The sequence below is a fragment of the Arthrobacter sp. AQ5-05 genome (assembly GCF_003287975.1).
In the GTDB taxonomy this organism is placed as follows: Bacteria; Actinomycetota; Actinomycetes; order Actinomycetales; family Micrococcaceae; genus Paeniglutamicibacter.
The window spans coordinates 1-112630 of the sequence record NZ_QMKQ01000008.1 but is presented as its reverse complement, the minus strand read 5'-3'; the positions used below and the strand labels follow the sequence as shown (position 1 = coordinate 112630).

General features: G+C 65.3%; 105 protein-coding genes and 3 pseudogenes (1 of these 108 cut by a window edge). 37 read left to right on the top strand and 71 right to left on the bottom strand.

The window, feature by feature from the left end; all coding sequences use genetic code 11:
- From DQ353_RS09710 to DQ353_RS09655, 12 genes are all read right to left on the bottom strand, one after another.
- Nucleotides 1-452: the 5' portion of a DUF1684 domain-containing protein gene (locus DQ353_RS09710; RefSeq protein WP_113762551.1), read on the bottom strand. It extends 391 nt beyond the left edge of the window; 452 of the gene's 843 nt are visible here — the first part of the coding sequence; it begins with the start codon at nt 450-452; the stop codon falls past the left edge of the window.
- 366 nt (nt 453-818) lie between these two features.
- Nucleotides 819-1094: an HPr family phosphocarrier protein gene (locus DQ353_RS09705; protein ID WP_113762550.1), complete on the bottom strand. Its 276-nt coding sequence runs from the start codon at nt 1092-1094 to the stop codon at nt 819-821.
- A gap of 49 nt (nt 1095-1143) precedes the next feature.
- Complete coding sequence (locus tag DQ353_RS09700) at nt 1144-3210, bottom strand: PTS fructose transporter subunit IIABC (RefSeq protein WP_113762549.1); 2067 nt, start codon at nt 3208-3210, stop codon at nt 1144-1146.
- Nucleotides 3207-4187 (bottom strand): 1-phosphofructokinase family hexose kinase, encoded by a 981-nt coding sequence (locus DQ353_RS09695; protein ID WP_113762548.1) that lies wholly within the window; start codon nt 4185-4187, stop codon nt 3207-3209. Before DQ353_RS09695 ends, DQ353_RS09700 begins: the two co-directional genes overlap by 4 nt.
- Nucleotides 4184-4960, bottom strand: coding sequence for a DeoR/GlpR family DNA-binding transcription regulator (locus DQ353_RS09690; protein WP_113762547.1), 777 nt, complete (start codon nt 4958-4960; stop codon nt 4184-4186). Before DQ353_RS09690 ends, DQ353_RS09695 begins: the two co-directional genes overlap by 4 nt.
- Nucleotides 4961-5293: 333 nt before the next feature.
- Nucleotides 5294-6505, bottom strand: a complete 1212-nt coding sequence (locus DQ353_RS09685) for a thiolase family protein (RefSeq protein WP_113762546.1) — start codon at nt 6503-6505, stop codon at nt 5294-5296.
- A gap of 67 nt (nt 6506-6572) precedes the next feature.
- The gene (locus DQ353_RS09680) at nt 6573-7448 is read right to left on the bottom strand and encodes a 3-hydroxyacyl-CoA dehydrogenase family protein (protein WP_113762545.1); all 876 of its coding nucleotides are present in this window, start codon (nt 7446-7448) and stop codon (nt 6573-6575) included.
- 36 nt (nt 7449-7484) lie between these two features.
- The gene (locus DQ353_RS09675) at nt 7485-8261 is read right to left on the bottom strand and encodes an enoyl-CoA hydratase/isomerase family protein (RefSeq protein WP_113762579.1); all 777 of its coding nucleotides are present in this window, start codon (nt 8259-8261) and stop codon (nt 7485-7487) included.
- A gap of 22 nt (nt 8262-8283) precedes the next feature.
- The gene (locus DQ353_RS09670; RefSeq protein ID WP_113762544.1) at nt 8284-9474 is read right to left on the bottom strand and encodes an acyl-CoA dehydrogenase family protein; all 1191 of its coding nucleotides are present in this window, start codon (nt 9472-9474) and stop codon (nt 8284-8286) included.
- Between the two features lie 42 nt (nt 9475-9516).
- Nucleotides 9517-10692 carry a CaiB/BaiF CoA transferase family protein gene (locus tag DQ353_RS09665; RefSeq protein ID WP_113762543.1) on the bottom strand — a complete coding sequence of 392 codons (1176 nt, stop codon included), beginning with the start codon at nt 10690-10692 and terminating at the stop codon, nt 9517-9519.
- 22 nt (nt 10693-10714) lie between these two features.
- Nucleotides 10715-12406, bottom strand: a complete 1692-nt coding sequence (locus DQ353_RS09660; RefSeq protein ID WP_113762542.1) for an acyl-CoA dehydrogenase family protein — start codon at nt 12404-12406, stop codon at nt 10715-10717.
- Nucleotides 12407-12466: 60 nt separating this feature from the next.
- Entirely contained in the window at nt 12467-13783 is a 1317-nt protein-coding gene (locus DQ353_RS09655) for an MFS transporter (protein ID WP_113762541.1), read from the bottom strand.
- A gap of 185 nt (nt 13784-13968) precedes the next feature.
- Between DQ353_RS09655 and DQ353_RS21990 the strand changes: the two genes are divergently transcribed.
- Nucleotides 13969-14865 (top strand): LysR family transcriptional regulator, encoded by an 897-nt coding sequence (locus tag DQ353_RS21990; protein WP_113762540.1) that lies wholly within the window; start codon nt 13969-13971, stop codon nt 14863-14865.
- A gap of 677 nt (nt 14866-15542) precedes the next feature.
- Here the strand turns inward: DQ353_RS21990 and DQ353_RS22245 are convergent.
- Nucleotides 15543-16325: pseudogene (locus DQ353_RS22245) on the bottom strand (MFS transporter); the annotation flags it as partial.
- A 1001-nt stretch (nt 16326-17326) separates the two neighbouring features.
- Here DQ353_RS22245 and DQ353_RS09640 point away from each other — a divergent pair.
- The 3 genes from DQ353_RS09640 to DQ353_RS09630 all read left to right on the top strand — a co-directional run bounded on the left by DQ353_RS09640 (nt 17327) and on the right by DQ353_RS09630 (nt 20716).
- Nucleotides 17327-18556, top strand: coding sequence for an amidohydrolase (locus DQ353_RS09640; RefSeq protein ID WP_113762538.1), 1230 nt, complete (start codon nt 17327-17329; stop codon nt 18554-18556).
- A gap of 658 nt (nt 18557-19214) precedes the next feature.
- A complete protein-coding gene (locus tag DQ353_RS09635) occupies nt 19215-19883 on the top strand; it encodes a DUF4956 domain-containing protein (RefSeq protein ID WP_113762537.1) in 669 nt (222 codons plus the stop codon).
- Between the two features lie 2 nt (nt 19884-19885).
- The gene (locus DQ353_RS09630; RefSeq protein WP_113762536.1) at nt 19886-20716 is read left to right on the top strand and encodes a polyphosphate polymerase domain-containing protein; all 831 of its coding nucleotides are present in this window, start codon (nt 19886-19888) and stop codon (nt 20714-20716) included.
- A gap of 380 nt (nt 20717-21096) precedes the next feature.
- On the opposite strand, the gene DQ353_RS09625 is transcribed toward DQ353_RS09630, so the two are convergent.
- Nucleotides 21097-21708, bottom strand: a complete 612-nt coding sequence (locus DQ353_RS09625; RefSeq protein WP_353616683.1) for a very short patch repair endonuclease — start codon at nt 21706-21708, stop codon at nt 21097-21099.
- Nucleotides 21709-22079: 371 nt separating this feature from the next.
- Here DQ353_RS09625 and DQ353_RS09620 point away from each other — a divergent pair, with 371 nt between their 5' ends.
- A complete protein-coding gene (locus DQ353_RS09620; RefSeq protein WP_113762535.1) occupies nt 22080-23027 on the top strand; it encodes a trypsin-like serine peptidase in 948 nt (315 codons plus the stop codon).
- A gap of 64 nt (nt 23028-23091) precedes the next feature.
- Nucleotides 23092-23265 (top strand): hypothetical protein, encoded by a 174-nt coding sequence (locus DQ353_RS21635; protein ID WP_181578317.1) that lies wholly within the window; start codon nt 23092-23094, stop codon nt 23263-23265.
- Between the two features lie 195 nt (nt 23266-23460).
- Here DQ353_RS21635 and DQ353_RS21630 read toward each other — a convergent pair whose 3' ends face one another.
- From DQ353_RS21630 to DQ353_RS09545, 16 genes and pseudogenes are all read right to left on the bottom strand, one after another.
- Nucleotides 23461-23631, bottom strand: coding sequence for a hypothetical protein (locus DQ353_RS21630; RefSeq protein WP_181578316.1), 171 nt, complete (start codon nt 23629-23631; stop codon nt 23461-23463).
- Between the two features lie 347 nt (nt 23632-23978).
- Complete coding sequence (locus DQ353_RS09610; RefSeq protein WP_113762533.1) at nt 23979-24212, bottom strand: hypothetical protein; 234 nt, start codon at nt 24210-24212, stop codon at nt 23979-23981.
- Between the two features lie 401 nt (nt 24213-24613).
- Nucleotides 24614-24856, bottom strand: coding sequence for an aldehyde dehydrogenase family protein (locus DQ353_RS22240; RefSeq protein WP_286166715.1), 243 nt, complete (start codon nt 24854-24856; stop codon nt 24614-24616).
- Nucleotides 24857-24875: 19 nt separating this feature from the next.
- Nucleotides 24876-25311: pseudogene (locus DQ353_RS22235) on the bottom strand (aldehyde dehydrogenase family protein); the annotation flags it as partial.
- Nucleotides 25312-25435: 124 nt separating this feature from the next.
- Nucleotides 25436-26122 carry an HD domain-containing protein gene (locus DQ353_RS09600; RefSeq protein WP_113762532.1) on the bottom strand — a complete coding sequence of 229 codons (687 nt, stop codon included), beginning with the start codon at nt 26120-26122 and terminating at the stop codon, nt 25436-25438.
- A gap of 690 nt (nt 26123-26812) precedes the next feature.
- A complete protein-coding gene (locus DQ353_RS09595) occupies nt 26813-28861 on the bottom strand; it encodes a beta-galactosidase (RefSeq protein ID WP_113762531.1) in 2049 nt (682 codons plus the stop codon).
- A gap of 121 nt (nt 28862-28982) precedes the next feature.
- Nucleotides 28983-30704, bottom strand: coding sequence for an amylo-alpha-1,6-glucosidase (locus DQ353_RS09590; RefSeq protein WP_113762530.1), 1722 nt, complete (start codon nt 30702-30704; stop codon nt 28983-28985).
- A gap of 3 nt (nt 30705-30707) precedes the next feature.
- Nucleotides 30708-31610 (bottom strand): carbohydrate ABC transporter permease, encoded by a 903-nt coding sequence (locus tag DQ353_RS09585; protein ID WP_113762529.1) that lies wholly within the window; start codon nt 31608-31610, stop codon nt 30708-30710.
- Nucleotides 31607-32581 (bottom strand): carbohydrate ABC transporter permease, encoded by a 975-nt coding sequence (locus DQ353_RS09580; protein ID WP_286166713.1) that lies wholly within the window; start codon nt 32579-32581, stop codon nt 31607-31609. Before DQ353_RS09580 ends, DQ353_RS09585 begins: the two co-directional genes overlap by 4 nt.
- Complete coding sequence (locus DQ353_RS09575; RefSeq protein WP_286166712.1) at nt 32578-33843, bottom strand: ABC transporter substrate-binding protein; 1266 nt, start codon at nt 33841-33843, stop codon at nt 32578-32580. Before DQ353_RS09575 ends, DQ353_RS09580 begins: the two co-directional genes overlap by 4 nt.
- Nucleotides 33844-34612: 769 nt before the next feature.
- On the bottom strand, nt 34613-35368 hold the full coding sequence (locus tag DQ353_RS09570) for an SDR family NAD(P)-dependent oxidoreductase (protein ID WP_113762527.1): 756 nt from the start codon (nt 35366-35368) through the stop codon (nt 34613-34615).
- A 6-nt stretch (nt 35369-35374) separates the two neighbouring features.
- Nucleotides 35375-36181, bottom strand: coding sequence for an amino acid ABC transporter ATP-binding protein (locus DQ353_RS09565; RefSeq protein ID WP_113762526.1), 807 nt, complete (start codon nt 36179-36181; stop codon nt 35375-35377).
- Nucleotides 36178-37152 (bottom strand): amino acid ABC transporter permease, encoded by a 975-nt coding sequence (locus DQ353_RS09560; RefSeq protein WP_113762525.1) that lies wholly within the window; start codon nt 37150-37152, stop codon nt 36178-36180. Before DQ353_RS09560 ends, DQ353_RS09565 begins: the two co-directional genes overlap by 4 nt.
- A gap of 3 nt (nt 37153-37155) precedes the next feature.
- Complete coding sequence (locus tag DQ353_RS09555) at nt 37156-38115, bottom strand: ABC transporter substrate-binding protein (RefSeq protein WP_113762524.1); 960 nt, start codon at nt 38113-38115, stop codon at nt 37156-37158.
- 15 nt (nt 38116-38130) lie between these two features.
- The gene (locus tag DQ353_RS09550) at nt 38131-39720 is read right to left on the bottom strand and encodes an amidohydrolase (protein ID WP_113762523.1); all 1590 of its coding nucleotides are present in this window, start codon (nt 39718-39720) and stop codon (nt 38131-38133) included.
- Between the two features lie 236 nt (nt 39721-39956).
- Complete coding sequence (locus DQ353_RS09545; RefSeq protein WP_220094001.1) at nt 39957-40667, bottom strand: GntR family transcriptional regulator; 711 nt, start codon at nt 40665-40667, stop codon at nt 39957-39959.
- A 63-nt stretch (nt 40668-40730) separates the two neighbouring features.
- Between DQ353_RS09545 and DQ353_RS09540 the strand changes: the two genes are divergently transcribed.
- Complete coding sequence (locus DQ353_RS09540) at nt 40731-41879, top strand: ATP-NAD kinase family protein (RefSeq protein WP_181578315.1); 1149 nt, start codon at nt 40731-40733, stop codon at nt 41877-41879.
- Between the two features lie 19 nt (nt 41880-41898).
- On the top strand, nt 41899-42657 hold the full coding sequence (locus DQ353_RS09535) for an SDR family NAD(P)-dependent oxidoreductase (RefSeq protein ID WP_113762520.1): 759 nt from the start codon (nt 41899-41901) through the stop codon (nt 42655-42657).
- A 545-nt stretch (nt 42658-43202) separates the two neighbouring features.
- On the opposite strand, the gene DQ353_RS09525 is transcribed toward DQ353_RS09535, so the two are convergent.
- Nucleotides 43203-43487, bottom strand: a complete 285-nt coding sequence (locus DQ353_RS09525; RefSeq protein ID WP_181578314.1) for a type II toxin-antitoxin system Phd/YefM family antitoxin — start codon at nt 43485-43487, stop codon at nt 43203-43205.
- Between the two features lie 96 nt (nt 43488-43583).
- Here DQ353_RS09525 and DQ353_RS09520 point away from each other — a divergent pair, with 96 nt between their 5' ends.
- Nucleotides 43584-44534 (top strand): hypothetical protein, encoded by a 951-nt coding sequence (locus DQ353_RS09520; RefSeq protein WP_146755229.1) that lies wholly within the window; start codon nt 43584-43586, stop codon nt 44532-44534.
- Between the two features lie 149 nt (nt 44535-44683).
- Here the strand turns inward: DQ353_RS09520 and gcvPB are convergent, their stop codons facing one another.
- Both gcvPB and gcvPA read right to left on the bottom strand, forming a co-directional pair.
- Nucleotides 44684-46285 (bottom strand): aminomethyl-transferring glycine dehydrogenase subunit GcvPB, encoded by a 1602-nt coding sequence (gene gcvPB, locus DQ353_RS09515; protein ID WP_113762516.1) that lies wholly within the window; start codon nt 46283-46285, stop codon nt 44684-44686.
- Nucleotides 46286-46287: 2 nt separating this feature from the next.
- On the bottom strand, nt 46288-47658 hold the full coding sequence (gene gcvPA / locus DQ353_RS09510) for an aminomethyl-transferring glycine dehydrogenase subunit GcvPA (protein ID WP_113762515.1): 1371 nt from the start codon (nt 47656-47658) through the stop codon (nt 46288-46290).
- A 310-nt stretch (nt 47659-47968) separates the two neighbouring features.
- Here gcvPA and DQ353_RS09505 point away from each other — a divergent pair, with 310 nt between their 5' ends.
- Genes DQ353_RS09505 through DQ353_RS09495 form a run of 3 tightly spaced genes read left to right on the top strand, consistent with a single transcriptional unit; the run spans nt 47969 to nt 51038 of the window.
- Entirely contained in the window at nt 47969-49276 is a 1308-nt protein-coding gene (locus tag DQ353_RS09505; RefSeq protein WP_113762514.1) for an ABC transporter substrate-binding protein, read from the top strand.
- Between the two features lie 2 nt (nt 49277-49278).
- Nucleotides 49279-50220, top strand: a complete 942-nt coding sequence (locus DQ353_RS09500) for a carbohydrate ABC transporter permease (RefSeq protein WP_113762513.1) — start codon at nt 49279-49281, stop codon at nt 50218-50220.
- Nucleotides 50220-51038: a carbohydrate ABC transporter permease gene (locus tag DQ353_RS09495; RefSeq protein WP_113762512.1), complete on the top strand. Its 819-nt coding sequence runs from the start codon at nt 50220-50222 to the stop codon at nt 51036-51038. The genes DQ353_RS09500 and DQ353_RS09495 overlap by 1 nt, the downstream gene beginning before the upstream one ends.
- On the opposite strand, the gene DQ353_RS09490 is transcribed toward DQ353_RS09495, so the two are convergent.
- Nucleotides 51028-52380: an MFS transporter gene (locus DQ353_RS09490; protein ID WP_113762511.1), complete on the bottom strand. Its 1353-nt coding sequence runs from the start codon at nt 52378-52380 to the stop codon at nt 51028-51030. The two genes, DQ353_RS09495 and DQ353_RS09490, sit on opposite strands and share 11 nt — an antisense overlap.
- Before the next feature lie 516 nt (nt 52381-52896).
- Nucleotides 52897-54173, bottom strand: a pseudogene (locus DQ353_RS09480) (MFS transporter).
- Between the two features lie 90 nt (nt 54174-54263).
- Here DQ353_RS09480 and DQ353_RS09475 point away from each other — a divergent pair.
- Nucleotides 54264-54677, top strand: coding sequence for an IclR family transcriptional regulator domain-containing protein (locus DQ353_RS09475; RefSeq protein WP_286166710.1), 414 nt, complete (start codon nt 54264-54266; stop codon nt 54675-54677).
- Nucleotides 54678-54901: 224 nt separating this feature from the next.
- Here the strand turns inward: DQ353_RS09475 and DQ353_RS09470 are convergent, their stop codons facing one another.
- From DQ353_RS09470 to DQ353_RS09420, 11 genes are all read right to left on the bottom strand, one after another.
- Nucleotides 54902-55672 (bottom strand): enoyl-CoA hydratase/isomerase family protein, encoded by a 771-nt coding sequence (locus tag DQ353_RS09470; protein WP_181578313.1) that lies wholly within the window; start codon nt 55670-55672, stop codon nt 54902-54904.
- Between the two features lie 74 nt (nt 55673-55746).
- On the bottom strand, nt 55747-56931 hold the full coding sequence (locus DQ353_RS09465; RefSeq protein WP_113762509.1) for a thiolase family protein: 1185 nt from the start codon (nt 56929-56931) through the stop codon (nt 55747-55749).
- A gap of 37 nt (nt 56932-56968) precedes the next feature.
- The gene (locus DQ353_RS09460) at nt 56969-57847 is read right to left on the bottom strand and encodes a cytochrome b/b6 domain-containing protein (RefSeq protein ID WP_286166709.1); all 879 of its coding nucleotides are present in this window, start codon (nt 57845-57847) and stop codon (nt 56969-56971) included.
- Between the two features lie 47 nt (nt 57848-57894).
- Nucleotides 57895-58866, bottom strand: a complete 972-nt coding sequence (locus tag DQ353_RS09455) for an electron transfer flavoprotein subunit alpha/FixB family protein (protein ID WP_113762507.1) — start codon at nt 58864-58866, stop codon at nt 57895-57897.
- A 17-nt stretch (nt 58867-58883) separates the two neighbouring features.
- Complete coding sequence (locus DQ353_RS09450) at nt 58884-59651, bottom strand: electron transfer flavoprotein subunit beta/FixA family protein (RefSeq protein WP_113762506.1); 768 nt, start codon at nt 59649-59651, stop codon at nt 58884-58886.
- A gap of 59 nt (nt 59652-59710) precedes the next feature.
- Nucleotides 59711-60868 carry an acyl-CoA dehydrogenase family protein gene (locus DQ353_RS09445; protein ID WP_113762505.1) on the bottom strand — a complete coding sequence of 386 codons (1158 nt, stop codon included), beginning with the start codon at nt 60866-60868 and terminating at the stop codon, nt 59711-59713.
- A gap of 106 nt (nt 60869-60974) precedes the next feature.
- The gene (locus DQ353_RS09440) at nt 60975-62588 is read right to left on the bottom strand and encodes a thiamine pyrophosphate-binding protein (protein ID WP_113762504.1); all 1614 of its coding nucleotides are present in this window, start codon (nt 62586-62588) and stop codon (nt 60975-60977) included.
- Complete coding sequence (locus DQ353_RS09435; protein WP_220094000.1) at nt 62585-63406, bottom strand: SDR family oxidoreductase; 822 nt, start codon at nt 63404-63406, stop codon at nt 62585-62587. Before DQ353_RS09435 ends, DQ353_RS09440 begins: the two co-directional genes overlap by 4 nt.
- Complete coding sequence (locus DQ353_RS09430; protein WP_113762503.1) at nt 63403-65448, bottom strand: acetate--CoA ligase family protein; 2046 nt, start codon at nt 65446-65448, stop codon at nt 63403-63405. Before DQ353_RS09430 ends, DQ353_RS09435 begins: the two co-directional genes overlap by 4 nt.
- Entirely contained in the window at nt 65445-66656 is a 1212-nt protein-coding gene (locus DQ353_RS09425) for a Glu/Leu/Phe/Val dehydrogenase dimerization domain-containing protein (protein ID WP_220093999.1), read from the bottom strand. Before DQ353_RS09425 ends, DQ353_RS09430 begins: the two co-directional genes overlap by 4 nt.
- A 72-nt stretch (nt 66657-66728) precedes the next feature.
- Nucleotides 66729-67358 carry a TetR/AcrR family transcriptional regulator gene (locus tag DQ353_RS09420; RefSeq protein WP_113762502.1) on the bottom strand — a complete coding sequence of 210 codons (630 nt, stop codon included), beginning with the start codon at nt 67356-67358 and terminating at the stop codon, nt 66729-66731.
- A 184-nt stretch (nt 67359-67542) separates the two neighbouring features.
- Between DQ353_RS09420 and DQ353_RS09415 the strand changes: the two genes are divergently transcribed.
- Genes DQ353_RS09415 through DQ353_RS09405 form a run of 3 tightly spaced genes read left to right on the top strand, consistent with a single transcriptional unit; the run spans nt 67543 to nt 70257 of the window.
- A complete protein-coding gene (locus tag DQ353_RS09415; protein WP_220093998.1) occupies nt 67543-68391 on the top strand; it encodes an ABC transporter substrate-binding protein in 849 nt (282 codons plus the stop codon).
- Nucleotides 68388-69506, top strand: coding sequence for an amino acid ABC transporter permease (locus tag DQ353_RS09410; protein ID WP_220093997.1), 1119 nt, complete (start codon nt 68388-68390; stop codon nt 69504-69506). Before DQ353_RS09415 ends, DQ353_RS09410 begins: the two co-directional genes overlap by 4 nt.
- Nucleotides 69507-69513: 7 nt before the next feature.
- Complete coding sequence (locus DQ353_RS09405; RefSeq protein WP_113762500.1) at nt 69514-70257, top strand: amino acid ABC transporter ATP-binding protein; 744 nt, start codon at nt 69514-69516, stop codon at nt 70255-70257.
- Between the two features lie 657 nt (nt 70258-70914).
- On the opposite strand, the gene ppsA is transcribed toward DQ353_RS09405, so the two are convergent.
- Both ppsA and DQ353_RS09395 read right to left on the bottom strand, forming a co-directional pair.
- Complete coding sequence (gene ppsA / locus DQ353_RS09400) at nt 70915-73311, bottom strand: phosphoenolpyruvate synthase (protein ID WP_113762572.1); 2397 nt, start codon at nt 73309-73311, stop codon at nt 70915-70917.
- 153 nt (nt 73312-73464) lie between these two features.
- Nucleotides 73465-74307: a pyruvate, water dikinase regulatory protein gene (locus tag DQ353_RS09395; protein WP_113762499.1), complete on the bottom strand. Its 843-nt coding sequence runs from the start codon at nt 74305-74307 to the stop codon at nt 73465-73467.
- Between the two features lie 293 nt (nt 74308-74600).
- Here DQ353_RS09395 and DQ353_RS09390 point away from each other — a divergent pair, with 293 nt between their 5' ends.
- On the top strand, nt 74601-75806 hold the full coding sequence (locus DQ353_RS09390) for a glycoside hydrolase family 3 N-terminal domain-containing protein (RefSeq protein WP_113762498.1): 1206 nt from the start codon (nt 74601-74603) through the stop codon (nt 75804-75806).
- Nucleotides 75807-75827: 21 nt separating this feature from the next.
- On the opposite strand, the gene DQ353_RS09385 is transcribed toward DQ353_RS09390, so the two are convergent.
- From DQ353_RS09385 to DQ353_RS09375, 3 genes are all read right to left on the bottom strand, one after another.
- Entirely contained in the window at nt 75828-76466 is a 639-nt protein-coding gene (locus tag DQ353_RS09385) for a GNAT family N-acetyltransferase (protein ID WP_286166708.1), read from the bottom strand.
- Nucleotides 76467-76665: 199 nt separating this feature from the next.
- A complete protein-coding gene (locus DQ353_RS09380; RefSeq protein ID WP_113762496.1) occupies nt 76666-77220 on the bottom strand; it encodes a Dps family protein in 555 nt (184 codons plus the stop codon).
- A 160-nt stretch (nt 77221-77380) separates the two neighbouring features.
- Nucleotides 77381-77872, bottom strand: coding sequence for a DUF6328 family protein (locus DQ353_RS09375; protein WP_113762495.1), 492 nt, complete (start codon nt 77870-77872; stop codon nt 77381-77383).
- Nucleotides 77873-78013: 141 nt separating this feature from the next.
- On the opposite strand from DQ353_RS09375, the gene DQ353_RS09370 reads away from it, so the two are divergent.
- Nucleotides 78014-80551, top strand: a complete 2538-nt coding sequence (locus DQ353_RS09370; RefSeq protein WP_113762571.1) for an excinuclease ABC subunit UvrA — start codon at nt 78014-78016, stop codon at nt 80549-80551.
- A 46-nt stretch (nt 80552-80597) separates the two neighbouring features.
- On the opposite strand, the gene DQ353_RS09365 is transcribed toward DQ353_RS09370, so the two are convergent.
- The 3 genes from DQ353_RS09365 to DQ353_RS09355 are packed head-to-tail and all read right to left on the bottom strand — an operon-like array spanning nt 80598 to nt 82255.
- Nucleotides 80598-81179 carry a protein-tyrosine phosphatase family protein gene (locus DQ353_RS09365; protein ID WP_181578311.1) on the bottom strand — a complete coding sequence of 194 codons (582 nt, stop codon included), beginning with the start codon at nt 81177-81179 and terminating at the stop codon, nt 80598-80600.
- 22 nt (nt 81180-81201) lie between these two features.
- On the bottom strand, nt 81202-81855 hold the full coding sequence (locus DQ353_RS09360; protein WP_113762493.1) for a vWA domain-containing protein: 654 nt from the start codon (nt 81853-81855) through the stop codon (nt 81202-81204).
- A 37-nt stretch (nt 81856-81892) separates the two neighbouring features.
- Entirely contained in the window at nt 81893-82255 is a 363-nt protein-coding gene (locus DQ353_RS09355; protein ID WP_113762492.1) for a hypothetical protein, read from the bottom strand.
- A gap of 125 nt (nt 82256-82380) precedes the next feature.
- Between DQ353_RS09355 and DQ353_RS09350 the strand changes: the two genes are divergently transcribed.
- A complete protein-coding gene (locus tag DQ353_RS09350) occupies nt 82381-83523 on the top strand; it encodes a hypothetical protein (protein ID WP_113762491.1) in 1143 nt (380 codons plus the stop codon).
- A 4-nt stretch (nt 83524-83527) separates the two neighbouring features.
- Here DQ353_RS09350 and DQ353_RS09345 read toward each other — a convergent pair whose 3' ends face one another.
- From DQ353_RS09345 to DQ353_RS09305, 9 genes are read right to left on the bottom strand one after another with little or no spacing between them, the layout of a single operon-like run.
- Entirely contained in the window at nt 83528-85072 is a 1545-nt protein-coding gene (locus DQ353_RS09345; protein ID WP_286166707.1) for an FAD-dependent monooxygenase, read from the bottom strand.
- A 60-nt stretch (nt 85073-85132) separates the two neighbouring features.
- Nucleotides 85133-86545: a cryptochrome/photolyase family protein gene (locus tag DQ353_RS09340; protein WP_113762489.1), complete on the bottom strand. Its 1413-nt coding sequence runs from the start codon at nt 86543-86545 to the stop codon at nt 85133-85135.
- Between the two features lie 37 nt (nt 86546-86582).
- Nucleotides 86583-87440, bottom strand: coding sequence for a prenyltransferase (locus DQ353_RS09335; protein ID WP_113762488.1), 858 nt, complete (start codon nt 87438-87440; stop codon nt 86583-86585).
- A 2-nt stretch (nt 87441-87442) separates the two neighbouring features.
- Nucleotides 87443-87799: a lycopene cyclase domain-containing protein gene (locus tag DQ353_RS09330; RefSeq protein WP_113762487.1), complete on the bottom strand. Its 357-nt coding sequence runs from the start codon at nt 87797-87799 to the stop codon at nt 87443-87445.
- Nucleotides 87796-88155: a lycopene cyclase domain-containing protein gene (locus DQ353_RS09325; RefSeq protein WP_286166706.1), complete on the bottom strand. Its 360-nt coding sequence runs from the start codon at nt 88153-88155 to the stop codon at nt 87796-87798. Before DQ353_RS09325 ends, DQ353_RS09330 begins: the two co-directional genes overlap by 4 nt.
- Nucleotides 88152-89780, bottom strand: a complete 1629-nt coding sequence (gene crtI, locus DQ353_RS09320) for a phytoene desaturase family protein (protein ID WP_113762485.1) — start codon at nt 89778-89780, stop codon at nt 88152-88154. The genes DQ353_RS09325 and crtI overlap by 4 nt, the downstream gene beginning before the upstream one ends.
- Nucleotides 89777-90709 (bottom strand): phytoene/squalene synthase family protein, encoded by a 933-nt coding sequence (locus DQ353_RS09315; RefSeq protein ID WP_286166705.1) that lies wholly within the window; start codon nt 90707-90709, stop codon nt 89777-89779. The genes crtI and DQ353_RS09315 overlap by 4 nt, the downstream gene beginning before the upstream one ends.
- A gap of 3 nt (nt 90710-90712) precedes the next feature.
- Complete coding sequence (locus DQ353_RS09310) at nt 90713-91831, bottom strand: polyprenyl synthetase family protein (protein ID WP_113762484.1); 1119 nt, start codon at nt 91829-91831, stop codon at nt 90713-90715.
- Nucleotides 91828-92328, bottom strand: coding sequence for a MarR family winged helix-turn-helix transcriptional regulator (locus DQ353_RS09305; RefSeq protein ID WP_113762483.1), 501 nt, complete (start codon nt 92326-92328; stop codon nt 91828-91830). Before DQ353_RS09305 ends, DQ353_RS09310 begins: the two co-directional genes overlap by 4 nt.
- A 123-nt stretch (nt 92329-92451) precedes the next feature.
- Here DQ353_RS09305 and DQ353_RS09300 point away from each other — a divergent pair, with 123 nt between their 5' ends.
- A complete protein-coding gene (locus DQ353_RS09300; RefSeq protein WP_113762482.1) occupies nt 92452-93264 on the top strand; it encodes a TspO/MBR family protein in 813 nt (270 codons plus the stop codon).
- On the top strand, nt 93261-94733 hold the full coding sequence (locus DQ353_RS09295) for an SDR family oxidoreductase (protein ID WP_113762481.1): 1473 nt from the start codon (nt 93261-93263) through the stop codon (nt 94731-94733). The genes DQ353_RS09300 and DQ353_RS09295 overlap by 4 nt, the downstream gene beginning before the upstream one ends.
- On the opposite strand, the gene DQ353_RS09290 is transcribed toward DQ353_RS09295, so the two are convergent.
- A complete protein-coding gene (locus DQ353_RS09290; protein ID WP_209906390.1) occupies nt 94730-95296 on the bottom strand; it encodes a MarR family winged helix-turn-helix transcriptional regulator in 567 nt (188 codons plus the stop codon). The two genes, DQ353_RS09295 and DQ353_RS09290, sit on opposite strands and share 4 nt — an antisense overlap.
- Nucleotides 95297-95563: 267 nt before the next feature.
- Between DQ353_RS09290 and rlmN the strand changes: the two genes are divergently transcribed.
- The 6 genes from rlmN to DQ353_RS09260 all read left to right on the top strand — a co-directional run bounded on the left by rlmN (nt 95564) and on the right by DQ353_RS09260 (nt 100167).
- Complete coding sequence (gene rlmN / locus DQ353_RS09285; RefSeq protein WP_286166720.1) at nt 95564-96769, top strand: dual-specificity RNA methyltransferase RlmN; 1206 nt, start codon at nt 95564-95566, stop codon at nt 96767-96769.
- A 56-nt stretch (nt 96770-96825) separates the two neighbouring features.
- Nucleotides 96826-97293: a carboxymuconolactone decarboxylase family protein gene (locus tag DQ353_RS09280; protein WP_502696393.1), complete on the top strand. Its 468-nt coding sequence runs from the start codon at nt 96826-96828 to the stop codon at nt 97291-97293.
- Nucleotides 97294-97300: 7 nt separating this feature from the next.
- A complete protein-coding gene (locus DQ353_RS09275) occupies nt 97301-98131 on the top strand; it encodes an oxygenase MpaB family protein (RefSeq protein WP_113762477.1) in 831 nt (276 codons plus the stop codon).
- A gap of 237 nt (nt 98132-98368) precedes the next feature.
- Entirely contained in the window at nt 98369-98956 is a 588-nt protein-coding gene (locus tag DQ353_RS09270; RefSeq protein WP_113762476.1) for a SipW-dependent-type signal peptide-containing protein, read from the top strand.
- A 12-nt stretch (nt 98957-98968) separates the two neighbouring features.
- Entirely contained in the window at nt 98969-99553 is a 585-nt protein-coding gene (locus DQ353_RS09265) for a SipW-dependent-type signal peptide-containing protein (RefSeq protein WP_181578310.1), read from the top strand.
- An 80-nt stretch (nt 99554-99633) separates the two neighbouring features.
- Nucleotides 99634-100167, top strand: coding sequence for a signal peptidase I (locus DQ353_RS09260; RefSeq protein ID WP_113762569.1), 534 nt, complete (start codon nt 99634-99636; stop codon nt 100165-100167).
- Nucleotides 100168-100768: 601 nt separating this feature from the next.
- On the opposite strand, the gene DQ353_RS22725 is transcribed toward DQ353_RS09260, so the two are convergent.
- Complete coding sequence (locus DQ353_RS22725) at nt 100769-100885, bottom strand: DUF8730 family Cys-rich protein (protein ID WP_502696392.1); 117 nt, start codon at nt 100883-100885, stop codon at nt 100769-100771.
- Nucleotides 100886-101014: 129 nt separating this feature from the next.
- Here DQ353_RS22725 and trxA point away from each other — a divergent pair, with 129 nt between their 5' ends.
- The 3 genes from trxA (at nt 101015) to DQ353_RS09245 (ending at nt 103266) form a co-directional block, all read left to right on the top strand.
- Nucleotides 101015-101380, top strand: a complete 366-nt coding sequence (gene trxA, locus DQ353_RS09255) for a thioredoxin (RefSeq protein WP_113762474.1) — start codon at nt 101015-101017, stop codon at nt 101378-101380.
- Nucleotides 101381-101507: 127 nt separating this feature from the next.
- A complete protein-coding gene (locus DQ353_RS09250) occupies nt 101508-102713 on the top strand; it encodes a pyridoxal phosphate-dependent aminotransferase (protein WP_113762473.1) in 1206 nt (401 codons plus the stop codon).
- Nucleotides 102714-102855: 142 nt separating this feature from the next.
- Nucleotides 102856-103266: a DUF2695 domain-containing protein gene (locus DQ353_RS09245; protein ID WP_113762472.1), complete on the top strand. Its 411-nt coding sequence runs from the start codon at nt 102856-102858 to the stop codon at nt 103264-103266.
- Here DQ353_RS09245 and DQ353_RS09240 read toward each other — a convergent pair.
- Nucleotides 103198-103752 carry a septum formation family protein gene (locus tag DQ353_RS09240; protein WP_113762471.1) on the bottom strand — a complete coding sequence of 185 codons (555 nt, stop codon included), beginning with the start codon at nt 103750-103752 and terminating at the stop codon, nt 103198-103200. The genes DQ353_RS09245 and DQ353_RS09240 overlap by 69 nt on opposite strands.
- Nucleotides 103753-103896: 144 nt before the next feature.
- Between DQ353_RS09240 and DQ353_RS09235 the strand changes: the two genes are divergently transcribed.
- Both DQ353_RS09235 and DQ353_RS09230 read left to right on the top strand, forming a co-directional pair.
- On the top strand, nt 103897-104538 hold the full coding sequence (locus DQ353_RS09235; RefSeq protein WP_113762470.1) for a hypothetical protein: 642 nt from the start codon (nt 103897-103899) through the stop codon (nt 104536-104538).
- Complete coding sequence (locus DQ353_RS09230) at nt 104535-104735, top strand: DUF6186 family protein (protein WP_113762469.1); 201 nt, start codon at nt 104535-104537, stop codon at nt 104733-104735. The genes DQ353_RS09235 and DQ353_RS09230 overlap by 4 nt, the downstream gene beginning before the upstream one ends.
- A gap of 25 nt (nt 104736-104760) precedes the next feature.
- On the opposite strand, the gene DQ353_RS09225 is transcribed toward DQ353_RS09230, so the two are convergent.
- Together DQ353_RS09225 and DQ353_RS09220 are read right to left on the bottom strand one after the other, a co-directional pair.
- Nucleotides 104761-105198 (bottom strand): acyl-CoA thioesterase, encoded by a 438-nt coding sequence (locus DQ353_RS09225; protein ID WP_113762468.1) that lies wholly within the window; start codon nt 105196-105198, stop codon nt 104761-104763.
- Between the two features lie 87 nt (nt 105199-105285).
- Nucleotides 105286-105801: a MarR family winged helix-turn-helix transcriptional regulator gene (locus DQ353_RS09220; RefSeq protein ID WP_220093996.1), complete on the bottom strand. Its 516-nt coding sequence runs from the start codon at nt 105799-105801 to the stop codon at nt 105286-105288.
- A gap of 92 nt (nt 105802-105893) precedes the next feature.
- Between DQ353_RS09220 and DQ353_RS09215 the strand changes: the two genes are divergently transcribed.
- Genes DQ353_RS09215 through DQ353_RS21985 form a run of 3 tightly spaced genes read left to right on the top strand, consistent with a single transcriptional unit; the run spans nt 105894 to nt 107647 of the window.
- Entirely contained in the window at nt 105894-106565 is a 672-nt protein-coding gene (locus DQ353_RS09215; RefSeq protein ID WP_113762467.1) for an NADPH-dependent F420 reductase, read from the top strand.
- A 39-nt stretch (nt 106566-106604) separates the two neighbouring features.
- Nucleotides 106605-107297: an LLM class flavin-dependent oxidoreductase gene (locus DQ353_RS09210; protein WP_220093995.1), complete on the top strand. Its 693-nt coding sequence runs from the start codon at nt 106605-106607 to the stop codon at nt 107295-107297.
- 26 nt (nt 107298-107323) lie between these two features.
- Nucleotides 107324-107647: a hypothetical protein gene (locus tag DQ353_RS21985; RefSeq protein ID WP_220093994.1), complete on the top strand. Its 324-nt coding sequence runs from the start codon at nt 107324-107326 to the stop codon at nt 107645-107647.
- Between the two features lie 482 nt (nt 107648-108129).
- Here the strand turns inward: DQ353_RS21985 and DQ353_RS09205 are convergent, their stop codons facing one another.
- The gene (locus DQ353_RS09205) at nt 108130-109026 is read right to left on the bottom strand and encodes a hypothetical protein (RefSeq protein ID WP_286166704.1); all 897 of its coding nucleotides are present in this window, start codon (nt 109024-109026) and stop codon (nt 108130-108132) included.
- Nucleotides 109027-109316: 290 nt separating this feature from the next.
- Between DQ353_RS09205 and DQ353_RS09200 the strand changes: the two genes are divergently transcribed.
- Nucleotides 109317-109901 carry a dihydrofolate reductase family protein gene (locus DQ353_RS09200; protein ID WP_113762466.1) on the top strand — a complete coding sequence of 195 codons (585 nt, stop codon included), beginning with the start codon at nt 109317-109319 and terminating at the stop codon, nt 109899-109901.
- A gap of 100 nt (nt 109902-110001) precedes the next feature.
- Here the strand turns inward: DQ353_RS09200 and DQ353_RS09195 are convergent, their stop codons facing one another.
- The gene (locus DQ353_RS09195) at nt 110002-110547 is read right to left on the bottom strand and encodes a YceI family protein (protein WP_113762465.1); all 546 of its coding nucleotides are present in this window, start codon (nt 110545-110547) and stop codon (nt 110002-110004) included.
- A 351-nt stretch (nt 110548-110898) separates the two neighbouring features.
- Between DQ353_RS09195 and DQ353_RS09190 the strand changes: the two genes are divergently transcribed.
- Nucleotides 110899-111996, top strand: coding sequence for a pyridoxal-phosphate-dependent aminotransferase family protein (locus tag DQ353_RS09190; RefSeq protein WP_113762464.1), 1098 nt, complete (start codon nt 110899-110901; stop codon nt 111994-111996).
- Nucleotides 111997-112059: 63 nt separating this feature from the next.
- Here DQ353_RS09190 and DQ353_RS09185 read toward each other — a convergent pair whose 3' ends face one another.
- Nucleotides 112060-112308, bottom strand: coding sequence for a hypothetical protein (locus tag DQ353_RS09185; protein ID WP_113762463.1), 249 nt, complete (start codon nt 112306-112308; stop codon nt 112060-112062).
- Nucleotides 112309-112630 lie beyond the last annotated feature (322 nt).

Genomic DNA, 112630 nt, shown 5'->3' with positions numbered 1-112630 from the left:
CCGCCCACGCGCCAGCGCGCATCCGGGGCGTAGGCGGGGACGCCGCTGAAGTCCTGCAGCAGCGGGTTCTGCGGGTGCCGCGGGCGCAGGATGTACCTGCCGCCGCGCTTGGCCGCCTCAAGGATTCTTTCGCCGTGGCCCAGATTGAATCCCTCACGTTCGGCGATGCTCCCCAGCTTCTGCACCCCGGTGACCAGGGTGCCGTTGAAGAGCAGGCTTTCGGAGGCCCCAAGTTCCACATAGAGCCAGTCGTCGTGGACCCACCACTGTCCGGGAAGCCCCTCGAAGCGGGTGGCTTCGCCGGTGACCCAGTGCAGGGCGGTGGCGGCAAGGAGCCCGTTGGGTGCCGACAGCGACTGCAGGCGGTGCTGGTGCCAGCTGCGCCAATCCGCGGCGAAATCGGACCTCTCGCGTTCGTCGGACCTGACGGGAGCAAGCGTTGATTGCGGCATGGGGGCGGGTTCCTCGTTTCCGCCTCGAACCGTACCCGCTTTCAAGGGCGGGCTGGTGGGAGGCCTGGGCGTGCATGGGCTGTGGCCACCACTGCCGGTGGCGCATGCCGCCAATGTACGCACCCAGGTTGGCCGGGATCGAGCACCTGGACACCGGGAGTCACGGGACTTTACCCAAGGACACAATTGCCGGCACGAGGCGGGCCCGGACAGCCCGGAGGACCCGATTGTTGCCTCGGAAAACCGCCAGGTGTCGACACATGTCGATAGGCTCGGGCAGGTTTCGTCCCTGGAAGCCGAATCCCCGGTGGGGCTTCGAAATGAAGCCCGACCGGGGATTCCGAGGATAAAACGGAGCAACGAACCTTAGGCGTCGTGGTCCGTTTCCAGGATCGCGGCCAGGGCCTCGAGCACGGACTCTGCCCCGTCGCCCTCGGCGCGCAGGACGACCTTGGTGCCGTGTGCGGCGCCCAGACCCATCAGCGACAGGATGCTGGCGGCGTCGAGTGCGTCCTCGGCCGGCTCGCCCTCGCGGGCGATGGTGACCTCGAGGTCCTCGTTGCCGGCGGCCTCGGCGAAGATGGCTGCCGGGCGGGCGTGCAGGCCGACGCGGCTGGCGATGGTGGCAATGCGTTCTGCCATGGGGAGCTCCTTGGGGTTGGGGTGTGTTTGGCAGGTTGCGTGGAGCCGCCTACGCGGCGACCTTGACCGGTTCGGCGACGGCCACGACCTGCGCGACGGGCTTGCGGACGAATTTCTTGAGCACGATCACCAGGACGGCCGAGACCACGGTTCCCACCAGGGTTGCGACCAGGAACATCGGCCAGGTGTTGTTCATCGCGAAGAAGACGAAGATGCCGCCGTGCGGGGCCTGGGAAACGACGTGGAAGCCCATGATCATGGCCCCGGTGATGCCGCCGCCGACCATGGAGGCCGGAATCACACGCAGCGGATCGGAGGCGGCGAACGGGATGGCGCCCTCGGAGATGAACGATGCCCCCAGCAGCCAGGCGGCCTTGCCGTTCTCGCGCTCGGCACCGGTGAACAGCCTCGGTGAGATGACGGTGGCCAGGGCCATGGCCAGCGGGGGCACCATGCCGGCTGCCATGACCGCCGCCATGATCATCAGCGGGGCGGGGTTCGCCGCGATCGATCCGGCACCCAGTCCGGCCACCGCGAAGGAGTAGGCGACCTTGTTGACCGGGCCACCCAGGTCCACGGCCATCATCAGTCCCAGGATCAGTCCCAGGGTGATGGCGGCGGTGCCGGTCATGCCCGAGAGCCAGCCGTTCAGTGCCACGGTGAGCTTGGCGATCGGCCCGCCCAATATCAGGAACATCAACCCGGAGGCGATGATCGAGGCCAACAACGGCACGATGACCACCGGCATGAGCCCGCGCATGAAGCGCGGGACCTTCCACGAGCCGATCCAGCGGGCGGCCAGGCCGGCGAGCACGCCGCCGACGATGCCGCCGAGGAAGCCGGCGCCCATGAACCCGGCAACGGCACCGGCGGTGAAACCCGGGGCGATGCCCGGCCGATCCGCGTAGGCGTAGGCGATGTAGCCGGCCAGCGCAGGGACCAGGAAGGCCATCGACAGGTTGCCGACCTTGAACGCCACGGCACCCAGGTAGACACCGAGCGGGCCGAATTGGGCATCGATCTGGTTCACGATGTCGGCGCCGGGCAGGTTGAAGAGGGTGTTGGCGCCCAGCACGTCGTCGGCGACGGTGGTGATCGCGTAGCCGCCGAGCAGGAAGCCCAGGGCCATGAGCAGCCCGCCGCCGGCGACGAACGGGATCATGTAGGAAACCCCGGTCAGCAGCGCGCGCTTGAGCCCGCGGCCGAAGGATTCCTTGCCCGTGGATTCGCTCGTTTCCTCGGTGCCCGTGCCGGCCGGGACGCGGCGGGAGTGAGGGTCCTTGGAGGCGGCGATGGCGTCGTTGATGAGCTTGGCCGGTTCGTCGATGCCGCGCTTGACCGGGACCTGGATCAGCGGCTTGCCGGCGAAGCGGGAACGGTCGCGCACATCCACGTCCACGGCGAAGATCACGGCGTCGGCCGCGTCGATGACGGACTTGGGCAGCGGTGTGGAGCCCGAGGAGCCCTGGGTCTCGACGGCGAACTCGACGCCCAGTTCCTCGGCGGTCTGGGCCAGGGAGTCGGCGGCCATGTAGGTGTGGGCGATGCCGGTGGGGCAGGCGGTGACGGCGACGATCCTCGGCTTGCGCTCCGCGGTCGAGGTTTCCGCCGCGGCCGGTGCCGGGTTTTCCGTTGCCGCAACGGCCGCGGCGGCGGCCGCCGGGTCGTCGGAGAGCACCGCGGAAACCAGCTCCACGATCTCGTCCTCGCTGGCGGCGGCGCGCAGGGCGGCGGTGAAGGACTTCTTGACCAGTGCGCGGGCGAGCTTGGAGAGCAGCTTCAGGTGGGCCGTATCGGCACCCTCGGGTGCGGCGATGAAGAACACCAGGTCCGCCGGGCCGTCCTTGGCGCCGAAGTCCACGGCCGGGGCCAGCCGGGCCATGGCCAGGGTGGGCTCGAGCACCGCTGCCGAACGGCAGTGCGGGATCGCGATGCCGCCGGGCACGCCGGTGGCGGTCTTGGCCTCGCGGGCCTTGGCGTCGGCGGCCAGGGCCGTGGCATCGGTGGCCCGACCCTGGGTCGCGACCAGGGCCGCCAGGTGTTCGATCACCGTGTCGGTGGTGGTGCCGAGATCTGCATCCAGGCTGACAAGGGCCCGGTTGATGAGTTCGATCATGACGTCGTCCTTGGGGTTTTGGACAGCTCGGCGACGGTGACGGCGTCGGGAGCCAGCTGGTTGGGGGTGGGGATGGCGGAGCCGGGAAGGGCTGCGGCCGCGGACCCGTAGGCCACGGCACGGGACAGGCAGTGGGCCGGGGCGTATCCGGCGACATCGGCCAGCAGGTACCCGGCCAGGGCCGAGTCCCCCGCGCCGACGGTGGAACGCGGGACGATGGGCGCGTGGCTGGCGGTCCAGGCACCCTCTGCGGTGACCAGCACCGCGCCCCCGGCACCCAGGGTTGCCAGCACGGCGCCGACCCCGCGGTCGACCAGTGCCTGGGCCGCGGCGGCGGTGGCGGTGGGGGAGTCCTCGAAGCCCGGGCCCGTGCCCTGGCCGGTGAGTTCGGCCAGTTCCTCGGCGTTGGGCTTGATCAAGTCCGGCAGCGTGTCCACGCCGTCGGCGAAGAGCGCACGCAGCGGGGCCTCGGAGGTGTCAACCGCGATTTTCGGTGCCGCATCGCCCAGGGCAGTCCGGACCGTGGCCACCAGGTCCGCGTAGAAGCCCGGTTCCACGCCCGGGGGCAGCGATCCGGCCAGCACGAGCCAGGTCGCGGTCCGCGAAACCTCCACGACCACGCGCACCAGTTCCTCGAGCACCGCGGAGTTGAGCACCGGGCCCTGTTCGTTGATCTTGGTGGTGGTGCCGTCGGGGTCGGTGATGGTGATGTTGGTGCGCAGCAGGTGGTCGATGTGCACCGAGCGGTGGTCGACGTCATCAAGGATCAGCTGGCGCAGCAGCGGATCGGTGCCGGCGCCGGGAAGCACCGCCAGGGTCTTGACCCCGGCCTGGGCGATGGCGCGCGAGACGTTCACGCCCTTGCCCGCGGCCTGGATGTGGGAGCCGCGCGAACGCTGCACGTCTCCGTGGGCCAGTGCGGCGCCCAGCTCGATGGTCTTGTCCAGGGCGGGGTTCATGGTCAGGGTGACGATCATGCCAGGACCACCTCCACGTCGGCGGCCTCGAGGGCCGCGGCCAGCTCGCCGACGGGGGCGGCCTCGGTGACCAGGGTGTCAATGGCGTCGAGTTTCGCGAATTGCACGAGGGTGAGCCTTTCGAATTTGGAGGAGTCGGCCAGCACGATCACGCGCTGGGCGCTGGCGACCATGGCGGTCTTGACCGTGGCCTCCATGGGGTCGGGGGTGCTCAGGCCGAAGCCGGAGTGCAGGGCGTTGGTGCCGATGAAGGCCACATCGGCGCTGAGACGGGAGAACTGCTCGACGGTTCCGGCACCGGTGGCGGCGCTGGTCAGCCCGCGCACCCGGCCGCCGATGAGTTCCAGCGGGATCCGCGGGTTTCCGGCCAGGCGCTGCGCGATCGGCAGTGCGTGGGTGATGACCAGCGAGGGGGTGTTGAACGAGTTCCGGGCGATCAGCCCGGCCAGGATCTCGGTGGTGGTTCCGGCATCGAGCATGACCGAGACGCCCTCGGCCGGAAGGAGCAGGTGGGCTGCCTGGGCGATGCGTGCCTTGGCCTCGGAATGGATGGTGGTCCGTTCGCTGTGGCTTTCCTCCCGGGTGCTCGCCGCCTGGGTGGCCACGGCCCCGCCGTGGACGCGGCGCAGCGTGCCCTCGGACTCGAGCTGTGCCAGATCGCGGCGGACGGTTTCGCGGGTGATCTCGAAACGTGCCGAGAGTTCGGCGACGGTGACCTTCCCGTTGCCGGCGATCATCTCAGTGATCAGTCGGTGCCGCTCTTCGGCGAACATGGCTTCCTCGCATCCAGTGATGTGCCACACATGAATCTGTGTTTGAATGACTTTATGCCCGTTTGTGTGGCAACGTCAAGTGGTTTGCGCGGAGGATTTGCGTTTAGCTGACGTTCGTTGGGGAACCGTGGGAATTCCCGGCGGTAGGGTTGCGACGATGACCTGCGGATTGATCGCCCACGAGCCTGATGTTTGTCCCCTGGCGCCGTTCGCGTTTGGTCTTGGTGGCCGTATGTCATCCACACCAAGGAAGACCAACCCGACCGCTGAAAACACGATGGCCGTGCACCTGCACAATTGCAGGTGCACGGCCATCGCCGAACCAATCGATCCCTAGCCCCGCTCGATGAGCATCGAGGTTCCCTGGCCCACGCCGACGCACATGGTGGCCAAGCCGCGTGCCGCGTCCTCACGCTCCATCCTGCCCAGCAGGGTCACCACCAGGCGTGAACCGCTCGAGCCCAGCGGGTGGCCCAGAGCAATGGCGCCGCCGTCGCTGTTGACGATGCCCGCATCAAGCTTCAGCTCCCGCATGACCGCCAGGGATTGAGAGGCAAAGGCCTCGTTGAGCTCGACCGCGCCCAGGTCCCCGATGCCCCAACCGGCACGGTCCAGCACCTTCAGGGTCGAGGGAACAGGGCCCATGCCCATGGTCTCCGGGGCCGTTCCGGCCGAGGCGCCATCGACGATGCGGGCGCGCGCGGTGAGCCCGTACTTCTTGATGGCGGCCTCGGAGGCGATCACGATGGCGGAGGAACCGTCGTTCAGCGTGCTGGAGTTCCCGGCGGTGACAACGCCGCCGGGCTTGATGATGGGACGCAGCCCGGCGAGCACCTCGGCGGTGGTCCCGGCACGTGGACCCTCGTCGGTGTCCACCACTGTCTCGCCCTTGCGCCCGCGGATTCTCACCGGCACGATCTCCTCGGTGAGCCGGCCTGCTGCCATGGCCGCGAGCGCGCGCTCGTGGGACGAAACGGCGAACGCGTCGGCGTCCTGCCGGCTGATTCCGTAGACCTCGGCGACTTCCTCTGCGGTCTGCGGCATGGAGTAGGTCATCTTGCCACCCCGGGACAGGTCCCCTGTGGTGAAGCGGTCGTTGGCGAAGCGCCAGCCGATGGAGGTGTCAAAGATTTCGCCGGGCGTGGAGAAGGCCTTGGCCGGCTTTTCCTGCACCCAGGGCGCCCGACTCATGGACTCGACGCCGCCGGCGACGACGATGTCCGCGGCGCCGGCCTTGATCATGTGGCTGGCCATGATGATGGCGCTCAGCCCCGAGGCACAAAGGCGGTTCACCGTGATGCCCGGGACGCTATCGCCGTAGCCGGCCAGCAGCCAGCCCATGCGTGCGACGTTCCGGTTTTCCTCGCCGGCTCCGTTGGCGTTGCCGAAGATGACCTCGTCCACCGTGTCCGGGTCGATGCCGGCGCGCTCGATCGCAGCCTTGATGGCGATGGCGGCCAGGTCGTCGGGGCGCACCGAGGAGAGCGCACCGCCGTAGCGGCCGACCGGGGTGCGGGCCCCGCCAATGAGGAATGCCTCAGCCATGGTGTTTTTCCTTTGCTTCGGTGTCGTGCGTGTGGGTCCCGGCCGGTGGTTCCGGGAAGGAGGGGGACTACTTCTTGGTGCCGGAATCGTCGTAGTCGTACCAGCCCGATCCGGTCTTCTTGCCGAAGCGCCCGGCCTCGTAGAGCGCCTTCACATCGGGGTGCGGCAGGTCGGACGCATCCCCGGTCTCCTCGAAGGTGGCCATGCGGATCAGGTAGCTGACATCCAGGCCCACCAGGTCCATGAGCTCGAACGGGCCCATCGGGTGGCCCAGCGCGGTCTTGGCGGTGGTGTCGATGTCCGCGATGCTGGCGATGCCGGCCTCCTGCAGGGCCAGCGCCTCGTCGCGCAGCGCACCCATCAGGCGGTTGGCCACGAACCCGGGAATCTCGCGATTGACCAGCACCGGGGACTTGCCCAGGGAGCGTGCCAGTTCCATGGTGGTGTCGATGGTTTCCTGGCTGGTGTCCTCGTGGCGGACGACCTCGACGCACTTCATGACCAGTGCCGGGTTGAAGAAGTGCATGTTGCACACCTTGGACGGGCGGGAGGTGGCCGCGGCGACCTTGGAGGAGCCCAACGTGGAGGAGTTCGTGGCCAGGATGGCGTGGGGCGGGGCCGCGAGGTCCAGGGCGGCGAAGATGGCCCGCTTGATCCCCAGCTTCTCGGTGGCGGCCTCGATGACGTAGTCGGCGTTGGCCGCGCCGTCCTGAAGCGAGGTGGTGATGTGCAGGCGGGCCAGAGCCGCGTCGGCTTCGGTGCGGGAAAGCCGGCCCTTGGCCACGGAGTTGTCCATGCGGGAGAACAGCTGGGCGCGGGCAGCGGCCAGCGATTCCTCGGCAATGTCCTGGATGGTGGTGTGGTAGCCGGCCAAAGCCGCAAGCATGCCGATCTGCGAGCCCATGGCACCGGATCCAATGACCAGGATGTTGTTGATCTGCATAAGTGTTGTCCTTGAAGGTTGTGCGTGGGCGTGGGGTTAGGAGCCGGTGAAGCTGGCGGGGCGTTTTTCCAGGAAGGCGTTCAGGCCCTCGGCCTTGTCGTTGCTGGTGTACAGCAGCGACTGGGCCAGGCGCTCGAGCAGCAGCCCGGTGCGCTGGTCGGTCTCGGCGCCGTTCTTGATCACGAGCTTGGCCAGCCGGATGGCCAGCGGGCCCTTGGCCATGATCTGCCCGGCAGTGGCGCGCGCCGCATCCAGCAGATCCGCGGCCGGGACGACCTCGGTGACCAATCCGATGCGCAGGGCCTCGTCGGCGTCGAAGATCCTCCCGGTGAGGATCAGTTCCACGGCACGCCCCTTGCCGACCAACCGGGACAGGCGCTGGGTGCCGCCGGCCCCCGGGATGATCCCGAGGTTGGTTTCCGGCAGCCCGAAGCGTGCGGTGTCCGCGGCGATGCGGATGTCGCAGGCCATGGCCAGCTCGTTGCCGCCACCCAGGGCGAACCCGTTGATCGCGGCGATGGTGGGCAGTTCGTAGTCCTCGAGGAAATCGAAGAAGCGCTGCATCTTCGCGTTCAGCCCGTCGACGGCCGTGTAGGTGGCCAGCGCGGTGATGTCGGAGCCGGCGACGAAGACCTTTTCCCCGGCACCGGTGAAGACCACGGCCCGTACCTGCCCGTGCTCCGCAATCTCCTCCAGGGCGATTCGCAGTTCGCGCACCACCGCGGGGTTCAGGGCATTGCGGGCCTCGGGCCGGTTGATGGTGATGATGCCGAGGATGCCCGTTACCTCAACGAGGATCGTCTCAAAGGCCATGGTCTTCACTGGGGGTCTCTCTTTAGCGGAAGGCCGGCTGGCCGGTGATGTGGTTGCCCAGGATCAGGGTGTGGACCTCGTCGGTGCCCTCATAGGTGCGCACCGATTCCAGGTTGTTCCCGTGGCGCAGCGGCGAGTAGTCAAGGGTGATGCCGTTGCCGCCCAGGATGGTGCGGGCCTCGCGGGCGATCTTGATGGCCTCGCGGCAGTTGTTCAGCTTGCCGACCGAGATCTGCACCGGCTGCAGGGTGCCGGCGTCCTTCATGCGGCCGGTGTGGATGGCCAGCAGGGTGCCCTTCTGGATTTCCAGCAGCATGTTGACCAGCTTGAGCTGGGTCAGCTGGTAGGCGGCCAGCGGCTTGTCGAACTGCATCCGCTCGAGCGAGTACTTCAGCGCGACCTCGTAGGAGTCGCGTGCCGCGCCCATGGCTCCCCAGATGATGCCGTAGCGGGCCTCGTTCAGGCAGGAGAACGGCCCGCGCAGGGACGTGGCCCCCGGCAGGAGCGCGGTTTCCGGAAGCACGACGTCCTCGAAGGTGATGTCGCACTGGATCGAGGCACGCATCGAGAGCTTCGGCTCGATCGGGGTGGCGGTGAAGCCGGCGGTGTCGGTGGGAACCAGGAAGCCGCGCACGCCCTGATCGGTGGCCGCCCAGATCACTGCCACCTGGGCAATGGAGGCCAGGCCGATCCAGCGCTTGGCGCCGTTGAGCACCCAGCCGGTCTCGGTGCGCACCGCGCGGGTCTGCATCGAGGACGGGTCCGAGCCGGCGGTCGGTTCGGTCAGCCCGAAGCAGCCGATGATCTCGCCCTTGGCCATCGACGGCAGGTAGGTGTTCTTCTGCTCCTCCGAGCCCCACTTGTGGATGGCGGTCATCGCCAGCGAACCCTGGACCGAGACGAAGGTGCGCAGGCCCGAGTCCCCGGCCTCCAGCTCCATGGCGGCGATGCCGTACTCGACCGAGGAGCGGCCCGGGCAGCCGTAGCCCAACAGGTGCATGCCCAGCAGGCCGAGCCCACCCATTTCCTTGACAATCTCGACGGGGAAGTGGGCAGCCTCGTACCAATCCTTGATGTTCGGCTTGATGCGTTCGTTGACGAATCCGCGCACGGTGTCGCGGAAGGCGAGCTCCTCGGCGCTGAACAGCGCGTCGAGGTTCAATACGTCGGAGTTGGCCAGGGCCGGGTCGCGTTCGATGGCGAGGGTGTTCATGGTGGTGTCTCTTTCCTGGAACTGGAATCTTTGGGGTGGCGCTTAGGCCGTGGGCTGCGGGGAGTAGGCCGGAAGCACGGTGTCGTTGTCGGCACCCAGCATGGGGGGAGCGGTGTGCACCTGTGGGCGTTGGCCGCGGAAGTTCACCGGGAAGGCTACCTGCTTGAGGTCCCCGATGACCGGGTGGTCCGCAACCTGGACCATGTCCAGGGCCGCGGTGTGCGGGTGGGCATAGACCTCGTCCAGCGAACGGATCGGCGAGGCAGGGACACCTGTTACGGCGAACAACTCGCACCACTGGGTTGCGGTCTTGGCCTTCAACGACCTCCCGAGCTCGATGTTGAGCCGCTCGCGGTTGGCCAGCCGGCCGTTGTTGGTGGCCAGGCCCGCATCCGCGCCCAGATCCGGGCGATCGATCGCCACGCAGAGCTTTTGCCACATCGCGTCGTTGCCCACGGCAATGACGAAGTAGTCGTCCTGCGCCTGGTACGCCTGGTACGGAACCAGGTTCGGGTGCCCGGAGCCCAGCGGGCCCGGGGTGACGCCATCGTCAAAGTAGTTGGTCGCCCAGTTCACGTGCAGCGCAAGCTGGCATTCGTACAGCGAGGTGGTCACGTACTGGCCCAGCCCCGTCCGCGAACGCTCCACCAGTGCGGCAAGCAGGCCGATGATCCCGAAGAGCGAGGCACCGAGGTCGCCCATGGCGAAGCCGGCCTTTAGGGGTGCTCCGCCCGGTTCGCCGGTCAGCGACATCAGCCCGCCGGCGGCCTGGGCAATCATGTCGTAGCCCGGCTCGTCGCGCAGTGGACCGTGGTCGCCGAACGCGGAGATGTGCAAGATGACCAGCTTGGGGTAGCGCTCGGAGAGCACCTTGTAGTCGAAGATGCGCTGCAGGCCGGAGCCCGGCCGGAAGTTCTCCACCAGCACGTCTGCTTCCTCGAGCATGCGGTGCACGATTTCCTGGCCTTCTGTGGACTTGAGGTCGATGGTGACCGACTTCTTGCCGCGGTTGATGGCCAGGTAGTAGGTGGCATCGGTGCCCGCAACCGGCGGGCCCCAGGAGCGGGTGGGGTCCCCGCCCTGCGGGTGCTCGACCTTGGTGACGTCCGCGCCCAGGTCCGCGAGGGACATGGTGGCGTACGGGCCGGCCAGGATCTTGGAGAGGTCGACGACCTTGAGGCCGGCCAGCGGGCCGGTGGCGGCGGTGTGCTTGTCCATGGGTATCAGTCTTTTCCGGTGCTTACTTGAAGACCTTGAGGGCGGCCTCGCGCGGCACCGCGGCGCCGTCGACGAGCTCGTCGAGCCATTGAAGGGCGACCGGCAGCGTGCCGGTGTGGCCGTTGACGATCGAATCGAGGTAGGAATTGGCGACCAGCAGCTTGCGGTAGCCGGTGGCGGAGGTCGACTCGTGGATGCCCTGTTCGAGCAGCAGGGTGGCCATGATGCCCTGGGCCAGGGCGTTGGTGTAGTGCCCGATCAGCGCCTGGGCGTCGCTGTTCTCGCCTTCCAGCAGCGCATCGCCGCGGGTGCGCAGTTCATTCCAGAGCTCGGTGAGCTGCGCGGCACCGGGTGCGGCGTCGGTGGCTTCCAGGGATGCGAGCTTTTCGAGCATCGAGTCGGTGATGACCCGGTGCGCGCCGTACTGCAACATGCAGCGCAGCACATCCAGCGCGATCACGTTGGAGGAACCCTCCCAGATGGAGCCCAGGTGCGAGTCGCGCAGCAGGCGGGAATTGGGCCAGTCTTCGATGTAGCCGTTGCCGCCGCGGATTTCCATGGCCTCGCCGGTGACCCAGCGGGCCTTCTTGCAGACATAGTGCTTGGCTATCGGGGTCAGCACGCGAATCAGCGCCTTGGCGTTCTCGTCCCCGGCGTCGGCCTTCTGCAGCATGTCGCCGGAGTGGAAGATCAGCCCGAGGGCGGCTTCGGTTTCCAGGGCGAGCGGCAGGATGGTATTGCGCATCAGCGGCTGGTCCATCAGCGGCTTGCCGAAGACGACGCGGCCGCGGGCATGCTCCACGGATTCGTGGACGGCGCGGCGCATCAGTGCCGCGGCGCGCATGGCGTTGGACAGGCGCGAGGTGTTGATCATCTCGGCCATCTGCTTGAAGCCGCGATCCAGTACCCCGACCTGCAGCGCGTAGGCGCCATCCAGGGTGATCTCGCCCGAGGGCATCGAGCGGGTGCCGAGCTTGTCCTTGAGCCGGTCGATCACGTACGAGTTGCGGGTGCCGTCCGGCAGCACCTTGGGCAGCATGAACAGGCCAACGCCGCGGGTGGTGTCATCACCGCCCGGGTACTTGGCCAAAGTCAGCACCACGTCGGCGTCCGGGTTGGAAGTGAACCACTTCTTGCCACTCAGGCGCCAGGCGTCCCCGTCGCGAACCGCCTGGGTTTCGGTCATCGCGATGTCGGTGCCGGCCTGGGTCTCGGTCATGAACATGCCGCCGGTGAAGCGGGTGTCCGCGTCGGTGGAGACCAACCCTTCGATGTAGGGGGCGAAGAGCTCGGGGTCGCCGAACTTGCGCAGCGTCCGGGCCGCGGCGTCGGTCATCGAGACCGGGCAGGCCAGGCCGAACTCGGCCTGCACGAAGACGTAGCTCATGGCGTACTTGGCCAGGTGCGGGGGAGTGTTCTCCCAGCCGTGGATGCCGCGGTGCGAGAGCGCCGAGAGGCCGTAGGTCTCGTAGGCGGCTTGGGAGAGCTCGATGTAGCTTGGGTGGTAGGTGATCTTGTCCACGCGCTTGCCGTCGCGGTCGAAGTGCTCCAGGGTCGGCTTGTTCTTGTCGGCGATGTCGGCCAGCGGGGCCAGGCGTTCGGCGACATCGCGGCCGAGTTCGGTCAGCACGGGAACGAGCTTCTCGCGGTCCTCGGGGCCGAGGTAGCGTTCGATCAGGGGCAGCAGGGCCGGGTCGCTGGTGGCAAAATTCATCGTTTTCACGTGTCTTTCCAGATTTGTCGGGAGAAGTGCGGGGGTGGGGCCGGAGCGCAGCTAGCTGGTGACGGCGTCGACTTCGCGGTTGGTCCAGGCCTTGCCGCGCAGCAAGACGCTCATGCAGATGATCGACAGCACCACATAGCCCAAGGCCAGCAACACCACGGGCCAGATCGAGCCGGTGGAGGTGAGCAACGCCTGGGAGACGAACGGTGCGGTGCCGGCGAAGACTGCGGTCGAGAGCTGGTAGGCCACGGAGATCCCGGTGTAGCGGATGTGCGTGGGGAAGAGCTGGGCCAGCACCCCGGCCAGGGCCGAGTAGTACATGGCATGCGGTGCGGTGGCCAGCACCATGCCAATCATCGCCAGGGCGAAATTGCCGGTCTGGATCATGAAGAACATCAGCGGCAGCAGCACGATCTCCGGCAGGAGCATCCACAGCACCGCCTTCTTCACATCGATCCTCGAGGCCAGGATGGCGCCGAAGGGCTGGATGACGACCTGGGCAATGAGTGCGACGGTGATGATCTGCAGGAACTCGGTGCGGCCGAAGCCCAGGTCCTTGGTGGCCCAGGACAGGGCGAAGGTGGTCTTCACGTAGGTGATGGCCACGCCGGCGACGACGGCGCCGACGCCCAGCAGCACCACGCGCCAGTGGTCCTTCATCAGTTCGGCCAGCGGCACGCGCTTCCGGGTCTTGGATTCGACGGCCTTGACCATCTCCGGGGTCTCGGTGATGTGCAGGCGAATGTAAAGGCCGATGATGATCAGCACGGCCGAGGCCAAGAACGGCAGGCGCCAGCCCCAGGAGTTGAACGCCTCGTTGCTCAGGAACGTCAGGCCCAGGAAAGCCAGTGTGGCCAGCAGGTTGCCCACGGGGGAGCCCTGCTGGGCGAACGCGCCGTAGAGAATCTTCTTCTTTGGCGGTGCGAATTCGGTGGCGATGAGCACCGCGCCTCCCCATTCACCACCCATGGCCACACCCTGGATCACGCGCAGCAGGATCAGCAGGATCGGGGCGGCGACACCGATCTGCGCGTAGGTCGGCAGCAGGCCTACACCGACGGTTGCGGCGCCCATGAGCAGCAGCGTGGTGATGACGGTGTTCTTGCGGCCGAACTTGTCGCCGAAGTGCCCGAAGATGATGCCGCCCAGCGGGCGGGCCAGGAAGCCGACGGCAAAGGTCGCGAAGGCGGCCAGCGTGCCGATGGCCGGGGATGCCTCGGGGAAGAAGAGCTTGCCGAGCACCAGCGCCGAGGCTGTGCCGTAGATGTAGAAGTCGAACCACTCGATGGTGGTGCCGACGAAGGCGGCAATGCCTGCCTTGCGGCCCTGCTTCGGATCGATGCCGGCCACCGTTTGTGCGTCGGACATTGATGCGTTCCTTATGCTCATACTGTTCCTCCGTGGGGGTGAGGGGTTTCACTCGCCCCTGTGTTGGCTACCACTCTTTCAGGATTGATCTTTAGTGTCCAAGACAATATTCACCACTGATTGATGTAGAATTTAGATCAATCACATCGTTGCTGGTCGGTGGCGTATCGAGGGGAGTGCGGGACATGGAGTTTCGGCAATTCGAGGCATTCCTTGCCGTGGCCGAGGAACTGCACTTCGGGCGGGCCGCGGAAAAGCTGCACATGGCCCAGCCCGCCCTCAGCCGGGTTATCCGCCTGCTCGAGCGGGAGCTGGGAACCGAGTTGTTCGAGCGCACCACCCGCAAGGTCCGGCTCACCCCATCGGGCGAGGCCCTGCTGGAACCCGCCAAAGTCATCAACGTCCACGTGGACGGAGTCAGGCGGATTGCCCGCTCCGCGCAGCAGGGCGAGATCGGCAGCGTCAAGGTCGGCTTCGCCGGAACCACCGGATACGCGATCATGGGTATCCTTGCCCGGGAGGTTTCGCGCGAGCATCCCGGCATCAGCCTGGATCTCCAGCCGCAGATGTACTCGGGCGAGGCCCTGACGATGCTCCGCGACGGGGAAATCGACCTGGGCGTGATCAGTTCCGTGGCACCCGTGGGGATCACCACGCTCCTGGCGCGCAACGAGACCCTCATGCTTGCCCTTCCCAGCGACCACCAGCTGGCCGGCCAGGAAGAGATCAGCGTCGGACAACTGCGGGACCAGCGGTTCATTGCATATCCGGCCTCGCACGGGTCCCGGGTCCGGGATGCCATGCTCTCGCTGTGCACGGCCGCCGGCTTCGTGCCGCACGTCGCCCAGGAGGCTCCCGACCCGTACAGCCTGCTGGCACTGGTGGGAGCCGATGTCGGAGTTGCAATCGTGGTCGGATCGTCGAGCCACATCCAGGTAGACGGCGTCTCCTACCGTCCGCTCATTGAATCGGACATCTCGCTGCCCGTCGCGTTGGCTTGGCGGGACTCCAATCCTTCGCTGGCCCTGCGCACGGTGGTGGCGCTGGCAAAGAACGCCTTCCCGCAGACCGCTGCCGACTGATCCGGGACCGCTGCCCAACCACGGGCGGCAGCACGCCCGATGACCTTTCCTGCCCAAGACGAATCCGCCCCCGACCGCCCGATTTCAATCGGTGGTCGGGGGCGGATTCGAGCTATCGAGGCTAAGGCTGCGACGGGTTGGCCGTCGCGGGTCTTCCAGGCCTTGCCGCTGAGCAGCACCATCATGCAAACGAACGAGAGCACGATGTATCCGATGGCCAGGCAGACCACCGGCCAAATCGAACCGTTGATGTTCAGGAGCATCTGGCTCATGAACGGAGCGGTCCCGGCGAAGACCGCGGTGGAGAGCTGGTAGGCCAGGGAGATTCCCGTGTAGCGAATGTGCGCCGGGAAGAGCTGGGCCAGGAATCCTGCCAACATCGAGTAATACATGCATGTCGGCACCGTTGCCAAGACCATGCCGACCATGGCGAGTCCAATGCTGCCGGTCTTGATCATGACGAACATGAACGGCAGCAGCACGATTTCCGGCAGCAGTACCCACAGGATCGCCTTGCGCATGTCGATCTTCGTAGCGAGGATGGCACCAAAGGGCTGGATCACGATCTGGGCAATCAAGGCAACGGTGATCACCTGAAGGAACTCGGTGCGGGTGAAACCAAGGTCCTTGGTGGCCCAGGAGAGCGCAAAGGTGGTCTTCACGTAGGTCAGTGCCACACCCGCGACGACGGCGCCGCAGGCCAGGAGAACGACTCCCGAGTGGTCGCGCAAGATCTCGACCAATGGAACGCGCTTCTGGGACTTCGACTCGATGGCCTTGACCATCTCCGGGGTTTCGGTGATGTGCAGGCGGATGTAGAGACCGATGAAGATGAGGACCGCGGAGGCCAGGAACGGCAGGCGCCAGCCCCAGGAGCTGAAGGCCTCGTTGCTCAGGAACGTCAGGCCCAGGAAGGCCAAGGTGGCCAGCAGGTTACCCACGGGCGCACCCTGCTGGGCGAAGGCACCGTAAAGGATCTTTTTCTTCGGGGGCGCGAACTCGGTGGCGATGAGCACCGCACCGCCCCATTCACCACCCATGGCCACGCCCTGGATCACGCGCAACAGAACCAGCAGGATCGGCGCCGCGACACCGATCTGTGCGTAGGTCGGCAGCAGGCCAACGCCGACGGTTGCGGCCCCCATAAGCAGCAGGGTGGTGATGACGGTGTTCTTGCGGCCGAACTTGTCACCGAAGTGCCCGAAGACGATGCCTCCCAGCGGACGGGCGATGAATCCGACGGCGAAGGTCGCGAAGGCGGCCAAGGTCCCGACTGCCGGAGAAACATCAGGGAAGAACAGCTTGCCGAGCACCAGGGCCGAGGCCGTGCCATAGATGAAGAAATCAAACCACTCGATCGTGGTGCCCACGAAGGCCGCATATCCGGCCTTGCGTGCCTGTGCCGGGCTGATTCCGGTCAACGTCGGCGCTTCCGACGTTGATGCATTCCTGATGCTCATGCTGTTCCTCCGTGGGGTGATGGGACTCACTCGCCCCTGTGTCGGGTACCACTATTTCAGTCTTGATCTTTATAGTCCAAGACAACATTTGGTACCCATTAATGCAAAATTTCAAATAATAGCAAAGTGACTGGTCGGCGGCGCATATGGAATCAAGCGGGGAGACGCTTGGGTGATTCGGCGAGTTTCCCAATGGTCGTCGAGGACTTGCGCGGTGGGCCTGCAGCGGAACAGCTGCACATGGCCCAACCCTGCCGCGGTCGGCCCATCCGCCAGCTTGAACGGCCCGGCGTGAGGCTGGGGTATCCAGGCCCAGGGGCGCTCGGATGGGACCTGGCAGATGCTTCGTTGCCGGTGCGATCAGCCTGGGCGTGATCGTTTCCCCGGCGGGCACCGGGCGCGGCCCGATCGTATCTCGCGTCACATTTGCCGATGTAGGCTTTGATATCTGGATCCGAATCCAAGGTTCTAGCCAGCGGAAACTTAACAGGTTTGGGCCTTGGCTCGGCAGTGGAACTCATTCGTGGCCCGGAGCCAGCACCTTGTTTACGATTGGAAGAACCAGGTCCCCGGCGTTGCCTGGAAGCAGTGATTACTGGGATCTGGGGCATGCGATCCGGGAGGCATCCCCGCGTTGGAACGTGGTGACGAACAGGGCACCGACCCCCGATTCCAGCGGATCACAACGCGCGACTCCGGGCGCTGCCACGCCATGAACACGTGGGAAATCGTCGGTGGTCTCTGTTCAATGAGGGGAAGCGTCGGGCACCGAAACGCGTCCGTCAAACGGCTCGGTGTGCTTCTCCGGACGCACGGGTTGCGCATGAAATCCAGGCGACGGATGACCGCCGACCCAGCGGCCGCCCATAGTCGCGATTTCATTCTGGCCCAGGTACAGGACCGAGGTGGCAATGGAAGGTCGGATCCGAGCGAGCCACCACTCAAAATCGAATGGCTGTTCACATCGGGCAATCGCCAAGCCCCCTAGAAAGGAGCACGCCATGAGCGTTGCAACATTAAGACTTCTTGACCTTGATTCCTCGACCGTCGCCGACTTGGCCGCGACCTACAAACACCTTCATGCCAACCCAGAGTTGTCGATGCAGGAGCATCAGACCGCACGCTATCTGGAGGGGCGGCTCGGGGCGCTGGGTCTTGAAACCATCCGCTGCGGCGGAACCGGGGTCATTGGTATCCTGCGCAACGGGGATGGTCCGGTAGTTGGGTACCGGGCAGATACCGATGGACTTCCTGTGCAGGAGAACACCGGGTTGGACTACGCCAGCACGGTGACAGCGGCACTGCCCGATGGGACGGAAGTTCCGGTCATGCATGCTTGCGGCCACGACGTCCACATGGCTGTTGCACTGTCGTCGGCCAGCGTGCTGGCGGGCAATCGCGACGAATGGGCCGGAACCGTGGTCTTCATCCTTCAGCCCGGCGAGGAAACCGCTGCGGGCGCGAAAGCCATGGTCGACGACGGGTTGTGGGACAAGGCACCCAAGCCGGAAATCATTTATGGCGCCCACGTCATCGGTGCATTGGCCGGAACCGTTACCGTGGCGCCAGCTGCGGCCATGGCGATGGCTGATTCGCTCAAGGTCACGGTGCTGGGCAAGGGCTCTCATGGATCCATGCCGGAGCACTCCATCGACCCGATCGTGTTGGGCGCGTCCATGGTGGTTCGCCTCCAGACAATCGTTTCGCGCGAGGTCGCCCCCCGGTCGGCGGCAGTGGTCACGGTGGGAACGTTCCATGCGGGACTGAAAGAAAACATCATCGCGGACCGCGCCGAGTTCACCCTGAACGTGCGCACATTCGATCCTGCCGTCCGTAACTTGGTGCTGGCCGCGATCCGCCGCATCGTGACGGCGGAGGCGGCCGCCTCCGCCGCACCGGAACCGATCGTTGAGCAGCTCTACCGTTTTCCTGCGCTGGTCAACGATCCAGCCGAAACACACCAACTGATCTCTGAACTCCGGGAGGTTCTCGGCGACCAAAACGTCATCGTGGGCAAGCCCGTAATGGGCAGCGAAGACTTCGGGCATTTGGCTACGGCCATCGGCGTGCCCAACGTCTATTGGCGTTTCGGCAGCAACTCGGACGAAACATTGGCCAAGGGAACCCCTCCGGCAAACCACTCCCCGTTCTTCGCACCGTCGATCGAGCCCACGCTTCAGACCGGAGTCCGTGCGGCAATCACCGCGATTCTGTCCAAGCTCGGGAACTGACCGCAGCGCCCACCGACCAATGCAGGGTGCGGTCCCCCTCACCGCCAGTGCATACCCTCAACCGAGCTCGGTTGACGGTATGCGGTGAAGATGAAGCGTTCGGGGGGAAGAATTCCTGCTGGCGCCGCCTGCGGAATTTGGCCAGGGGAGGATCCTCGATCCGTGGGCCTGCCATGGCCGTAGTCGGTTGCCTTGATCCCACGCGGAATCAGGTCGAGGGTTGGCCCGTAGCCGCTCGAGTTGAAGGAGGTTTTTGCCCGTGTCCACATCGTGCGTGACAGATCCGGCAGGTGCGAGGGTGGCTGGTGGGCCGTTTTCTGCTCGACAAGTTGGAGCGGCTCATCCCTCCAATTTGGCCCGCATGGGTGCGCGTCTATTCGAGGCCCGGCGATCAAGGCCGCGCGATCTTAAGACCCTCCACGGAGGTGCTCTGGATAGCAGGACGGGAGTACACCGCACAGCTCCTATTTGATGGTCGACCCATCGTCACCACCGGATTTCACGGTGCGTCAACGTCCCTGTTGAGCCGCGATTTATCTCGTGTTTGCCGCCGCTTCATGAGAGCCCTCTCATCAAAAACTCCTTTTCGTCTCATAAAGGATCAATATCGTCCTAGTCAGACGGTGAATGAATAAAACCTGAGATGAAGGAGCCTGATATGCAGAACTTTTGGATAGCCCTGGCAGCCAACATGGTTGCGATGCTGGTGCTGGTATGCGGCATCTACTACCGCAGGCACTTCCGCAAGGACCTTGCGTTGGCCTACCTTGCCTTGAACTTCGGCATCTTCGGGGTGACGATGCTGCTCAATGGTTCCGGTGCCGGCGCCGGATTGGGCCTGGGATTGTTCGGCATCCTGTCGATCATCCGTCTTCGCTCGGACACCCTGACCCAGGAAGAAGTCGCCTACTACTTCATTTCCCTGGCGATCGGCCTGATCAACGGGCTGCACCCGGACCCGGCCTGGCTTTCGCCGGCACTGAGCCTGGCCATGGTCTTGGTCATGTTCGTCGCCGACCACCCGGCCTTCGGCCGGCGCACCATGCGCCAGACCGTCACCCTTGACACCGCCTATGCGCAACAGCACCAGTTGCACGCCGCACTGGCCGAGCTGCTCAACGCCAAGGTGTTGCGCACCGTGGTGATCGAGCTGGACATGGTCCGTGACCTGACCATCGTAGACGTGCGCTTCCGAGCCAACATCGTGGCCGGCAAACGCCGCGAGCTTCTTGACGCCCCGTCCATAGAATCGATCCCGGCGCCGGCCAGTGCACCGCAGCCGCACACCGCCGGCGAACGGGACCTTGCCCAGCGCCAGGGGCGATAGCCATGACCTCGACGCAGAGTCCCGGGACCGGGGTGCTGGCAGGCTCGTGCTCCCAGGCGCTGGATTGGGCTGCCGCGGCGGCGGATCCGATCTCGCTTGAGCAGGTCGTCAGCGAGGCCGCGTTGATGACCCGGGTGGACAAGAAGTTCCTGCTTTCAGCCGAGCAGTTCACCGAACTGATGTCGCGTCTCGGAGACGGGTTCCGGATCATGGAGATCGAGGGGCGCCGGATGTTCACCTACGAATCGGTGTACTTTGACACCCCAGATATGGAGATGTTCACCGCGCACAAGCAGGGCCGCCGGCGCCGCTACAAGATCCGCACGCGCACCTACGCCGATTCCGGGTTGTGCATGTTCGAGGCGAAGTTCAAGGGGCTGCGCGGGCAGACCGTGAAGCACCGGATTCCCTACGAGTTTTCGGAGCGTGATTCCATCACCCCCGAGGCGACCGAGTTCCTGCGTGTGCAACTGCGCGCCGAGTACAACCAGGAACTGCCGCACCTGGAAGCGGTCATGCGCAGCGACTACGTCCGTGGGACCTTTGTGAATCCCGTGGACGAGGAACGGCTGACCTGCGACGTGAACCTGGTGTACTCCCGGCAGGACGCCACGGTGCACGGCCCGGACCTGTTCGTGATCGAGACGAAGACCGCCAGCGGACGCGGAGCAGCGGACGCCGTGCTGTCGCAGATGGGCATTCGCCCGGTGAGCATGAGCAAGTATTGCCTCGGCATCGCGCTGCTGCACCCGCACCTGGCCGCCAACAAGTGGAGCCGACTGCTCAAACGGAACTTCGGTTGGAAACGCAGCCCGCGTCAGGTCCTGAGCTAGGCAGCATTGCCACTCAGATGGGCATGGGCGTTCAACCGCCGTTGGAGTTCGAAACCTTGCGCGTGAAGCCTCGGCAGTTGGTTCCGGGAGACTCCATGGAAATCGTTGCCGAGCCCGGACAGTCCTTGCCGACAACCTCTTGTGGCGGGACCGCCGGTTCGGTGGCGCGCGGGGCTACCTGGTCGGGGCCCGGGAAAATCCAGCTCGGGGTGGTTCTGCGGCGTTCCTCCGGGGGGCGACACACATCTGCTAGGTAGGACCCTCGAAGCGGGGCACACGGCGCCGGATCGAACGAGCTGTTACCCGAAGCGTGTTCTGCGATCCTTGACGGCCCGCCGCCTGCTGCAGGGCAGTGCCTCGACAGGTGCGGCCACGGCGAGTCATGCCCCTTTGGAGCCGGTGGCCCGCTCGACGGCCGACGGCGGACCCAGAAAATCGACGAGGACCGCAAGAACGGCCTTCGGGTCGCGCAACTCGCACTCCCACAGAACAATCGTCTTCCAGCCCAGCGCATGCAGGGCCGCAGCGTTCTCCTGATCCCGTTCGCGAGTGCGGTTGCGCTTGTCCGCCCAGAACTGCCTATTTGTCGCCGGGGCGTGCTGCCCGGCGGGGCAGTCGTGTAAGTGCCAGAAGCAGCCGTTGATAAATACGGCCTTGCGGCGGGAGGCAAAAACGATGTCCGGGGTACCGGGGAGCTTGCCGCCGCGTAGCAATGCCGCGGGATTCTCGCGTTTCAGCGTCTCGAGTGTTCGCCGTGGAATGCGGCCGTGAAGCCAATATCGATATCCCGCAGCGTGGAGCAACTTTCGCACGAAGAACTCGGGCTTCGTGTCCTTTCCGCGAATCCGTCCCATAAGTTGCGAGCGCGCCTGTTCGGACATGCTGTCCATGCTCCGATTGTGCACCCGCTGCTCCCGAAAGGCCGCAATCAGTCGTTGCGGGAGGATCTTTTTCTTGCCGTCGCCGATCTCGTTGCCGCCGTTTTCCTTCACATTCCGAGAACGGTCTCATTGCGCAACGTGACTTTGCGACTTTGGCCAAAAAAGAACCCGGACATGCCCTATATTCCGTTGAGTCAGCCCCAAGACAAATAATTTTGGAGCGAACCTGCCAATCTCGATGGCTACCCTACTCATGGGTAATCCCCGAATTTCGGATTCGGTTTCGTTTCATAGATTTCCGGGGGTCCAGAATCCTCGGCCCCGAAAATGTTAGCCAAAAGTCTCTAGTGACTGTTTGAAGCGTGTGTTTGACTGTTGTCCTCCAGTGCCTCGGCACACACTTTTGAAGGTGGCAATGGCGCCACCGGACAGGATGAAACGTGCACGCAACGTACGTAAGTCAGAATTCCAAGGGCAAATCCATGAGCAGGACGGTGGCCGCGCTTCTTCTCGCGGGCGCCCTGATCGGTGGAACCGCATCCACGGCAACTTCGGCCCCGCTGTCCGAATCGGATTCGGTCGACACGAAGAAGATCTCGTCGACGCAGGCCGACGCAGCAATGAGCTACTGGACGCCGCGGCGAATGAAGGAAGCCAAATCGGCAGATATCCTTGCTCGCGGCAAATCGGCGTCCAAGGCTCCGCTGGATATCGGCGAATCGACCAAGATTGCCGGGCGAAGCGCAAGTAAGGCCAAGCCCACAGCCGGCAAGCCCAGCAAGAATGTGGCCGAAACCCCCGTTTCCCACATAGGCAAGGTGTTCTTCACCTTGGGTGGAGCGAACTACGTGTGTTCCGGAAATGCCGTTGTTGCCGCAAACGAGGCGACCGTCTCGACTGCGGGCCACTGCGTCAACGAAGGACCGGGTGCCTTCGCGACTCATTGGGTCTTTGTTCCTGCCTATGAAAACGGCAGCGCGCCCTATGGGACCTTCGCGGCAACCGAGCTCGTCGCACCGACCCAGTGGACCCAAGATGGGGACATCACCTTTGACACGGCGTTTGCTGTGGTTTCGGATCAGAGCGGCGTGAGCCTGGCTGACCGGGTAGGTGCCTCGGGCGTTGCTTTCAACCAGGCCAGGGGACTGACCTACACCGCATTCGGGTATCCGGCCGCACGGCCATTCGACGGGGAGACCCTGCAATCGTGCAGTGGAGCCGCGACGGACGATCCGTATGGGCAGACGCAGTCGCAGGGAATTCCTTGCGACATGACCGGTGGCTCCTCCGGAGGTCCATGGTTCTTGGGTGGCTCCGACGGCTTCCAGAACTCGGTGAACAGCTTCGGCTACGGAGGAATCCGCAATACGATGTTCGGCCCTTATTGGGGATCGGTCATCGAGCAGGCTTACCAGTCGGCACAAAACTAGTAGTCCAATCGGTGGGTGGATCGCCATGATGGCGTTCCACCCGCTGCCGTTTAGGAGGTGCAACATGGAATCCAGGGTCAACGCGAAAGACGATCCGGAGGACATTGAGCCATCCGTCTTCAAAGTGGAGGCGACGCCCGAGGAGCAAATTGAATATTTCACGGAGGAACGACGAAAAGCGGCGCTTCCTCGGGAAATCGAATTGACGGATCCGGAAAGCCTGAATGAGGAGGAATGACCCGGTCGGATAATTCGCACGGATAAGTTCATGAATCCGTTGTTAAAGGTTTGAACACCGGCCGGAAGATTCGGGGGAATGAATCCTTGTTCCAGCCGGTGCTCGCATCACTCGCACCTTCATGAGGTAACAATGACTCTAGGTGGCGAAGCTATGGAATTGATGTGCCCGACCATGACGTTGGGTGTGAGTGCTTCAGGCGATGGCCGAACAGGCCGCGCGGGTTTCGCGGCGGCGCTTGAACCGCGAGCACAGCAGCAACAGGACGGCCACGATCGCCAAGATGACCACCAAGGTGGAGTAGCCGAAGAGGACGTTCTGCAGTCCGAAGCCCGGAATCGTCAGGCCGGCCACCAGCGTAGGCACGCCGAAAGCCGCAGCTCACAAGATAGGACGAGGACAGCGTGCCGCCGCGCTGCCTGGGTGGAAGCAACTCAAGCATGGAGCACAAGCCACCCTGGAATCCGGCGCCGAACCCGAAGCCGCCGATGACGCTGGCGGTATAGAACAGCCACTCGCTTTCCAGGGCCACTGCGGCGACAATGGCACCAACACCCAGGGCGAATGCCGCCGCTCCTGCCGCCATGACCTTTTCGGCAGTGCCCCTGAAGGTCAGCCGGCCGGTCAGTGCCTCGGTGCCCGTCCATGCGAAGATCGCCAACGCACCGATTGGAGGGGACTGGATGTGCCATGGTGCCTTGCTTACGGTGGGTTCAATGCCCAGCTTGCGTCAGGGCGCCGACCGCCAGTAAGAATCGTTCACGCACTTCTTGCGGAATCATGAGGGAAGGCACCAGCGTGCGCAGGGCGCCGGGATGGCGCGGGCGCTCGATGGTGACGCCCGCAAGGCCCTTTTCGCGCAACAGCCCGTTGGTGGTGTCAAGGACCGTTTGGTGCGTCTTCTGGCTTCGGGGACGCGTGCTGACATGCCAAATTCCCTCGCTCAAACCGTCCCTCCTAAAGCAAAGTGACACCTTGCTTTAGTATCCGAGATGAAGAGCCACGTGGAATCCGTGAGTGACTGGGGGCACCCGCGGTTGGCGGTTAAGGGCAGCCCGATTGGACGGAATTCGATATCCGGCCGCGGAAGATCGGAGTCGGCGTGGGTGTTGCCCAGCGGCGAAGCCGCCGTTAAAGGTTTGAGCACCGGCCGGAAGATTCGGGGGAATGAATCGTTTATCCAACCGGTGCTCGCATCACTCGCACCTTCATGAGGTAGTAATGACTCTAGGGCCAGTGTCTATGGATTTGATGTGCCTAGCCATGATGTTGGGTGTGAAGGCGGTGTTCATCGTGCCGCCTGGCAATTGGTTTTTTCACCCGCCCGGAGGCTTGCAGCTGGCCAATATCAGTGCCGGTGAATCGACTTGTAGCTCAGGTACGCGGTCAACCCCTCGGGGCCGTATTTGGTACCCAACCCGGAGTCATTTCGCCCGCCGAAGGGCGCGGCATGGTTGGACGCGAAGAAATTGATGCCAACGCTGCCGGTGGCCATGCGCTCGGCGGCGGCCTGCGCAGCGTTGATGTCGGCGCCAAAGACGAGGCCACCCCAAGCCGAACTCGGTGTTGTTCGCCAACGCGGTGCACTCATCGATCCCGTCGTAGCGCAGGATCGAAATTACCGGTCCGAAGATTTCCTCCCGGGCAATCCGCATCCCGGGCAACACGGCCGCAAACACCGTCGGAGCGACAAAGTAGCCGGCGTCCAGGTCACCGCCCAGCTGGGCCGTGTGCCCGCCGGTGGTGGCGCGCGCCCTCGGCCTCGCCCGAGCCGATGTACTCGATCACCGTCCGATACTGGCTGTCGGTGGCCGACGGGCCAAAGACCGTGGCAGGATCCAGCGGATCACCCTGGGGTGCGGCGGCAACCGTGTTCGTCACCATGTCCACGACCTCGTCGTAGAGCTGGGCCGGGGCGAGGATGCGCGTGGAAATGTAGCAGGTCTGCCCCGTGTTGCGCATGCAGGAGCGAATCAGGTTCTCGCCCATGGCCCCCAGATCCGCGTCCGGCAGCGCCAGCGCGCTGGATTTCCCGCCGAGTTCCAAGGTCCACCGGTCGCCGCAGCTCCCCGCAGGTCGCGGCGATCTTGCGTCCCACCGCCGTGCATCCTTGAGTGTAGGCGAGCACCGGCGGCGGAAGCTGGGCGGATCTGGAATCGGGGGAGTGTCTTCAGGTGCCCGGGCGCAGTTCCCGGCTTCGGGGCCACAGGTTGGCCTGTTCCAGCGCGATCAACCCACGAGCCATGACGGTGGCTTCGGGCGTGAAGAGCTTGCCAAGCACACGCGTGGCACATAGGCGCAGGGCCTGTCCGCGGTGCAGCCCAAACCAGTCCATGATGGTGTCGAGTCCGTGCGGGGTCAGCCGCCAAAGCTTGTCGGCATCCTTGACGATTTCGTCGTCGGGGTTCAGGGCATGGGGGCGGGAATCGTGCCCGTCGATTATTGCCGCGACCTGTTCGACCACCAGCGAATCCACGCCGAGGGACTCAAGGATCTCCGTGGATAGGCGGGCGCCTTCTCTTTCGTGTTGCAGGACCAGCTCCGGACGTCCCCCGCCGGGGGCGATGGCGGCGAGCACGAGGCCTGGTTCCACCTGGGACCAGCCAATGTCATGCAACATCATGGCCGGCAGCACCACTCCAGGGTCTGCCTGTGGACGTGCATGAAGCAGCGAAGCGGCCAAGGACAAGGACAAGAGGGTGTGGGCATCGTTGTCGCGCACGGCCAGCAGTGCCCGCGCCCGCCCCCAGATTTCACCCAGAAGAGGGTGGGTCTCGAAAAGGTCGGGCATCGGGGGTGGGATGTGCTCGGAGGTGTCTAGCCCGAAGTGGTTGGCCTGCGGATGCACTTTGATCATGGGCACATACTTGCACCTGCACCCGTTTTTCCCAAGGGTTGTTTTCGGGTCAGGGGAAGACGCTGATTATTGCCGGACGTGGGGTCAACGGAGTGCCCGGCAGCTGGAGGGTCATTGACGGGGCCCTGCTTCACTTTGGGTGGGACGGGAGGCAAGGGCGAACCTGGACATCATGGCGGAGGTGCTCGCCGGGCTGGCCGGCGGAAGCTGGTCGGTTGACGCCACCTCATTCCTTTTGCGGCAAAAAGAGTCCCTGCAGCGGCATGTTCATCCTGGTCATCGATCCGATATTCAGGAGACGGGGCCTTCCCAGGCGATTGCGCCTCCACCTCGAGCGGCTCCAAAGGAACTGCGGGGTACGGCTCCCGGGGCGCCGTGGTGCCCCCACTGAGCCAACGGACAGCCAACACATCTACTTGCCGGAGGAGCTGTTCGAGCGGCTGCGGCATGCGGGGCAGCCGGTCCGTGATCGGCGATCATCACAGGGCGGCGGGTTGCGGTGGTGCCGCGCCCCGGAAAGTTTGGTCGCGATTGTTAAATGGTTGAGCACCGGCCGGAAGATTATGGGGGATTCTTCCGACCGGTGCTCTCATCACTCGCACCTTCAAGAGGTAATAACGACTCTAAGGGGCGTGCCTGTGGTTCACATGTGTGAAAGCCGGGCATTCCATGTGTTTGGGTCCGGACCCATCAGGCCCGCTGAACCAGCGGGACGGCGGCCGTTCTGGCCGCGGCCAAGACGGCGACACCATAACGCGGCAATGTGAGGACACCGTCGGACACCCGGATGCCCAGCAAGTCAACCGAACCCTGCGGGGCCGTCACCGCCAACGGCTCGGTTCCGTGGTTCAATACGAAGGTGTAGTCGGTGTCCCCGTCGCTGCGGGTAACCACCTCGAGCACGGTGTCCGGCACGGCGCGCGCTCGAAGCCCCGCGGCGTCCAGGACCTGGCGGAAGAGGGCGTCCAAGCCCGCTTCCTCCGGCACCACCCCGAGGTACCAGGCGGAACCGGACCCGGAACAGGCTCGCCTGGTCACGGCCGCGCGCCCGGCCAGTTCGCCGCTGGTGTGCGACCCCAGCACCTCGGTGCCGGAAACGAGTTCCAGCCATTCGCTCCAGATCGACACGGCAAAGGTTTCGCCCGCAACCTCGAGCTTTTCCTGGACCCCGTCGGGAATCGGCCAATGCTCGTCGACCTCCACGCCCAGCAGCTCGCGCAACGGACCTGGTGCGCCGCCGGTGTGGACCTTCTCCGTCTCATCGACCACGCCGCTGAACGGGCCGATGACCAGCTGGCCGCCACGTTCCACGAAAGCGGTGAGTGCGGCTGCCTGCTCGTTGGTAGCGATGTAGAGGTTCGGGACCACGACGACGTCGTAGCCCTCGAAGGTATCGGTGGCGCGCACCGTGTCCACCGGGTGCCCGAGGCGGAAGAATGCGGCGTTCCAGGCGCGTGCCTGCACCGCGTAGTTCAGGCGCTGGGACGGCAGGGACTCGGTGGCGGAGGAGCCCCACCATGAATCCCAGTCGACGACCAGGCCCACCGAGGCGCGCACGCGCGTCCCGCGGACCGGCTCGAGTTTCTTGAGCTCGGCGCCCAGGGCCTTGGTCTCCTTGAAGCTGCGTGATTCCTCGCCGCGGTGCCCGAGCATCGCCGAGTGGAACTTCTCCTGGCCGAACTTGGCCTGGCGCCACTGGAAGAACATGGCCCCGTCGGAGCCGTGCGCGATGGCCTGCAGCGAGTCAATGCGCATCTGGCCTGGGGCCTTGGGCACGTTCACGTCGCGCCAGCTCACCGCGCTGGCCGACTGCTCGAGCAGCAGCCACGGGGCCCCGCCCTTCAGCGAGCGCATCAACCCGTAATTCAAGGCGGCGCCCACGTGGGCCAGCGGGTCGGCCGGGTCCGGGTAGGCGTCATCCGTGACCAGATCCTCGGCCGCGGCGAAGTCCCAGTAGTCAAGATCGCGCAGCAGTGACATGAAGTTGGTGGTGACCGCGATCTGAGGGGTCACCTCGCGCAGCACATCGACCTCCACCTGGAAGAGCTCGAGCAAGGCATCGGAGGAGAAGCGCTCGAAGTCCAGTAGCTGGGTCGGGTTGATGGGTCCAGTGGCCGTGCGGGGTGGCTCGATGTGTTCCCATTGGGTGTAGCGCTGGCCCCACACGCCCACGCCCCAGGCCTCGTTCAGGCCCTCGAGCGTGCCGTAGCGCTTGAGCAGCCACCTGCGGAAATCCACGGCAGTGGCCGGGCACCAGCAGCGCGATACGTGGTCGCCATATTCATTGGACACGTGCCACAGCGCCAGGGCGGGGTGGTCGCCGTATCGTTCGGCCATGGCCCGGGTCATCCGGACAACGTGCTGGCGCCAGACCGGCGAGCTGGGGCAGTAGGCCTGGCGCGAGCCGAACTCCAGCCGCTGGCCATCGACGTTGTGCGGCAGCATCTCCGGGTGCTGGCGGATCAGCCAGGACGGAGGTGTGGCCGTGGCCGTGGCCAGATCGATCTTGATTCCGGCGTCCCAGAGCACCTCGATGATCCGGTCCAGCCAGCCCCAGTTGAACACGCCGGGGCTGGGCTCGAGCTGCGGCCAGGAGAAGACCGGAAGGCTGACGATGTTCACCCCGGCCTCGACCATGAGCCTGGCGTCTTCGGCCCAAGTCTCCTCCGACCACTGGTCGGGGTTGTAGTCCCCGCCGTAGGCAAGGGCATCGAGCCGGATAGACCGGGGTTCAATCATGTCCGTTCCTTTCTGTGGCGGCACCTGCCGCCGGGTGTTTGTCAGTGGGAGCTGTCCGCTCCGCACGTGTGCCAGCCCGTGCGGGCCAACGGTGTCGTGGGTGCGCGTTCTTGGCCGGGGCCTACCAACGCTCGCTGGTGCTCAGTTGCACCGCAAGGTCGATGAACAGCGCGGCTGACCAGCCGAACGCGGTGGTCGCCGTCTTGGCTTTCTGGCCGGTGACAGGGTTGAAGTACTCATGCGGGCCGCCGCCGTGAATGACAAGTTTCACCGTCTGCTCGGCCAGGGCGCGGGCACGTTCGGACTCGCCCGAGTTGCGCAGCCCCTCGATGACCAGCGAGTTGGTATTGATCCATACCGGGCCGCGCCACATGCGCTCGGTGGAGAAGTTGGCGTCGTCGGCCGCGACGGTCGGGATCGACCATTGTGTGCCGAACCTATCCGGGTTCTCCAGGTCGCCGAGCATCCGTTGCTTGATGGGTTCCGGCAGCGATCCGGTCAGCAGCGGCATGAGGCCGACCACCGCGAGGCTGGACACCGGTTCCCCGGCGGCGCGGGCCTGGAAGAAGCCGCTTGGCTCGTCCCACATGCCCAGCAGCAGCTCTTGGGTGCGGGTGGCGCGGGATCGGTGCTTCCGGGCCAGTGCCTGCCAGCCTTCCCGGCCCAGTCGCTCGGCGAATCCCGCCAGCTCCAGGTCCTGCAACACCAGGTAGGCGCCGAGGTCCGGGGCGGTGGTGGGGAGTGGGCCGTCGAAGATCGGGCTGTCGTCGAGGCCCGAGGAGTAAGGGTGGCCGTATTCGGGCATGCCGTCGCCGTCCAGGTCGGAGGCGGCGAACCACCAGTCCTGCGAGCGTCGCAGGGTTTCGAGCTGGGCGTCCACCCAGTCCTCGCCGCCGAAGCTCTCCGCGGGCTGGACCTCCAGCACCTTGCGCAACGCCCAGGCCGCCAGCGGCGGCTTGGTCAGCGGCACCGGGGCCGAGGGATCGGCGATTGCGGAGCCGGCGCGGCGCAGGGTCTCGCGGTCGGATGCCGGAAGGTCGTCGCTGGTGGCCAGGATGCCGAGCTCGTGCACCACGTCCGGCAGCTGGCCGTCCTCGCGCGGGAAGCCGAAGGCCAGGGACAGTTGTTCGCGGGCCAGTTCCGGGTCGCCGTGGCGCAGTCCCACGGCGATGAAGTACGCGTCCCACTGCCACAACCCGACGTAGCCGATCTTGGAGGGGACCACCGCGCGGGCGGATCCCAGGGCCGGCATCTCGACGATGTTGGCGCCCAGCACCCACCAGCAGAACGCGGCCATGTCCCGCAGGTCCTCGCGGACCTCCGGGCACTTGGCAAACCATTGAAGCCAGATCGCCTCGGTCGCCGCCACTTGCGCGGCGTGCCGGTCCGCGTGCGTCGCCACGGCCCGGCGGTCGGTGTCGATGGTGAAGCGGATGGAGTCGGCGGGACCGTCACCGAGTGCCATGGACTGCTCCGTGCCGTCCGGGGTTTCCCAATGGACCGCCACCGGCCCCCGGTGCCTGGTGCCGGTGCCGATGCTCAGCGCGGCGGGGCCGGCAAAACTCAGCGTGGCGGCGCCGCCGCCGAACTCGATCACGTGCGGCAGCACCCGGGTAACGGGCAGGACGCGGCCGTCGGTGCCGTGCACCCGGAGGTTCTCGAAGACCACGCATTCGGCCAGCCGCTTCTCGTACTCGGAGGTGCACACCCTCAAGCCCTCGTCCTGGGCGAAGATGATCAACCGCGAGCGCGGCAGCGTGAACGGCGCCTGGACCAGGTCCAGGTGTCCGCCGGCGGCCTCGAGGTTCTCGCGGGCGCTCGTGGTTTCGGTCGGGATAGGCATTGCTTATTTTCCTCCCAGGCCGGATGCGGCCATGCTGTTCAGGATGCGGCGCTGACCGATGACAAAGGCGATGAGGATCGGGATGGTGGCAATCGAGGATGCCGCCATGACCAGGCCGTAGTTGACCGAACCGAACTGGCTGGTGAAGCTGGCCAGCAGCAACGGCACCGTGTAGAGCTCCGGGGAATTCAACAGCACCAATGGGAACAGGAAGGAATTCCACACGCTCAGCGCGGTGATGATCACCAGCACGCCCAGGCCCGGCTTCAGGTTTGGCAGGATGACACTCCAGAAGAGGCGCCAGCGGCTCGCGCCGTCGATGACCGCGGCCTCCTCGAGCTCCTTGGGCAGCGCCAGCACGAACTGGCGCATCAGGAACACCGCGAAGGGGTTGACCATCATGGCCGGTACGATCAGCGCCAGGTGGGAGTCGATCCAGCCCATCTTGCTCATGAGCAGGTAGAAGGGCACGAGGGTGACCTGCGCCGGGATCATCTGTGTGGCCAGGAAGACGATGAAGATGGCCTTGGAACCGCGGAACTTGATGCGCGCGAACGCGTACCCGGCCATCGATGCCGTGACCAGCGTGCCGAGGATGGACAGCACCGCGATGTAGAGGCTGTTGAGGTAGGCCCGCGCAAACGGGACGGCATGCCAGGCCTCGGTGAAGTTGGACCAGGTCCACGGATCGGGCCAGAAGCTCAACGGATCCTGCAGCAACTGCGGCAGCCCCTTGAGCGAGGTCGCGATCATCCACAGGAACGGGAAGACCATGGCAATGCCCGCCACGAGCAGCACGATGTGCAGCGTGGAGGAGATGCCGATGGCCGCCAGGCGTTCGCGCAGCGGTGCCTTCGCGGTGGTCCCGGCGGGAGCCTTGGTTTCTTCAAGGTTCTGGGTGCTCATGCTGCATCATCCTCGTAGTGGACGAACTTCTTCTGGGCGCCGAACTGGATGGCCGTGATGACCAGGGTCATGACCAGCAGGATTACGGCGGCGGCGCTGGAAGGACCGAACTGGAAGCGCCCGAAGCCCAAGTCGTAGATGTGGTAGACGATGGTCCGGGTGGCGTTGTCCGGGCCGGCGTTCTGGGTCAGGACGAACACGGTGTCGAAAGTTTGCATCGAGGAAATGAACGCCACGATCGTGGAGAAGAAGATTATCGGGGACAGCAACGGCAGGCGGATCTTGGTAAACAGCGACCACCACCCGGCGCCGTCGATGCGCGCCGCCTCGATGACCGCGGGGGAGATATTCTGCAGGCCGGCGAGGAAGATGATGACGTTCAGGCCCAGCGAGGACCAGATCGACACGATCGCCACGGCGATCAGCGCGAGCTTCGGGTCGCCCAGCCAGTCTGGCGGGGTGATCCCGAAGATCTTGCCGATCGTGGCGCTGAAGATCCCGTCGGAACGGAACATCTGCTGCCAGATCATGGCCACTGCCACGGTGCTTGTCACCACGGGTGCGAAGAACAAGATCAGGTACAGGGTCCTGGTCTTGAGCTTCTCCAGGGCCACCGCGATGACAACCGCCAGGCCCAGCCCGATCGGGACCGTGATCAGTGCCAGCAGCAGGATGTTGATGATCGACTTGTGCAGCAGCGGGTCGGCCAGCTGGTCTGTGAAGTTCTTGAATCCCACCCACGTCAGGTTCGTCAGGCCGTCCCATTGGGCAAAGGCCAGGACAAGGCTTGCAGCAAACGGGATGAGCACGAACAAGACCATGCCAATGACCTGCGGGCCGATGAAGACGTAGCCCCAGGCGCGGTCGCGCTTGCGCCAGCCTGCTTCCTTGCGCATTTCGGGGAACGGGCCCTGGGCGGAGAAATGCCTGGTTTTCACTCGCGCGGGTTTCTCCGCGAGTGTGGCGCTCATTTCCCGGACTTCGATGCGATGAGGGCCGCAACCTTGTCGAGGGTTCCCTGCGCGTTGCTCTTGCCCTGGTAGAGCTCAAGGAACAGGTCCGAGACGTCGGTGGAAAGTGCCGGAACGGCGCCTTCGGCGGCGTAGTTGGCGAAGCCGATGTCGCGCATGTCCAGGAAGGTCTGGGCGTGCTTCGGGTAGTTGTCCTCGAGCACCACGCCGTCGGCGCCCTTGATGGAAGGCACTGCGTTGCCGCCGCCGGTCAGGCGGAATTTCTGGCCCTCGGCGGAGAGGAACTCGGTCCAGTAGGTGAACGCGGCGTCCTTGTTCTTGGTGTCGGCGTTGACTGCCAGGTAGGAGGCTGCGATGCCCGTCGGTGCCGGCTTGCCGTCCGGGGTCGGCCAATCGACGATGTCGTAGCCCTCCTGGACATTGGCACCTTTGAGGGTTCCGATGGTGTAGCGGCCCTGGGCGAAGAAACCGGCCTTGTGGGTCACGAACTTGCTGTCGGCGCCGGCTCCGGAGGGCAGGGAATCGGCGTCGACGAACGTCTTGTCCTGGAAGTACCTGCCGAGGGTTTCAACGGCGGCAAGGGTCTTGGGGTCCTTGTTGCCGACGAAGGTGCCCGACCCGTCGTAGGCGGTGCCGCCCTGGGTGGAGATCCAGCCGTAGTGGGTGGCCCAGTAGTTCCAGAACATGGAGCCGATCAGGCCCTTGGCGGCGATCTTGTCATTCATTTCAAGGAACTTGGCGGTGGTCCACTTGCCTTCGGCGGCAAGGCTTGCCGGATCCTCGGTGATGCCGACCTCTTCCAAGACCTTCTTGTCATACCAGAATGCGTCGTTGTTGACGTCGTTGGGTGCGGCGTAGGTGATGCCGTCCTGCTGTGCGGCGCCGAAGGTACCGGCGAAGAAATCGTCTTTCTTGGTCTTGCTGGCGTCCGAAGCCATCAGATCATCCAGCGGCATGAGGCGCTTGGAGCCGACGAATTGGCCGAGCTTGTCATCACCGACGTAGAAGACGTCGGGCGCGGTCTTGCTGGTGAGTTGGGCAAGAAGCTTGGAGTGGTATTCGCCGTAGCTGGCTACCGGCTGGAGCTTGACCTTGATTTCCGGGTGGCGCTTCATGAAATCGGTGTTGAATTCGGTGAAGCGGGTCAATTCCTCCGGGGTGCCCCAGGTACTAAAAACTATGGAGCTACTGCCATCAGCGGCCGGGCCGGCAGTGGTTCCGGATCCGCCGCTGCATGCGCTCAAGACCAAAGCGGAGGCCATGGCAACGCCTAGGGACAGAACGCTTCTTCTTTTCAGATCCTTGGAATTCCACATGCCAATACCTCTTTCGGTGAGAACGGTCGATTCTTTGCCGCGACGGTTCAAAATGATGCCATCAGCCCGGAGTGCGGAGTGATCGACGCCACAGCGATAGTTGTATTCTGTATACATGAGACACTCTGTGTCAAGTTCCACTTTGTTTGTTTGTGTTCGAAGCAAGGCGTCGGCCCGGGCTTGCCGATCGGCACGTGGCCGCGCAAATACGTGATATTCCAGGCCTCACCACCAGCAATATTGCACATGCCGCGTGATTTTGGTTGCTTTTGTTTGAAATCGAACAAAGTGTCTTGAGGTCGACTTCGGCCCCCGAGGTCGCGCGGGGACTTCTGCGCGTTCCCGGGGCCGCGCGGCGGTGCGCCCGCACATGTCGCGCCTGGCCCCCGTTCGAATGGCACCCCGGGCGATTGCCCGCCGTACCCTTGCCCGCGCTCGGCACCGAGGGGCCCTGCGGTGGACGGATTGAGGGGGCAGTGGGCTTGGGGAGACTGCGCGCATCGACCTCCAGCTGGTGGATAAACATTTCACTGCTCGGTAATGGCTCATGGAACCGAAGAGATTTCCCATGGCCGTCTATGTTGCCGGCGATTTCGATTCCCGTTGCCTCGCAGGTAGCCCGATGAAGGGGGCACGCAAGCGAACGGGCCGGAAGAATCCGGCCCGCTCGAGGCTTTCGTTGGCAATTCAGTTGTTCGTCCAGTGGCTCTTGCGGCTACTGGGTACGGTAGGACGAAGCCGTCCCGCCGGCGAGCTCGCCTCCATCGACGATCAATTGCTGCCCGGTGATGAACCGGGCCTGATCCGAGGCCAGGAAGAAGAAAACGTCGGCAATCTCAGCCGGATCGGCGTGCCTGCGCATCGGAATCCGCTCGTTGACCTCCGCCAGCATTTCGTCCGTGTATTCGCTGCGCTGCATCGGGGTGAGCACGTACCCCGGGCTGACGCAGGCGGTGCGAACCCGGGGCGCAAGCTCCAGGGCGACGCTACGGCAAAGTGCGAGCACGCCTGCCTTGGACGCGTTGTAATCCGAGTACCAGGGGTACCCCGCCGATCCGTTGGTGGAGGCGGTGGCCAGCAGGGTGCCGGAACCCGCCTCGAACATGACGCGGCCCGCAGCCTGCCAAAGGTTGATGACGCCGAAGAGATTGATCTCCAGCAATCGGCGGATGTCTTCCGGCCTCATCTCGAGGAACGCATGCCGGGTGCTGATGCCGGCATTGGCGATGGCCGTATCGATCCTGCCTTCCTCGGCGGCGATGCCTTCCACCACCGAGCGGACCATGGCCGGATCGGTGACGTCGCATTCGTGCCACTGCACGCCGCCGGAAGCGTTTGCCGGCGGCTGCCTGTCCAAGTTGAAAACCCTCGCACCCGAGGATGCGAAGCGCTGGGCGGTGGCTTCCCCGATGCCCGAGGAGGCCCCGGTGATCACCAGCACCGATGCCTGGTGTGTCACGGTATCAGTCATGGTCGCTCACAGCACCTTGGAGAGGAACTGCTGGGTCCTTTCGTGTTGCGGGTTGGCGATGAGCTCGCGGGGATTTCCCCTTTCGACCACGACGCCGCCGTCGATGAAGGCCAGCGAATCCGCGACCTCGCGAGCGAAACCGATTTCGTGCGTCACCAGCACCATGGTCATCCCCCCGACCGCCAGGGACTTCATGACCTCCAGCACCTCGTCGACCAGCTCCGGATCCAGGGCAGAGGTTGGTTCGTCGAACAGCATGACCTGGGGGTCCATCGCGAGGGAGCGTGCGATGGCGACGCGCTGCTGCTGGCCGCCGGAGAGCTTCATGGGGTACTTGTGGCCATGGCCGGCCAGCCCCACACGCTCCAGGAGTTCCTCGGCGCGTGCCAGGGCCAGCTTCTTTGATTCGCCCTTGACCCGGGCGGGACCGCAGGCAACGTTTTCCAGCGCCGTCATGTTGGCGAAGAGATTGAAGCGCTGGAAAACCATGCCGACATTGAGACGGAGCTTCGCGTACTCGGCGGAATTCCACTCATGGAACTTGCCCTTGCGGTAGTTGAATCCCACGTCTTCGCCGTCGATCCGGATGCGACCGCCGTTGGGTTTTTCCAGCGCGTTGAGGCAGCGCAGGAAGGTGGACTTGCCCGAGCCCGAGGGGCCGATGATGCAGGCGACCTCCCCGGTCTCGACGGAGAAGTCGATGCCGGAGAGCACCTGGTGGTTGCCGAAACTCTTGGTGACCTGTTCGGCCAGCACCAGTGGGAGGTGCCTGTCTGTTCCTGTCTGCGCGAGTGAAGTCGTGGTGCTGGTCATGGGGTGCTCCTTGGCGGTTCGGTGCGCAGGCGCTGGCCCAGCACCGCCAGGTTGTCGCGGGAAAAGAACGGATTGGAGAACCTCTGGCGCTTGCCGGTGATGGGACGGTCCGCCGTGCCGAACTTCTTTTCAAGCTTGCCCTGGAAGTACGTGGCGATGACGGTCATGGCCATGTACCAGATGCTGGCCACGATCAGCAGTTCCATGATCTTTCCGTTTTGCTTGTAGATCTGGCTGGCGTTGGTCATCAGGTCGTTGCCCGCGACCACATAGACCAGCGAGGTGGTCTTGAGCATGGAAATGAACTCGTTGCCGATCGGCGGGATGATGATGCGTGTGGCCTGCGGCAGCACCACCACCCACATTCGCTTGAACGGCGTCATGCCGATGGAGGCGGCGGCCTCGGCCTGGCCGGGATCCACGGCCTGGATGCCCGCGCGCACTGTTTCCGCCGCGTAGGCGCCCAGGTTCAGGCCCAGGCCAAGCATGGCCGCGGTGAAGCCGGTCATGACAACGTTGGTGTCCCACATGTAGCCGATGTTCGTGAGCGGGATCTTGATGACCAGCTGCGGGAACAGGAAGGCCAGATTGAACCAGAAGATCAGCTGGACCAGCACCGGGGTTCCGCGGAAGAACCAGATGTAGAGGTTGCTGATCCACACGGCAACCGGATTGGCCGAGAGCTTCATCATCGCCAGGGCCACCCCGATGGCCAGGCCCATGATCGTGGCCAGGATGGAGAGCTGGATGGTGACCAGCACACCGTCCAAGATTTTGGGAAACGTCAGGTAGTAAAGGACGTTTCCCCAGATGATGTGGTCATTGGTGGCCAGCACCCAGACGAACCAACTGATGCCAGCGATGCACAGCAGCGCCACTATGAGGCGTCCCGGGTGGCGTAGCCGGACGGTGTTGCCAGGCCCGGGTTGCTCGACCAGCCGCGGCGGTGCTGCGACTTGTTCCTGGGTCATTGCTTACTTGCCCTGGTTGACGGTGGCCTCGGGAAGCGCCATCCGGTCCAGTTCCCAGGCGCCGAGAATCTCGGCGTAGGTGCCGTCCTTGATGAGCTTGTTCATGGTGTCCTGGATCAGCTTCACCAATTCCTCGTTCTTCGGGTCGATCGCGATGCCGAACAGGGAGCTGCCCGGGATCTCGATGGCCTCCAGTGCCCCGTTGGATTCCTTGGCACGGAAGACCGCCACCGGGTAGTCGTTCAGGCCGGCGACGGCGCGACCGTTTTGCACCTGCAGCAGGGCCTCGGGGTCGTTGGCGAAGCCCAGGATCTTGATGGGCTTCTCGTTCTTGGTCTCGCAATCCTTGCTGAACTGTTCGGCCAGCTGCATGTAGTACCCGTTGTCGAGCACTGCCATGGTCTCGCCGCAGAGGTCTGCCGGGGACTTGATACCCTCCGGGTTGCCCTTGGCGACCATGATCGAGCCCGAGGACTTGGCGTAGTCGACGAACGAGACCTTTTCGCGGCGCTCGGCGGTGTCGTTGAAGCCCGACATCAGCACATCGAAGCGGCCCGAGACGACGCCGGGCATCATGCCCGATACGTCCGAGTTGCTGATCTTGGCCTCGACCCCCAGCAGGTTGCCCATGGCGCGGGCCAGGGACATGTCCACGCCGATCATGGTCTTGCCGTCGGTGTCAAACATTTCCATTGGCGGATAGCCCTCGGCCGCCGCGATCTTCAGTCCGCCGGTCTTGATGGCTCCCGGAACGCGGGCCGCGAGGTCGGCATCGACATTGATGGCCGCGATCTGGGCGGCCGCGAGGTCGCCCGTGGGCGCCGCATTCTTGAAGACGCCCGCCGCCGCGGCACCGGAGGACGAGGGGGTTTCGGCGAGGGACTGGCCGCCGCATCCGGTCAGGGCTGCTGCACCCAGAGTGAGAACGGCAGTGAAGATCATTCCTTGTTTGAAGGATTTCATGTGTTTCTCCTTGTGTTAGTCGGACCAGTGGATGCGGCCGTCGATGACTGTCATCAGTGTGTGGGTCGAGTGAAGTTCCAGGGGAGGGCAGGAAACCGGGTCGCGGTCGACGACGATGAAGTCCGCCAGCTTTCCGGTTTCCAAGGTTCCCTTGAGATGCTGTTCCCCGGTGGCCCGGGTGTGCGAGGTTGCCGCGGCATGCAGGGCCTGGGAGCGGGTGAGGATCTCCTCGGGTTGCCAGCCCCCGGCAGGGAAGCCGTTGGGACGCTGGCGGGTGGTTCCGGCGTGGAGGCCATGGAAGGGGTTGGTTCCCTCGACCGGGGCATCGGAACTGAAGGAGACTGCCCCGCCCGCGGCCAGGATGCTGCCCCATGCGTAGGAAAGCACGTCGTGGTCGCCCAACAGGGAATCGACCAACTCGATGTCCGAGGTGCATGACGCGGGTTGCATGCAGGCCAGCGCGCCACTGGCGGCGAGCCGGGACAGGTCGCGGCGGGCGATGTGTTGGACGTGTTCGATCCGGTTGGAGGCGACCGGCAACGACGTGCGGTCTTCCGCGGCCAGCTCGAAGGCATCCAGGGCGTTGGAAACGGCGCGGTCACCGATGGCGTGCACGGCGGCGGACAACCCGTTGTCGTTGGCGCGCTTGACCAAGAGGTTCAGCTCCTGAGGCGCGGTTACGGCCAAGCCCTCGGAGCGGGAGTAGCCGTAGGGCGAATGCATGAGACAGGTGCCCGATGAGAGGGACCCATCGGAGAAGATCTTCACGCCGCCGCGCCGCAGCCAGGGATCTCCCTGTCCGCTGCGCACGCCCTGTTCGATGATTTGGTCCAGCACCGCGACGGGCATGATCTTGTTGACCCGCAGCGGAAGTTCACGGCGTTCATGAAGGTCGGAGAAGGCATCCCACGCGTCCATGCCGTCGATGTCGTGAATAGAGGTGATGCCCTGGCGGACCAGGGTGCGCAGAGCGGAGGGCAACAACTTCGCAAGGTCGTCCCGGGTGACTTCCTCCAGTGCCCGGCCCGCGTTGAATCCGGCGGCTTCCAGCAGGATGCCGGTGGCGGAGCCGGAAGTGTCGCGCACGATGGTGCCACCGACCGGGTTGGGGGTTGCCGCGTCGATGCCGAGGTATGCCAATGCCGCGGAGTTCAACCAGTAGGTGTGCAGGTCCAAGTGGTGCAGCGCGGTGGGGTGGGAACCGGTGGCGGCGTCCAGTTCATGCCGGTCGGGGAGTTCCGTTTGGTCCCATGCGCGGTGGTTCCAGCGGCCGCCGAAGATCCAGCTGGTCGAGTCCCCGGGATCGAGCTGCCCCACACGGTGGGCGACCAAGGCGACGGCCTCCGAGGATGAGCTGGCGGGGAAGAGATCGACCTCCGCCTGGCGCAGCGCGAACTGGGCGGTGTGGATGTGGCTGTCGGCCAGCCCGGGCATCGCATGCGCCCCGCCAAGATCGATGCGTCGTGCCTGCGGGGCGAACTCCCGGGCCCCACCGACGGATCCAAGGAATCGGATCCGGCCCTCGTCCGAGACCAAGGCGGATGCCGTGGGGTTGTGCGGGTCGAGGGTATGGAAAACGGCATTTTCGAACACCGTGAACGTCATGCAGGGCCCCCATCATGCGCTGATCTTTTCGCCATTCGAAGCTTCTGTACATCGAATACTTTGCACTGTATACCGAATACAGCTTCCGTTCAAGACATTTTTTGATCCATTTATCAAGCGGCGCCATTGTGACCTGGCGTGGGGGTTCGCGGGGTCGGCGAGCTTGTGGGCAAATGCAAAAAGCCGCGTCGGGAATCCCCGGAGGGGTTCCCGACGCGGCTTTGTAGTGGGCGGTCCTAGACGGCCGCCTTCGCGCCTTCCTTGCTTGCCATGGCCTTGCCGATGCGAGAGGTGCTGTTGAGCCAGTTGGCGGTCAGTGCCGCCTGCGCGGCGGAAAGATCCTTCGCAATAAGCGCGTTGGCGATTGCCGAGTGCTCGGTCGCCGCTCGTTCAACGCGGTCCTTGGCTCCGACGAAGAACTTCTCGTAGCGCCGCAGGGCAACCTTGTGCGAGGCGATGGTTTCCAGAAGCCGTCGGTTGGGGCATTTGGAGAGCAGGAGCTCGTGGAAGTCATCGTCGTGGCTGTTGACCTCTTCGGCCAGGGCCTCAGTGGCAGTGAACGCCTTCGCTGCATCCAGGATCCGTGGCGCAATCACATTCAGCTCGTCTGCGGGACTAAGCTCCAGCGCGAGGCACTCGAGGGCGGCAATGATCTGCACGGCCTCGGCGAAATCGCGCTCGCTAATGGGGGCCCAGCGGAAGCCCTTGCCGGAAATGCGCGTAATGACACCCTGCTGGGATAGCGAAATGAGCGCTTCGCGCAGCGGAGTCCGACTGACGCCGAGATCGGCCGAGAGCGTTACCTCGTTGATGCTCTCGCCCATATCGAAATCGCCTGCGCCGACGCGGTTCATGACTTCTGTTTCGATCTGTTCGCGCAGTGATTGGCGTTGAATTGCCACTGTCGCCCCCTGATTCTCGATAGATGAAGCACCGGATTTGATCATCTCTATTGTACTAGAGACTGGGTTCAGTATACTGTATACAGAAATATGGGAGGAAGTTCACACATGAACGTGACCATTGGCTTGATTGTGAACCCGGTCGCCGGCCTGGGTGGCCGTTTGGCCCAGAAGGGCAGCGACGCCTCGGATATCCGCGATATGGCCGAGCGCGCGGGGATCGATTCCCTGGCTGCGGAACGGGCCGGGCAAACAGTTCGCCGGCTGTTGGACGGGCTGGAATCATCCCGGGTTGCCGTGCGAATACTTGCAGGTGCCGGCGAAATGGGTACCGGTGCGCTCGACACCGGCATGCCCCGTGAGACTGTTGCCTCAGACGCGCTCCACCCGGGAGCCTCGAGTTCCGACGACACCAAGTCAATGGCGCGGAACATGGCGGACCAAGGTGTCGACCTATTGCTCTTCGCCGGGGGAGACGGCACGGCCCGCGACATCCTCGACGCGGTCGGAACCAGCGTCCCGGTGCTGGGCATCCCCGCCGGCGTCAAGATCTACTCCGGCGTATTCGGCCTGACGCCTTCGGAAACCGGTGCGTTGGCTGCGGGTTGGCTGGCCGATCCGAAGCGTTGCAGCGATGAACGCGAAGTCGTCGACATCGACGAGGACGAATTGCGCCGGGGCCTTGCGACCCCCAGTCTCTATGGGACGCTGCGGGTGCCCGCGGACTCCCGCCGGCTTCAGCCTCGCAAGTCCGGCAGCCCCGCCTCCGACGTCAACGCGGCCAGATCGTTGGGTATTGCGTTCGCGGCCACCATGGTCCCGGACCGGCACTACGTGCTTGGTCCGGGCAGCACCACCATGGCCATCGGCAGCGCACTGGGTTTGGAACTGACACGGCTGGGAGTCGACGTCATCTGCAACGGCCGGCTCATTGCCGAGGACGTCGACGCCGAAACGCTGAACTCGTTGGTCCCCGAAGGGGGTGCCACCATCATTGTCACCCCGCTGGGGCAGCAAGGTTTCGTCATCGGGCGCGGAAACCAGCAGATCGATCACCGCGTGCTGCAACGCAGCGAGCTGAGAATCGTTGCCACGCCTTCCAAAATGATTTCCCTGGGCGGGCGACCTCTCTGGGTTGATTCGGGACATCCCGAACTGGACGCCACGATCTGTGGCTACATCAAAGTATTTACCGGAGCGAAAGCCGAAGTAATTTATCCCATCAGCAATTCAGCTGATGCCCAGGTTCGAGCCTAAACACCACAAGGAGCAGTTCATGCGTTTGAAGGACAAGTCTGCAATCGTCACCGGCGGCGGATCCGGCATCGGCCGGGCCACGGCACTGGCCATGGCCGCCGAAGGCGCCAACGTCGCGATCTTCGACATCAACGAAGAAGCGGCACAGGCTGTTGCCGCCGAAGCCGCGGCATTTGGCGTCAAGACCCTGGGCGTGGCCGTCAACGTTGCACTGGATGAAGACGTGAAGCGCGGGGTCGCCGCGGCCGCGGCCGAATTCGGCACCGTCAACGTCCTGTTCAACAATGCGGGCATCATCCGCCGGGCCAACGTCATCGACACCACCCTCGAGGAATGGGACCAGGTCATGGGCGTTAACGTGCGCGGCCCGTTCCTGCTCTCCAAGTACGTGATCCCGCTGATGATCGCCGACGGCGGCGGTGCAATCGTCAACACCGGTTCCGGCTGGGGCCTCAAGGGCGGCGGCGACGCGCTGTCCTACTGCACCTCCAAGGCAGCCGTGGTGAACATGACCCGCGCCCTGGCCATCGACCACGGACCGGACAACATCCGCGTGAACTCGGTGAACCCGGGCGACACCAACACCCCGATGCTGCGCGAGGAAGCCCGCCAGCTGTCCCAGGCCGAGGCCGCCTTCCTGGAGGAGTCCAACGACCGCCCGCTCAAGCGCATGGGCACCCCCGAGGAAATCGCCGAGGCCGTCATCTGGCTCGCCAGCGACGCCAGCAGCTACGTCACCGGCGCGGCACTGGTGGTCGACGGCGGCGGCATCGCCTAAGCCGTTCCCGCACCAACGACAAATCCCGCGGGGTGAAGCCAAGCGCTTCACCCCGCGGGATTCATGCTTCTTCCAGGCCGGGGCTGCACCCGTCTCCACCGTGCCGGACCACTGGCGGTGCGGCAGCAGGTCACGTTGATGCCTTCACGAAAGAGTCCCGATCTGGTTGACTGTGTTCGTGCCGGTTTGGTCAAATTCCGCGAAAGAGGATCTCCGGGCTATCGGTGATTCGTCAGTCTCAGCGCAGATCATGGAGATAGCCGATCGAGACCTGCGCCCTCACGCCGACGACGCGATAGAGGGTCAACTCGTGGGTGCAACGGAGGCCCGGTTTAGACGATGCGTCTGGGCGTCCGAGCTGGCCAGCTACCTGTCGTTCGAGCTCGATGGCGTGGACGAATTCAGCAACCAGGCGTGTGACCACTGTTTGGTCTATCGCGAGTTGACGGTGGACGAACAAATCAACCTCCAGCGGAACCCCGGAGTCGTGATCGTGCGAGTCATCTCAAATGACGACATTCTCCGACTCCTTGCACGCAGCAGAATTAATACTTGATGCCCAATTCACGCGCTAGTTCTTCCGTGTCCTGTACCTCGCCAAGAGGCTCGCTGCTACCCAATTGGGAAACAGACTCCAGCACGGCGCCAAGCACCGCAGCTTCCACGCGCTCATTCGCCAGCGGCGTGATGAGGGCGACAGGTCGACCTTGGCGGGTGATGAGCGCAGGTTCTCCCGATTCGTTGATCTCCTGGATGACCTTTGCGGTGTTTTGGTTCAGCTCACGCATGTTGTACGTGTGTGAACTGGCTACGCGGGAAACGATTTCCATCTTGCAATCCCTCCACATTTACGGCAAACAGCCCTGATGATTTGAGGCTAGCACATGTAGTACATAGGTACTACAGCTGAAGCGAAGGACAATCTTTTGGATATTCCCACATCGACGCCAACACTGTCCGGGGGCGGCTACGGAGACAAATCAAACAATCTTGCAGGCACTCTCAAATGGCTGGTTGCCTCGGCGGGAGCAATAGCCGTGGCCATCGTGGCGGGGCTGCAACTCACCTCCCTCCAGAGCCTGCAACCATGGGCAGCTCTCCTGGCCACGGTTGGTGCGCTTGGCGCTTTGGTGGCCGTCGGGCTCGTGCTGTTCGGTGCCGCGCGGGTGCTGGCAATCGACACTCCGACGATCACGGAGCTATCCAATGCGGAGATGGACTTCAAAGCCGAAAAGCACGCCGACTTGGCCACGCCAGAGGGCTTGAAAGCCCTGCCCCTGCTGCTCCTTTGGCTGTATGAACGACGCACCTTGCTGCTGGGTGACGCCCAAACTATTTCGGCCCTGTATGAGGATGGCATCGTCGGATCGGGTCGGGCGCTGGATCGTTTGAAGCGAAAACAAAAGTGCACCTGGGCCGGTCGTGCCCTGGACCCGGAATCGCCTTCCGATATCGCTTGGCTCGAAGCCGAACGTTTCGTCGCCAGCTCGCGAATTGACCGGCTTGAAGCAGCTGCGGGGTATTGGCTGAGACGTGATGCCTATCAACGCCTCATCAAGAGGGTTTCTTGGATAACAGTCCTATTTGTGGCCGGAATATTCATTTTCGCGCTTGCCCCCGTCGTGGGACCTGCGACGGTGCTTCCCGGCGTCACGGAGCCGATTCCTGCGCAAATCCATGTGCTGGACGCGAATGCCGCAGGAGTTCCTTCCACCTGCCCGGCTGTCCTTTCGGGACAGATCGTTGGAGGTTCACTGGCGAACCCCATGGTTGTAACCATCCCCCAGGGCGAATGCCCTGCCCTCAAGCTGAAGGCGCACGACAAAACACTGATTGTTGTACCGAACATGCCCGTTTCACCCGGACCCACCCCGTAGTGAAGACCAAACAAACCCTCCTGGCATCTGGTATCCCTTGATGAATCAAGAAGCCGGCAACAATCGGGGCCCGGATGCCGGTGGTGCCAAGGAGGGGCTGCCGTCGGTCATCCCGGCGGCAGCCCCTCCTTGGCCACTCATCTATCTGGTTAGCCCACTGAAATGGGCTCTTGCGCCAACGTCGCATCGGCGCCGCTGAAGTACTTGCGCTGGTAGGCGCGCCAGGTGATGGCCCAGCGTTCCGGATCGTCCAGGTCATCGTGGTCGATCTGGTGCACGGTTTGGTTGTGCGGAGCTGAACGCACCAGATCGGGATTCTCCCGGGCTTCGGATGCGACCTGGGCCAGCACAGCGACGTACTCGTCGATTTCGGTCTTGGAGTACGACTCGGTCGGCTCCAGGGTGAACGGCTGCGGAACCAGGTACGGGTGGTGGCTGGTCCAGTAGTGCATGCCGTAGTCGCTCATGCGGATGCCGATTTCCTCCGAGCTGATGCCGGTGTCCTCGAACAATTCCTGCCACGAGTAGCGGACCTGCTCGATGCGGTGCTTGCCCGTCGCGTACGGTGCGCTGGCCCCCGGGATTCGGCGGACCAGGGCCAGCAGGTAGTTGTTGTTCAGCACGGCGATCTCGGCGACCTGGCGCAGGCCGGAGGCGCCGAGGGCCATGATCCAGGCGTAGGCCCGGACCACATTCGGTGCGACGCCGAAGAACGGTGCAACCTTGCCGATGGACTTCTCTCCGCCATAGTTCACGGTGAAGCCCGCATCGGTCTTTTCGATGCGCGGGTTGGGCAGGAACGGGGCGAGCCGTTCGGAGACGGCGCTGGCGCCGGCGCCCGGACCGCCGCTGGCGTGCGGGGTGGAGAAGGTCTTGTGCAGGTTGAAGTGGCACAGGTCGAACCCTGCATCCGAGGCGCGCGTGATTCCCAGGATGCCGTTGGCGTTCGCTTGGTCGTAGGCCGCCAGGCCGCCGGCCTCGTGGACGATCTGCACGAACTCGCGGATCTTGTCGTTGTAGATCCCGGTGTCTTCCGGGTTGGTGATCATCAGTGCCGCGGTGCGCGGGGAAACCGCGGCGCGCAGCGCCTCGATGTCTGGGTAGCCGTTGGCGTCAGGCATGAGGGTGATGACCTTGAAACCGGCGGCCTTGGCGCAGGCGGCATTGGAAGGGTGGGAGAAGATCGTGGTGATGACCTCGTCGCGCACCTCGCCCTCGCCGTTGGACTCGTGGAAGGCTCGGATCATGGAGATGTTGGCCCAGATCGCGGCGGAGCCGCCCTGCGTCTGCAGGCTCACCGAGTGCATGCCGGAGATCTCGGCGATTGCCTGCTCGGTGCGCCAGAAGATCTCCAGCACGCCCTGCAGCGAGGCCTCGTCCTGCAGCGGGTGCAGTTCGGCGAGTTTCGGGGTGCGGATGATCGTCTCGTTGACCTTGGGGCTGTACTTCATGGTGCAGGTGCCCTGGCCGATGTCGACATTGAAGTCGGCACCCAGGTTCTCCTGGCTGATGCGCAGGTAGTGGCGGACCACGCGCATCTGTGCCAGTTCCGGAAGCGCGGGGGCGCTGGAGCGGCGCAGCGAGGCCAGCTGGTCCTCGATGCCGGACAGGGCCTCGACGGCGGCCGGCTCGGCCTGCGAGACCAGGATGCCGCGCTCGCCGGGGGTGCTGAGTTCGAAGATGATCGGTTCATCCCAACGGGCCTGGTGGAACCGGCGGTGGGCTGGTTTGGGGCTGACTGGAAGGGCCATTGTTACTTCTCCTTCAGGAAATCGGTGAGGGCTGAGACCAGGGTGTCGATGTGTGCCGTGGTGATGCGTTCGGTGACGCAGACCAGCAGGTGGTGCTCGCCGATGACCACGCCGGGCTCGATGTGCCGTGCGCGCAGGGCGGTGACGGCCTCGGCCGCGGTCTTGCCCGAGGCCGAAAGGTCGAGCACGAATTCGCGGAAGTGCGCTGCCGAATCGCGCAGCGAAACACCGTCGACGGCGGCGAGCTGCTGCTGGGCGTAGGCGGTGCGTGCCAGGACGGTATTGCCCAGGTCGGACATGCCGGTGGGGCCCATCGAAGCCAAGTAGACGCCCGCGGCGATGCCCCAGAGCGCTGCGGCGGTGCCGACCCATTCCTTGCCTTCTTCGCGCACGGCGAAGGAAGTACGGTCCCAGGCGACGTCGCCGAAGCCGTATTCGCCCTCGACGGAGGTGCTGGCCAGGCCGAAGAGGCGCGAGGGCATCTCCATGACGAACTTCGGGTCGTCGTGCACCGCGATGAAGCCGCCGCGTCCGCCGCCGAACCACTGGTGGATGCCCAGCGACTGGATCTCGCCGCAGACGATGTCGGCTCCCCAATCGGCCGGGGGAGTGAGGCTGCCGTAGGCGATCGGGTCGGTGCCTACGACCAGCAGCGCACCGGCCCCGTGCGCCAGGTCCGCGATGACCTGTCCGGAGGTTTCCAGCACGCCGTGGAAGCTCGGGGTCTGGATCCAGACCGCGGCGGTGTCGGCGTCGAGCTGGGCGGCCAAGACAGCGGTATCCACCAGGCCGTTGGCGCTCGGCACAAAGACCAGCTCGGTGTGGCTGCGCACGTAGTCGGTGACCTTGGAGACCAGATCCGGGTTGGTGTCGGAGGCGACGATGATCTTGGAGCGTCCGGTGATGCGTCCGGCCATGGCCAGCGCCGTGGCGGTGGCCTGCATGCCATCGTAGGTCGGTACGTTGACCACGTCCATGTTGAGCAACTCGCCCATCATGGAGGTGTACTCGAACAGTGCTTGGAAGCGGCCGTGGTCCTCGTAGGGCTCGCCCGCGTAGGCGGTGAGGAATTCGCTGCGGTTAATGACCTCGTCCACGACGGACGGAACGTAGTGGTTGTACACGCCGGCGCCCAGGAAGCTGATGACCTCGCGGGTGCTGCGGTTCTTGTTCAGCAGCCCGGTGACGTGCTCTTCCAGTTCGGCCTCGGCAAGGAATGGCTCCGGCAGGTTGAGCAGGCCCTTGACGCGCAGGCTCTGGGGAATGTCCTCGTAGAAGTCCTCGATGCTGGTCGCTCCGGTGACCGCGAGCATTTCCTCGATGACCGAGGGAACCGTATTGGGAATGTAGGGGTGAACTGTGGAATTTTGCATGGAAGGTCGCCTCCTGCTTTTGTCATGACCCGGCGCATTCCCTGTGGAAGCAGCGCGGGATAACTTGGTGAAATTCTGTATACAGTGCACATTATGCCGATCTGTGACAAGAGTCAATTGTGACCCATGCCGCTCTTTGGGTGGCGCCAGGCCCCGGGGTGCCGGGCCAGGGGAATTGGGATCGAGGGTTCCGCCTGTGTTGTTTTGGTCGAGCCTGATGGAAAAAGTCCGAAAACTATCCCAAATGTGCTGAATACTGTGTACAGTTTCGAAAGTAATCGAGGTCTTCCTGACGACAAGGAGCTCCACAATGTTCAACCCCATGAAGCTGGCCGCACCGGCCATCGCACTTGCCCTGTTGACGGGTTGCGCCGGCGGCGGGGTCCCCGCGCAGAGCGGTGCGGCGCTGAAGCCGGATGCGGAAGTCTCGGGTGCGATCACCGTGTGGAGCTGGGATGTCGCGGCCACCGCACTGAAGCGGCTGGCTACCTCCTACTCGGCCGAGCACCCCGGCACCACCATCAAGGTCGTGGACATCGGATACGACAACGCCTACGACAAGATGTCGGTTTCCCTGCAGGCCAACAGCGGACTGCCCGACGTCATCACCGTCGAAACAGACCGGATGCCGTCCTACGTCACCCAGTTCCCCAAGGGATTCACCGACCTGGCGCCGCTGATCGACAATGCCACCGACGACTTCGACCCGTCGAAAATTGCCGCGTCATCCGACAACGAGGGGCGCTTGCTGTCCCTGCCATGGGATTCGGGAACCGTCGGATTGTTCGTGCGCACCGACTACTTCGCCGAGGTGGGCATTGATCCGGCCTCGATCAAGACCTGGGACGAACTTGTCACGGCCGGTGAAGCCATCAAGAAGAAGACCGGCCACACACTGATCTCCACCGACCTCTCGGGTGGCGGCATCTTCTCCATGCTGCTCCAGCAGCAGGGCAAGGGCACCTTCGACTCCGTGGGCGACATTGACCTGAACTCGCCGGAGGCGGTGCAGGCGCTGACCCTGATGAAGACCATGAACGACAAGGGCCTGCTGCACAACGTCAAGGGCTGGGACGGGCAGGTCACCGCGGCCAAGGACGGCAAGTCGGCAACCAACCCCGAGGCAGTTTGGTGGATCGGCACGCTGACCGGCGAAGCCCCGGAACTCTCCGGGAAATACGGCGTGCAGCCGCTGCCGGCGTTCACTGACGGCGGAGGAACCACCTCCAACAATGGCGGTTCGACCTTGGCCGTGCCCACCCAGGCCAAGAACCCCGGGCTGGCAGGCTCGTTCGTCAAATACGTGCTGGCCAACAAGGAAAACCAGGTCTCGATGATGAAGGACGAAGGCCTGTTCCCGTCCTACCTGCCGGCATTCACCGACCCGCTCTTCGCCGAACCGCAGGAGTACTTCGGCGGCCAGAAGGTCTACCAGCTCTTCGCCGAGCAGACGGCCAAGATCCCCGCCGGCATCACCAACGTGGACAGTGCCAAGGCAGGGGACATCGTGGCCAACGCCGTCGTCTCGACCGTGCTCAACGGGGCAGACCCGGCGACCGAGCTGAAATCCGCCGCCGAGCAGATCGCCACCGCCACCGGCCGCAAGATCGCGCAGTAACCATGACCGCCACGTTGACGCGGCCCTCCGCACCGAAGGAGGGCCGCTCCACGGCCCGCTCCGCAGCAGGCCGGGCGGCGCGGCGGGCCGCCCGCCGCCACCGTCCCGGCTATTTCTTCATCGCCCCGGCGCTCGCCCTTTTCGCCCTGTTCTTCATCTATCCGCTGGTCTCATCGTTCATCCAAAGCTTCCAGTCGATTTCCGGCGGCGAAACCAGCTGGGTGGGCCTGGCCCAGTACCAACGATTGCTCGACGATCCGCTGGTGGCCCAAAGCCTGTTCAACGTCTTCTTGATCCTGGTCATCCAGGTGCCGCTGATGGTGTGCATCGCAATCGGTCTGGCCTACATCCTGAACCAGAGCTGGGTGCGCTTCCGGACCGGGTTCCGGGCCATTTACTTCCTGCCCGCGGTCACCACCTTGGTGGCCTACTCGCTGGTCTTCCGGGTCATGCTGGCCACCGACGGGGGAGCGGCCAACCAGCTGCTGGGCATGGTCGGGATGGATCCGATCGACTGGCTCAACTCCGAGGGCTGGGCGCGGGTGGCGCTGATCGCCTCCATCACCTGGCGTTGGACCGGATACAACATGATCATCATCTTGGCAGGCCTGCAGGCGATCCCCGCGGAGCAGTACGAGGCCGCCAGGATCGACGGCGCAGGCCGCTGGGCGGTGTTCTCCAGGATCGTCGTTCCGCAATTGCGCCCGGTGATCCTGTTCAGCAGCATCACCTCGACGATCGGCGCGCTGCAGCTTTTCGACGAGAACTTCATCCTGACCGGGGGAGGACCCAACAATGCGACCCTGACCCCGGTGCTGTACCTCTACAAGGTCGGCTTCCAGCAGTTCGACTTCGGCTATGCCTCGGCCATCGCCTGGCTGGTCGTGGCCATCATCGCCGTCATCTCCGTCGTCCAATTCCGAATCATGAGGGAAAAATCGTGATGCAGACCCTGCGCCGTTCCCCGCTCTATGTGCTGCTGGCCATCGGAGCCGCAGTGAGCCTGGTCCCGTTCCTATGGATGGTCATCGCCTCGACCCACACGACGGCGGAGATATTCTCCACGCCGATGCCCTTCCTGCCTGGCGGCGAGCTGTGGACCAACCTGGCCCGGCTTCAGGAGGAGACCGGCTTCGCGCGGGTCATGCTCAACAGCGTGCTGGTGGCCACCCTCTACACCGTCTTCTCCTGCATCGTCAGTGCCATGTGCGGGTATGGGCTGGCGAAGTACCGGTTCCGCGGGCGGGGCCTGATGCTCGGCGGGGTGCTGCTGACCATGATGATTCCCGGCCAGGTGCTGCTGGTGCCGCTGTTCCAGATGATGGCCAGCGTTGGATGGATCAACAGCTTCCAGGCACTCATCCTGCCGTTCCTGGCCAACGCCTTCGGCATCTTCTTGATGCGCCAAGCCTTCCTCGAATTCCCCGACAGCCTCATCGAGTCCGCGCGGATCGACGGGGCGAGCGAGATCAAGACGTTCTACCGGATCGTGCTGCCGGTGGCCCGGCCGCAGCTGGCCGCCTTGGTGATCTACACCTTCATCAGCCAGTGGAACTCCTTCATCTGGCCGCTGCTGATGCTCAACAGCGAGGAAAAATACACGCTGCCGGTGGCGCTGAACACCATGGTGGGGCTCTCCCGGGTGGACTACTCGGGGTTGATGCTCGGTTCGTTGCTGGCAACCCTGCCGTTGCTCATTGTCTTCCTGCTCTTCCAGAAGCAGTTCATCTCCGGGCTCATGGGCGGAGCCGTCAAGGGGTAGCCGGCGGCTGCTCTCGGGCCGAAAGTAGATCCGCAGGCCTGGTGGTCTGCGGGACGATGTGGTTCTGGGCATGGGAGAAATGCATGCCGCCGCGCCGACCGATCAGGACCGCTGACAGGATAATGCCCAGGACGGCGAAGGCGCTGGTCATACACCAGGTCGAAGACCAGCCGCCGGTGCTCATGGCCAGCCAGGCCACGATCATCGGGCCGCTGAAATTGCCGACGTTGTAGATCTGCTGCATCAAGCCCATGGCCGCCGGGGCCGAACCGCCTTCCGGCGCCAGGTCCACCGCCATCCGGGTCATGGTCGCCGGGATCATGGCCCCGGAGAAGGAGAAGAACCCGACGCAGGCGACCTGCCAGGCCAGCCCGCCGGGAACCGGCGACCAGTCAACGGCAAAGGTCGCCAGGCCCGCCGCGGCCATCAGCACGAAGGACAGGAACAACAGGGCGCGGGCCGGGGCACCGCGCTGGAGCAGCATGCCGGTGATGATGGCGCCGACCCCGTTGAGCCCGCCGACAACGGCCGACAACACCCCGGCGTGCGTGCCGCTCAATCCGCTGTCGCCGTAGAGCGTGGGCAGGAACCCGACCACGGCCATCCACTGGACGGTGTAGCAGCCGAAGACCACCCCGGCGATCCACAACTTGGACGAACGGGCGGTGATGCCGATGCGTCCGGCGGCGGCCCTGGCACCCCCGGCGCCGGCGGGTTGGTCCTTCGGGACCAGGCGCAGCACCAGCGGGATCGGCACCATGCTGACGGCGGCCATGACCCACCACCATGCCTGCCACGTCCCGACCTGCAGGAAATATGCGCTGGCGATCAGTCCCACGAAGGTCGCGGTGCCCTGATAGGCGCTCCAGCAACCGACGGCCAGGTTGACGCGGCGAAACGGTGCATGGCGGCGGATCAGGCCCGGCCCCACCACGGTGGCCACAATGAACCCGACGCCCTCAAGGGCCCGCGAAGCCAGCAGGGTGTTCGCGCCGATGGACAGGGCGCCAAAGACCGAGCCGGCACCCAGGAAGACCAATCCCAACAACAGGGTCCGGCGCTCGCCGATGACCTCGGCCAGCAACGACACCGCCAGGCCGCCGACCATGCCGGCCACCTGCACGATGCCCAGCAACACCCCGGCGGCAAGCAGGGACAGGCCCAGGTCCTCCTGGATCCTCGGAAGTGCCGCGGGCAGTTTCCAGATATGCAGGGCAGCGGTGATGCCGGCAACCACCACCACGATCCAGGCGGCGTTGCCGCTGGCGGTGCGTTGGGGGCTCGGTTCGGTCAAGGTCAATGGAACGGGTCCTTCGTTGGTCAGATGATCGGATTCTTCCATGTCAGCGAATCGAACACGAAGATATGTCGCCGCGGGCAGGACGGCGGACAACGACCCGGAACACGAATCGGCAAGGAACCCTGTCGGATTCCTTCAAGACCACGGACCTGCCCGAGGAATCCAATGGAGCGGCGAGCAACCATCCAAGCCACCAAAGGAAGGCTGCTCATGTCCCCGGAGCCACCAACCACGGCAGCAACCGGCAAGCACACGACCAACGGGGTGCCGAACGGCCATACGGCGCTGACACCGTTCATCGTCGTCGAGCCGGCACGGGCAGCCATTGAGTTCTACCGGGAGGTCTTCGGCGCCACCGTGCTCTCGGTGATGCCAGGTGCCTCGAAGGAGGACGGCAGCTCCACCGTTTCGCATGCCGAACTCGACTTCGGCAACGGCATCCTGCCGCTCTCGGATCCGCAGCCGGGGTACGGGCTGGTCGCGGCCGATGCGCAACATGCCAACAATTCCCTTGCGGTCGGCGAGGCACCGGGGCCTGGGTTGTGGTGCGCGGTTGCGCTACTGCACCTGGGCGCCGGAGGCGTTTTCGACCTTGTGCGCGGTGCGGCCCAGCAGGTGCGTGGGCACGCGGTAGGTTTCCTTGGCGGTCAGCGCGGAGACCGAGGCAACCAGCGCGATCACCAGGGTGAACAAGCTGATGACCACCCAGCCGCCGGGCTCCAGGCCGCCGAGGGCCGCGACGATGGAGGGCGCGAAGTCGGCCATCAGGAAGCCGAGCTGGGTGCCGATGGCCAGGCCGGAGAAGCGGACCTGCGAGGAGAACATCTCCGCGTAGAAGGAGGGCCAGACGGCGTTGGCCGCGGCGTAGGCGCAGGAGAAGACCAGCAGTGAGAGACCGAACTGCATCACGGTGTTGTCGGTTTCCATGGAACGCAGGTAGAAGGGCATGAACGCGGCGGATGACAGTGCGCCGTAGATGAACACCGGCTTGCGGCCGATCCGATCGGCCAGCTTGCCGAAGAACGGCTGGGTGAACAGTGCCCCGACGTTGCCGGCAACCACCAGCCACAGCGTGACCGATTCGTCCATGTGCCCGATCGACTTGCCATAGGAGATGGCCAGGGTGCCGTAGACGATGGAGACCGCGGCGATGAAGGCGCAGAACACCACGCGCAGCACGTCGCGCCAGTGGAAGCGGATCAGCACGCCGAGGGGCAGCTTGGCGATCTCGTTGTTCTTCTTGGCATTCTCGAATTCCGGGGTCTCGTGCAGTGAGCGGCGGAAGAAGAAGGTGACGATGACGACCACCGCGGAGAGCCAGAACGGGATGCGCCAGCCGATGGTGTATTTGAACTCCTCGGGCATGGCAACCACGGGAATGAAGATCAGCGCGGCGAGGATCCGGCCGCCCCGGGTGCCGGTCAGCGTCCAGGAGGTGAAGAGGAACGGCGGTCATCCGGCGCGTGTTCCAGGGTCAGCGAGGAGGCACCGGCCTGCTCTCCGGCGGCAGAGAGGCCCTGCAGCAGGCGCGCGAGCACCAGCAGGATCGGGGCCAGCCAGCCCACCTGGTCGAAGGTTGGCAGGCAGCCGATCATGAAGGTCGCCGCGCCCATCAGCACCAGCGTGAACATCAGGACCTTTTGCCGCCCGATCCTGTCTCCGAAGTGGCCCAGGATCACCGCGCCGATGGGGCGGGCGACGTAGGCGAAGCCGAAGGTCGCCAGTGACATGACCGCGGAGTTGGCATCGGCGCCGGGGAAGAACACGTGGGGGAAGATCAGCGCGGCTGCGGAGCCGAAGATGAAGAAGTCGTAGTATTCCACAGCACTGCCCATGAAGCTGACCAAGGCGGTTCTGACCGGCGTCCTGCCCCCGGTGCCGGGCACGGATTTCGCGCCGCGGCCCGCTGCTTCCTGCTGACCCTGGTGGACCCGGGGTATCTGGAGACCGACGGCAACCGGCTTCCGGTCTGGGCCACCTCGATGGGCCGGGTGCTGGTCGTCGAACTGCCCGAGGCGGCGCGCGAGGAATCCCTGGCCAACGCCCAGCTGCGGAACCACACCTCCAAGACCGTGGCCGGCATCGGGCACCTGCGTGCCGAACTGGACCTGGTGCGCGCGCAGGGCTGGTCCCTGGTGGCGCAGGAACTGGACGAGGGGCTGCGCGGGCTGGCGGTTCCCGTGTACCGGGGCGCCCAGCTGCTCGGTGCGCTGAACGTCTCGGTGCAGCCCGGTCGCATCGGCTCCGCCTCGATCACCGAAGAGATGCTGCCGCTGATGCGCCGGACCGCAAAGAACATCGCCGACGACTTCGGCGGACGCACCGCGGCACGCAACTAGCCAATGTTCCATCGAACCGTCCGGCTGGTGTTCTACCGGATGAGATCTGATTCCCCAGCCAGTCCTCGAGGATTGGCGCAGCCATGGAGACTTCCTCGCCGCAAACGGCCAACCCGGTGCGGACCCCGGAAGCTTGCAGCGTATTGGCGGTCCAAGAGCAGCGGGGCGGAACCGCCCAGATGGTTTCACTACCACCCACACGCCAGGGCTGCACCTAAAGACTCCTATCGTTTACTGCGGGCCAGGAACTCCCCGATGCGCCGCCGGGTGTCGGGCAGGGAAATCATGGCAAAAATGGTTTCGGCTTCGTCGTCCAGGTGCCTGGCGTAGGCTTCGCTGATGCCTGCAGACAAGAGTTTCTTGGTGGGTCCGAGCATCTGGGTGGCGGCCGTTCCCAGAAATTCGCCCAAGTCACGGGCTCGCGCGACAAGATCGCCCTGCGTAACGACTTCGGTGACAAGCCCCCAGGCAAGCCCTTCTTCCGCATTGACCGATCGTCCCAACAGGGCCATATGGGCTGCCCGTCGCGGACCAACCACCTGCGGGAGCAGGTAGGAGACGCCACAATCAGGAGTCAGGCCGATGCTTCCGTAGGCGCTGAGGAAACCTGCCCTTTCCGATGCCAGCACCACGTCGGCATTCAGCACCAGTCCCAATCCCGCGCCGGCCGCGTAGCCGTCGACGGCGGCAATGGTGATCAGCCTGGACCTCGCCAGCCGCAGCAGCCCGAAGTGCATGGTTTCGGCCAGTTCCTTCAGGAACACCGCGGGATCTTCTGCCGCGTCCATCATGGCGACGTCTCCGCCGGCACAGAAGAACCTGCCATTGCCTTGGAGGATGACGACGTGGATCGCAGGGTCCCGCTCGGCCTGCTCAATCGCCGCGCAGAATTCCTGCCCCATGGCGATGCTGATGGCGTTGGCCTCGGCGGGCCGGTTCAACGTCAGCCACATCAAAGGGCCTTCGAACCGGACCAAAATGTTCTCGAAAGTCATATCCATCCTTACAGTGAAAGTTGCGGCGTACGCGACATGTATTGCACACCGGCTTGGACGTCGATTGCCGCCGATCAGGATGCGCGGCGGAACAAGGCTGCCAGGGCTTGACCTCCTCCGATGCACATCGTGACAACGCCGAATTCCAGGTCACGGCGCACCAGGTCCTTGGCAATCCGCAGACTCAACATGGCGCCCGTGGCCCCCACGGGATGGCCCAGCGCAATGGCACCTCCATATGGGTTGGTTTTCTCCGGATCCAGTTTCGCGTCGCGCATGACGGCGACGGCCTGGGCGGCAAAGGCCTCGTTGAGTTCCACGATGTCGATGTCCGCCGGCGTCATCCCCGTTTCGTCGAAGAGCTTGTGCAGGGCCAGCGTCGGGGCATAACCCATCAGCGCCGGATCCAGTGCCGCGGTGGTCACCGCCTCCAGGCTCGCGAGCCCCTTCAGGCCGCGGTCGGAGGCCGCGCCGGCGCGGGCAAGCACTACGGCGGCTCCACCGTCGTTGACCCCGGAGGCGTTTCCCGCGGTGACCGTTCCTTCCCGCTCGAACACCGACCGCAATCCTGCCAACGACTCCGCGGTGGTCTCTGGCCGCGGGTGCTCATCAACGGAAATGGTGCGGGGGTTGCGCCCGCCAACGTTGACGGGGGTGATCTCTTCGGCGAAGACCGCGCGGGCGGCATCCGTAGCGGCCCGGCGTTGGGATTCCAATGCAAACTCATCCTGGTCCTGGCGGGAGACCCCGTAGGTCCGGGCGACGTTTTCGGCCGTGACGCCCATGTGGATGTTATTGAACGGATCCGTCAGCATGGCCACGGTGCCATCCACCAAGGTGCGGTCGCCCAAGCGATAGCCGGCCCTGGCTGCAAAATCGTAGAACGGCATGCGGGTCATCGACTCGTTGCCGCCGGCTATGGTGAAGTCCAGGCCGCTCCAGCGCATTTGCATCGCAGCCGACCACACCGCCTGCAATCCACTCCCGCACAGCCTGTTCACCGTGTAGGCGGGCGTGGACTCGGACAGCCCGGCGGCAAGGGCCACCCTCCGGGCATTGTAGGCATCGGATCCGACCTGTCCGATGCACCCCATGACAACTTCCTCGACCTCCCGGCCGGCGATCCCTGCACGTTGGATCGCGGCTCGGACGGCCACGGCACCGAGTTCGTGGGCATCGAGGTCCTTGAGCGATCCCCCGAAGCTGCCAATGGGGGTTCGCGCGCCATCGAGGATCACGATCTTGTCGCCGTCTTTCATGGTTCCCTCCTTCTCGAGGATGTTGACGTGCCGGGGCTCAACGGCTGAGATTTCCCGTCAGGGATGCAATGGGGCGAATGAACAGCGGGCGTGCCATGAACCACCCGGCAACCATCAGGACAAGGGAGAGCGCAAACACCGCGACTCCTGCCCAACTGCCGTCCGTGCCTCCGGCATACATGTGGTTCAGGTTCGCCACGGCTCCGGTGGCAAGAACCAAGGCCACATGCACCACCACAAACCCCACGAAGTAGAACATGACCGGCAAATGGATGGCGCGGGATGCCCCGATGGGGAACACCCGGTTCAGCAGCGGGGCGTTCTTTGGCCAGGCCGGAGACATCCTTAGGCCCGAGGCAAGTGCCAACGGCGCAGCAATGAACACCGTCAGGAAGTAGGCCAGGACCTGCATGGCGTTGTAATTGACCCAGCCTTGTTCCAACGGCCACTCCAACGAGGCGTATTGCAGCAAGGCCGAGAGAGCGTTGGGGAAAATATCCCAGCTGGTGGGGACGATCCGCATCCATTGGCCGGTGGCCAGCAAAAACACCGCGAACACCATTCCGTTCAACACCCACAGCATGTCCAAGGTCAGGTGGAGCCACAGATCGAGGCTGATCTTCTTGGGCGCCCCCTTGGTGCGCAACAGGCCCTTATTTTTCCGGGTCCAGTACGCGGCCGGCCGGGTGGTGGTGTGCACCAACCAACCGGTGCGCACCATCAACAGCAGGAAGAAACCGTTCAGGAAATGTTGCCAGCGCAGCCAGCCCGGCAACCCCACCGGTGCTCCTTCGGGCAGCGCTGAATGCCCGGTGTACTCCGCCAAGAAATCCTGGACACCCTCGAACCCACGCAACCACTTGGCAGCCAGGACCAGAAGGACCAACAGCGCGACCCCGGCACCCGCAGTGAGCATCGCACGTGTCTTGCTGCCTCTTCCGGGCGGACGGGACTTGAGCAGCGTCATGAGTCGGATTGCGCACCGAGCGCACTGATCAGCTGGGGCACCACGGTGAGAACATCGCCCACGACGCCGAAGTCGGCCACGTCGAAGATGGGTGCCGAGGCATCGGAATTGATCGCCACGATGGTCTTGGCGGTCTGCATGCCGGCACGGTGCTGGATCGCCCCCGAAATGCCCAGCGCGATGTAGAGGTCTGGGGACACACTGACCCCGGTCTGGCCCACTTGGGCACCTTGTTCCACATAGCCGGCGTCCACCGCGGCGCGCGATGCACCCACCGCGGCACCCAATTTGTCCGCCAATTCATCGACAAGGATGAAGTTCTCCGCGGAGCCAAGTCCTCTTCCGCCAGCCACCACGCGTGTGGCGCCACGCAACTCCGGCCGATTGCTGCCGGTGGTCTCCAGTGTGGTGGAGAGGATGGTTGCCGCGGTGCTTCCCGGGGTGACTATCACGGTGGCGGACGTTGGCGTTGCGGCGGGGGCAATATCCTTGATGGCGCCCTGGCGGACGGTGATGACTGCGGGGCCGGAGGTGATGGTGGCCTTCACGGTGTAGTCACCGCCCAGGACGGAATGGGTTGCCACGATGGCGTCCCCGTCCGTGTCCACGGCAACAACGTCTGCAAGGAGTCCTGCACCCGCCCGAACGGCGAACCGGGCAGCCACATCACGCCCGGCCACCGAGTTCGCGGCAATCACGGCCACCGGATCCACTTGCCGTGCGGCCGCCGAAAGGGCCTCGAGTTCCGGGGCAACCAGGAGGCTTCCGGTTCCCTCGCACTCGGCAAGGATCACATGGGTTGCTCCGAGGGCTCCGAGCTGACCGACCAACGCGGAGCCATGGCCGGGGGCCACGGCAACCACGGCGACGGGGTTGCCGATCCTGGACGCCGCGCCCAACAAGCCCGCGGTCGTGTTTCCAAGTTCTGACGTGTCGGTGGTTTCAATCAGGGTCAAGACATTCTTCATGATGGTCCGTCTTTCTACTAGATCAAGCTGCCGGAGCGCAGGAACTGGGCCAACTCGTGGCCGGCGTTTCCTTCATCGACGATCCGTCGCCCTGCGGGCCGGGCCGGGCTGCGCAGCGTGGACAGGATGCTGGTCTGGCCCGTATTGCCAGGCAATTGCCCCAATTGGGCAACCGACATCACCGTCAACACCTTGCGTTTGGCTGTCATGATTCCCTTGAAGCTGGGGAACCGGGCCTCGGCAGAGCGCTCGGTGACGGAGATGACTGCCGGCAGCGGGACGCTGGCCCGCAGCGACCCGGTTGCCGTGCTGCGCTGTCCCAAGACCTCGACTTCCGACAGCTCAACAGCGTCAAGGGCGCTGAGCAACGGCAACGACAGGTGCTCGGCCACCATGGCCGGGACAACACCGCTGCGGCCATCCGTGGATTCGTTCCCGGCCACCACCACATCGACCGCCAGCGAACGCACGGCGCAGGCCAGGACCGCGGCCGTGCGTCCGGCGTCGGCCCCGGCCAGGGCATCGTCGAGGACCTGAAGTGCCGCATCCGCACCCATTGAAAGTGCCTTCCGCAGCCCCTTCGTGAGTGTGTCCGGGCCCATGGAAACGACGACCACCTCAGTTCCCTTGTTGGCATCCTTGTAGCGCAATGCCACTTCCAGGGCTCGCTCGTTGATCTCGTCAAGCACGTTTTCGCCGCGGCGATCCACCAACCCCGTGATGGGGTCGAGGGTGCGCTGTTCGCCTGTGTCAGGCACCTGCTTTACCAACACTGCAATTTTCACGCTGCTTTTCCTTGTCTTTCAATGACCGGGCTTCGGAACCGAAACCATGGATGGGGATGCTAGAGGTTGCGGGAGATCACCAGGCGCATGATGTCCGAGGTGCCTTCTTCGATTTCCTCCAGTTTGACGTCACGCATCCACTGCTCCACCGGGTATTCGCGGGAGTAGCCCCAGCCGCCGAGTGTTTGCACCGCTGCCCACGTGCAGAACATGGCCGTTTCGGAAGCCTGCAATTTGGCCATCGCGGCCAGACCATTCACGTCTTCCCCCGCATCCAGTTGTCGGGCAGCGTGCAGTGTCATCAGCCACGAGGACTCAATGCGGGTAGCCATGTCAGCCAGGCGGAATGCCACCGCCTGGTGCTCGATGATCGGCTTGCCGAATTGTGTCCGGGTGCGGGCGTATTCCAGTGCATACTCGTAGGCCGCCCGGGCGGCGCCGGTCGCCGCTGCGGCAAGCACAACGCGGGAGACATCGAAGGTCTTCATCAGGCCGTAGAAGCCCTGCCCTTCATCGCCCAAACGGTCTTCCTCGGGAACAAACACATTGTCGAAGAAGATCTCGCGGCAAACGATCGCCCGCTGGCCCATCTTCTTCATGGGTTCACCGAAGCTCATTCCCGGGGTGCCTTTTTTCAGCAGGAAAGCGGTGACGCCCTTGGAACGCTCGGAAGGATCGGTCTTGGCGAACACCACGTACTGGTCCGCCAATCCTGCATTTGATATCCAGGACTTCTGCCCATTGATCGAGTAACCTCCCGGAACCTTGTCGGCACGGGTCACGATGGAAGCCGAGTCGGAACCGGAACCCGGCTCCGTCGTGGCCAACGAAGTGAACAGTGCGTCGGGTCCGGTCAGCGAGGACAGCCACCGCTTCTTCTGGAGTTCGGAGCCCAGGGCCAGGACCGGATCGGCAAAGAAGCCATTCGCGCAGATGAAGTTGCCGATTCCGGGGTCGCCCCAACAGAGCTGTTCCTGGACCAGGCACTGGGTAAAGACGTCGGTGTATCCTCCGCCTCCGTATTCCTCCGGCAACATGAAATCGGTAATGCCGATTTCTGCTGCCTTCCGGAAGATGTCCACGGGCGGAACGGTGTCCGCCTCATCGACTTCGCGTCCCCGCGGCCGAATCTCATTTGTGGCGAAATCCTTGCACAGGTCCACAATTGCGCGCTGCTCGTCGCTCAGCGGCCAGTATTCGACATTGTTCTTAGCCATGTTGTTTCTCCTCTGGTGCTTGGATCGGTTCTAGTTGGTGTGTTTCAGTGGCAGTTCCATGCGGAATGCCCGCGGCGCAGCGCCCGGGACCGGCGTTGAAGCAGGCCTAGCCCATGCCCTCCGAGGCGCGGCTGTGCTCACGGATGTGCAGCAATGTGGGCCTGTCCGAATCGAGCGCGACCTTGATGCCTGCGGCGAGTTCATCGGCGTTGGCCACGGCTACCCCGTGGCATCCCATTGAGCGTGCCAAGGCAGGGAAATCCGGGTGGCCCAGAGCCACGGAATGCACCGGTGAGCCGCGGTCGACCATTTCGTTGTGGATTTCCCCATACCCTCCGTTGTCCACGACAACGATGGGAAGGGCGATGCCCAGCTCGGCGGCGGTGGCAAGCTCGGCGATGGTGAACATGATGCCGCCGTCCCCCTGCAAGACCAGCACCGGGGCATCGGGGTTGGCGACCTTTGCCCCGATCCCCGCGGGCAGCCCGTAGCCCAGGGTGCCCACGCCCGTGGGATACAGGAAAGCGTTGGGGCGGTGCAGGGGCAGGTTGGACAGCGCGCCGTAGTAGCAGGCCATGGCGCTGTCGCCGGCCACGATGGCATCGCGCGGCAGGGCGGCCTCGATCGCCGCGACGATCTCCAGCCACGGTCCGCCCTCGGCACGGGCATCTGCAGTGAAGCCCTCGCGCAGCGCCGCGGTGCGCTTGATGGCGGTGCGGTTGGGATCGTCGCTTCCGGCTGCAAGGTGCATCATCAGCGACTCCAACACTGCTGCGCTGTCACCGACCAGCCCGTGGCTGGGGACGGCGTTGGTGCTGATGGCGGTCGCATCGATGTCGATGCGGACCAGCTTGCCTTCCAACGACGGCAGCCCGAGCCACCAATCGGATGGTGCAAGTTCCGTTCCGATGGCCAAGACGATGTCGGCGTCACCGACTGCTGCCATCACGCTGGGATGCTGCAGCCCGGCGCCGACGGCCAGCTCGTGGTCCTCGGGCAGGATGCCCTTGCCGTTGGTTGTGGCCAGGACCGGGGCGCCCAGTGCCTCTGCAACGGCCTTGACTTGGTCGGCGGCCCGGGATGCCCCGCCGCCGACCAGGACCAGTGGGCGTTGGCCGGCGGACAGCGCCGCGGCGGCTGCTGCCACGGCTGCGGGGGGAGCACCCAACAAGCCGGCGGCGACCGGTGGCACGATGGAAATCTCGGCGACCTCGTCGAGCAGGTCAAGAGGGACTTCCAGGTGGACGGGGCGCGGCCTGCCGGTGCCCATGAAGGCAAACGCCTGAGCAACGGCCAGCGGGATCTCCGCGACCGAAGTGACTCGGTGGCTGTAGGCCACGACCGCATCCAGTGCGGCGCCTTGGTTCTTGATCTCGTGCAGCAGCCCGTTGCCGCGCCCCGGGTGGCGCAACGGCATCCCGGGGGAGATGAACAGCACCGGCACGGAATCCGAGTAGGACTGCGCGGCGGCCGCCGCGGCGTTGAGGATTGCCGGACCGGTGGTGGTCACCACCACCCCGGGTCGTCCCGAGGACCGGGCATAGCCGTCGGCCGCATAGCCTGCACCCTGTTCGTGGCGCGTGGAGACATGGGTGATGCCGTAGGCCGGCATGGCCGCATAGGCCGCCAGGTTGTGGGTGCCCGGGATGCCGAAGATCGTGTCGACGCCGTGGGCGGCGAGGGCAGCGATCAGCGCCTGCCCGCCGGTCATGGGGCTCATGCGTTGGCCCCCGAGGCGGTGTAGACGGACTTGCCCAGCCACTGCCCTCCGTCGACCACCATGACCTCACCGGTGATGTAGTCGGCGCGGGGGCCCAACAGGTAGGAGGCCGACTCGGCGATCTCCGCGGGGCTGGCGAAACGCCCGGCGGGGACTCCGCCCAAGACCCTGGCGCGCGCGGCTTCGGTGCCCCACAGGGCGGCACCGGCGCCCTCGGTCTCGGTCGGACCCGGTGCAATGCAGTTGACGCGCACGCCGCGGGCGGCCCATTCCACGGCCAGGGTGCGGGTCATGGCGACGACGCCGCCCTTGGCCGCGGCGCTGTGGACCGTGCCGGGGTGGCCGTGCCAGGCATAGGTGGCGATGACGTTCAGGATGCTGCCCGAGCCCGCCGCCAGCATGTGCTGGGCGGCAGCATGGGTGGCGTAGAAGGTGCCGTTCAGGACGATGTCGATCACCGCCTTCCACCCGTTGGGGCTCAGGTCTTCGCCGGCGGCAATGAAGTTGCCTGCCGCATTGTTCACCAGGGCATCCAGGCGGCCTTCCTCGGCTGCCACCGCATCGATGGCCTCGGCCATGCCCTGGGCGTCGCGCACATCGCAGGAAACGTGGCCGGCTTGCCCGCCCGCTTCGGTGATGAGCCGGACGGTTTCCTGCAGCGGTTCCTCGCGGCGCCCCAACACGACGACCTTGCCGCCTGCTGCCGCATAGCGTTGGGCGATGGCGCGGCCAATGCCCGAGCCTCCTCCGGTTACCACTGCCACCTTGTCGCGGAATTCGGTGCTGATGTCCGGGACGATCATGATGTTCTCCTTCATACTCTTGCCGTGGCCTTGGACAGCACCAGCGCGTCTACAGCCAGTGCGCCGGACGCGGCCACTCGGATGGGGTTTACTTCAAATTCCGTGATGCTTTCGGTCGCCGCGACAGCCTCGGAAACCGCAACCACGATCCGGGCCAGGGCCGCGATGTCGGTGGCTGGCCGTCCGCGCCACCCTTGGAGCAGCGGCAGGCACTTGAGCCTGCCGATCATCGTCAGGGCGGTGGCTTCGTCCACGGGGGCAAGTTCCACGCTGATGTCCTTGTGGAGTTCGGTTTCGGTTCCACCGGCTCCGACGGTGATCACCGCACCGAAATCCCTGTCCCGGCGGGCACCCACGAGCACCTCGACTGTGTTCTCCCGCATGTCCTGTTCCTCCACGACATACTGTCCGTCACCCAGGAGTCGATGCATCTCATCGAAAGCCGCGAGCAACTGCTCGGCCGAACCCAGACCCAGCTTCACGCCGCCGTGCTCGCTCTTGTGTTCCAGCCAACCGGCCTTCAACACCAGCGGATACGTCAACATCCGCCCGGCCCGGGATACGTCTTCGCGGTTCAGTGCCAGCATGCCTGCCGGCGCGTCGATTCCCAGCTCGGCCAGCAGCCCGCGCGCCGACCAGTAGCCGGGGTCCGGCTCCCGGACCGTGCGCGCAGTTGCACTGAGCGGGCGTCCCGGTGCCTCGGCAAGCCGGGCCGCCGAGGCCAGGGCCTCTAGGGCAAATTCGATGCCCGGGTAGCACGGGACGCCACGCTCCCACAATCGCCCGACGACGGGGGAGCTGTCGCTGAGGCTGTGCACGGCCAGAGCGAGGCATGAACCGTCGGCCAGTGCCGCAAGCCGGTCCGCGACCTCCAGCTCGAGGAGTCCGAGCGCCGGGGTGTCTTCCCCGTAGCGCCCGAAGTAGCCGGAGAGCACCACCGCATCCACTTCGCCCGAGTCCTTCAGCGCCTCGACCACATCGGCGTAGACGTGGAGGTTTGCCTCGCCGGCACCGGCCAGGTCGACGGGGTTGCACACCGCTGCGCCCGCCGGAAGGATGGCTGCGAGCCTTCGCTGGAGGGCGTCGGAAAAGACCGTGCCCTGCAGCCCTGTCCGCGCCGCGACGTCCGCGGCGATCCCTCCTTGCCCACCGCTGTCGCTGATGAGCGCGGTGCGGCGGCCCGCGGGCTTGTCCGCGACGCTTAGGTACCGTGCGAGGTTGATGAGCTCGGCAGGGGTGTTGACGCGAATGGCCCCCGCGGCGCGGCAGGCAGCGTCCACGGTGACCAGTGCGGAAGTCAGCGAACCCGTGTGCGACCTGGCCAGTCGCTGGCTCCCGTCGGAAGCGCCGGTGGTGAGCACCAGCGTGGTCTTCCCTGCCAGGGTGAGGGCGCGGATTGTTTCGACAAGCCGGGCGCCGCCGCAAAAGCTTTCCAGGTACAGGGCCACGATCTTGGTTTCCTCGTGGTCCGCCAGGTCGCCGAGGATCTCGGCTGCATTGACATCCAGCTGGTTGCCCACGGAAACGAAGCGGGAGACTCCCAAGCCGGCCCGGGCACCCAGGATGGCCAGTTCAGATCCCAGCTGACCGCTCTGGGAGACGATGGCCAGATGACCGGGGGTGAAGTGACCCCACGCCAGCTGCAATTTCGAGGCGGCGTCGAACAAACCAAGGCTGTTGGGCCCGATGATTCTGGCTCCCTTCTCGCTGATCCGTCTCTTCAAGGACTCCTCACCGGGGACTCCGGCGGTGATGCCCAAAAATGCCTTGGACCCCGCGGCCAAGGCGTCCTCGACGACCTCGGCAACGAACCGTGCTGGGATGCTCAGCACCACGAGTTCCGGAACTTCCGGCAGGGAAGAAACCTTGGGGTAGGCCTTCTCGCCCTGAACGAAGTTGACCTTTGCGTTGACCAGGAACACCGCACGCTCGGGGCGCCCCGTCAACGCCCCGCGAGCCAACCAGTAGCCCCACTTGGCGTGGTCGTCCGAGGCCCCGACAATTGCCACGGAGCGCGGATTGCGGAACGGGGCGAGGGAGGAATCCGGGGGGATCATGCCAACCCGAACTGCGCGTCGATGTCGCGCAGCTGGTCCTGCGTGAAGGCCAGTGCGGCATCTCGGAGGGTGACGCCGTCGGTGTCCGCACGGCCAAACATGTCGGTGACTATTCGGCTCATTTCGCTGCGGATCTTGTGCTCAGACTGCCCGAGGTCGGCCTCGAGGTCGCCAAAGAGCGTCCACCACCACCACGCATTGGTGGCGGAGTTGGAAACAAAGTCGGGAACCACCTGGATGCCGCGGGCCGTCAACAAGTCCTCGGCCTCCCGGAGCACGGGCATGTTGGCGGCCTCGACAATCACGGAAGCCGCAACCTCGTGTTGGTTCTCAGCGGTGATGCAGTACGAGATCGCCGCCGGCACCAGGACATCGGTTTCGACGGCGAGCCACTGTCCACGCGGCAGTTCCACGTCCTCTGGACGCAAGCCCGCCCGGTCGATCTCGCCAAAGGAATTGCGCGACTTCAGGAGCGCTTCCACGTCCAGCCCGTTCGGGTTGGCCATGACGCCGTTGGCGTCGGCGATTCCCACCACGAGCATCCCGGCCTGATTCAGGTACCGTGCCGTGGCGCCGCCCATGGAGCCAAAGCCCTGGATGACCACGCGGGAACCGACACGAGGCCGGCCGAGCTGGTCCAACGCCGTGAGCACGGACTCGGCAACGCCCAGCCCGCCCACCAATTCCCCGAGGCCCACCCCGTCAACATCGATGCCGAAGGCCTGGCGCAGCCGTGCGATGGCCTCTTCAGGGTCCGAAAGCAACGGGTACACGGCCTGGATAGAACTTTCCAGCCCCAGTTCCTGAATCACCTCGTCGATGAGCTTCTGCTGGAGGCCGAGGTCTTCGCCCATGGTCCAGTGAGCCCGAAGGAGGGCTCCGATTCCCTGGAGGTAGCGCTTGAGCACCCCCCGCATCTGCGGATCGTGCGGGTCGCAGTCGATGCCGCCCTTGGCACCTCCAAGGGGGACGTAGCGGCCGTTCGGGTTGTAATGCAGGCTTTCCTTCAGCGTCATGCCCTGGGCCAACCCGCGCACTTCCTCCAGGGTGCAGCCCTTGCGCATGCGCAGCCCACCGCTGCAAACGCCCCGCACCAGGCGGTCGATCACCAGAAACCCCTGGGCGCCGGTGACCGGGTCGGTCCATGACACCTCCAGCAAGGATGACGTTTTGAGGTCCTGCTTTTTCTTCTCGACCACGACCGACACGGGGCGACTCCTAGTCCATGCATTTGATTCTTACTGAATGGCTATTCAGTCTGCATGGCGCTCGGGACCCTGTCAAGGGATTGAATTATTGACCCCGCAGGCGATGGCCTTGCGGGCCGTTTCGCCGAGCTCCAGCTCCACCTGCCGGGCCAGCCAGGCATGCAGCTCGAGGCGCCCGATGCGCTCCTGGTGCACGAGCATCCGCACCGCCAAGCCATCCAGCATCGAGGTCAGCCGTGTGGCTGCGTCGCGGGAGTTTTCGGTCGTGAAAACGCCTTCGGCAACACCTTCGTCGATGGCGCCCCCGATCGCGTCCGTCCACTGCCCCTGCAGGTCAACGAGAACCTTTGCCAACACCTTGTCACGCATGGAAAAGGACCACGCGTCAATCCACAGTTGCCAGCCCCTGGCGCGACCTGTGGGCGCATACCATTCCAGTGCGGCCATGACCCTGGTGGCCGGAGTCCCGGGTTCGCGCATGATTCGGCCCAGCTTTCGCAAATCGCTTTCGGCGGCATACATCAGGGCTTCGGCCAGAAGCTTTTCCTTGGTTTCAAAGTGGTAGATGATCAATGCCGCGCTGACGTCCATGGCTGCAGCCACATCCGCAACGCGCAGGGCCGACATTCCCCCGGCCCGAATTTGGCGAACGGTTTCCCCAAGCACCTCAACGCGGCGCGCCTGTGCAGTTTTCCTGGTCATACCGGCACTCTATCTTCAATCGACTGGTGCCGGTGCGAAGGGAAATGTTCTGTCGTTTCATTGACAACGGACGTGACGCACGGCACAGTCTACGTATTAGCTGTATAGCCGTTCAGTAAGTCGAACAATGCAAGCGATCGAAGGGTGAGAGATTTCCATGGCCAGACAACGATTAGGAACATTGGTGGCGCTAGCTGCAGCGTCCACCTTGGCATTGACCGGATGCGGAGGGGCAACCCAGGCGAAGGATGGGGCAGACGCAGCCTTCGGCGAGTGCGAGGTGTACGGCGCGGCCGGGTCCATCAAGCTCAACCCCGTCACCCCTGACACTTTTACCGTGCAAACGAACCTGCCTTCCCCCGGTTGGTGGAAGGGCGTCTCGCCGGACAAGATCACCGGAGGCTATGAGTACTGCCTCGCGGCAAACATCGCCCATCGCGCGGGCCTTGGCAAGCTCAAGGTGGCGAATGCCTCCTTCGACGCGCTGGCGGCCGGACAAACTGACGGATTCGACATCGCCATGGCGCAGGTGTCCATTACGCCTGAGCGCCAAAAGGTCGTCCAGTTTTCCGAGCCGTACTATGACTCCAACGTTTCGGTGCTGGTCAAGAAGGGATCCGACGTCAGCGCGGAGAACATCCAGTCCAAGACCATTGGTGTCGCGCTGGGTACGACGGCAGTGCCTTTCGCCCAGGAGAAGCTGAAGCCCGGCACGCCGGCGCGCGTCTTCCAGGAAACCGACGCGATGGTCACGGGAGTGGCATCGGGCCAAATCGATGCAGCCATCCAGGACACCGCCATCATGCTTGGATTTGCCAGCGGTTCCGCGGGCGCCATGGAGGTCGTTGGGCAGTACCAGACGGGAGAACAATACGGGGCCATCTACCCGAAGGATTCACCCAATGCCTCCGCCATGGATGAAGCCATCGCCGCCATGGAAGTGGACGGGACGCTGGAAAAACTGTCCGCCTCCTGGCTGGGCCCCACGCTCGGCGGCGATCCCGCCAAGGTTCCGGTGTTCGAGATCCCATGATCAACGTGACGCCCACCCAAGACACGTACGACGCGCGCCTTCAACCGCCGCAGGCACAACCCCCGGCGGTGGTGCCGCTGACGGCGGCGTCGGTCATCGTAGTCATCCTTACCGCGGTGACGTCCTTCTACGCACTTGCGTGGCTTTACGCCTATATGTATCCCCAGCCCGCCGGCGCGTTCACCAAGGCAGTGTTCGTGGTCCTCTGGCTCGCGACCTGGCTGCCCCTGCTGCCCACGGTCCAAGCGCTCAGAAGCGCCCGCAAGTCCCGTAACGCCCTGCAGGACAACGGCATCGTCATCGCCAGACACCATGCCGCTCTTGGCCGCGAATCCGCACTCACAAGCCTCGGATACTCGGTTGCGATTGTCGTCCTCGCGTTGCTGGTCGCGTTTGTCAGCACCAACGACGGCGCCATTGCCCGGACATTCCTTCGTCCCGAATTCATCGCCCAGGCTTGGTCTGATGTGTTGCGCGCATTCTGGGTCAACGTCCAGGTGGCCATTGGTGCCGAGGTGCTGGTGTTGGTGCTCGGTCTGGTGATCGCCATCATGCGAATGCTTCCGGGCAGGGCCGGACGACCCCTGCGCTTCCTGGCAGTCCTTTACACCGACGTATTCCGCGCCATCCCCGGCATTATCGTCCTGTACCTGGTGGGGTTCGGTTTGTCTCTTGCCGAGGTGCCATTTTTCAAGGATCTCCCACCGATCGTACTGGCCATCTTTGCGCTAACCCTCACCTACAGCGCCTACGTCGCGGAGGTTTACCGAGCAGGGCTGGATTCCATTCATCGCAGTCAGTGGGCGGCCGCCCGCTCGCTGGGGCTGTCGTACCCGCAGGCCTTGCGCACCGTAATCATTCCCCAGGCGGTCCGCCGCGTCATCCCGCCGTTGCTCAACGATTTCATCGGGCTCCAAAAGGACACTGCCTTGATTGGAGTCATGGGTGTCATCGATGCCTTTACCCAGTCGCGCCTCGTCGGATCGGCAGTCTTCAACCTTTCACCCGTCACCGTGGTCGCCATTGTCTTCGTGCTCATCACCATTCCGCAGTCCCGCTTCGTCGACAGGATGATCGAAAAGGATCAAGCCCGTCAGCGTTCAGGATCGAACTAGGAAAAACATGTCATATCTGCAAATACGAGACCTGCATAAGTCCTATGGATCCGTCCAGATCCTCAAGGGGATTTCCCTGGAAGTGGCCCGCCACGAGGTCGTCTGTCTCATCGGCGCCTCGGGTTCTGGGAAATCCACGCTGCTGCGGTGCATCAACGCGCTGGAAACCATTGAATCCGGCGAGATCCTGGTCGATGGCGACCAAGTCACCGGCCTGGGCGTGAACCTGAATGTCCTGAGGCGGAACGTGGGCATCGTCTTCCAGTCCTACAACTTGTTTCCCCACATGACGGTGCTGAAGAACATCACGCTGGCACCCACCATGATCGGGGGAATTTCGAAGGACGCAGCCGAACAGCGGGCCATCGAGCTTCTGGACAAGATTGGCCTGCGTCAGAAGGCCGGGTCCTACCCCGATGCCTTGTCCGGCGGCCAGCAACAGCGCGTTGCGATTGTTCGTGCCATGGCGATGGACCCGCAGGTTCTCCTGCTCGATGAAATCACTGCAGCGCTGGACCCGGAACTTGTCGGCGACGTGCTCGAGATGATCAGGGAACTGGCAGTGGGCGGGCTGACCATGCTCTTGGCCACCCACGAGATGGGTTTTGCCCGAGAAGTGGCCTCACAGGTTTGTTTCCTGCATCAGGGAAAAATCCTTGAACGGGGGACGGCGGAGGAACTGTTTGAAAATCCCCAGGAGGAACGAACCCAGCAATTCCTGAAGCGGGTCGTCACTGCCGGACGGCTCTAAGCACCGGGGTCCGGGTCCCGGCCAGTGGGGAAAGCCACGCTTGCGATATCGTGCCCAGACGCCAGTCCAAGGAGTGGGTCTTGATTTCGCACTGGAAACAAGACCCCGATGCCGTGGCCGGACGAGACTCCCACTGCCGGCACGATTAGAGCCGGGCTGTACGACTTGGTCGTGCGGTGTCGCCTCCACTCCGGGCAGCGGCGTGCTCTGCAGACCTGGATGGAGTACGAGTCGAACTCGTGGCCGGCGGGGAAGCAGACAGGCCGCATGAGTGACCCTCGTGCAGGCAGCCTCCCGATCACCTCCGAGGAAACCGCAGCAAGGCGGTCTCCTCGGACCCGAACCCATGATGGGGAATGCAGTGCATGCCCAAAGCACGAAGTCTGCCCCTGCAGTGCTGCCTCATGAATGTATTGCCTACCCCGGAGGCCTCGCTGACAGGCACGGTGGGCGCAGCCATGGTTTCGGCACGGACTTCGCTGCGCTGGAAGGAACCACTCAACAGCGGCGGCCGAACCCGGGATCTAGCTCATCCCGGGGTCCTGTCCCTGTGGCTCATTCCAGCGCAATCCCAGCCCACTGGCCACGGTTCCTGGCGTTTTCGCCCGACCCTTGCCATGCCAGGGGCGCGAGGCAAGGCGTCGTTTCCCGAGCGTGCTACCGAATGGCCGGCGTTTCGGCGGCCGTGCCGGCCAGGCGCAGCCAGGTGTCAACCACGGTGTCCGGGTTCAACGACATCGAATCGATGCCCTCGTCGACCAGCCACTGCGCGAAGTCCGCGTGGTCGCTGGGCCCCTGTCCGCAGATCCCCACGTACTTGCCCCGCGCCCGACAGGCCGCGATGGCCATGCTGAGCATCTTCTTGACCGCCGGGTTGCGCTCATCGAAACCGCCGGAGACGATGGCCGAATCCCGGTCCAGGCCCAGCACCAGCTGGGTCATGTCGTTGGACCCGATCGAGAAACCGTCGAAGTGGTCAAGGAATTCATCGGCGAGCAGCGCGTTGGACGGCAGCTCGCACATCATGATGACCTCGAGCCCGTTCTCGCCGCGGCGCAACCCGTTCTCGGCGAGCAGGTCGATGACCCCGCGGCCCTCGGCCAGGGTGCGCACAAACGGGATCATCAGCTTGACGTTGGTCAGCCCCATCTCGTTGCGGACAAAGGACAGCGCCTCGCATTCAAGGTCGAAGCAGTCCCGGAAGGACGGTTCCAGGTAGCGCGAGGCCCCGCGGAAGCCGAGCATCGGGTTTTCCTCGTGCGGCTCGTAGGCCCGTCCGCCGACCATGTTTGCGTACTCGTTGGACTTGAAATCGGACATCCGCACGATCACCGGCTTCGGTGCGAACGCTGCAGCAATCGTCGCCACGCCCTCGGCCAGGCGCTTGACGTAGTAGTCGCGGGGGCCGTCGTAGGCGGAAATCAGCTCGCGGATTTCCACGGCAATCCCTGTCGGCTGGTCCTCGAGGTTCAGCAGCGCCTTGGGGTGGATGCCGATCTGCCGGTTGATGATGAATTCGAGTCGGGCCAGGCCCACCCCGTCGTTGGGCAGCTGGGAGAAGGCGAAGGCCTGTTCCGGGGTGCCGACGTTCATCATGACCTTCACCGGCGCCTCGGGCAGCGTGGCGATCTCGGTTTCCTCGAGGCTGTAGTCCAGCAGCCCCGCGTAGATGAATCCGGTCTCGCCCTGGGCGCAGGAGACGGTGACCTCGGTGCCGTCGGCGAGCTCCTCGGTGACGTTTCCGGTGCCCACCACCGCCGGGATGCCCAACTCGCGGGCGATGATCGCCGCATGGCAGGTGCGCCCGCCGCGGTTGGTGACGATGGCCGAGGCACGCTTCATGATCGGTTCCCAGTCCGGGTCGGTCATGTCCGCGACCAGCACGTCGCCGGTCTTGAATCCGGCCATCTGGTCGATGGAGCTCAGGATGCGCACGGCCCCGGAGCCGATGCGCTGGCCGATGGCGCGGCCCTCGGCGAGCACCGGGCCGCTCTCGTTGAGCTTGAAGCGGCTCAGCCGGCCGGCGGCGCGGCGGGACTGCACGGTCTCCGGGCGTGCCTGCAGGACATAGATTTCCCCGTCGATCCCGTCCTTGCCCCACTCGATGTCCATGGGGCGCCCGTAGTGCTCCTCGATGGCCAGTGCGTGGGCCGCAAGCTTTTCGACATCCGCGTCGGTGATGCTGAAACGGTTGCGCAGCGAGGCTTCCACCGGCACAAAATCAATGGTGCGCCCGACCTCTTCGCTTGTTGTGTACACCATCTGCAACGCCTTCTCGCCCAGCCCGCGCTTGAGGATGGCCGGGCGCCCGGCACGCAGGGCCGGCTTGTAGACGTAGAACTCATCGGGGTTCACCGCACCCTGGACCACGGCCTCGCCCAGGCCGTAGGAGGAGGTCACGAAGACCGCGTCCTGGAATCCCGATTCGGTGTCCATGGTGAACATGACGCCCGAGGCCCCCACATCCGAGCGCACCATGCGCTGGATCCCGGCGGAGAGGGCGACCTCGGCGTGCTCGAACTTGTGGTGCACGCGGTAGGCGATGGCGCGGTCGTTGTAGAGGGAGGCAAACACGTCCTTGATGGCCAGCAGGATGTTCTCGATCCCGCGGATGTTCAGGAAGGTTTCCTGCTGTCCGGCGAACGAGGCATCGGGCAGGTCCTCGGCGGTGGCGCTGGAACGCACGGCCCAGGACAGATCCGCGGATCCGCCGTGCTTGGCCACCAGTTCCTGGTAGGCGGCGCGGACCTGGGCCTCGAAGGCCGGAAGGAACGGGGTCCGGCGCATCATCTCGCGAATTTCCTGGCCGGCGGCGGCCAAGGCGGTGACGTCCTCGACATCCAGGCCCTCCATCCGCGCAACGATCCTGCGGTCCAGCCCCGAATCGGCAAGGAATGCGCGATAGGCGTCGGCGGTGGTGGCGAAGCCGTCGGGCACCTGGACACCGGCCGAGGTCAGGTTCTGCACCATCTCGCCGAGGGAGGCGTTCTTGCCGCCCACCTGGTCCAGGTCGTCGAGTCCGAGTTCCGAGAACCATTGGATGTCTGTTGTCATGGTCATTGCTCCTTTGCAAATGCTGACATGCGGTGCTGCTGCCTCCGGTGCGCGGCCGATGGCCGAGCATGGAGGCGTTCCTGTCCACTGTGACAGGTTCCTGCGGCTTCTTGCTAGGTGATGTGCACCATATTGACTTGGCGGATTTCCGTCCTAGTGCTTCAGGCGCATCTTCTGCAGGATGGTCGCGGCCATCTCCTCCACCGACACGCTTGCCGAATTCAGGTAGGGAATCCCGTGGGTGAGATACATGAGCTCGGCGCTGCGCAGCTCGTAGCTGCACTGCCGCAACGAGGCGTATGCGGAGTCCCGCCGGCGTTCGGTGCGGATCTGGCTCAGCCGCTGCGGCGTGGAAGTAAGTCCGAAACATTTCTCCGCAAACGGCTTCAGGGGCTCGGGCAGCCCCTCCCGCTCGAAGTCCTCCTCCACCAGCGGGAAATTTGCCGCGAAGATGCCGTGTTGCAGTGCCAGGTACATGGTGGTTGGTGTTTTCCCGCAGCGTGACGGGGCCACCAGGATGACCTGGGCCTTTTCCAGGGCCCGCAGGCTCTGGCCGTCGTCGTGCTCCATGGCATACTCGACGGCGGTCATCCTCGATTGGTACCTGGCGGCATTCCCCAGTCCGTGCGCCTGTCCCGGCTTGCCACTGGCAGCTGCGCCCAGCGCCCCCTCGAGTTGCCAGATATGCGTCCCGATCAAATCAACCACGGTGGCCCGGCAGGCGGCCAGGGTCAACCGGATGTCGCCGCCGACCACCGTGGAAAAAACGATCGGCAAGACCCCCTGGGCGGCCACCGCATCAACGGTGCTCACCACCGCCTGCGCCTGCTCGACGCTGGTGATGAACGGAATGGTGGTGCGGTCGAAGGTGCTCTGGGGGAACTGGGTGAGCAGCGTATTGCCGAGCGTTTCCGCGGTGATTCCGGTGCTGTCCGAGAGGAAATAGACGGGGCGGGAAACCTGTTCGACGCCGCCGGGAGTTTCGATCTTGCCCATCAAGTATCTCCTTTTCCCCTATCATTGCAGATGGCCGGAAACCAGGTGCTTCCGCCGGAACGCCAAGGCCGCGGAAAACATCCCCCGGAGCGATCGGGGGAACGTCTCCATCACGGCCGCCGGCATCGGGGGGACGGCGTGGAAAGCCGGGCTTTCGTGCCGCCGGCCAGCCCACGTGGTTGCCCAGCCCGGGCGGGAGAGCGTACCGGAGGAAGACCACAGCAAACGACGGGTCAAACGTTCAGTCTGAAGACTAGAATTGCGTCAGTTTCCTTCGAATCGAGGCGTTCGCCATGCGCGGGCATTCATCATCCACCCCTCGTTCCGCCGCACGGGCGGCAGCGACCGGAGCCCTGGCCCTCGCGCTGGCGGTGGGCCTTTCGCCGTTGGCCCCGCCCCTGGCAACGCCCGGTTCGGCGGTCGCCACCGCCGGCGTGCAACGCGCCGCGGTGAACGTGTCAGCACCGACCCCGTCCCAGACCTTGGCCACGCTGAGTCTTGACCAGCGAGTCGGACAGGTGCTGATGATGGGGGTGCCGGCCACCGGAGCCAGCGCCACGGACCTGTCGATCCTCACGAAGAACAAGATCGGCAACGTGTTTCTCAAGGGCCGCAGCTACTCCGGGGTCACCGCCACCAAGGCCGTGGTCAACAAGATCAACGCCACCGTGTCGCTGACGACCACCGGCGGGCAAAAGCGCTTCATCGCCACCGACCAGGAGGGCGGCTACGTCCAGGTCCTCAAGGGCCCGGGGTTCTCCACCATGCCCACCGCCCTGCACCAGGGAACCTGGTCGCCCGCGACCCTGAAGGCCGCGGCCACCACCTGGGCCAAGCAACTGCACGCCGCGGGCCTGAACGTGGACCTGGCGCCTGTCGCGGACACCGTTCCCTCTGCGGCCTTCGCCCCCTACAACCTGCCCATCGGATACTGGTACCGCGAATTCGGGTACACCTCCTGGCACGTCGCCGACGAGGTCGCTGCGTTTGTGTCCGGGATGCGTGCCGGAGGGATCGCCCCGGTGGCCAAACACTTCCCGGGGCTTGGCAGGGTCACCAAGAACACCGACACCTCCACGAACGTGAAGGACACCATCACCACCCGCTACAGCGTCTACCGCAACCCGTTCATCCGGGCGATGTCGTACGGGACCCGCTGGGTCATGGTCTCCAACGCGATCTACACGCAGATCGACCCGAGCCACGTCGGACCGTTTTCCTCCACCATCATCAAGACCATGCTGCGCCACGACCTGGGGTTCACCGGGATCGTGATCTCCGATGACATGTGCAACGCCAAGCAGCTCTCGCCGTGGAGCCATGCGACCCGGGCCAAGAACTTCTTCAACGCCGGCGGCACCATGATGCTCTGCGTGAATGCCGCTGCCATCCCGACCATCCACCAGGCGCTGGTCTCCGCGGCCAAGGCCAGCCCGAGTTTCCGGGCCAAGATCGACGCCGCAGCGCTGGAGGTGCTGCAGACCCGCGCCGGGCAGTAGCGGCGTGGCCGCCCCGGCCCGCTACGGCTTCTCGAAATCGATGCGCATGACGAAGCGACGCGGGGTCGGGTGGCCGACCTCGCGGAAACCGGCGTCGGCGAAGATGGCTCGGCTGCCCACATACAGTTCGCCCCACATCGGGGACTTGCCCTCGGGCAGCAGCAGCGGGTAGCCCTCAAGTGCCCGGGCCCCGCGGGACCGGGCAAAATCCACGGCCGCCGCGGCCAGGGCGCGGCTGACCCCGCGGCGCCGGAACCCGGTGCGGGTGACAAAACAGACCGCCGCCCACACACCGGCATCGTCCGTGTCCTCGTCGCGGCCGCCATAGGTGACGCGCGAGGTGCGCAGCCGCGGGTAGGCGGTGCGCGGCTCGACGGCGCACCAGCCCACGGGCTCGTCTCCCAGGTATGCGACCAACCCGCTGGTGCTTGGTGCATCAGGCATCCCGCAGAGGGTCTGGGTGCGCAAGTCGTGCGCGCGCTCCTGAACGGAGAGCGCATCGAAAGCCTTGCCGGGATTCTGGAACCACTGGCATTGGCAATCCCACGCGGTTCCCCTGGAGCCGAAGACCAGATCGAGGTCCGTGCTGCTCGCCTGGTTGGCCGGCACGATGCGCAGGTCCTCGGTCTTGGGGGATTCCCGGTTCGTTTCCATATCCATTGCACTCCCGACCTTGGCGGCATCTGCCGGGCGGGGTTCGGCCGGCTCCCTGGCTACGAGACTGCCAGCGTCGCATTCGACGGTCAAGGGTGCACGCGGAGGGAGGGCCCCGCTGCCGGATTCGTGTCGGTGCGAGACGACGGAAGGGGGACCCAAGAGCATGGCTCCAGGATCCCCCTTCCGTGTCGTGGGGCCGGTGCTACTTGGCCTTCTTGGCGGCACCCTTCTCGGTGCGGGCCGAAGCGTTGGAGAGTTCGCCCGCGCTGTTTTCCAGGTGCGAGCGCATGAACCACTGGAACTGCTCCAGCTGACCGGTCTGGCCAATGAGGATGTCCTCGGTGATCGGGTCCAGCTTGCCGATTTCCTCGATGGTCTTGCGCATGGAGGTGATGACCCCGGTGTAGACCAGATCCAGGGCGGCAAGGTGCTCGGTGGTGCTGGCCCGTCCGATGTCGTAGTCGTCCCAGCTGCGCGCCGCAACCAGGGCACCGGGCAGTCCGTTGGGTGCAACGCCCATGGTGGCCATGCGTTCGGCAAGTGCGTCGATCATGGCGCGGACCAGGTCGATCTGCGGGTCGAGCATTTCGTGGACGCCGATGAAGTCGCGCCCCACCACGTTCCAGTGTGCGTGCTTCAGGGTCAGCTGCAGGTCGTTGAATGCGTGGATCCGCATCTGCAGCGCGTTGGCGACCTTGTGGCCATTGGCCAGGCTCAGGCCCGGGACGGTGAATCCTGCGTTGGTTTTTGCTGCCATAACTGCCTCCTCGATCATCGACTGCCGGGCAGTCTTCCGTGGATACCCATGTGATGTAGCGGTGACAGCAACGTATCACGCACCGGGAACGAAACGCCCGGGGTTTTCGCGAACAGCAAACAACGATGGGTTGAATCCCGTCCCAGGCCCGGCCCGCCGTTCATTCCACCGGAAGCGTCGATCGCGGGGTGACGATCCGCGGCAGGACGAGCAGCAGGAAGAGGGCGGTCGCCATCAGGATCCCTCCCACGATCAGGCCCGTCTGCCAGCCGTGCAGGACCTGGACGACAAACCAGACGCACCCTGCCACCAGTACGCCCACCCCCACGACGACGAGCCTCGAAATGATGTGGCCCAGGTGGACGGTGGTGGCCTTGAGCTGCTGGCCGAAGAAGTGCCGGTGCACGGCCACGGGAGTGACCAGCAGGAGGATCACCAGGGCCGAGGCGACCAGCAGCACCAGGTAGAACCTCTCATCGGGCACCTCCAGGGTGTCGAAGCGGGACTGGAAGGGAAGTACCACCAGGAAGGCGGCCAGGATCTGCGCGCCGGTCTGCATGACCCGCATCTCCTGGAGCAGCTCATTCCACTTGCGGTGCAGTTCCTCGTCGCTGTCCTCGGTCTTCGAAGACGGTGTGCTGTGCTTGGCCATGACGATTCCTCTTGCCGGGGACGGTTTGTGAAAAACTTTATGCGACGCGCCGGTCCCGGCCATGGCAACACGGCCGGTGGAATGCGCCGAAACAGCGGTGCGGGTGGAGCTCCGGCGCAAGCTGGCCCTAGGGTGGGGAAGGTGAACAGCATTGGCCAGGACACCGAATACACCCCGGCACCGGGCACGCATGACGGATTCGTCCACGTGCGCGGCGCCAACGAGAACAACCTGCGCGACGTCGAGGTGCGCATCCCGCGCGATGCCATCGTCGCCTTCACCGGGGTCTCCGGGTCCGGGAAGTCCTCGCTGGCCTTCGGCACGATCTTCGCCGAGGCGCAGCGACGGTTCCTGGAATCCGTGGCGCCCTATGCGCGCCGGCTCATCGCCCAGGGCCACACGCCGAAGGTCGAGTTCATCTCCGGCCTGCCCCCGGCCGTGGCCCTGCAGCAGCGCCGCGGCACCGCCAGCTCCCGCTCCACCGTCGGCACGCTGACCACGCTGTCGAACTCGGTGCGGATGCTCTTCTCCCGTGCCGGGGACTATCCGGCCGGCGCGCCGCGCCTGGATTCGGATTCCTTTTCGCCGAACACCGCGGTGGGAGCCTGCCCGCACTGCCACGGGCTGGGCGTAGCCCACACCGTCACCGAGGATTCGCTGGTCCCCGACCAGTCCTTGAGCATCCGCGAGGGTGCGATTGCCGCGTGGCCCGGTGCCTGGCAGGGCAAGAACCTGCGCGACATCACCTCGCACCTGGGCCACGACGTGGATGTGCCCTTCCGCCAGCTGCCGAAGAAGGTGCGCGACTGGCTGCTGTTCACCGACGAACAGCCCGTGGTTCAGGTGACGCCCGAGCGCGACAGGGTCGCCAAACCCTACCAGGGCCGCTTCTGGAGCGCGCGGCGCTACGTGCTGCACACCGTGGCCGATTCGAAGTCCGATTCGATGCGTGCCAAGGCGCTGCGCTTCATGCGCTCCGGGCCCTGCCCGCAATGCCATGGCACCGGCTTCCGCCCCGAGGCGCTGGCTGTCACGGTGGCGTCCCTGGACATTGCCGGCTTCAACGCCACCGCGCTTGACGACCTGGCCGTGGTGCTGCGGCCGCTGGCCGACCCCCGCAAGGAGGCCTCGGGAGACCTTGCCGGCGGGGTCGCCGCCTCGATCGCCGCCGACCTGCTGGGACGCATCGAGGTGCTGGCCAATCTGGGCCTGGGCTACCTGAGCCTTGACCGCGGAACCCCGACGCTCTCGCCAGGGGAGATGCAGCGCCTGCGCATTGCCACACAGCTGCGCTCGGGCCTCTTCGGGGTCATCTATGTGCTCGACGAGCCCTCGGCCGGCCTGCATCCGGCCGATGCGCGGCCGCTGCTTGAGGTGCTCGAGGCGCTGAAGGCGTCCGGGAACTCGGTCTTCGTGGTGGAACACAACATGGAGGTGGTTGCCCGGGCGGATTGGGTGGTCGACGTGGGCCCCGGCGCCGGTGCCGGGGGAGGCAAGGTGCTCTACAGCGGTCCGGTGGCAGGGCTCTTGGCAGTCACCGAATCGGTGACCCGGCGGTTCCTGGAGCCCCGCACGGATGCCGCGGTGGCGCGGGCGCCGCGGGTTGCCGAGCACTGGCTGGAGCTGGACGGGATTTCCCTGCACAACCTGGCGGACCTGGATGCGCGCTTCCCGCTGGGCGTGCTCAGCGCCGTCACCGGGGTGTCCGGATCGGGCAAGTCCTCCCTGGTCAGCCGGGCGTTGGCGCACGGGCTGGCGGGCACGTTGGGCGGCAGCCGGCGCAACGGATCCGCCGAAACCTCCGGGCCCGAGGTCCCGGGGGCGGAAGCAGATGCGGACTTGGCCACGGTGCGCGAGGTGCGCGGGGCGCAGCGGATCGAGCGGATCGTGGCCATGGACCAAAAGCCCATCGGCCGCACCCCGCGCTCGAACCTTGCCACCTACACCGGCCTGTTCGACGCGGTGCGCAAGGCTTTCGCGGACACGCCGCTGGCCAAGCGGCGCGGCTACGGGGCCGGGCGCTTCTCCTTCAACGTGGCCGGCGGGCGCTGCGAGACCTGCCTCGGCGAGGGCTACCTGGAGGTGGAGCTGCTCTTCCTGCCCGGAAGCTACGGGCCGTGCCCGGAATGCCACGGCTCGCGCTACAACCCCGAGACCCTCGAGGTCACCTACGTGGGCAAGAACATCGCCGAGGTCCTGGCCCTGAGCGTCGATGACGCCGCGGAGTTCCTGGCCGGGATCCCGGCCGCCGCGCGCTCGCTTCAGACGTTGCGCGACGTGGGATTGGGCTACCTTGCCCTGGGGCAGCCGGCGCCGGAGCTCTCCGGCGGCGAGGCGCAGCGCATCAAGCTGGCCACCGAGCTGCAGCGCGCCCGGCGCGGGCACACGCTCTACCTGCTTGACGAGCCCACCACCGGCCTGCACCCGGCGGACGTGCAATTGTTGCTGGGCCAGCTGCACCGATTGGTCGAGGAGAAGAACACCGTGGTCGTGGTCGAACACCACATGGACGTGGTGGCCGCCGCCGACTGGGTCATCGACCTGGGCCCCGACGGGGGAGACAAGGGCGGGAAGATCGTTGCCACCGGGACCCCGCGGGAGCTGGCTGTACACCCGGAGTCCAGGACCGCTCCCTACCTGGCCGCGCGGCTGGGGTCGGGGCACGTAAGCACACCGTGACCGGCGAGCGCCACCTGCGGCGTTCGCCGGCCGTGGCACGGCAAACCTAGGCCGTAAAGCCCAGGTCCCGGCGGCGGTGTTCGCGCATCACATGGCGGATGCGCCCGACGGCGCTGGGGGTGAGCGCCTGGTCCATGTGCTTCTGCAGGGCGCGGGCCTGCTGTTGTTCGCCAGCCACGGCAAGGCCCTTGGCCCGCTGTCGCGCAATGTGGGCGGCGAGCGCATCCTGCGCGTAGGCGACGAAGGCCTGCGGTCGCGCGGCGCGGATCATGTTGAAGGCCTCGATGGGCGGGTATCCGCGATCCAGCAGGATCGCGAAGCCCATGGACGGTCCGCGGTTGATGCCCATGTGGCAATGCGCCAGCACTTTTCCGCTCTCGCGCGCCGCGAGCCGGGCGAAGCGCACGCCCTTGTCGAAGATTTCCGGCGGCACCACGTGCCCGTCGGCGTCGTCGGTCCCCAGCCAACGGTAATTGACATGCACGTGTTTCCAGATCTCGGCGTCGTTGGCCTCACTGCGCAGATCCACCACGTGGGTGATCCCCGCGTCAAGGATCTCGACCATTTGCTGCACCATGACGTCGTCGTCGACGTCCAGGTCCCCGCCGACGGCAAGGTCTGCGGTCACCCACCCCAAGTTGGCGCGCATGTTACTTGCCCGTGGCCTTGCGCTGGCGTGCGGTGAAGACGGTCTCGGTGCGGATCTGGTCCCAGTCCGCGCCGAGCCGGGTGGCGCCGCGGGCCTTGCTGGTCATCTGGCTGTAGGCGTCCATGGCTTCGGCGGCGGTTTCCCGGGTGTAGGTCAGGGAGCGCTCGGGGTCGATGCCCAGGCTGGTGCCGATTTCGACGGCGTCCTGGTCGCAGCCCATGTAGGAAATGATCCAGTGGTCGACCTCCTGCTGGGTTTGGACCATGTCCCGGATGGCCCGGCGGCTGTATCGGGTGGAAGCGTTCTCGTGTCCGTCGCTGGCGATGTTCAGGTGCACGATGCCCGGGCGCCGGTTGGCGGGCATGGCGGCAATGCGCTTGCGGGTGTTGGTGATGGTCGTGGCGATCGAGTCGAACAGGGCCGTGGAGCCGCGGGGTTCCAGGGTGAAGGTGGGCACGTCCTCCAGCGGAAGGTCCACATAGACGTCCTCGTACTCGTTGTCGAATTGGTGCAGGGACGCGGTGGCGCTGCCCGCCTCGGCCTTCTGCTTCTCGACGTAGGCGTTCAGGCCGCCCTCGATGTCGTGCTTGATGTCGTGCATGGAGCCGGAGCGGTCGAGCAGGAAGACCAGCATGGCGGTGTCTTGGTTGGACATGGCACGTGCCTTTCGTTGGGTGGCGTGAGGGTTATGGCTAGTTGGTGCGCCGGGGTTTGAAGGTCATCGGTTCGGTGGGCGCGGGGCGCCCGGTTTCCGAGTCGTAGCGGGCCCGCTCGATGGAGGAGCTTGACACCTTGCCGCCGGCGTCCGTGTAGCTGGACAGCTGCGAGGTGCGGGCCAGCCGCGGGGGGACCGCGTTGGGCGATAGCCCGGCGCGGACGGCCACCGAACGGATCGATGCGCCCTCGAGGGCGGCCTTGGCCATCTCCTCGTTCAGTGCGGCATCGATCAGTTCGCGGACCTCGCCCAGTCGTTCGACCGCTGCCAGCGGCTCGGAGGGAACATCCTCCAGCAGCTGTCGGGCTTCATCGATCTGGGTGCGCTTCTTCTTGTTCATAAATATATCATGTGCAGTTTCTGAGCATGTGTCAATAGTGAGAGATGGTTTATTTTGCGCAGACATGCCTCCGGTGGGCCGAAGGTCCCATGGAAGGCCGCCCAAAGAATGGAAGAATCAAAAGGGTGGACAGCGAATCAGGACCGAGAACCCAAGCCCCATCCGCCGAAATCCAGTTTCGTGTGGAGAGCTGGGCGCTATGGCTGGGACTGGGCTGCACCGTGGCGGGCATCGTGGCGGGCCTCATCGGATTCGTCGGCTACCGTCCCGATCTGGCTGGCTTCCGCTCGGTGGGCGTCTTCGCCGCGATTCTTGCTTCACTGGCCGCCACCGCCGGCGCCATCATTGGATACCAGCGCTTCCTGCTGCAGACCCAGGTGTGGCTGCTCGAGTTTCCCCGCTACCGCCGGATCGTCAACGCCGTTGCGCTCGTGCTCATCCATGCCGCCATCTGCGCCATGGCAGCGATCATCATCTTCCGGGTGTTCCAGGACGCCTTCCTGGGGCTGACCGTGGACAGGTTCGCCGGAAGCCTCATGGTGGGCATCTTTGCCGGGATCGCGGGGTATGCGGCGCTGGTCTCCGCGGCCAGGCTCAACGCCCTGAACCTCTCCGGGCTGCTGGCCGTTTTCCTGGTGACGGGCGTTTTCATCAGCATGCTGGCGGCCAGTAACCCCTATTGGTGGAGGTCGATGTTTTCCTCGCTGGGAACCCGGTCCTCGGGACTCACCTCGTTCTGGACCTTCAACCTCACCCTGGTGATCTCCGGACTGGTGCTCAGCACCCTGACCGCGTTCATCGTGCGCAACGTCAGGCTGCTGGCCCTCATCCACGACGAGTTCGCCCGTGCCCAGGGCAAGCCCCGTCCCAGGTTCTTCCGGCCGCGGCCCGCGGTGGTGCGCACCTGCCTGCTGGGCCTGGGTGCCTGCGTCATCGGCATCGGGCTGGTTCCGGTCAACGTGGCGGCCCCGGTGCACTCGGTCATCGTGAGGATCGCGGCGGGATTCATCGTGGTGCTGCTCCTGGGAGCCGCCTTCTGGCTGCCGGGGTTCCCCTGGATCTTCCACCTGCTGTCCTTCGCCTGCTTCCTGGGGCTGGTGGGCGCGGCTTTGCTCTGGCAGCCGTTGGCGTACTACAACCTCACGGCGTTCGAGCTGGCGGTGGTGGGCATCGTCTTTGGCTGGCTGGTGGTCTTCATCCGGACCACCGCCGCGGCGCTCGCCCTCAAGGAGAAGGCACTGGCCGACGTGGTGGCGGTCAGCGGCTGAGGCATCAGGCCGGGACCTGCTCGAAGTGCGCGACGAACATGTCCGGGCGCACCAGCACCACCGAGCCGTTGGGCAACAGGCGCTTGGGGGCGGCCGCGAACTCGTGCAGCGGCACCCCGTATTCGCTGGCCAGTTCCTCCCCGCGGTCCCTGCCTGCGGGCCCGTAGATGTGCACCTGCCAGCAGGCGTCGTTGAGCACCTCGAAGTTGTCCGGTGCGGCTCCGGATCGGTTGGACACCCAGGGCAGCCGGCGGCCCAGCACCTTGCCGCGGCGCCGGGTGCGGGCAAAGCCGGTGGCCAGGGTGGCGCGGTCCTTTGACCGGTCATCCATCCAGTAGTGGATGCGGATCTGCGAGAGGTAACCGAAGAAGCGGCGCCCGGCGGAGATCCTGCCCACCAGGCGCACCGCCGCCGGCCAGAAGAGCGGCAGCGCACGGGTGCGCACCGTGCGGGCCAGCAACGAGCTGGAGGTTGCGGCGCTGAAGAGCTTGTCGGTGGTGGAAACCAGGCGCAAGGCCACGGGACGGCGCTCGGCCTCGTAGCGCTGGAGGTAGGACTCGGGCATGCGGCCGGAGAACACATCGGCCAGCTTGCACACCAGATTGTGTGCGTCCTGCAGTCCGGTGTTCATGCCCTGGGCCCCAACGGGGGAGTGGATGTGCGCGGCGTCCCCGACCAGGAAGACCCGGTCCTGGCTGAAGTGCTCGGCGACCCGGTGGTGCACCCGGTAGGTCGCAAACCACGCGGCATCCCGGTACCGGACCCCGAACTCCTGGCGCAGGCTGGCCCGCGCCCGCTCCTCGTCCACGTCGGGTTTTTTCCGGCCGGAATCCTTGGGCTCGTGCAGGATGCCCAGCAGCCGGCGGCGCTCACCGCCGTTCGGGTCGTTGCCCATGGGGAATCCCAGCATGAAGTTCTCGTCGGAAAAACGCAGGTTGATGCCCGAGCCCATGCCCGAGACCCCCTGCGCGTCGAGCACGTAGAAGACCTCGTCGTCGGTCGTTCCCTCGAAGGCGATGTCGAAGGATTCGCGCAGGGGGGAAGATGCGCCGTCCGCGGCGATCACGTAGCGGGCGGAAATATGCACCGGGCCTTCCGGCCCGGTGCACTTGATCAGCATCCGGTCCCCGGTGTCCTCGAAGGATTCGTAGCCGTGCCCCCACATGACCTCGTGGCCGCCGTTCTTGAGGTGCTCGGCAAGCAGTTCCTCGTTGGCGCTTTGTTCCAGCATGGTCAGGCCCGCGTAGTGCGTCTGGGCGTAGCCGAGCCGGTTGAGCTTGATGCTCTTGAAGCTGCGGGACCCGATGCCGGGGCGCAGTTCCCCGGTGGGGATGGCGCGGGTCTTTACCTGGTCGGCCAGCCCGAGCTGGCGGTAGATCTCCATGCTGCGCGCCTGCAGCGCCAGCGCCCGGGATTCCTTGGTCGGGCCGGATTTCAGGTCCACGATCTTGGCGTCGATCCCGAATTTTTGCAGCCATGCCCCCGCCATCAGGCCAGTGGGCCCGGCGCCGACCACCAGAACGTCAGTGTGAAGCAGTGTCGTGTCCATGGAACCCACGCTACGCCCCCACGCCGGGCAAAGCACTGGGGGAAGGCATGTGGCGGGCAATCAGCGGGCTCCTTTCGGAGGGGGATTCCCCTTCATGCACGCGTAAGCCGCCAGGGCGTCGGCGCGGGAGGCCATGAGGTCCACGACCGGCTCTCCCGGGGCGATCGGGGCGAATCGGGCGACGTAGGCGCCGCGGGGATCGAACTTCCGCGCCTGCAGCAGTGGGTTGAAGACCCGGAAGAACGGGGACGCGTCGGCTCCGGACCCGGCGACCCACTGCCAATTGGCCGGGTTGGAGGCGGCGTCCGCGTCCACGAGCGTGTCCCAGAACCATTCCTCGCCCACCCGCCAGTGGATGCCCAGGTTCTTGACCAGGAAGCTCGCGGTGACCATGCGGACCCGGTTGTGCATCCAACCGGTTTCCCAGAGCTGTTTCATGCCGGCGTCCACCAGGCCGAAGCCGGTCTGTCCGGTGTGCCAGGCCTCGAGGTGGCGTGCCATCCCCGCCTCCTGTTCTCCGGCAGGTTCGCCGGCGGGCGGCCAGCCCCACGCAAACGCGTCGAACTCGGCGCGCAGGTTTCGCGTGGCCAGATCCGGGTGGTGGTAGAGCAGGTTCCAGCAGAAGTCGCGCCACGCCAGTTGCCGCAGCATGGCCCGCGCCCCCGCTGCCCGGTCGGGATGCTCGGCGAGGACGGACCCCAGGGCCTCCCACACCTCGACCGGTCCCAGATGTCCCCAGCGCAGGGCGGGCGAGAACCGGGAGGTGCCGTCGGTGTCGGGCCGGTCGCGGGTGTGGTCGTAGTCCCCGGCGATGTCCCGAAGCACCGTGTCCAGGCGGTCGCGCGCCGCCGCTTCGCCGGGAACCCAGGTGGCCGCCAGCCCCTGCGACCAGTCCGGATGCGTCGGCAACAGGTCCCACGCGGCAAGCTCCTCCGCGGGCAGGGAGATCGCCGGGGCGTGTTGTGCGGCGGGCCGCGGCAGCGCCCGGCGAAGCGGCAGGGCCTGCAGCGCGTTGAAGAAGGGCGTGAACACCTTGAAGTTAGTGCCGCCTTGCGTCGACACGGTCCACGGCTCGTGCAGCAGGGTGCCGGCATGGCTGTGGACCTCGATTCCCGCCGCGGCCGCCAACGCCTTGGCCGCGGTGTCCACCGCGCGTTCGGGCCCGCCGTAGCGGCGGTTGAAGTGCAACGCGCTGAAGGAACCGGTGGCCAGCAGCCCCGGGAGGATATTGGTCGCGGCCCCGCGGTAGAGCAGCAGCGGCACGCCGAGCCCTGCCAGGGAATCACGCAGTTCATTCAGGGCGTGGTGCAGCCACCACTTGGCCGCGCCGCCCAGCGGCCGGATCCCGGGGGACTGCTCGTCGAGGATGAACAGGGCAACCCCCGGCCCCGCGGCCATGGCGGCGGACAGGGCCGGGTTGTCGGTGACGCGCAAGTCGTCGCGAAACCACATCAGGGAAGTGGGTGTGTTCATGTTCCGGTCCTTCGGGCTCTTTGGGTCGGGTGCGGACCTAGCGGCCCAGGACATGCCAAATCAGCAGCATGGTGACGAAGAACCCGGTGGCGTAGTTCAGCCACAGGAAGCGCCGCCAGCCGGCGTTGGCCGCGGCGGAATCCTCGTTCCGCAGCCGCGTGTAGGGCAGCACGTTGGCCAGGTAGGGCAGCGCCAGCAACGCAGCCAGCGGACCGGGCCAGCCAGTGGTCAGCAGCAGCGCGCCGGCTCCGAGGTAGGCGGCCGCGGCGAAGCGGACGGTCCACCTGGCCCCCAGCACCGTGCCGATGGAGGCCAGGGACGCGGCGCGGTCGGGCACGATGTCCTGGACCGCGCCAAAGGCGTGCGAGGCCATGCCCCAGAGGAAGAAGGCCAGCAGGATCGCCACGAGGGCGAAGTCGAAGTGCGCCCCGGCCAACACCAGGCCGTAGAGCGCGGGGGAGACGAAGTGCGTGCTGGAGGTCAGCGAGTCCAGGAAGGGACGCTCCTTGAAGCGCAGATGCGGGGCGCTGTAGGCGATGACCGCAGCCATCGAAAGCAGCAGCACCAGGTTCGCCGGCCAGGAACCTGCGACTCCCAGCACCGCCAGGAACGGCACGCAGGCCACCGCGCAGGCCACCAGGATTCCGGTGTGCCGGCTACGGTCCACCACCGCGCCTTCCGCGCCGCCCTTGCGCGGGTTCAGCAGGTCCGACTCGTGGTCGAAGACGTCGTTGATCCCGTACATGGCCAGGTTGTAGGGAATGAGGAAGAAGAGCGTTCCCACCACCGCGAGCCAGTCGATCCGCCCGGCGGTCAGCAGGTAGGCGGCGGCAAAGGGGTAGGCCGTGTTGACCCAGGAGACGGGCCGGGAGGTCGCCAGCAGTTCGCGCAGCACGCTCAGCCTTCCTTTCCGGAGTCGTGGGGGGAGGTCGGCTTCGGCGTGGCACCGGAGTGAGAGCCCCCGGCCAGCCACCACAGGGCCGGGACGACAAGCGCCGCGCAGAACGGGTAGCTGAAGTCCTCCAGCGGGGCCAGGCCGACGCGGATGCCCAGCAGGGTTTGGCTGTTGTAGTCAAAGAGGCCGGAGCCGATCATCACGTTGTCGAACACCGCGGTCAGCACCAGCAGCACCGCCAGGGTGAGCCCGGCCGCGGGGGCGATGTCGCGCAGCCTCACTCCGCGCACGCGCAGCGCCACGGCGAAGAGCGCCAGGGAGCCAAGTATGAAACAGAGGGACAGGTGGGCGAAGCTCATGATCGTTCCTCCGGGGCCGGAACGGTTGCGGAGGGACGGGTCGCCGCGGAGCGCCGTGTCCCGAGGGCCATGGCGCCGGTGAACAGCACCATCGTGTTGTAGCAGAGGAAGAACAGGAAGAAGGCCTCCTCCAGCGGCAGCTGGTCAGCGAGCATCACCCCGGTCATCAGCCCCGACTCGCGGTGCAGGAAGATCCCCAGATCGATGGCGATCACGTCCCAGAGCAGGAACACCGCGGTGCCGCCGGCCAGGGCCAGTGCGGCGGGCAGTGGCCTGGCGAAGACGAACAGCCGGTACCTGGCATCCAGGGCGCCCATGCAGGCGATCAGTGCCAACAGGATCAGCAGGTAGGTCACGGGCGTGCCTCCCGGGCGGATGCGGTGCGCGGGGCTGCGGCCGCCCATGCCGGGCGGCCGGGGTCGATGGGCCCCTTCCCCGTGATCCCGTTGACTTTCTTGGCAATGATTTCGGCACTGATCAGGCACATCGGGATGCCGATCCCCGGACGCACCGAGCTGCCGGCGTAGTGCAGCCCGCGGACCTTCGAGCTGTGGTTCGAGGGACGGAAGAAGGCCGACTGGCCCAGCGTGTGGGCCAGCCCCAGCGCCCCGCCCTGCCAGGCATTGACGTTCTGTGCGAAATCTCCGGGGCCAAAGCTCTGGCGCACCACGACGCGCTCACGCAGGTCCTCGATCCCGACCCAGGCGGCCAGCTGGTCCAGGGCCGCATCGGCGACGGCCTCCACCTGCGCGGAGCCGGTGCCATCGGGGCCGCCGGTTCCCCACGCGGGCAGGGCCGGGGACGGAACCAGGATGAACAGGTTCTCGTGGTCCGCCGGTGCCACGGAGGGATCGGTCGCGCTGGGCATGCAGACGTACAGGCTGGTTTCCTCCGCGAGGTCCTCCCCTCGGTGGATGCGCCCGAAGTTGTCGTCCCAATCGGCGGTGAACAACAGATTGTGGTGGCTGAGCCTCGGGAGCTTGCCGGCGATGCCCAGGCAGAGCAGTACGGCGCTGGGTCCCGGATCGCGCCGTTTCCAACTGGCCGCTGAGGATGAGCGATGCTCCGGCGGGAGCAGTCCGGTCTCCAGGTGGTGCAGGTCCGCGGCTCCCACCACGGTCTCCGCCTCCAGATGCCGTTCCGTGCCTTCCTGGATCCAGCGCACGCCCCGGGCCCGGGCGTTCGCACCGGTGCCGGAGACCTCGATTCCGGTGACCTCGGCCCCGGTGATGATCTGCACCCCGGCATCCTTGCAGAGCGCGGCCATGGCATCGACCAGCTGCGCGAAGCCGCCCATGGGGTACTTCACGCCCTGGGTCAGGTCCAGGTGGCTCATCAGCTGGTAGAGCGCCGGGGTGCGTTTGGGGCTCGAACCCAGGAACACCGCGGGATAGCCCAGGATCTGGCGCAGCCGCGGATCGCTGAATCGCTTGGCCACGAAGGACTCCAGGGAGCCGGCCAGCAGCGGCGCGAGCCTGGGCAGCAGTGGCAGCAGCCGGGGGTCGAGTACGGAAGCGGGGTCGGAAAGATCGGCATAGAGGAAATGTTCCAGGGCCAGGTCGTGGCTCTCGGCGGCCTTTTCCAGGTATTTCTCCAGCGCGGCTCCCGCACCTGGCTGCAGGGATTCGAAGGCTTCCCGGGCCCCGGCACCGGATGGCATGTCCAGCGGCGTGTAGTCGCTCTGGAACCAAGTGCGGTAGCCGATGGGCAGGTCCACCAGATCCAGCTCGTTCTGGGTGGAGGTTCCCATGAGTTCGAACCAATGCTCGATGACCTCCGGCATCAGGTACCAGGAGGGTCCGGTGTCGAAGCTGAATCCTGCGCGCCGCAGTCGTCCGGCGCGGCCGCCGAGCCCTTCCTGCTTTTCCAGCAGGGTCACCCGGTGGCCGGAGGCGGCCAGCAGGCCGGCGGTGGCCAGGCCGGAGAATCCTCCGCCGATGACCACCACCGCGCGTCCGGTGTTGGTTGGTGTGTTTTTCATGGTCGTCCTTTGGTCGCCGCGTTGGCGGTGGCGGTGGTGGGGCGCCGGCCCAGGGCAGTGCGCAGCGCGATCAGTGCCTTGCGTCCGGGCGGTACCGAGATCCGCCGGGTCATGAGCTCGGTGGCGGGGGTGCGTTCGAGCCGGTGGTTCAGCTCGCTGAACAGCCCGTGGGCCATCGCCACGGCGCGGGCGGCTCCAGGCGCCAGATGCTCGATTCCAAGGGCCGCGGCGTCCAGGTCCGCGCGGATCTCCCGCACCAGGGCGTTCTTGTGCCCGTCGGAGAAGGCCAGCGGATCCAGCCCCGGGAAGTAGCTGCGTCCCAGTTCGGAGGTGTCGGCAGCAAGATCGCGCAGGAAATTGACCTTCTGGAAGGCCGCACCCAGGCGCCGGGCGGCGGCCTCGGTTTCCGCCTGGTGCCCGGTCGGGGCGCCCGGCATGGAGCCGAACACCCGCAGGCACATGAGACCCACGACTTCCGCCGATCCGTAGATGTAGCCCTTCAGGGTGTCCGCGTCGTGGCTGGCGACCTGCAGGTCGCTGCGCATCGAGGCGAAGAACGGGCGGGTCAGCTCGGTGTCGATGCCCTGGGACCGGGCGGTGCAGGCGAAAGCGTGCACGATCAAGTTGGTGCTGTAGCCGCTGGCCAGCGCCGCCTCGGTTTCGGCCTCGAGTTGTTCGAGCGCCGCGGCGACCTCCCGGGCTTCGAGACCCGCCTCGCGGGCGACCCCGTCGACGACCTCGTCGGCCAGGCGCACCAGGGCGTAGATGTTGGAGATGTGCTCGCGGGCCGGGCTGCCCAGCAGGCGGCAGGCCAGCGAGAAGGACGTGGAGTACCGGGTGATGACCACCCGGGCGCTGCTGCTGGCCGTGGCCGAATAGCGTTGCAGGGCGGTGGGCCCGCCGGTTCCCGCCATGGTGTGATGGTTCATGTCCTAGGCACCCCGGTTCAGGATCAGGTCGGCAAATTCCTCGAGCTCGGCACTGACGTTCACGGGCAGGTTGAGCGTGCGCGAGGCCGAAGTTGCTCCGGCGCACAGGTCATGCGCCAGTTGCCGGGCGAAGCGCTCCGCGCCGGCGGCTTCCAGTGCCGAGCGCATGGCCGGGACGTCCGCATCCGGATCACGGAAAAGCTGCAGATGGGCGCTGAATCCGGGAGTGGCCGCGGCCATGGCCGTGAGGATGGTGCTTTTGCCTTCGCGCAGGTCCGACTCGATGGACTTCCCCGTCTGCTCGGGATCGCCGAAGGTCCCCAGGATGTCGTCGATGAGCTGGTAGGCGACTCCCAGCTGGCTGCCGATGTTGGCCAGGGCCGCGGCCCCGGCGGCATCGGCACCGGCCAGCAGCGCCCCGGTGTGCAGCGGCACCTGGAACGAGTACGCGGCGGTCTTCAGCTTCTCCATGCGCAGCACCTCGTGTACCTGTGCCGGAACGGGGTCCAGGGAGAAGAGCAGGTCCTCCAACTCGCCGGCGGCGGCGTGGTGGATGGCCTGGTGGAAGGAATTCTCGATGGCGTCGGCAGCGGGCAGCGAATCGGCGGCGCACCGGGCGAGCTTGATGGCGGCGGCCAGCAGCAGGTCCCCGGCGATGATGGCGGCCGAGTGTCCCGCGTGTTCGGCGTCCTGCGCGGTCTTGCCCCGGGCCAGGGCATCGTCGCGGTACAACGCCGAAAGGGTGGGGCGCCCGCGGCGGGTGAAATCGCGATCTATCACGTCGTCGTGCATCAACAGCGAACCGTGGAGCAACTCAAAGGCGCAGCCGAGTTGGATGACGCGTTGAAGACGCTCCGCGGACTCGGTTTCGCCGGCGGCGGGGGATGCGAAGGCCTCGTGGCCCAGCAGCACCAGCCGCGGCCGGGTGAGCTTGCCTCCTTCCAGGGCCTGCCCGATGCGGGTCCAGAGTGTTTCGGCGGCCTTCGAATATTCGCTGGCGGCTTCCCGATGCTCCTGGATGACGGCCGCCAGGTGGAGCCGGACAGGCTGCTGGAGCGCGTCCGTTGCCGGGGCTGGTCGTGGTCTGCAAGTCTGCGCGGGACTTTGGCTGGGCAGGCTCATGATCGTTCGTTCCGTTTCTTGGTGGCGGGCGGAGGGGTGAGGGAATCGATCCGGGTTTGCATGACGGAGAGGATGTGTTCCAGGTAGCGCACCACTGCGCGTTGCCCCTCGGGGTTCAGCCCCTGGATGGCGAGTTCGGCGTCGTCGAAGAGCGGCCGCAGCGCGGCCATGGTCCGGGTCACGGCCAGGGGGCTGGGCCTGAGCAACAGGCTGCGCCGGTCGGTGGGGTGGGCCAAGCGCATCACGAACCCGCGTCCATTCATCCGGTCAATCAAGGCGGTGGTGGCGGCGCTGGAGATGTTCAGCTTCGCCGCCAGATCCCGGGGAGTCATGGGATGGTCGAGCATCAGGTGCTGCAGGGCCTGGAAATCGGTCTCGTTGATGCCGAGGTGGCGGCATAGGGCATGCTCCAGCGCGGCGTTGCGCCTGAGCACCGAATGCAGCAGTGCGGAGGCCGCGTGCGGGCCGGATGTCTCGCCGGTGGAAACCTGGATCACGAATGCCTCGAATGATTGATTACTAGCTTGGCTAGATACATCATCGGTTAACAAGATAGGGTTTGTCGAGTAGGGCAGATAGATTCAGTGCATTTTTTCCCCGAGGCAAAGGAAACCGAATCCATGCAATCGACACCACCGGCGTCCATCGCGAGCCGGATCATCTGCGCAGCGGCAGTGTTCGCCGCCATCGCCGGGGCCTTCATCGGAAGCGGCGCGCTGGGCGGCACGCCCATTGCCGAGGCCGCCGGCGGTCGGCTCGGATCCGACTCGACACTGCTGGCCCCGGGCACCGGAGCCTTCTCGATCTGGAGCGTGGTCTACCTCGGGCTCGTCGTCTACGCGATCTGGCAGCTGACTCCCGAGGCGGCCCGCAGTGCCACACAGCGTCGGATCCGCCCCCTGGCTGCCGGCTCGGCCGTCCTCAACGCGCTGTGGATCGGCGTGGTGCAACTGGGCTGGCTCGGCGCCAGTGTCGTGGTGATGCTGTTTCTGTTGGCCGTGTTGGCCGGCATCTTCGTGCTGATGCGGCCGCGGATCGAGGGGCGTGCCGAGCGCTGGATCATGGGTTTGACCTTCGGTCCGTATCTGGGCTGGGTCAGCGTCGCCACCGTGGCGAACATCGCCGCGTGGCTCTCCTCCCTCGGCGTGGGTGCCGGGGCGACCTGGACCGTGGCGCTGGCCTGCGTCCTGGTGGTGGTGGCCGCCCTCATCGGAGCCCTGACGGTCGCGTTCTCCGGGGGCCGCATCGCGGCCGCCCTGGCCATGGTGTGGGGCATTGCCTGGATCGGAGTGGGACGCAGCGACGGTGGACTGGAATCCGGCACCGTCGCGACCGCCGCCTATTGCGCTGCCGGGGCCCTGCTGCTCTTCGCACTCGTTTCGGCCGCAAGGCGCAGGATCCGCGGGAACGCAGCGACAGCGGTGGCGGCATGAGCATCATCGCCGTCACCGGGGCCACCGGCTACATCGGCGGGCGACTGGTTCCGCTGCTGCTGGAACAGGGCCACAGCGTGCGGGTGCTCACCCGCCGCGGCAACGCCCTGCGCGACGTTCCCTGGGGAACGCGGGTGCAGATCGTGGAGGGGGACCTCACCGATCCGCAGGCCGCCGCCCAACTGTGTGAGGGAGCCGAGGTCCTCTACTACCTGGTCCACTCCATGGGCGGCACCAGCAATTTTGCCCCCGTCGAGGAACGCTGTGCCCACACCATCGTGGAAGCGGCCCGATCCGCAGGAATCGGGCGTCTGGTCTATCTCTCGGGACTGCATCCCGAGGGCGAGCTGAGTCGCCACCTCGCCTCACGGGTCGAGGTCGGGCGGATCCTGGAATCCAGCGGCATTCCCACCATCACGCTGCAGGCCGGGCTGATCATCGGCTCCGGGTCCGCCAGCTTCGAGATGGTTCGTCACCTCACCGACGTGCTTCCGGTGATGCCTGCCCCGCGCTGGGTGCTGAACCGGGTCCAACCCATCGCCGTGCGCGACGCCCTGCACTACCTGGGCGCATGCGCGGGCCTGCCGCCGGAAGTGTCCGGCACCTACGACATCGGCGGGCCGGAGGCACACAGCTACGGGGACATGATGCGCCTTTACGCCGATGCCGCGGGCATCCGCCGCCCGGTCATCTTGGCGCTGCCGGTGCTGACGCCGTGGCTGGCGGCCCAGTGGGTCAACCTGGTCACCCCGATCCCGCGCTCGCTGGCCATTCCGCTGGTCGAGTCCCTGCAGCACGACTGCGTGATGCGAAACCGCGACATCGATGCGGTCATCGACCGCCCCGCCGAGGGGCTGACCGGATACCGGCGCTCCGTCGAGCTGGCGCTGGCCAAGATGCGCGATGACACCGTGGAAACCACATGGACGACCGCACACGCCCTGGAAGCTCCGGCCGAGCCGCTGCCCTCGGATCCGCAATGGGCCGGGCACACCGTCTTCACCGATGTCCGGGAGCGGGAAACCAGCGCGAGTCCCGCCGCGCTGTTCCGGGTCATCGCGTCACTCGGCGGGGAAACCGGCTACTACTCGCTGCCCGGAGCCTGGGCGCTGCGCGGGTTGCTGGACAAGCTCGCCGGGGGAGTGGGCCTGCGCCGCGGGCGGCGCAACCGCACCTCCCTGGCGCTGGGCGACGCGGTGGACTGGTGGCGCGTGGAGGAGCTGGTGCCCGATCGCCTGCTGCGCCTGCGTGCGGAAATGCGGGTTCCCGGGCGGGCCTGGCTGGAGCTCTCGGTGGAACCGACCGAAACCGGAAGCCGCTACCGGCAGCGTGCGGTGTTCTTCCCCGAGGGCTTGGCGGGCCGGCTCTACTGGCTGGCGATCCTGCCCTTCCACGGGGTGATCTTCTCCTCCATGGCCCGTCGCATCACCACTGCCGCCGAGGGGCTCGAGGCCAAGGACGAGGCCTAGTCTTCGGGGGGCTTGGTCTCGCCGACCGAGCCGATGCTGTCCTCGAGGTCCAGTGCCGTTTCGGCGAGGAACCGGATGACCACCTCGCGTTCGGCGGGGCTCAGCCGCGCGGCCGCGCCGAAGCGCGCGGCGTGGTGCCGACCGACCTGTTGGCGGGCGGCAAGGTGCGTCTCGGGGGTCACGGTGATGCACAGGGACCGGCGGTCGGTGGGGTGTGCCGCGCGCACCACATGCCCCGCCTTCTCCAGCCGGTCAACCATCTTCGTCACCGAGGCGGTGCTGATGCCCAGGTGCTTGGCCAGCATGCCCGGGGTCACCGCGGAGTCGGTGTGCTTGGCCGAGATCAGGAACCTGATGGCCCGCATGTCGGTCTCGTTCAGCTTCATGTAGCTTTGCGACGCACGGGAGATCTTGCGCTCAACCGCCCGCAGCCGACCCATCTCGGCCATGATCCGATCGATCTGCTGAAGCGTTTCCTCGCTGAGCTGCGACCTGTCGATCAACTCGCTGCGAGGGTCGCTCGAGGCAAGGTTGAAGATGGTGGGAAGTTCCTCGCGGTCCACTGCTTTCCATTCCCTTCCCCTGGGCCTGCTGATACGTTTGACGTCCCCATGATACGACCCGGTCGTGCCCTGCTTGGACCGGGAAGCGCACCCGGGCGTCGGGTGGTGCCCAATCTCACCGCCCGGATCCTGGACATACATGGGAGAATGGAAACGATGACTTCCCCCGAAATTACCCCAGTGACCGAGCCTGCCGCTGCTGCGCCGACCGCAGCTGACATAAAGGCACGCCGCGCTGCCCAGGCCGCGGCTCAGGGCGCCCAGCAAATGCGCATCTCCGAATCCCGGGCCAAGGCCGAGGGCCGTGCCCAGGTGCGCCCCACCGCCGAGGGGTGGAAGCAGGCCATGGGCGAGGATGGCCGCCCGCAGCTGCAGTTCACCGCCAAGGCCCGCGTCAGCCAGCCTCCGGTGCACCTCGCCGACCTCACCCTGGCCGAGCGTGCGGAGAAGCTCAAGGAACTGGGCCTGCCCGGCTTCCGCGCCAAGCAGCTCTCGGTGCACTACCTCCAGCACTACACGACCGATCCCGAGCTAATGAGCGACCTTCCCAAGGACCGCCGCGCCGAGATCGCCGAGGTCATGTTCCCCAAGCTTTTGACCGAGGTCAAGCGGCTGGCCACCGACGATGGCCGCACCATCAAGTTCCTCTGGCGCCTCTTTGACGGATCGCTGGTCGAGTCCGTGCTGATGCGTTACAGCAACCGCATCACCCTGTGCATCTCCTCGCAGTGCGGCTGCGGCATGAACTGCCCGTTCTGCGCCACCGGCCAGGCCGGCCTGACCCGCAACATGTCCACCGCCGAAATCCTGGACCAGATCGTCCAGGCCAACCGCGTCATCGCCGAGGGCGGCCTGGGCGGCCAGAAGCACCCCGAGGAGCGCGTGGGCAACATCGTTTTCATGGGCATGGGCGAGCCCCTGGCCAACTACAAGCGCGTCATGAACGCCGTGCACCGCATGGTCGCCGAGGCCCCCGAGGGCCTGGGCATGAGCGCCCGTGGCATCACGGTCTCCACCGTTGGCCTGGTTCCGGCCATCAAGAAGCTGGCCGAAGAGGGCGTCCCGGTCACCTTCGCCCTGTCGCTGCATGCGCCGGATGACGAGCTGCGTGACGAGATGATCCCGGTGAACTCGCGCTGGAAGGTCGACGAGGCGCTGGATGCCGCCTACGCCTACTATGTGAAGACCGGACGCCGCGTCTCCATCGAGTACGCGCTGATCAAGGACATGAACGACCACGGCTGGCGCGCGGACCTGCTGGCCCGCAAGCTCAACGCCCGTGGCCGAGGCTGGGTGCACGTGAACCCGATCCCGCTGAACCCGACCCCGGGTTCGGTCTGGACCGCTTCCGAAGCCGACGTCACGGCGGAGTTCATCGACCGTCTCGAGTCCGCCGGCGTGCCCACCACGCTGCGCGACACCCGTGGCAAGGAAATCGACGGGGCCTGCGGGCAGCTCGCCGCTGCCGAGTAGGCTGGCAGGAACCACCTTTCGGCGCGGCTCGCGCCCTTGATGAAATGAGTCGACAAGTGTCATTGGCAGCACCGTTCTTTCTGGACAAATCCGACACCGCGAGCTGGAAGGCCCTGAACGGGCTCTCGCTCAAGGTGAAGGAAGCCGCCGAGGCTGCCGGGCTGGGCACCGGGCTCATTGAGTTGCTCAATGTGCGCATCTCCCAGATCAACGGCTGCTCGTTCTGCCTCGACATGCACTCGCGGATGGCGCTCGAGGCCGGCGAAACCACCCAGCGCCTGGCGGTGCTCTCCACCTGGCGCGAGACCTCGCTCTTCGACGACCTGGAATCCGCGGCGCTCTCGGTCGCCGAGGCGACCACCACGTTGCCGGATTCCGAGACGAGGATCGCCGAGCTCGCCGCATCCCGGTTGGTGTTGGACGACGCGCAGTTCTCCGCGATCCAGTGGGCAGCGATCGCCATGAACGCCTTCAACCGCGTCTCCATCCTGTCCCAGCACCCGGTGCGTCCGAGCAAGAAGTAGCTGCACCATGGCAGCGGGTACGAAGGATTCGGGAAGTGCACAAACGCGCCCCGAGTCGGTGCTCGCGCGCTTTGCCCCCGAAGGTGTCTACCTGCTCGGTGGCGGGCGCGCAGTCCTCATGCAGCTGGCGATGCCGGGGGTTGGCCACGGCGTGGCCAGGCACTCGAACTTCGCAGCCAACCCGCTCGGCCGCCTCAACGGCACACTGACCTACATCTACGCACTGAGCAACGGCACCGACGCGCACCGCGCCAAGGTGCGGGAGATCGTGCACGCCGCCCACGCGCAGGTCAAGGCGCCGGCGGCGAAGGATGGATCGCATCCGGCGTATTCGGCGCGTGACCCGAAGCTCCAGTTGTGGGTTGCCGCCACGCTCTACGACTCCGCGATGCAGATCCAGAACGCGGTGTTCCCTCCGCTTGACGACGACACGGCCGAGGCGCTGTACCGCGAGTATGCGCAACTGGGGACCGAGCTGGGCATGCCCGCACATCTGTGGCCGGCCACGCGGGCGGACTTCTCGGCTTGCTGGGAACGGGCCCGTGACCATCTGCAGGTGGGGGAACCGGTGCGTGCCGTCGCCCACGAGCTGCTGGCCGCCAAGCATGCGCCCCTATGGATCCGTGCAGCGATGCCGCTGGCGCGCCTGATGACCATCGGGCTGCTGCCCGAGCAGGTCCGCTCCATGTATGGATTCGATTTCGGTCCCCGCCAACAACGTCGAATGAACATGGTGCTGCGTTGCGCGAGGATCTCCATGCGCATCCTGCCGCGGGTCATCCGGCACTTTCCCATGCGCTACTACTTGCGCCGGCTCGATGGAAATGTAGCCGATTGACATGGCCATGTGTCTTCCGCCCGAAGGATTTGCCTAGCCGGCAAGCCAGAAGTCAGCGCGGGCCGTCCAGACATCCTTGGCCATTGGCCACCTCTTGGCCGAAACCCTAGTGGCGTGCTGTTTAGCGGTGAGTTCACTGTTAGCGTCAGAAATTGGTTCATCAATTCCTGACGCTTCGGCGATGGCGATCCGGTGGGGATTTCTGGATGCGCCGCAGAATTCTGGCAAGGGGGAGCAATGGCTCAGCAGGAAAAGAAACGCAAGGTACGCGCAGTGCTAGCCGGAGGGCTGGTGCTCGGGGTCGGGGCTGTGTTGACGATGGCGGCATGGAACAGTTCTGAATTTGCCACCGGTTCGTTCGCGACCGGTGCCTTTGTTCTGGAGGGCAAGACCCCCGGGGAAGTCAGCTTCGGCCATCACGCGTCGGAAGGCGATGCTGCCAGCCTAGATTTCAGCCTCGACGCTTCAAATATCGGACCCGGCGACACCGTCAGCGCAGGGTTCGCGATCCGCCTGGACTCAGCCACGACATTTGACGGATCGGCCGTCATTGATACCGCTGTGGGTGACCCCGTTGAGGGTCTGAGGCAGCGTGTCTACACCTCGTCAACCGCAGAGTGCGCCGGCGAAGCGGTCCTGGAGCTCGTTGGGCCTACGGCCTTGGTCGGAGGGTCCGGGTCCGCCACCGCGGATCTGCTCAAGGGTGCCGCTGACACAGCTGGCGAGACCGTGAACCTGTGCTTCGAAGTCACCGCGGGCGAAGAAATTGCCCAGAATGGCGCATCGACCGCTGTGTGGAAAATTGTCGCGACCCAAAAGTCCTAGCCGATGGCGAGAGTGAAGGCGGATACCAGCCGCAAGATCGCCGCTGTACTGGCTGGGGGGCTGGTGCTGGGAATCGGTGCTGCGACTACCCTGGCCGCTTGGACCGACTCCCAGCATGCCACGGCAACTTTCACAGCGGGCATCTTCGCGTTGGAAAGCAAAACCGAAGGCACGGACTGGCAGAGCCATCCGGCCGCGGACCCTGCCAAGCTTGTCGCTGGCACTGCGGGCCTGACACCCGGGGCCTCCGGGTTCGGGCACCTTGACGTACGCACGACCGCGGAATCGAGTGTCGGCGGAACCGTGGTTCTTGGGCCAGTAGCCACGGATGCGAAAAGCGACGAAGCGATGATCGCTGTCCTTGAATCCAGGTTCAAAGTCATCCCAAGGGGATCCACCTGCAATGCTTCAGCCCTGGCAGAGGCGACGTTCCAGTCTGTGGCGGAAAAACCATTGGTTGCTGACCAAACGGTTCCGGCCGGTGGAACGACTGCTGTGCGCTATTGCCTTGAAGTGCGGATGTCGCCAGACGCGCCGAGCGCGGTGCAAGGAACGACTGCCAGCTTGGTCTGGACATTCACGGGAACAAACACATGAGCGAACCACGGGTCTCCGGCACGGAAAGGAAAGCGGATATGGAACGACCGCGACCCCCCTTGCTTAGGCGACATCGCGACATGGGCCATCCCGGCCCTCAAATACGGGGCCCGAAGCGCACCCTGCGGCTGATAGGTGATGCCTTCCTTTGGACGGCAGCCATCGCCGGGTTAATCTGCATTGCGCTGGTGATCGCAGCTCAGATATTCAACGTCTCACTGATCATGTTCAAGACAGGATCAATGTCACCGACGATTCCAGCTGGTTCGGTTGCCCTGATGCAGGAGATTTCCGCGTCCGAGGTGAAGTCAGGGGACATCATCACAGTGGATCGTCCGGGAGACCTGCCCGTGACACACCGGGTCATTTCGGTGGAACCCATTGACAACGGCCAATGGCGCGTTGAGATGAAGGGCGATGCCAATGTGCAGCCTGACCCGTTGCCCTACGACGTAGTTGAGGTACGTCAGACCATGGGACACCTACCGGATCTTGCCACCGTCATTGTCTCGCTGGGTTCACCGTGGGTGCTCGGTGGCATGACGCTCGGCGCAGCGGGTCTGGTGACTTGGGCGTTTTGGCCGAGGAGCCAAAGAACGGGAACCAAAGGATGAAACGATCGTGGTTGCTGCGCGGCGCTGCGCTGGGCGCGGGTACCTTGCTGTTGGCCGCGACGGTTGTTCCGCATTTGGTCGGGGAGACGAGTGCTGGGTGGACGGCTTCACAATCGGGAACAGCCGAACTTGGGGCAGCGTCGATCACGGGAACGACAGTGAATTGCGCACCGATACCCAATGGTCTTCTAGGAGGACCTGCGGTTCAAATATCCTGGAATCCGGTTGGGACATTCCCTGACGCGGAGGTCACATACCGAGTTTCGGCGGTCTCCCCTGATGGAAGAGTGGAGAAAATCTTATCTTCTGACCTGTTGGAAACCCACATCAATCTTTCGATCGGGCTTCTCCCAAGCATCATTTCAGGGCTGCTTGGGGGAGGAAAGCACTTCAACGTCAGAGTACAGGCAATTCACACTTTCACAGGAGCCCCGGGAACTGTGTGGCAAGCGTCGGATGCTCCCCAACAGCTTGCCAGAATTGCACCTACATACTTGCTCGTATTACTGACTGGTTACAAATGTGTCTAAGCAGTATCGCCCCATAATGGGGGGAAGGGAAGGCCCGGTAATGGCAGGGCCAATCCCCTCGAAACCAGTGATTACTTGCAGGTGCAGCGATCTGCCATGGCTACATCACCGAGTGCTTCCTCGATGTGCTCGCCGCAGCCTTCCCAAGTCGGCTTGGCGCAGGCTACGCAGGTGATCTTCTTGCACATGTGGTGTCTCCTTGAGAATTAAGCTTCTACGAACTCCTAGGAATAATACCCCTGCGGGTATGGTTATGCCATTTGCGATAGACCAATCTATCCGCGACAGATGCAACCTCTCGAAGGGAAGAAGCACACATGGCTTCCGTAGAACTCACCGCAGCAAACTTTGAATCCACCATCGCCGGCAGCGGTACGGTCTTGGTGGACTTCTGGGCCGCGTGGTGCGGTCCCTGTCGCAACTTCGCCCCGGTCTTCGAAGCGGCTTCCGAGAAGTACCCCGACATCACCTTCGGCAAGATCGACACCGAAGCCGAGCAGCAGTTGGCGGCAGCAGCAAACATCACCTCCATCCCGACGCTGATGGCGTTCCGCGACGGGATCCTCGTGTTCTCCCAGCCCGGCGCACTGCCTGCAGAGGCCCTTGAGAACCTGATCGGCCAGGTCCAGGGACTGGACATGGAAGCGGTCAAGAAGGACATCGCAGCCGGAGCGCAGGTGTAAACACCGGCGCGACCAAGATTCGAAGGCCCCACTCGCATGCGTTGCCGGTGGGGTCTTCGGTCTGTCCCGGTGCTGCTTGTGACACCCTTGGGGGAGTGCAAGAAGGCACAAGTTCACTGGAGGAAGATTGCAGCGCAGTTTGAAGGTCGCGGACCGGGCCAAGGTTCCGGCGTTTGAGGTCATGAATATCCTGGATCGGGTAGCCCAGTTGCGGGCCGAAGACCGTGATGTCATTTCCCTGTGCGCAGGCGAGCCGGGTGATGGCGCGCCGAGCGCCGTTTCGCAGCGCGCCGCGCAGATCCACACCGCCGGGACCCCCATGACCTACACCCCGACCCTGGGTATCAGGGACCTGCGCGAAGCGATCGCCAAGCACTACAAACGTTGGTACGACATTGAGGTTTCGGCGGACAACGTTGCGGTCACCACCGGCAGTTCCGGCGCCTTCCTGCTGATGTTCCTGTCCGCCTTCAATGCCGGCGACAGGGTCGCGTTGGCGCGTCCCGGCTACCCCGCCTACGCCAATATCCTGCGCACACTGGGCATCGACGTCATCGAGCTCGATGCCGGGCAGGACTCCCGCTACCAGCCCACTGTGGAACTGCTTGAAGCGGCGTGGCAGCAGCATGGGCAACTCGATGGCCTGATGCTGGCCTCGCCGGCGAACCCGACGGGCACCATGGTCTCCGGGGACGAGCTTTCTGCCCTCACCGATTGGTGCAAGGATCGCGGGGTCCGGTTGATCAGCGACGAGATCTACCACGGCATCGACTACCCGGAGCCGGGCAGCGAGGCCCGCCGTTCGGTCAGTGCCTGGGAAATGGACACCGACACCGTCGTGATCTCGAGCTTTTCCAAGTACTGGGGCATGACCGGCTGGCGCCTGGGCTGGGCGCTGGTGCCCGATGACATGCTGGCCACCGTTGACGCATTGGCCGGCAACGTGGCGCTCTGCCCTCCGGCCCCGGCCCAATACGCCGCACTGGAGGCCTTCACCGAAGCGTCCTACGCCGAGGCCGAGGCCCGGGTGGCCGAGTTCGCCCGAACCCGCGCCGCGGTCCTGGATTCCATCGAGCGCCTGGGGTGGGGCGAATGCGCTCCGGCCGACGGAGCCTTCTACCTGTACGCGGATTTGGGCGAAAAGCTTGGATCCCACGCGAATGCTGCTGCCTATTGCGCAGCGTTGCTCGAAGTCGAGGGCGTGGCGATCGTCCCAGGCAACGACTTTGACCGGGTCAATGGGCACAGCCACGTGCGCCTGAGCTTCGCCGCCGGATACGACGCAGTCACCGCTGCCATCGAGCGAATCGTGCGGTTCCAGGCCAACGCCTGACTCCCTGCGGCGAAATGCCTCCTCTCCGCACAGCCTTGCCCGGCCCCAGGCGGCTCCGCTTGTACACAGCCGGGGCGCATGCCGGCGCGGCGGCAGCATCCAATGCCCATGCTGAAGACTCCACAGATCCAAGGAGTCCACCATGGAGCAATACACGGTCACGGAACTTGAAGACGCACTCAAGGTCGTCAAGAGGTTGCTGCCGCCGCGATACGAATGCCTGGCCTGCTACGTCAATCGCATGCTCGACCACGGGTGCAACGGGTTGAAATGGTGCACGACGTACCGGGACCTGCGTGCACCCCGGGCCACGGCGATGGAACGAAAGTTCCCGGAACTCGGCGGCTACTGCGACTGCGAGGTCCTGGCCAACGTGTTCCGCATCAACGACGAACTCTGGCCGCACGCGGAGGACGGAAGCCCCGCCGACACCTACATTCCGCAGTGCCACAAGGTCCGGCTGGGGACCATCAAGCCGTGCGAACTATGGCTCATGCGCAGCGGGGTCCAGTGGGGCGGGGGAGTCTTCCGGCAGGCAACGAAGGCGTCGTAGCCGGGGCCATTGGTTGGCGCCTGCCAATGAGCCCGTGAGTTTGGGGCTCTCGGGATCGGTGAGCATGCAATGGACGAGCCTGTCGCCGTCGAACCAACTGCTCTTGGTGGGCTGCATCGACGTGTAGTTCAGACGGGATTCCTCGTATGAACGCCCCGCAAGCGTCCTGAACGCGGGGTCGCACTGATCAAACGTCAGCTCGTCCATGGCCTCTTGAGTCTCGGGGAAGCCTGCAGTCTGGATGCCGAATTCATGAAAGACCTCGAGCCCGTGCGGTTCCGAGCAGGGAACCACCGGGACACGGTCGACGTCGCCTTCGCCGGGATCGTTGATGCAGTCGCCGACCCGGATGGAATAGGCATTGGCTTTCTTGTCAATGCTCCCGGTCTCGTCGCGCGGGGCTTCGCTGGCACCAAGCAGCGCACAGCCGCTGAGCGCCATGGCGCCGACAGCGAACAAGATGGCCGTCTGCGTCGATCGAATCATTGCTGCTTTCCCCTGCAGGTGGGTGATGGTTGGGATCGTCGTAACCGTCGACCGCAAGTGGACTGACAGTTACCCATACGTGTCGCGAGTGCCCGCGGCCCAAAGCCCCTGTTTGTTGCGGGAGCGCGGTGATGGACTGGGAGCATGGCGCAGGAATCGCGGGACGAGAGCGTTGGAGCCGCATTGCAGAGCAGGCGCACGGCCGGTTCGTTGGTCATCCTCGTGCTTTCCGGTGGCTTTCACCTTGGCCGTGGCGCACCCATCGACGGGGCCGCGTACCTGGCGCTCGCCGCTGCCATCCTCTTCTCGGAGCGTCGTGGGCGCAAGGAACCCGAACGGGTCGGGCCGCGGCGGTCGCCGGCGGTGACGGCGACCGGTCCATGGATTTGGGTGGCGGTGGTGTTCCTGGGCACGGCCTTGGCCATGGTGCCGATGGGCAATTGGCTGGCGATCGTGCTACTGGCACTGGGTGCGGTGATGGTGTTGCTTGGGTGGCGGCAGCCGGAGCACCGGCCGTCACCGGAGCACGCGCACCGGAAGGCGGTGCGGCGGACCTCCCTGGCCTGGTCGCTGGTCGTCCTGTACCTGTGCGCTTGGGAGCTTGGAATGTTCTTCAGCGACCACTACCACCCGCAGGGGGCCAGCACGTATCCGTCGCTGACCGACCTGGTGGAGCCGGCCTTCCAGCAGCCGTTCACCCGCTGGCTGGCGACGCTGATCTGGCTGGGGGCATGTGCGCTGGTGCTGCGTGCGCGCCGCGGCAAGGAAACGGCGGACGGGCCATGACCCGCGACATTGCGATCACCGGGTATCTGCTGGCACCGGTGCTGGGCCTTGTGCTCTTCCTGCTGCCGCGGCGGTGGCCCGATTCCTGGGTCCCGCTCTCGGAAATCGCGGGGATGCTGTGGGAGAACCGGGCCGCCCGGCTGACGCTGGTGTTGTTCTGCTGGTGGGTTGGCTGGCACTTCCTGATGGGCGGATAGGCCTCCTGCAGGCCGGCGCCGGCTGTTAGCCTTCGTCGGTCTGCTTGATCTTCAGGTGCTCGCCGGGGATGCGGTCGCGGTCGTAGGTGATCTCCGAGTAGCCGTGCGGGGTGGGAATGCCGTCCGGGCCCATGTTCACGAACACGATCTTCTCGATCGTCAGGATGGACTGGCGGGTGATCATGTTGCGGACCTCCGCGCGCATGGTCAGCGAGGTGCGTCCGAAGTGGGTGGCGGTCAGGCCCATCTCGATGAGGTCGCCCTGTTGGGCGGAGGAGACGAAGTTGATTTCCGACATGTACTTGGTGACGGCAAAGCCGTTGCCCAGCTGGACGATCGCGTAGATGGCCGCTTCCTCGTCGATCCAGCGCAGCAGGCTGCCTCCGAAGAGTGTGCCGTTGGCGTTGAGGTCTTCGGGACGGACCCATTTGCGGGTGTGGAATGTAATGTCGCCTTCGTTCATGGAACGAGTCTATGGTGTTGGTGCCCTGCGGGACTTCCATGGTGACCGCCACCATGCATACTGTGTCCGCAATCTCCCAGGGGAGGGCTACTCGAGGTGGTCCATGGCCTCGCAGGGATTCGCGCCCGGCTGCGCGCGGTGGATGGCCATGGAGAGCTTGGAGACCAGCCCGGCAAGCTGGGCGCTCTCCGTGGCGTCGAGTCCGGCAAGCAGGGTCTGCTCGGCGGCGGCGACGCGCGACTCGAGCCTGGATAGCATCTCGGTCCCCTGCTGGGTGGCAACGATCTTCCGGGCCCGGCGATCCGTGGGGGCGGGCACGCGTTCGACCAGCCCGGCCTCGACCAGGTCGTCGATGAGGTAGGTCAGCACCGTGCGGTCGATGCCCAGGTGCGCGCCCAGGGCCTGCTGGTTGGCCGGATCATGGTGGACGACGGTGGAAAGCATCTGGTAGCCGCGCACCGAGCAGGGCATTTCCTCGACGGCCTGCGCGAAGTGGGTTTGGTGGCCACGCAGGATCATGCCGAGGTGCCAAGCGAGATCGCCCGGGATGAATCCCGGCAGCGGCTTGTCCAGCGAAAGAGGTGCGTGCTCAGTGGTGGCCATGGCACCCATCATACCCGATGATATGGAGTTGCACAGATGATCTGCTGGTAATATAGTCTGTGCAACAGCATATATTTTGGAGAGAAGGACAGATGGACATCGGCGCACAAGAGCATTCAGCCTCCCACGGCACCATTGGCATCCTGGGCGCGGGCCGCGTGGGCACGGCGATTGCCCGCCTGGCGGTTGCGGCCGGGTACCGCGTGAAAATCGCCACCTCCAAGCCGGCGGCCGAGAACGCCTTGATCATCGAGATCGTGACCCCCGGGGCAGAGGCCGTCGATGCGGCCGAGGCTGCCGGCTCCGACCTGGTGGTCGTGGCCGTTCCGCTGCACAAGTACAAGTCCGTCAACGCCGCGGCGCTCGCCGGCCGGGTCGTGGTTGACGCCATGAACTACTGGTCCGTCACCGACGGGGACATTGCCGACTTCGAGGTTGATGACCGTTCCTCCTCCGAGGTCGTCGCGGCCCACCTGTCCGCCTCCCGGGTCGTGAAGTCCTTCAACCACATCGGTTACCACGAGATGGAACCCGACGCAGCTGCACCCGGCACCGCCGACCGCCGCGCCCTGGCCATTGCCTCCAACGACGCGGCGGCCAAGGAACATGTCGCCGCCTTCATCGACGCACTCGGCTTCGACGCCGTGGATGCCGGGGACCTTGCCTCCGGCAAGGCCTTCGAGCCGGGCACGGACGTGTTCAACGGCCGCTTCAATGCCGATGAACTTTCGATGAAGCTGCGCCCCAGCCTCGTCACCGCCTGACACGCTCCCCGCAAACTTCAACGAAAGAGACGAATCCACATGGAAATCGGCGCCTACAGCTTTGGTGATACCCAGCGCAACACCGACGGAACCCTGCGTTCCACGACCGAGGCCATTGCGAACCTCTTCGAAGCGATCAAGCACGCCGATGCGCAGGGCCTTGACTACTTCGGGGTCGGCGAGCACCACACCGCCACGATGCCCGCATCCTCGCCCGGTGCCATGATCGCCGCCGCGGCGGCAGCCACCGGGCAGATCACCCTGGGCAGCGCCGCGAGCATCATCGGCACCGACGACCCGGTGCGCATCTTCCAGCAATTCGCCATCGCCGATGCGATTTCCGGCGGCGGGCGGGTGGAAATCACCGCCGGGCGCGGCTCCTCCGTGGAGACCTTCCCGCTCTTCGGGCACAGTCTGGAGGAATACGACGAGCTCTACGCCGAGAAGCTCGACCTGCTCATGACCATCAACAACGCGACCACCGAGAACGTCACCTGGTCCGGCACCGTGCGCCCGGCGCTCGACAACCTGGCCGTGGTGCCGCGCCCGGCCTCCGGCACGCTGCCGATCTGGCTGGCCACCGGCGGCACGCCAGCTCCTCGGCCCGTGCCGGGCAGCTTGGCCTGCCGGTCTCCTACGGCATCATTGGCGGGGCCCCGCACCGCTTTGCCCCGCTGGCCGAGCTTTACCGCCGCTCCGGCGCAGCCGCGGGCCACGCGCCCGAGACCCTGAAGGTCTCCGTCGGTGCGCTGGGCTTCGTGGCGCCGACCAAGAAGGAGGCGCTGGAGCGCTTCCACCCGGGCTGGCACAACCTCAACGTGGAAATGGGTCAGCTGCGCGGCTGGCCTGCGCCGGACAAGCGGGCCTACCTGGCGCAGGCCGACGCCCCGGGTGCCTACTACGTCGGTGCCCCGGACGAAGTCGCCGAGCGCATCGCCCACCTGCACGGACACCTGGGCCACATGCGCCACTTCCTGCAGATGGACCTGGGCGGCATCCCGCATGAACACCTGCTGGAGTCGATCACGCTGCTGGCCACCGAGGTCAAGCCGCGCGTGGCGCGATTGCTCGCCCAGAAGTAGAAACAACTCCACGTGCGGGACCGCGATCCGGTCCCGCACGTCGTTGTGCCCGGAGCCTTCCGCCGGGCTTCTCCCGGCCCGGCCCCCTGGCACCCGGCTGGGTGGACCCGGCCGGGTTGGCCCAGTTGAGGGTAGAACCGGGTGCCGGTCTTTGCTTGGATGGATACGTGGTCACGGACCCGCAGGCAAACGCATGTCGCGGAAGCCTGGGCGGATCTTGGGGGATAGCCGTCCCACTTGCGGAGACATGGCCTTGCCAGTTGGGAACTGGACCACCTGCGCATGGGCGTAGGCGCCAGAGCGCATCGAAACCCCGGCCCCGTGTGACCGGTGGCGGGGAAGACCCGGGCTCATCCCCGGGTCGACATCGATGCGGCCTGTTGCCGATGACGACCAATGCCGCGGCCTGCGCGGGGTGCCGAGCTGCTTGGGGGTAGCGGGCACCCCGCGTTCCAGGAACTGCATGCGACGCCGACCGGAGGCTAGGTTCTGCGCCGCCGGTGCATGGCGGCCTCGGCGGTCTGCTCCAGGGTGAGCCCGTCACCCGGATCGACCAGCGCCAGGAACAGCGACAGCGCGGCGGTCCCCAGCAGGGACGTCTGTTGTTCGTGATCGAGCAACGGCTCATCCACGCCGGAGATCAGGCGCAGTCCCAGGCCCTCCGCCATGGCTTGCAGCAGGATCGAAAATTCCTTCATGCCCACTCCGGGGCGGAACTCGAACCCGTAGTGCTCGAAGACGCTGGCATACAGGGACATCCATACCTGGGAGAGGTTCTTGTACATGCGCGCCAGGGCCTGTGCGGAGGCCGAATCGGCCTGTGCCGTGGCCACTGCCAGCAACTGGAACCGATAGGCAGGCAGTTCGAGCACGAGCTTGAGGTCCTCGTAGGCGATGCGGTGGACGGCGGCGGCGAAATCCTCACCCGCGGTCAACAGCTCCCTCGCATGTCGCGACAATGCGATCTGCAAGCTCCAGTGCTTGTCGGCCAGGGCGTAGGACACGAAGTCAGCCAAGAAATCGCCGTGGGTGCTCCAACGGTGGCGCATCATGTTCTCGCTGAGGGGGAAATCATCGCCGCAATTGTTCCGGGCCTTGGCCAGGACCTTGCGGCGGGAGAGGTATGACATCACGGGACGCGCGTCTTCCTCGTCGTTGTCCAGAAGTCCTTCGGAGAACGCCGGAGTGAACAGTTCCGTGGTCAGGTCCAGGGCGGCGTCAAGAAAGGCAAGGGTCTCCCGGCCGTTGGCCAGGCGCCTGCGCGTCCGTGCGCTGCGTCCGGAGATGTTCGTGACGATCTTGGCGTCGTAAAGATCCAGGTCTTCTCCCAAGTGGACCTCGGCAGGCAGGTTCAGCGGATCTCGCTGCTGTGGACTCATCATCGCCTCCCCCGTAAGGCTCTTGAAGTTCAGGACGTGCCTGCTCCCAAGGTACCTCACCGACGTGCGGACGGAGCGGGTGCGGATCCATGGCGTTGTGGGCCCTCGACAATCCGCGGCCCAGACAGGCCCCTTGCCGTGAGGGGAAGGCAGGGCAGGGATGCGGCAACAGCCGCCCGAAACGAATGGGTGGTTCACCGCTGTTTCGTTGCCGGTGCGCCAGGCGTAGCCTCGAAGCCAGGGGGGCATTGGCGCCGGGGCGCCGCGGGCCGGATCGAGGGAAGGGAACCATGCGCAGGCTAACGGTCATGAACAACCTGAGCTTGGACGGAGTCATGCAGGCCCCCGGCCGACCCGACGAAGACACCCGAAATGGGTTCGAGCGCGGCGGCTGGGCGGTGAAGTACAACGATGCGGTGCTGGGCGAGTTCCTGGGCCGCGGCCTGGGCGTGGAAGCGGAGCTGGTGCTGGGACGCCGCACCTACGAGGACCTTGCCGCGTACTGGCCGAACCAGGGTGACAACCCCTACACCGAGCGGCTGAACAAGCTGACGAAGCACGTCGCCTCGCGCACGCTCAAGGCCCCGCTGTCGTGGCAGAACTCCGTGCTCCTTCCCGGTGAGGCGGTGTCGGCGGTGGCCGGCCTGAAGCAGGAGTCCGGCCCCGACCTGCTGGTGATGGGCAGCGGCAACCTTCTGCGCTCATTGATCGGGGCAGGCCTGGTTGATGAATACACCCTGCTGATCCACCCCCTGGTGCTGGGGAGGGGCACGCGCCTCTTCGGCGACGGGCTGCCGAATGCCGAACTTGACCTGGTCGAATCACTGGCCACGACGACCGGCGTCATTATCGCGGTGTACCGCCCAGTCCTGTAACGGGTCGGGGGCGAACCACCGGTATCGTTCCGGGGCCGGCGGTTAAGCACGTGTGGTGCCGACCGCGATTGCGGACGGCACCACACAGGGAAGACGAGGCTTAGCTCTGCGAAGCCAACACGAAAGCGGAATCGATGTTGATGACGACCTTGTCGCTGACCAGCACGCCGCCGGCTTCGAGGGCCGCGTTCCAGGTGATGCCGAATTCCTTGCGGGAGATCTGCGTGGTTGCGGAGAACCCGGCGCGGGTGGCGCCGAACGGGTCAACGGCGATGCCGCCGAACTCGACCTTGAAGCTGACCGGCTTGGTGGTTTCCTTGATGGTCAGGTTGCCCTGGAGTTCGAAATCATCGGGCGAACCTGCAACGCCGGTGGACACGAAGGTCATTTCCGGGAACTGCTCGACGTTGAAGAAGTCCTCGCCCTTGACGTGGGCATCGCGGTTGGCGTCCTTCGAGTTGAAGGACTCGGTCTTCACGGTGGCCTCGACCTTGGAAGCTGCGATCGAGTCGCCGACGGTAAGGGTTCCTTCGACGTCGGTGAAGGCACCGCGGACCTTGGAGATGCCTGCGTGGCGGACCGTGAAGCCAACCTCGGTGTGCGAGGCGTCGAGGTTCCAGGTGCCGGGGATGATTTCAAAGCTCATGGGGGAGATTCCTTCTGTTGGAAGTCGGTGCAAGTGACCGGATTGCATGTGTATGCATATAAATATGCCATACGATGGTTGACGTGTCAACCATTTGTTTTGGGCGGTGAAACATTCCTTAATCTGCCGCATGCCCGTAACGGCCGGGGGGACTGCGGATTGATGTGCGGTGAACATCTTGGACATATGCGGTGCATGGTGCGGGGGAGCCCTCGCGGCCGCCTTGGAGCTTGGGCTTCGGTGGGCGCCTGAAATCAGCGGTCAGCGGCTTCACATGGCCCCGCGGGGAGGCTGTCCGGCATAAGCTGGCTTGGAGGCATTCCGCGATTGCAGTGAGAAAAGAGAGATCAAATGACCCAGATCGTTCCAGTTCGCCACCTCTTCGGGCCAGGCCCGTGCAACCCCTACCCTGAAGCGACCGCTGCGCTTGGCTTGCCGTTGCTGGGCCACCTTGATCCGGCGTTCATTGCCCGCATGGACCGCACCTGCGACGGCTTGCGCACCCTGTGGGGAACCGAGAATTCCCGCACCCTGCCACTGAGTGCCACCGGTTCGGCCGGCATGGAAGCCTCGTTCGTGAACACCGTCAAGGCCGGCGACGTTGCTGTCATTGCCGTCAACGGCCTCTTTGGTGAGCGCATGTGCGAGGTCGCCTCGCGCGCCGGTGCCGAAGTGGTCCGCGTGGACCACGAGTACGGCACCCCGGTCGACGCCCAGCGCGTGGCCGATGCGCACCCGAACCCCACGGTCATTGCCGCAGTGCACGCCGAAACCAGCACCGGTGTCATCTCCGACATGGCAGCGCTTGGCGCCATCAAGGGCGATGCCCTGTTGATCATGGATGCCGTCACCTCGATCGGCGGGATGCCGGTGAAGGTCGATGAGTGGGGCGTGGATGTCGCCTATGCCGGAACGCAGAAGTGTATCGGGGTGGCCCCGGGTCTGGCCCCGTTCACCATTTCCGAGCGCGCTTTCGAACGCCGCATTCGCAAGCCGCAGTCCTGGTACCTGGATCTTGGACTGCTCGGCGGATACACCACCGGCGGTGCCGGCGGCGGGCGCACCTACCACCACACCGCGCCCGTGGGCATGGTGGCCTCGCTGGAAGCGGGCATTGACCGGATCCTGGCCGAAGGCATTGAAGCTGTCACCGCCCGCCACCAGGCCGCGGGCCGGGCGTTGCAGGACGGGCTGGAGGAGATGGGCTTGACGCTCTTCGCCGCCGAGGGCCACCGCCTTCCGCAGCTGACCACCGTGTATGTCCCGGAGGGAGTGGACTCGGCCAAGGTTCGTAGCTACCTGTTGGAGCGCTTCAACATCGAGATCGGTGGTGGGGTGGGCAAGTACGCCAGCACGGTGTGGCGCATCGGGCTCATGGGCCCGAACGCCAACCCGAGCTCTGTCGCGCTGATCCTTGCCGCACTGAAGGAAGCAATCGCCAAGGCGTAGCGCCGATCAACAATTGCCTGCCTGCTGCCCGCCCCGACTCCGGGGCGGGCAGCGGACTTTGGGCTAGTACTGCCGGTGGCGCACTCGCTGGCAATGCCCAATCACCTTGTGGGCATCGCAGGAACGGATGGAGTCCAGCGATTGGAACGGGCGCCGGAGGATCTGGCTGACGTTGCTGAGCACTTCATCCGGGTCGTTGCTGCCCAGAATCCTCAACTCGCGCAACATCAAGTCCTTCTCGGCCCGGCTTGCCGTGTGCGTCGGCCTGTCCAGCAGCATGGTTTCTTCAAGGATCTCGTATTGGTCAGGCATTTCCCCTCTGCCTTTCCCGCCCCCAAGGCGGTCTTGCTCCGGCCGTGCGGCCATAGTGCCAGTAGAGCACATGCCCAGGACATTTTGGGGTACAGGGCCGCCGGAAATTCCGGCAGTTTTTCTCCAGGAACGTTCCGCGAGAACTCCATGCTCTGCTTGGCGGAAGGAGCCGGTCGGGGAAACGGGAAGAAATTTGGCTCTACTGACATATCCGTGGGCGTGAGCCGCGAGCCTTAACGTCCACACGCCGCTTCCTGCCTAGGATTTTTGACTGACTAAGGTACAAAAATCTAGGGACTGAAAACGGCGTGCAGAAAACAAG

What these genes read in the sequence shown, in the direction of transcription:
- DQ353_RS09505 (WP_113762514.1), top strand. Translation starts at nt 47,969, where the DNA reads ATGTTCAACCCCATGAAGCTGGCCGCACCGGCCATCGCACTTGCCCTG.
- DQ353_RS09445 (WP_113762505.1), bottom strand. Translation starts at nt 60,868, where the DNA reads ATGGCTAAGAACAATGTCGAATACTGGCCGCTGAGCGACGAGCAGCGC.
- DQ353_RS09640 (WP_113762538.1), top strand. Translation starts at nt 17,327, where the DNA reads ATGAGCGTTGCAACATTAAGACTTCTTGACCTTGATTCCTCGACCGTC.
- DQ353_RS09635 (WP_113762537.1), top strand. Translation starts at nt 19,215, where the DNA reads ATGCAGAACTTTTGGATAGCCCTGGCAGCCAACATGGTTGCGATGCTG.
- DQ353_RS09295 (WP_113762481.1), top strand. Translation starts at nt 93,261, where the DNA reads ATGAGCATCATCGCCGTCACCGGGGCCACCGGCTACATCGGCGGGCGA.
- DQ353_RS09540 (WP_181578315.1), top strand. Translation starts at nt 40,731, where the DNA reads ATGAACGTGACCATTGGCTTGATTGTGAACCCGGTCGCCGGCCTGGGT.
- DQ353_RS09690 (WP_113762547.1), bottom strand. Translation starts at nt 4,960, where the DNA reads ATGTTCGCCGAAGAGCGGCACCGACTGATCACTGAGATGATCGCCGGC.
- DQ353_RS09495 (WP_113762512.1), top strand. Translation starts at nt 50,220, where the DNA reads ATGCAGACCCTGCGCCGTTCCCCGCTCTATGTGCTGCTGGCCATCGGA.
- DQ353_RS09575 (WP_286166712.1), bottom strand. Translation starts at nt 33,843, where the DNA reads ATGGCCTCCGCTTTGGTCTTGAGCGCATGCAGCGGCGGATCCGGAACC.
- DQ353_RS09385 (WP_286166708.1), bottom strand. Translation starts at nt 76,466, where the DNA reads ATGGATATGGAAACGAACCGGGAATCCCCCAAGACCGAGGACCTGCGC.
- DQ353_RS09695 (WP_113762548.1), bottom strand. Translation starts at nt 4,187, where the DNA reads ATGATCGTCACCCTGACCATGAACCCCGCCCTGGACAAGACCATCGAG.
- DQ353_RS09330 (WP_113762487.1), bottom strand. Translation starts at nt 87,799, where the DNA reads ATGAGCTTCGCCCACCTGTCCCTCTGTTTCATACTTGGCTCCCTGGCG.
- DQ353_RS09190 (WP_113762464.1), top strand. Translation starts at nt 110,899, where the DNA reads ATGACCCAGATCGTTCCAGTTCGCCACCTCTTCGGGCCAGGCCCGTGC.
- DQ353_RS09260 (WP_113762569.1), top strand. Translation starts at nt 99,634, where the DNA reads ATGGGCCATCCCGGCCCTCAAATACGGGGCCCGAAGCGCACCCTGCGG.
- DQ353_RS09195 (WP_113762465.1), bottom strand. Translation starts at nt 110,547, where the DNA reads ATGAGCTTTGAAATCATCCCCGGCACCTGGAACCTCGACGCCTCGCAC.
- gcvPB (WP_113762516.1), bottom strand. Translation starts at nt 46,285, where the DNA reads ATGGCCCTTCCAGTCAGCCCCAAACCAGCCCACCGCCGGTTCCACCAG.
- gcvPA (WP_113762515.1), bottom strand. Translation starts at nt 47,658, where the DNA reads ATGCAAAATTCCACAGTTCACCCCTACATTCCCAATACGGTTCCCTCG.
- DQ353_RS09220 (WP_220093996.1), bottom strand. Translation starts at nt 105,801, where the DNA reads ATGGCCACCACTGAGCACGCACCTCTTTCGCTGGACAAGCCGCTGCCG.
- DQ353_RS09210 (WP_220093995.1), top strand. Translation starts at nt 106,605, where the DNA reads ATGGAAATCGGCGCCTACAGCTTTGGTGATACCCAGCGCAACACCGAC.
- DQ353_RS09435 (WP_220094000.1), bottom strand. Translation starts at nt 63,406, where the DNA reads ATGAAGGAGAACATCATGATCGTCCCGGACATCAGCACCGAATTCCGC.
- DQ353_RS09405 (WP_113762500.1), top strand. Translation starts at nt 69,514, where the DNA reads ATGTCATATCTGCAAATACGAGACCTGCATAAGTCCTATGGATCCGTC.
- DQ353_RS09300 (WP_113762482.1), top strand. Translation starts at nt 92,452, where the DNA reads ATGCAATCGACACCACCGGCGTCCATCGCGAGCCGGATCATCTGCGCA.
- DQ353_RS09225 (WP_113762468.1), bottom strand. Translation starts at nt 105,198, where the DNA reads ATGAACGAAGGCGACATTACATTCCACACCCGCAAATGGGTCCGTCCC.
- DQ353_RS09185 (WP_113762463.1), bottom strand. Translation starts at nt 112,308, where the DNA reads ATGCCTGACCAATACGAGATCCTTGAAGAAACCATGCTGCTGGACAGG.
- DQ353_RS09600 (WP_113762532.1), bottom strand. Translation starts at nt 26,122, where the DNA reads ATGATCAAAGTGCATCCGCAGGCCAACCACTTCGGGCTAGACACCTCC.
- ppsA (WP_113762572.1), bottom strand. Translation starts at nt 73,311, where the DNA reads ATGACAACAGACATCCAATGGTTCTCGGAACTCGGACTCGACGACCTG.
- DQ353_RS09460 (WP_286166709.1), bottom strand. Translation starts at nt 57,847, where the DNA reads ATGCTCACTGCGGGTGCCGGGGTCGCGCTGTTGGTCCTTCTGGTCCTG.
- DQ353_RS09550 (WP_113762523.1), bottom strand. Translation starts at nt 39,720, where the DNA reads ATGACGTTCACGGTGTTCGAAAATGCCGTTTTCCATACCCTCGACCCG.
- DQ353_RS09345 (WP_286166707.1), bottom strand. Translation starts at nt 85,072, where the DNA reads ATGGACACGACACTGCTTCACACTGACGTTCTGGTGGTCGGCGCCGGG.
- DQ353_RS09500 (WP_113762513.1), top strand. Translation starts at nt 49,279, where the DNA reads ATGACCGCCACGTTGACGCGGCCCTCCGCACCGAAGGAGGGCCGCTCC.
- crtI (WP_113762485.1), bottom strand. Translation starts at nt 89,780, where the DNA reads ATGAAAAACACACCAACCAACACCGGACGCGCGGTGGTGGTCATCGGC.
- DQ353_RS09670 (WP_113762544.1), bottom strand. Translation starts at nt 9,474, where the DNA reads ATGAACACCCTCGCCATCGAACGCGACCCGGCCCTGGCCAACTCCGAC.
- DQ353_RS09705 (WP_113762550.1), bottom strand. Translation starts at nt 1,094, where the DNA reads ATGGCAGAACGCATTGCCACCATCGCCAGCCGCGTCGGCCTGCACGCC.
- DQ353_RS09380 (WP_113762496.1), bottom strand. Translation starts at nt 77,220, where the DNA reads ATGGCAGCAAAAACCAACGCAGGATTCACCGTCCCGGGCCTGAGCCTG.
- DQ353_RS09665 (WP_113762543.1), bottom strand. Translation starts at nt 10,692, where the DNA reads ATGGACAAGCACACCGCCGCCACCGGCCCGCTGGCCGGCCTCAAGGTC.
- DQ353_RS09310 (WP_113762484.1), bottom strand. Translation starts at nt 91,831, where the DNA reads ATGAGCCTGCCCAGCCAAAGTCCCGCGCAGACTTGCAGACCACGACCA.
- DQ353_RS09655 (WP_113762541.1), bottom strand. Translation starts at nt 13,783, where the DNA reads ATGTCCGACGCACAAACGGTGGCCGGCATCGATCCGAAGCAGGGCCGC.
- DQ353_RS09205 (WP_286166704.1), bottom strand. Translation starts at nt 109,026, where the DNA reads ATGAGTCCACAGCAGCGAGATCCGCTGAACCTGCCTGCCGAGGTCCAC.
- DQ353_RS09455 (WP_113762507.1), bottom strand. Translation starts at nt 58,866, where the DNA reads ATGAAGAATGTCTTGACCCTGATTGAAACCACCGACACGTCAGAACTT.
- DQ353_RS22725 (WP_502696392.1), bottom strand. Translation starts at nt 100,885, where the DNA reads ATGTGCAAGAAGATCACCTGCGTAGCCTGCGCCAAGCCGACTTGGGAA.
- DQ353_RS09585 (WP_113762529.1), bottom strand. Translation starts at nt 31,610, where the DNA reads ATGAGCACCCAGAACCTTGAAGAAACCAAGGCTCCCGCCGGGACCACC.
- DQ353_RS09375 (WP_113762495.1), bottom strand. Translation starts at nt 77,872, where the DNA reads ATGGCCAAGCACAGCACACCGTCTTCGAAGACCGAGGACAGCGACGAG.
- DQ353_RS09680 (WP_113762545.1), bottom strand. Translation starts at nt 7,448, where the DNA reads ATGCAGATCAACAACATCCTGGTCATTGGATCCGGTGCCATGGGCTCG.
- DQ353_RS09700 (WP_113762549.1), bottom strand. Translation starts at nt 3,210, where the DNA reads ATGATCGAACTCATCAACCGGGCCCTTGTCAGCCTGGATGCAGATCTC.
- DQ353_RS09560 (WP_113762525.1), bottom strand. Translation starts at nt 37,152, where the DNA reads ATGACCCAGGAACAAGTCGCAGCACCGCCGCGGCTGGTCGAGCAACCC.
- rlmN (WP_286166720.1), top strand. Translation starts at nt 95,564, where the DNA reads ATGCGCATCTCCGAATCCCGGGCCAAGGCCGAGGGCCGTGCCCAGGTG.
- DQ353_RS09660 (WP_113762542.1), bottom strand. Translation starts at nt 12,406, where the DNA reads ATGAATTTTGCCACCAGCGACCCGGCCCTGCTGCCCCTGATCGAACGC.
- DQ353_RS09675 (WP_113762579.1), bottom strand. Translation starts at nt 8,261, where the DNA reads ATGGCCTTTGAGACGATCCTCGTTGAGGTAACGGGCATCCTCGGCATC.
- trxA (WP_113762474.1), top strand. Translation starts at nt 101,015, where the DNA reads ATGGCTTCCGTAGAACTCACCGCAGCAAACTTTGAATCCACCATCGCC.
- DQ353_RS09440 (WP_113762504.1), bottom strand. Translation starts at nt 62,588, where the DNA reads ATGAGCCCCATGACCGGCGGGCAGGCGCTGATCGCTGCCCTCGCCGCC.
- DQ353_RS09470 (WP_181578313.1), bottom strand. Translation starts at nt 55,672, where the DNA reads ATGACTTTCGAGAACATTTTGGTCCGGTTCGAAGGCCCTTTGATGTGG.
- DQ353_RS09490 (WP_113762511.1), bottom strand. Translation starts at nt 52,380, where the DNA reads ATGGAAGAATCCGATCATCTGACCAACGAAGGACCCGTTCCATTGACC.
- DQ353_RS09430 (WP_113762503.1), bottom strand. Translation starts at nt 65,448, where the DNA reads ATGATCCCCCCGGATTCCTCCCTCGCCCCGTTCCGCAATCCGCGCTCC.
- DQ353_RS09275 (WP_113762477.1), top strand. Translation starts at nt 97,301, where the DNA reads ATGGCAGCGGGTACGAAGGATTCGGGAAGTGCACAAACGCGCCCCGAG.
- DQ353_RS09420 (WP_113762502.1), bottom strand. Translation starts at nt 67,358, where the DNA reads ATGACCAGGAAAACTGCACAGGCGCGCCGCGTTGAGGTGCTTGGGGAA.
- DQ353_RS09315 (WP_286166705.1), bottom strand. Translation starts at nt 90,709, where the DNA reads ATGAACCATCACACCATGGCGGGAACCGGCGGGCCCACCGCCCTGCAA.
- DQ353_RS09465 (WP_113762509.1), bottom strand. Translation starts at nt 56,931, where the DNA reads ATGAAAGACGGCGACAAGATCGTGATCCTCGATGGCGCGCGAACCCCC.
- DQ353_RS09535 (WP_113762520.1), top strand. Translation starts at nt 41,899, where the DNA reads ATGCGTTTGAAGGACAAGTCTGCAATCGTCACCGGCGGCGGATCCGGC.
- DQ353_RS09590 (WP_113762530.1), bottom strand. Translation starts at nt 30,704, where the DNA reads ATGCCTATCCCGACCGAAACCACGAGCGCCCGCGAGAACCTCGAGGCC.
- DQ353_RS09215 (WP_113762467.1), top strand. Translation starts at nt 105,894, where the DNA reads ATGGACATCGGCGCACAAGAGCATTCAGCCTCCCACGGCACCATTGGC.
- DQ353_RS09245 (WP_113762472.1), top strand. Translation starts at nt 102,856, where the DNA reads ATGGAGCAATACACGGTCACGGAACTTGAAGACGCACTCAAGGTCGTC.
- DQ353_RS09620 (WP_113762535.1), top strand. Translation starts at nt 22,080, where the DNA reads ATGAGCAGGACGGTGGCCGCGCTTCTTCTCGCGGGCGCCCTGATCGGT.
- DQ353_RS09340 (WP_113762489.1), bottom strand. Translation starts at nt 86,545, where the DNA reads ATGAACACACCCACTTCCCTGATGTGGTTTCGCGACGACTTGCGCGTC.
- DQ353_RS21990 (WP_113762540.1), top strand. Translation starts at nt 13,969, where the DNA reads ATGGAGTTTCGGCAATTCGAGGCATTCCTTGCCGTGGCCGAGGAACTG.
- DQ353_RS09580 (WP_286166713.1), bottom strand. Translation starts at nt 32,581, where the DNA reads ATGAGCGCCACACTCGCGGAGAAACCCGCGCGAGTGAAAACCAGGCAT.
- DQ353_RS09570 (WP_113762527.1), bottom strand. Translation starts at nt 35,368, where the DNA reads ATGACTGATACCGTGACACACCAGGCATCGGTGCTGGTGATCACCGGG.
- DQ353_RS21635 (WP_181578317.1), top strand. Translation starts at nt 23,092, where the DNA reads ATGGAATCCAGGGTCAACGCGAAAGACGATCCGGAGGACATTGAGCCA.
- DQ353_RS09630 (WP_113762536.1), top strand. Translation starts at nt 19,886, where the DNA reads ATGACCTCGACGCAGAGTCCCGGGACCGGGGTGCTGGCAGGCTCGTGC.
- DQ353_RS09200 (WP_113762466.1), top strand. Translation starts at nt 109,317, where the DNA reads ATGCGCAGGCTAACGGTCATGAACAACCTGAGCTTGGACGGAGTCATG.
- DQ353_RS09395 (WP_113762499.1), bottom strand. Translation starts at nt 74,307, where the DNA reads ATGGGCAAGATCGAAACTCCCGGCGGCGTCGAACAGGTTTCCCGCCCC.
- DQ353_RS09355 (WP_113762492.1), bottom strand. Translation starts at nt 82,255, where the DNA reads ATGAACAAGAAGAAGCGCACCCAGATCGATGAAGCCCGACAGCTGCTG.
- DQ353_RS09410 (WP_220093997.1), top strand. Translation starts at nt 68,388, where the DNA reads ATGATCAACGTGACGCCCACCCAAGACACGTACGACGCGCGCCTTCAA.
- DQ353_RS09525 (WP_181578314.1), bottom strand. Translation starts at nt 43,487, where the DNA reads ATGGAAATCGTTTCCCGCGTAGCCAGTTCACACACGTACAACATGCGT.
- DQ353_RS09390 (WP_113762498.1), top strand. Translation starts at nt 74,601, where the DNA reads ATGCGCGGGCATTCATCATCCACCCCTCGTTCCGCCGCACGGGCGGCA.
- DQ353_RS09545 (WP_220094001.1), bottom strand. Translation starts at nt 40,667, where the DNA reads ATGATCAAATCCGGTGCTTCATCTATCGAGAATCAGGGGGCGACAGTG.
- DQ353_RS09565 (WP_113762526.1), bottom strand. Translation starts at nt 36,181, where the DNA reads ATGACCAGCACCACGACTTCACTCGCGCAGACAGGAACAGACAGGCAC.
- DQ353_RS09230 (WP_113762469.1), top strand. Translation starts at nt 104,535, where the DNA reads ATGACCCGCGACATTGCGATCACCGGGTATCTGCTGGCACCGGTGCTG.
- DQ353_RS09360 (WP_113762493.1), bottom strand. Translation starts at nt 81,855, where the DNA reads ATGTCCAACCAAGACACCGCCATGCTGGTCTTCCTGCTCGACCGCTCC.
- DQ353_RS09235 (WP_113762470.1), top strand. Translation starts at nt 103,897, where the DNA reads ATGGCGCAGGAATCGCGGGACGAGAGCGTTGGAGCCGCATTGCAGAGC.
- DQ353_RS09555 (WP_113762524.1), bottom strand. Translation starts at nt 38,115, where the DNA reads ATGAAATCCTTCAAACAAGGAATGATCTTCACTGCCGTTCTCACTCTG.
- DQ353_RS22240 (WP_286166715.1), bottom strand. Translation starts at nt 24,856, where the DNA reads ATGAGTGCACCGCGTTGGCGAACAACACCGAGTTCGGCTTGGGGTGGC.
- DQ353_RS09240 (WP_113762471.1), bottom strand. Translation starts at nt 103,752, where the DNA reads ATGATTCGATCGACGCAGACGGCCATCTTGTTCGCTGTCGGCGCCATG.
- DQ353_RS09270 (WP_113762476.1), top strand. Translation starts at nt 98,369, where the DNA reads ATGGCTCAGCAGGAAAAGAAACGCAAGGTACGCGCAGTGCTAGCCGGA.
- DQ353_RS09595 (WP_113762531.1), bottom strand. Translation starts at nt 28,861, where the DNA reads ATGATTGAACCCCGGTCTATCCGGCTCGATGCCCTTGCCTACGGCGGG.
- DQ353_RS09685 (WP_113762546.1), bottom strand. Translation starts at nt 6,505, where the DNA reads ATGGCTGAGGCATTCCTCATTGGCGGGGCCCGCACCCCGGTCGGCCGC.